The organism is Sediminibacterium sp. GW821-FHT12F12, from assembly GCF_058806635.1.
In genome coordinates, this window is the sequence record NZ_JBXAPW010000010.1 from 57,672 (window position 1) to 165,338 (window position 107,667).

Below are 107,667 nucleotides of genomic sequence, written 5' to 3' on the forward strand. Positions count from 1 at the left end.
TTGCAGACCTATATCAATATGCAACCCGCTTATTTTGACGGTTCGCGGTTTACCAACCCTGTGAATATCCCGCAGGGACCGAATACGCTTTGGATGTCGCTCGATGTGAACTACCAGGCGTTCCCGAATAACAATACCGGGCAGCAATTGGCTTTGGATATTGAAGCGGTAGACCAGGGAAATAATACAACAACGAGAAGTTCAAAAATACTTTTCACTGTACCATTGTTGTATACGAATCCTGTGACCTTATCGAGTGCGCCGATCACTGCATCTGCTACCACTGTATGCGGGGATAATGTTAGCTTAAGTGGTTCACCGAATTATGCTTCGTATGGTTTCCGGTATGACTGGTACAAAGACGGGTCGCCTGTTTTGTTATCAGATAATACAGGAACCGTTTCCATCAACACCGCGGGAAATTATTACGCGATCGTGAGTGATGCGTGCCAGACGGCGACTTCGAATACAATTGCGATCAGTTCGGGTTCGGCTCCTGTTGCACCGACGCTATCTTCTTCTGCCGGAACCTCTTTGTGTAATGGTGCATCCACTACGATTACGGCAACCACCACAGGTGGAACAGTGTACTGGAACTCTGGGGCAACGGGCGCATCCATTACGGTGAGTGCAGCGGGTGATTATTATGCATGGGAAGTGAATGGCTGCGGGCAGAGTGCGAATAGTTCAACGGTGCATATTACCACGGGCGGTTCGCCTGCGGCACCGGTGATCAGTTCAAACAACGGGACACTGTTGTGCAATGGTGCGTCAACAACACTTACTGCATCGGGTGTGGATGGAACGGTGACCTGGAGTACGGGCGCGACAGGTAATTCAATTACGGTAAGCAGTGCGGGTTCGTATTATGCGAGCCAGGCAAACGGTTGCGGAACCAGCGGTAACAGTAATACGATCGTGGTTACCATCGGTGCTTCGCCTGCTGCGCCTTCGGTTTCATCATCTGACGGTAATTTATTGTGTAACGGTGCTGCGACTACTTTGACCGCATCGGGAATTGACGGAGCGGTTAACTGGAGCACGGGACAAACGGGGGCGAGTATTTCTGTTTCCAATGCGGGAACTTATTATGCGACCAATACCAATGCCTGTGGAACAAGCGGCAACAGTAACACTGTTGCGATCAGTACGGGCAGTACACCTGCTGCGCCTTCGATATCTTCTTCGAATGGTACGCAACTATGCAACGGTTCTTCAACGACGCTTGCAGCGTCAGGTGTTACGGGTGCAGTTACGTGGAGCACTGGTCAAACAGGCGGAAGCATTTCTGTTTCCAGTGCTGGAAATTATTACGCGTACCAATCGAACAGTTGCGGCACGAGCGGCAATAGCAATACGGTTGTGATCAGTACGGGCGGTACACCTGCTGCACCAACCGTATCGAGCAGTAATGGAACTTTTTTATGCAACGGATCTTCTACAGTTCTTTCTGCATCTGTTTCGGGTGGTGGAACCATCAAATGGAGCACGGGGCAAACTGGTAACACGATCACGGTTACTACACCCGGCAATTATTTCGCGTGGGAACAGAACAGTTGCGGGAATTCTGCGAACAGCAATACAGTTGTTATTACAACGGGTAGTGTTCCTGCAGCGCCTACTGTCACGCCTGGATACAACCAATTGTTGTGCAATGGTGCCACTGCTAATTTGGTGTCCACGGGATCGAGCGTGAGCTGGTCAAATGGCGCAAGTGGAAACAATTTAACTGTTTCTGTTGCGGGCACTTACTACGCAGTTGATCACAATGCGTGTGGTAATTCGTCGCCTTCCAATCAAATCGTTGTTACAACGGGTTCCTGTCCTTTGCCGACACCCGGCACATCGTATACGATCTGTCCCGGCACTTTGAAAACACTGGACGCGGGTGCTGGATTTGATTCGTATGCGTGGAGCAATGGAGCGACGACACGAACCATCAATGTAGGACCAGGCAATTACAGTGTGACCGTTACGAAGGAAGGATGCACCGCGTTGTCCGGTTCTGTTATGGTAAATTATTTTACGGTTGTTGCACCGGTGATCTCTGCATCGGGTTCAACTACATTTTGTTCGGGCGGAAGTGTGACACTTTCTTCCACACCAGCTGCGGCTTACTTGTGGAACACGGGAGCGAGCGGATCGGCGATCAACGTTTCGACTGCGGGCAGTTTTAATGTTACCGTTACGGATAACAATGGCTGCCAGTCGACTTCGAATACCATTACGACTTTTGTCAACGCTTTGCCCGGCGCTTCGATTTCTGGTTCTACATCTGTGTGTCAAAACAGTGTTTCGCCTTCGGTAACCTTCAGCGGCAGTGCGGGTACTGCGCCTTATACATTTTCTTATCGTGTAAATGGTGGAACTGTGCAGACGGTTACTACTACAAGCGGCAGCAGCGTTAGTGTGAGTGCGCCAACTACGGGTGCGGGTAGTTTTACCTATTCATTGGTTAGTGTTTCTGAATCGAGCAGCACGGGTTGTTCTGCTGCTGCCAGCGGATCTGCAACAGTCGTGGTGAATCCACTTCCTACGGCTTCTGTTGCAGGTACGACAACAGTTTGCCAAAATGCTTCTGCGCCTTCCGTTGTGTTTACGGGAGCAAACGGGGTTGCGCCTTATACTTTTGTGTACCGTGTTAATGGAGGAGCTGCGCAGAGTGTAGCTACATCGAGCGGAAATTCTGTAGCGGTTGCAGCGCCGACAGGTAGTGCGGGAACGTTTACTTATTCACTCCTAAGTGTGACAGATGCGAGCAGTACCTCGTGTGGAAATACTGCATCGGGTTCTGCGACAATCACGGTTAATCCATTGCCATCAGCAACCCTTTCAGGAACAACTGCGGTATGCCAGAATGCGTCTTCACCTTCTATAACATTTACAGGTTCGCTGGGCACAGCTCCATATACATTCACGTACTCCATCAATGGTGGTTCTGCAATGACCGTTACAACTTCCGGTGGAAACAGCGCGACCATTTCTGCTCCAACTACTACGGCAGGATTGTTTACTTATACATTGCTCGGAGTACAGGATGCAAGTAGTACGAGCTGTTCTGCAACTGTGGGTGGAAGCACAACTGTTCGTGTGAATGAACTGCCGGTCGCTTCTGTGAGTGGCAACACTTCGGTTTGTCAAAACAGTGCGTCGCCTTCGGTTGTCTTCTCTGCTACAGGCGGAACTGCGCCGTATACGTTTGTTTATAGAATAAATGGCGGGGCGAATATTTCAGTATCTACTACACTTGGTAACAGCATGGGTGTTCCTGTTGTTACTTCTACTCCCGGTAGTTTTACTTATACGCTGGTGAGCGTGACGGATGCGAGCAGTGCGGCTTGCAGCAACTCTGCGACAGGATCTGTAACCGTGAATGTGAATGCATTGCCTTTAGCTTCGATCAGCGGGACAACAGCTGTTTGTCAGAATACTTCTTCACCATCTGTTGTATTCACAGGATCACTCGGAACTGCGCCGTATACTTTCACTTACCGGATCAATGGTGGTGCAAACCAGACTGTAACGACCGTCACAGGAAACAGTGTAACTATTTCAGTACCCACTACGGCTTCAGGAAGTTTTGTTTATACGCTCATCAGTGTTCAGGATGCGAGTTCTACTACGTGTGCGGCAAGTGTTTCGGGTGATGCGACTGTTACCATTTATTCATTACCGGATGCAGCCCTGATCGCGGCTGATAATGCGCATCTCTGCAACGGTTCGAGTGGTGCCATTAAAATACTCAACTATACAAGCGGCTATTCTTACCAGTGGAACTTCAATGCAGCACCATTTCGTTTGAGTACCAAGGATACGATCATTAATAACCAGCCTGGAAAATTCACCGTTCAGGCGATCAATGCACAGGGATGTAAAGCGGCTGCACTTTCAAACGAAGTGCAGATCACGATCGGCACTGTGCCTGCACCGGTGATACTGGGATCACGCAAAGTATGTGAAGGCGGTAAAACAGAACTCATTGCTACCAATGCGGGGCAACCGTTTGAGGTCTGGCGGTGGACTGATCCACCAGAAAGTATTTCATCGAGAAAAACGTACGGGTGGGACAGCAATTTTTTCGCGGGCGCCGGGCAGTATCAGGTTATGGTGATGGCGCAAGGATGCTATGACAGCACAACAGTGACTGTTACAGCTGATGATACTGAGTACCCGGCGGGCAGGTTGATGATCACACCAGATTCTATTGTATACGGAGGACAGGTAAAAATGCTTGCAGAGGTATCGCACACAAATGAATTCAGATGGGATTTTGGTGATGGTACCAAAGCGGTGACCAGTGACAGTGCTTTAATGCAACATTATTACCTCGCTAAAGATTCGGTGCATGTTGGTTTAGACGCAGTGAGTAAGCGGAACTGTATCACCCATTTCGATGCATGGGTGAAAGTCTTACCGCAGGCGGCATTACCCAAACCACAAACATTTGTGCGGGGGAATTTAAAAGACTGGAACGTGTTCCCGATCCCTTTCCATGATCATTTGAAAGTATCGGTGATACTGGAAAGAAAACAGGAGATCGTTATACAGTTGTTTACCGGCGAAGGAAAGCTGGTTCGCAACTGGCGGAAAACGGCAGAAAAAGGTGAGAATCTTTTTACACTCGACGGGCTGGATGGATTAACACCGAACGTGGTCTATTTCATCACCTCGATTTACAACGGACAAAAACATTTTGATAAAGTTTTTAAATACTGAGCTATGAAAAAAATATTATTCGGTTTGCTGATTGGCGCTCTTGCCGCATGCAGCAATCAAAAGGATGTGATACTACAGACTGCCTCGCACGCAGTGATACAGTTCAGCAAGGATACAGTGCGTGTGCGTGAGAAGGACTGGACGAATGTGCGTGGCACTGGCAACGGCAATGTGACTTTGTATTTAACCGATCCGGGGCATCAACTGAACATGCGGACTGACAGCATGCCTTCACCTGTACATCTTTTGTACCGCGGCACAGAGATCAAGAGCGGAGAATCGATGCTGGTGATGGACAGTGTGCAACTCTATTGCGTAGCAGACCTTCCAGGACTTTATGAAATTGATTTGTACCTCACAGACAGGCTCGGGCGTGGTGAAACAAAAAAATTATTCGTTCGCTGCGTTCCAAACACTACTGCCAGCCCAAGTTTTTTCTGGCGCGATCTCGGGAGTGAACAAATGCAAAGCTGGAACTATGTGTTCGATGCTTCGAATACCAATAAACCTGATGGCACGATCAGCGAATATCATTACTCTATCAACGGCCAGGAAATCAGTACCAATCAACCCGTGATGTACTGGACCTTTCATGCGAAGGGAGATCATAAAATCGGGCTTTATGTCGTGGATGATCTTGGGAACAAATCAGTAACGCTTTACCAAACACTCACTATTTTATGAGAACGATATTATTTCTGATATGGATACTATGTGTGACTATCCTTCGCGCGCAGGTGGTTACAACATTTCCTTCTTTATCCATACATGCAAGCAGCAGGGGTATGGGAATGGGTGATGCAGGGATCGCATCGGCAGAAGGAACGCAGCAGCTTTTATACAATCCTGCGAAATGTGCTTTCGTGCAATATTTTCACCAGGTGTCTGTTGGTTATATGCCGTGGCTCACCGGGATCTCAAACGATACGCGCATGATGAGTGTGGGTTATATCGCGAGTGTAAACACGGCAGCCTTTGGTGTTTCATTGAACTATTTGAACCTCGGTGCCATGGACACGCGCGATGAAAACGGCGCAACGCTCAGCTCATATACGGCGCGTGAATATAATGTGGGCGGATCGTTCGCTTTGCAATTAAACGAACACCATGCACTCAGCACAACCTTGCGTTTCCTCGCGCAGAATGCGTATGAGCCCAACCCTGTGAACAGGTACTCTGTCAGTGGTGATGTAGGGTATTATGGTTTTACTTCTATCGGAGAATCGGCGAGCCGACTGGAATGGGGCGCTACTATCACCAACCTCGGATCTAAAAAAAATAACCTGCCTGCAACCGCGGCACTTGGTGTCGCTTACAAACAACAGATGGAATTCCACTCGGTGCAGGTATCTGTTGATGCTGCGCGATTGCTGAAAGACAATTTCAGCGGCACACGTTACACAGCTGGAATCGAATACGGGTATGTGGACCAGTTTTTCCTGCGGGGTGGCGCGTCGATTGAAAATGCAAGCGCAGGTAACCGGAAATATTTTTCATTCGGTGCAGGGTACAAAGGATTCGTGGATGATCAGGGCTGGCAGATCGACCTGCATTATTTGGTGCCATTCGGTGCGAGTGGTGGTCTATCACCCTATCAGGGATCGTGGGGACTTACGATCAGTTTTAACCTTGGCAATTTTCAATAAACATTTATGTTCTACGGAATCGGCTGGATACAATATATCAGGACCATTGCGCTGGTGGTGCTTGCTTATTACATAGTGATTGGCTGGATGTACAGAAGAGAATTGTTGCAATGGTGGCGTGGCAGAAAGAAACGTGAGTGAAGAACACCGGCACAACACACATGCCCTGCCGCTGCAGTGCAGGAGAACCGATTGCGAGGACGAAGTAGCGGCGGGCATGTTTTATAAAAAAAGTGAGAAACAAGAAAATGTGCGTTATGAAACTAAAGAAAAATCAAAGCAGACATAACAGGAAAACCCTCTATGGTACATTCCTGCTTACTATACTTCTATGCGAACTCGCCGTAACATCATTTGCCCAAGATGGTAATGCGGGTATACTTGATGCGAACCAGAAAGTGCGCAGCTATTTCGCATCGGGCACGCAACTGATGTACGCGGTCGGCGCGATCGTTGGGCTGATCGGTGCGGTAAAAGTATTCAACAAATGGAACGCGGGCGATCACGATACGGGCAAGGTGGCCGCTGCATGGTTTGGCAGTTGTGTGTTCCTGGTGGTAGTAACTACCGTGATCCGTGCATTCTTTGGAATTTAAAACAAACTAGTATGTGGGAGCATTGGCCGGCAAGGGAGTTACCGAAGATTGATATCGGCGGAACGCAGTTCTTTCTTGACTTGCGTTTATGGGAGATGCGCGACGTTGATGATTTTATGAACAAGTTTTCGATTGATGATTTATTCGAAACAGAAACCGGCTTCAAACTCTGTTTTGATCCGAAAACGAAAAATCTTTTCGATGGTTCAGCGGAGGAATACGAAAAGCGAAAAGAAGAACTGAAAGTCGTCGACCTGCCATCCCTGGGTGAAATGGATCCTGTCGGTTGGGATGCGTACGTTAAAACATGGAAGGATGAGAACCCGGTACTGGCAGCGATGATCGAGCGGATACCGGAGGTGATCAATGAGATGCCGCACCCAAAGCAAAAAGGGGTTACAGCGAAAGACCTGTTGCCGAAGAAACCAAACCGTGAACCGCTTTTGCCGAAGAAGCGGTTAAGACAAGGAAAAGGAAGAAGATTATGACAAACGTGTATACCATTAATAAAGGTGTGAACCGACCGGTTGTGTTCCGGGGGCTGAAGGCTCAGTATATCTGGTGGCTCGCGGGCGGGTTGCTCTGTTCGCTGCTGCTGTTCACCGTCATGTATATCCTGGGCGTACCAATGATCATGTGTTCGGTACTGGTGGGTGTTTCTATTACGTTGCATGTGATGTGCGTTTACAGGCTCAACCGATTGTATGGTGAACATGGATGGATGAAACACCGGGCGAAACGCGTCACCCCTAACAGAATTTATTGCGATCAACTATTTACTAAATGAAAAATTTGTCTGAACATATTCCATTATATGGTGTCGAACATGATATGATCTTGTCGAAGATGGGTGACTTAACAATTGCCTATCGTGTAACGCTTCCTGAAATTTTCACCTTATCAAACAATGATTATGTATCTCTTCATCAATGCTGGATCAAAGCCATCAAGATCCTCCCGGTCGGTACTTATCTCCATAAAACGGACCGGTTTACTCAAGTTCCGTACCGCGCTGATTTCGGTGCCGCAACGTCGTTTCTTTCACATAGCAGCGATCGGTATTTCCATGAACGTCCTTATCTCGAACATTCCTGCAGACTCATGCTGACCATCCCTGCGCAGACACGCAAACAGGTGAATTCATTATACTCTTCGTTGTTACGGAAACACCTGGTTCCTGCCCAAACGATTGACCCTGCATTCTTAAAAAGTTTTGAAGGTGTGTGTTCACAGTTTGTGCGAATACTGAGTGATACGGGAATGATTAGCTGTGAACGATTGGTAGAAAATGAACTGGTGGACCTCGTGAATGAATACTTAATTCTCGATAGTGATGGTGTTCGGCGCGATCTTGATTTTTCGGATGGTGTGCGTATTGGTGAAAAACACTGCAGCATGTTTTCATTCGCTTCGGCGGATGAATTGCCGGGTGTATGCGGGCCAAGGATCACACACGAGAAATATTCTACTGATACAGTCAAATTTTCCATTGGTTTTGTTTCACCGCTCGGACAGTTGCTGGGTGTGGATCATCTGTACCAGCAATTTATTCGTGTTGAGGACAATGAAGTTGTCATCAAAGAACTGGAAAAGAAAAAGCTACGGCTTCGTTCGCTGTCCGCATATTCGCGTGATAATGCTGTGGCGCATGATGCAACGGATGAATACTTACGTGAAGCAGTTGCAGAACAAAGATTGTGTGTGCGTGCGCATTTTCATGTGCTGGCGTGGACAAAGGATGCGGATAAGGTACAAGAAGTAAGAAATGCGTGCAGTGCCGCGATGGCGGCAATTGATGCATCGCCGAAACTGGAAACGGTGGGTGCGCCGCAGTTGTATTGGGCGGGGATACCGGGCAATGCGGCTGACCTTCCGGTCAACGAAAGTTTTTTGAGTTTCCTGGAACCGGCTGCGTGTTTTATTGCGACTGAAACGGGGTACCGATCTTCCGGCGGAAGTTTCGGCATCCGGCTCGGAGATAGGCAATATGGTCAGCCGCTGCTGGTGGATATATCGGATGAGCCAATGGCTAACGGTGTTACCACCAACCGGAACAAATTTATCCTCGGCCCTTCGGGAAGCGGTAAATCTTTTTTTACCAATCACCTGGTGCGTTCTTATTACGAACAGGGTACGCATATCGTGCTGGTCGATGTGGGGCATTCTTACAAAGGTCTGTGCGAACTATTGAACGGCTATTACTTCACGTATTCGGAAACAAAACCAATCTGTTTTAATCCTTTTTTCGGCGGCGTTCCTGACAGCGAGAAAAAAGAAAGCATCAAAACGCTGCTCGTGGCACTCTGGAAAAAAGACGACGAACGTTTTACACGTAGCGAATATGTCGCGCTCTCCAATGCATTGCAATTGTATTATGAACAACCCGTAGCGTTCAGGTGCTTTGATAGTTTCTATGAATTTCTGCAGGGTGATTTTGCCAGCGCGTTGCACGCGGACGCAGTGAAGGACAAGGATTTTGACCTCGCCAATTTTCTCTACGTGCTCCGTCCTTTTTACAGAGGCGGCGAATATGATTATTTGCTGAACTCCCGCGAAAATCTTGAATTGCTGGATGAACGGTTCATTGTTTTTGAACTGGACAATATCAAGGATCACCCGATCCTGTTGCCTGTTGTTACGATCATTATCATGGAAGTGTTTCTTTCTAAGCTACGCAGGCTGACCGGTGTGCGTAAAATGATCCTGATCGAAGAAGCGTGGAAAGCGATTATGCGCGATGGCATGGCGGAGTATATCAAATACCTCTACAAGACCGTGCGTAAATATTTCGGTGAAGCGGTGGTGGTGACGCAGGATGTAGAGGATCTTATTGCTTCGCCAATCGTCAAACAGGCGATCATCAACAACAGTGAATGCAAGATCCTGCTGGACCAGTCGCGGTATGAAAACAAGTTTCAGGTGGTGCAGGAACTATTGGGATTGACTGAAAAAGAAAAGACGCTTGTGCTATCGCTGAACAAGGCCAATGATTCCTCACGCAAATACAAGGAAGTGTTTATCTCGCTGGGTGGCCGCGTTTCGAAAGTCTACCGCGTGGAAGTTTCGCCGGACGAATACCTGACCTATACAACGGAAGAAAAAGAAAAACTGAAAGTCACACGTGCTGCTTCTGCGCAAGGAAGTATGGAAGCGGGTATTAAATCCTTAACAATATGAGGGAAAGATTATTGTGGTTCGCTGTTGCGCTGATCTGTATCGTTGTAGTAGTCTACGGGATCTGGTGGTGCTGCCACTCAAGGAAGCAGATCGTGGATGCTGTTGTTAACCTGTACATCAAAATATTTTGTGAAAGATGAAAAAGCTAATGGTGATGTTGGTTTTGTGTGGATGTGTATTTCGCGCTGGTGCGCAAAGCATCGATCCTGTTTCACTGTTAATCGCCAAAATAATAAAGGCTATCGACCTGCAGGTGCAGAAACTTCAAAACCAGACGATCTGGCTTCAACAGGCGCAGCAGGTGGCAGAGCATGAATTATCGAAACTGAAACTTTCGGAGATCGCGGACTGGCAAAGGAAACAACAGCAATTGTATGCTGGTTATTTCTCAGAACTGCAAACCGTTCGCAACGCGGTGAAAACACTTCCGCAGGTAAAACAGATCCTTTCCCTGCAAACCGAATTAATTGGAACCTATAACCGTATTGCAAAAGATGAAGTATCGCGCACCGCGGCCGATGGACTAATGGGTTTGTGCGGGGATATTCTTTCCTCGTTGCAGGAAGTGACAAATAGTAATGGACTTGAGATGAAAGATGCGGATCGTGTAAAGATGATCAGTTCCCTGCGTGATGCAATGCAGGATTGTTTAGATAATATGAAAGAACTGGACAAGCAAACTAACAGGCTTGCAGGCAGTAAACAACAATTGCAAACGGATATGAAAAGTTTACAACGATTAAAACAGTGAGTATGAAAACAGTGATGGTGATATTGATCGCTTTAATTAGTAGTGTGCGGATGTGTGCGCAGGTACAGGAACTACAGCAATTAAAACTCGATCTTGAAAAACTCGCGCAGTTCAAGCTGATACTGTCCCAAATGAAATCGGGTTACCAGGTATTGCAGAATGGTTACAATGGGATACGCGATATCGGTAAATCGAATTTTAACCTGCACCAGGATTATCTCGAAGGATTATTGCTGGTAAGTCCTTCGGTGAAAAACAATCCTGCTGTTAATCGCGTGTACAACACGCAGACACAAATCATTATTGACAGCAAATCACTTTTGTCAGATTTACGAAAAAGCCAGGTGTTCACCGTTTCTGAACTCAATGAAGTTACCCTCGCGTGTAAAAATATTACGGATGTTGTTGGTGTTGATGCAGAACTGTTATTGTCTGTGTTGACACCGGGAAAATTTCGGATGAGTGATGGTGAACGCACGGAGGTCATGGGAACAATGGAGCAATCGGTGCAGAAACAGGCGGCGAAATTAAAAGGTTTAAGTGATGAGTATTTAAAACTCATGATGCTTCGCAGGCAGAACAGGCGTGATATGGAATCATTGAAAGGATTGAGCAAACAATAAAGACCAAGTGATGAAGCGAATAGTGTGTGTGATGCTGGTGATAATGCCAATGGTTGTCAGTGCGCAATCCATTTCCAACGGGGAGGGTTTGCAGTTTGTGCTGGATCAACTGTACAATAACATGATGCCGATGTGCAGCCAGCTGATCGGCGTGGCGCGCGTGATCGGCGGGCTGGCGGCGCTTTGTTATATCGCGATGCGTGTATGGAAAAATATTGCAGCAGCGGAACCGGTTGATGTGTATGGACTGGCACGGCCTTTCGTAATCGGGCTTTGCATCGGCCTTTTTCCGCAGGTGATCGCGCTGTTCAACGGGATACTACAACCCATTGTCATGGCAACTGCGGCAATGGTGAAGAACAGTAACGCGGCGATGGAAAAATACTTAGGCCTGCATGACAGCAGTACGATGGGGATAGGAGCGCTCAATCCTGCCAACTGGATCCGCGAAGGCATCAAGCAAATACTTGAGTTTGTTTTCCAGGCGGCGGCGCTCATCATAGATGTCATCCGTACTTTTTACCTGATCGTGCTCGCGATCATTGGTCCCGTGGTTTTCGCGCTTTCGATTTTCGATGGGTTTCAGCATTTGTTGACGGTGTGGCTCGCGCGCTACATCAATGTATACCTGTGGTTGCCGGTGGCCAATATTTTCGGCGCGATCATCGCGAAGATCCAGGAGAGCATGATGACGGATACCATGCCCAATATCCCGGGTCAGCCGTTTTCGACTACCGACTGGGCGTATATCGCTTTTCTGTTGATCGGGATCATCGGTTATTTCACGGTGCCTTCGGTTGCGAATTATATCGTCAATGCAGGTGGTGGTAATGCGCTCCTTCATAAGGTTACTACGATGACAGTTGGCGCAGGTAAACAGGCAGCGAGCATGGCAACAACAGGAATGTCAGCAGATGCGTATGGCGGCGCTGCCAACAAGATGAGCAGCAATATGAGTGATGCAGCCGCAAGCGGCGGATATTTCAAGGACAAAGTAAGCGGCAAATAAAATGTTTAAACCTACTCAAAATATTGATACTGCTTTTCGCGCAATGCGTGGCTTTATGCTCATCGTTGTAATCGGCAGTTTGTGTGTCAGTGTGTACGCGATTTACAACAATGCAATGCTTGCGGCGCGTATGCAGGAAAGAGTATATGTACTCGCCAACGGCAAAGCAGCGGAGCTGCTGGCGGGAACACGTAAAGAAAATATCGGCGTAGAAGCAAGGGATCATGTGGCGATGTTCCATACCTGGTTCTTCTCACTTGACCCGGATGAAAAAGCGATCGCGGCATCTGTCAAACGTGCCTTGTATATGGCAGATGGATCGGCAAAAAAACAATACGATGACTTGCAAGAAACCGGATATATCGCGGGGATCATTTCTGGTAACGTAAGCCAGCAAGTGTTGATCGACAGCGTGAGCGTGAATACCGTGGCCGAACCGTATTTATTCCGCTGTTACGCGACACTGAAAATCATCCGTTCCACCAGCATAGTAACACGCAGCCTTATAACGCAAGGAGTCCTACGCAGTGTGGCGCGCAGTGACCATAACCCGCACGGCTTCCTGATCGAGCGTTGGGAAATCCTGGATAACAAGGATCTTAAAATTGAAACACGATGAACAAGCAACTGAAATTTTACCTGCTCCTTCCTGTACTGGCGATACCTTTTATCAGCGTGGCATTTGCGTGTATGGGTGGCGGAAAAATAAAGACTGATCATTCAGTGCAACGTGGTGGCATGAATACGCGGTTGCCGGATGCACAGATCGCAAAGGACAGTGCGAAAGATAAAATGAGTTTTTATGCGCAGGCCGTCAGTGACTCGGTGCGGCATGAACAGCAGTTGAAAAACGATCCATATACAAATCGTGCGGAGACAAAAACTGTTGAAGAGAAAATTGAGGCGATAAGGGAACGGATACAAATGCCGCAAAAGACCAGTTCACCACCTGTGCGTGATGAACGGCCTGTGTATACAGCGCCTGTTGTTACTTCAAAAGATCGAATCGCAGACCCGGACCTTGAAGCGATCAACCAGACCATTGAAAAACTGGCCGCGCTGCAGAATCCTGCGAAGGCACCGAAAGAAATTGCCAAACAAAATGGAGCGACTTTGGATGTCCAGGCAGCAACCAATAGCGAAGAAAATTATTTTGGAAAAGCACGTTCAAAAAGTGCCGGTAGTTTTTATGAAGAAACGACCACGGGTTCGACTACCGGTTCAATGACTGCGACAATACCGGTTGCACAGGTGCTGCAGGCAGGATCCGTGGTGAAAATGGTATTGAACAATCCTGTTACGATTGGCGGGCGGATGCTGCCTGCGGGAAGTATGGTCTATGGAACTGCTGCAATTGACAATGAACGGTTACTGATTCGTATTCCCTCTGTTCGATTGCGCGATGAAATTTTACCTGTTGAATTGAGTGTATATGATCTCGATGGCATGGAGGGTATCTATGTACCGGGATCTATTTCAAGGGATGTTTTGAAATCTACTGCTGAACAATCCATGCAATCGATGAATGTATTATCGCTTGACCCGAGTATTAAAACACAGGCTGCGATAGCGGGGATCGGGGCAGTTAAAAATATGTTGTCTAAAAAAGTCAAAGCCGTGCGTGTGAGCGTAGCCGCGGGCTACCAGGTTTTTCTGCGTGATAACCATTCAAAATAGAGAAGTGATGAGAATGATATTGTGTGTAATAGGTTTATTTTTTGTTGTTGCGGTGAAGGCGCAGGTTGCAGTGGTGGAAGTAACTACGAATAAAACCATCAGTTTAATATTTCCTTCTGCGATCCTATCGATCGACCGCGGCAGTGAACATATCCTCGTCCAGAAATCAACCGCGCAGGTCTTAAAAGTAAAAGCGGATTCTGTTTTTGCAGATACGACCAATCTGACCGTAATCACAACAGATGGGAAACTGTATTCTTTTCTTATCGTGTATCACGCGTCACCCGCAGTTCTGACGTTCGATCTCGGTGCGGGTAAAAATATATTAGGCGATACAGTCCTTACTGCGCTTGCACAAAAAGTGCGCGCGATGGATCACCGCTTATATGGTGTACGTTATTCGTCTGGTTTGGTATTGCTCCGTGTGCAGGGAATCTATACCAACGGGAACGTAATCGCAGTGAAACTGCGGATCGATAACCGGTCAACCCTTTCTTACGAGATCGGCGGCGTGAGTGCGCTTCTCTCGGGCGGAGTTTCTGCGAAGCGGCGGGCTGTTCAGGATCGCGAGGTACCACTATTACTTACCGATAAAGCGAACAACACGGTTCGCGAAAAACAAAGCCTGGTGATTGTGGTCATCATTCCCAAAGCAGGGCTTGTGCAGGGGCAAACCCTTCAGATCCATGTGCAGGAAAAAGGCAGCGACCGGCAACTGCACCTCGACCTTACGAACAAATACATTCTTAACGCAATCCTGCTTAACTAAAGTTTTATGCATATAACTACTTCGCATTTACCCAAAATGTGCAAATCACTCGAAGATGCTTTGCGCAATGAAAAGGAATGGCTGGCTTTTGACAGCGAGATCCAATTGCTTTCTGTGTATGACCTGCATTATTTTGATTCGCCTTCTGCCGCTGCGGATTTTCAACTCTTCAATCACCACAATGAAAAAGAAGTGGTGCTGCTTCCTGTGGATGCTTTGTTAGGGTATGTCCAGGATACGGCGCGCGAACAATTGAAAGAGGGAAAACCATTTAACCATATCGAGATCGATGATGAGCGTGTGTTGGGATATTATTCAGAAATGAAGTTCAATAAAACGGTTGCGGAACTGGAGGAAATGCTTGACCAGCACAAATGGCAAAATGCAGTTTACCAACCTGTGCAGGTTCCGGCTGAAGGAACGGTGTTGGGCGACATACTTCATGCGATCCATCAATCCTTCGCGGTTGAAAGTCTTTCGCGTTTTGCTTTGACCGGCGAGCGCGCGGCGGAGCGCGTAGCGGAAATGGTTGGACGGCACTGGACAGGAACGCCGATGGAAAAATTTATCCCTGATGTTCTGTCCGGAAAAATTCTACAGCAATCTATTAATCACGAACATAAAACAACGAGTATGACACAGAAAAACCTGGAATACCTGCAGAAACAACTGAAGGATGCGGGATTCAACGAATCGATTTTCCCCGAGCTGGAAAAGAACATGGTGGAAGGCAAGGAAAATTTCGAACTGAAGGACAAAGTAAATTTTGGAAAGGATGAGCTTTCTGTTACACCGCATTTCGCGCGTTCCAAACAGGAAGGAAGCGATATGTATTTTTTCAACAAGTATGATGCTTCCTTGAAAAACCAAAGCGTCAATACGACGCAGACTTTTTTCATCAACAACAAGGGGCAGAGCATTGACCTGAATGAAGCGAAGAACCTACTGAACGGGCGCAGCGTTTACAAGGAACTGACGCCGAAGGATGGCGATAAATACCGTGCCTGGCTCAAGCTGGATTTTAGTGAACGGGATGAGCATCAAAATGCTGCTATGCGTTCTTACAACCGTGGCTATGGTTTCGACCTGAAAGAAGCCGTGGGGAGGATCCAGTTAAAGGAAATGGGTGATCCTGCGCAGATGGAGCAACTGTACAAAACGCTGCAACAGGGTGAACTGGTGAATGCCACGCTGATCAAGGGTGGAAAGGAAATCCCGATCGAACTGACCACAGATCCGAAACACCATACCTTAAAGATGTGGGACAAGGACGGGGTTTCGCTGTTTATGCCGGGACCCAAAAAGGAAACGAAGTATGGTCAAGCGCCGGTGGACCAGAAAAGGATCGAGGAGGGAACGGAACTGAAGGCCGGTGATGCGTTGGTTAATTCGGCGAACAGTGTGCAGAACGGCGAAACGCCCACTGCGAAGACGGAGAGCGTGGCCAACCAGATTGATAAAAAGAAAGACCTGCTTCCAAAAAACACACGGCAGAATAGTCTACTTCCTAAGAATCGTGTTCGCCAGGGTAAGGGGCAAGGAATCGCTTAAAACTAAACTATGAACCAGAAAAATATCGATCAGCTCGCAACCCGCCTGGAGGCATTGGGTTGCGGGCCTGCGATCCGGCAACGTCTTCAAGCATTTGCGTGCTTCGGGCCTGCGGCTTTCGAGATTTTGCATACAACTCCATTAACGGATGGAGCTTGTGAGTTTTTGATCCATTGCGCTAAGGGCGACCAGGGCTTGTACGATGCATTGTATTATACTGCTGTACTTAAAAGACAGCCTTCTGTTCCTGCGGGTATGGAGGGACTGGATCAGTCTCTTGGCGCTGTTAACTGGGAGCGCCTGTTGGCGGCGCGGGAACATGTGGTAGAGGGTTCGGACGGTGATGCTGTGAAAGCAGCGGAGCTGATCAGCCAGTTAAATGAGGTTGACGCGGGCGGCGTGTTGCGGTTCAGGTACTGGGCGGGGACGGCATTGGAAAACGCTGTCCCAAACCTGGCGGTGCTGAAATCGCAGCATGAATTGTCGCAGCGGTTTTACTTAGTGCCTGACCTGCCGCCCATCCGGTTCGACGAGGCGCAGCGTTTCCTGGCCAGCCGGTGGATGGAAAAAAGGATCAACGCGGACAGGAAGTTGCTGGTAAAAAATGAGCGGGCGGAAAGTGCCAATACCGGGGCGAAAGGTGGCAAACTACTCACCAAAAGGACAAAGGCCAACCGCAAACCAGGCCTGTTCAACAGATGAGCATCGAGGCGTTTTTTGAAACCATCAGCGAGGACCCGCGCATTACGACTGCGCATGTCAGTATATACCTTGCTATGCTGAGTGAGTTTCAAAATGACCAGGGTGAAATGTATCTCGTGAACAGGACAAGGATCATGCAGCTTGCAAAGGTGAATGCACGATCTACCTATGATAAAGTGATGAATGATCTTGCCGATTTTGGGTACATCAAATACTTCCCGGCATTCGGGAGGAACAGTAAAATTAAATTCAATAAACTGTAAGGAGGGTTTATGAGTATAGATATTGTGACGAAGGATGACCTTCTTGTTTTCAGAAATAATTTACTCGCCGATCTGAAAGCAGTGATCAGCGAGGTGGTGCAGAAAATACCGGAATCGCCGGAAGGATATAAAACGAAACACGTGCGTGCGATACTGGGTTGTTCGGTGAACAAACTGGTGGCGCTGCGAATTTCGCGAAAGATCCGTGTGAAAAAAGTGGGTGGTACACTTTATTACAACAAGGATGATGTAAAGAAGCTGGTGCAGGAAGGGTATTGAAATTATTCGTACTGCGGTAAAAAGATAAAAGCCCTCGATTGAGGGCTTTCTATTTTAAAAGACTTGCAGGGTGAGTGGTAGGGTTCTTTGACATTGCTGGATAAATTACAGTTAAATTATTTTTCATAATGGCCTCCTTTTTTTTGGTTTGTATCTGTGTTTCCACAGAGTTGTTTTTGAATAATTGGTGTACTATTTCTTTTGCTTCCAATACATGCCAAACAATTACAATCAAAATCAGCAATAACTTAAAGAACTTAATGGTTACTCTCTTTCCCTGGGCCAAGCTTGAGGCTTCAAAGTTGAGGACGCAGGTTGTCATTCCCGCACCAGTTTGCAAATATAAGCTACTATGAAAAAGTAACGAAAAGTGATTGCCTGATACAATGGGTTTTGTACCTTTACAATAGCTCTTTCAAAAACACATTTTCTACCTGTGAGACATGGCTTGAGTCATTTGCCAAAAGTCTTGTAAAGTGTTGAAAATTAATATATTGTAAGTCGTTTCGAATCCTGTCTTCCCGACGTAAAAAGTCCTTCAGCAATGAAGGACTTTTTCATTTTACAGACCCAGGCCATCCGTGAACGCAGTCCGGGATAGTATACAAAAGGGTCTTGGCTTTTTGCGGTATATTTATTTCATTGTTTCCAACCATTTTAGCATGCAGACAATTCCTTCTCCAGAGATCAGAACCGTAGCGGTAACCCGTTATGTGGCGCCTTTGCGTGAGGGTGGTTCTTTGCCTGCCATTGCCGAAGCTGATGATTCTTTTTTGTATGTGCTGAAATTCAGCGGTGCCGGACAAGGGGTGAAAGCCCTGATTGCAGAACTGATCGGAGGCGAAATTGCGAGGGCGCTGGGCCTGAAAGTACCCGAAATCGTTTTTGCTGAACTGGACACGGCTTTCGGACGTACGGAGCCTGATGAAGAGATCCAGGATCTGCTGAAAGCAAGTGTGGGAAAAAACCTGGGCCTGCATTATCTCTCCGGTGCCATCAGTTTTGATCCCAATGTGACGGTGGTTGATCCGTTAACTGCCTCCAAAATTGTATGGTTGGATGCGTTGCTGATGAATGTAGACAGAACTGCCCGCAATACCAATATGCTGATCTGGAAAAAAGAATTGTGGCTGATAGATCATGGCGCGGCACTGTATTTTCACCATACCTGGCAGGAATGGGCATCGTATGCGGCCAAACCTTTTGTGCAGGTAAAAGACCATGTACTATTAGCGAGGGCTTCTGTTTTGGAAGAAGTACAGGCGAAGGCAGTGCAGATACTTACGCCGGATCTGGTGAAAGCCATTGTAGCACTGGTGCCTGATGAATGGTTATTACCGGGAGATGAAAATATAACTGCCGAAGAGCGCAGAACCGTTTATGCTGAATTTCTGAATCAAAGAATAGCCTTATCACAGATTTTTGTAAAAGAAGCCACACATGCCAGAGAATCACTTATTTGAGTATGCCATCATACGGATCGTACCCAGAGTGGAGCGCGAAGAGTTCTTCAATGTGGGGGTGGTACTCTTTTGTAAAAAATTGGATTTCCTGGAAGTGAAATATGTGTTGCCAGAAGAAAAAATCAGACTCTTCTGTGAAATGTTGCAGATGGAAGAGCTGAAAGAATATCTCTCCAGCTTTGAAAAGATCTGCAGGGGAACTGCTGATGGCGGACCCATTGCTTTGCTGGATAAAGCGTCACGTTTCAGGTGGCTTACGGCAACCAGGAGTACGGTATTACAAACATCCAAAGTACATCCGGGTTTGTGCGATGACCCGGCACAAGCATTGCAGCGACTGTTTGATCAATTGGTTTTATAAATTGCGGCATAGTCCGGCTCAATCGATTAGAGATGCATAATATTTGTTGTATAGGACATATTACCCATGATAAAGTAGTTACATCCGGTTCAGTTGTACACATGCCTGGTGGTACTTCGTTTTATTTTTCCAATGCCATCCGGCAAATGGATACGCGCTACCAGTTGGTTACAGCGGTAGCTGCCCAGGAACTTCCTTATGTGACTGCTTTACGGAATGCGGGAATTGAGGTAACCGTATTTCCCAGCCAACAAACTGTTTTTTTTGAAAATATTTATTCGCAGGATCAGGACAACCGCACACAGCGTGTGTTACATAAATCAGATCCTTTTACAGTAGCGCAATTGCAAGAGGTAAAGGCTGAGATCTTTCACCTGGGACCTTTGCTGGCAGATGATATTCCTGTATCGCTGATCCGTGATCTGGCTTCGCGTGGAAAAGTATCGCTGGATGTACAGGGTTACCTGCGTGAAGTAAGAGAAGAGAATGTGTACCCGGTGGATTGGCTCGATAAAAGAGAGGCTTTGCCTTTTATCAGTATTCTCAAGGCCAACGAAACCGAAATGGAGAAGCTGACAGGAACAAGTGATATACAGGACGGCATACAGAAATTAACAGCCTGGGGTGTTGCAGAAGTGATTATAACTTTGGGAAGCAAAGGTTCTGTAATTTATTGCGATGGAGATACCTCTATTATTCCCGCCTATATACCGGAGCAGGTAATTGACGCTACAGGTTGCGGCGATACCTATATGGCTGGTTATCTTTACCGGAGAACAAAAGGCGATTCGATCAATGATGCAGGCAATTTTGCCGCAGCCATGGCCACCCGTAAAATTGAAGGGTCTGGTCCGTTTGAGGGTACAGAAAAGGATGTACAGTATGTGTTACAGCAGCGTGCTACGAAACTATTCACGTTCTGCTAAGTAAGTATTGTTATGTGAAAGGTTTATGCCATTCTTTTGCTCGTATACTTATAATGCAGTGATCCACTTCCTGAAATCAATGGCACTTTCCTGGCTTACAATGATTTCTTCTGATAACGGAACTGTTAGTTCTACCAGTATTTTGATCTTATCATAGGACCGATAAGATTTCACAAAATCAATGTTGATGATGAATTTCCGGTTGGCACGGTAAAATTTCTTTGGGTCCAGTTCTTCTTCCAGTTCTTTCAGATTTTTATCTACGAGGAATTTTTTGCCATCTCTTGTTACAAGGAAACTGATCTTTTGTTCCGTATAAAAATAGGCCACTTCATCAAGCAGGATACTTTGAAACTCGATTCCTTTTTTTACTACGATCCTTGATTTACGACTCGTATCTTTTTCGGAAAGAAATCGCAGCAGGTTTTCGTGGTTGTTAAGGAAATGGTTTTTTAATGTGCGGTATTTGGCAATGGCTTTGGCCAGTTCCTGTTCATTGATAGGTTTTAACAGGTATTCGATACTGGTCTGCTCAAAAGCTTTGACCATGAAATTGTCAAAAGCAGTGATAAATATGATTGGTGAGGAAATCTTTACCCGGTCAAATATGCTGAATGAGATCCCGTCTTTCAGATGAATATCCAAAAAGATCAGATCCGGTGCAGGATTGGCCAGAAACCATGCCACAGATTCTTCTACGGTTTCCAGTGTGGCAATTATAGTAACCGGTTCTCTGGTTAACTGGATATGGTGAATAAGATTATCCAATGCTGTTTTTTCGTCTTCAATAATTACTGCTTTGATCATAACCTGTCAGGATTTAAGAATGGGTAATGTAACGGTGAACCATTCGGGGGTTTGCTGTATGCTGATATTTTTATGTACTATCAATGAATACCGTTCATTCAGATTGGATAATCCGATTTTGGATGATTGGATGTCAAATTTTTTAAGGTGACGTGGATTTATTACCGTGATAGCATCTTCTGTAATGGTAATCTCTATGTCAAGATTTTTCTTGTCGGAAAAATGATTATGCTTGATGGCATTTTCTATCAGGGTCTGTAAAGAAAGTGGGGGAATGAGATAATCTTCCACACTGATATTATCCATCCGGATAACCATACTTAAACCGGTCTGGTAACGGATTTTCAACAGGTAAAAATAGTTACTGGCAAATTCAATCTCTTCTTTCAGTTGTATCAGGTCTTTCTCTTTATTCAAAAGGATATACCGGTACACTTTTGCGAGGGTATCGTTGAACAACCTGGCTTTTTCAGGATTCTGGCTGATGAGGTAGGAAAGTGTATTCAGGGAATTGAAAATAAAGTGTGGGTCTATCTGGCTTTTCAGTGCATCCAGTTGAGCCTGTACTTTCAATTTCTCACTTCTTTCTACTCTTACCAGGTCGGATTCCCGTTCCTTGTACAGGTAAACGATCTCATAAATGCTGCTGATCTGCAGGCTGATAACGGTGATGATGATCTGGCAGGCCAGAAGATCTCCTGCGCTAAAGATGTTATTGACAAAAAAACGGTTCCAGACTGTCAGGAGTATAAATGAAAAACCCCAGCTAACCACCAGCGGAATAGCAAACCTGAGGGGAATCCGGATGTATAATTCCTTGATGGCGTATAAATAATGCCTGAGGGTCCGGTGTGCAAAAGCACTGCCCTGCCATATGCAAAAAGAGATTCCAGTAAAATACAGATAATGAAGCGATAAGCTATTCATACTGCCACCCGTAATGAATAAAAAGCCGGACAGGTGAAAGATCAATATGCCCGTGAGGGGAATGCCTATCCATTTGAACAAGGTATCGTTAACAGGTTGCAGGAGCGTGTTCATTAACAGTAGTTGGTCTATATATAAGACAGTATGAAAGCCGGAAGTTCGAATTCATTCGTAGCTTTTTTTTACCGTTCACATAATTTCACAAGCTTTTCGTATTTGCCCACTTTGCATCAACGGAATTCTTGGAAAACAGATCCTGTTTGCTGTGTTGCTTTTCTTAAGAAATTGATAATACAGAAAAAAATCAGTTCTTGATTTGGCTGTTTCGGTTCAAAAAATTCATGCTTCGGTTATTTATTACCCTCTTCTCCTCCGGCTCAATTTACTTTTCTTGTCTGATTGATTCTGTGCATCCATAAAAAGAAACAGGACACAGCTTTTTTAAACATTTTCAAATTATCTATTACAATGAGAAGACTTACAATGCTACTCGTGTGCATGGTACTGGCCATCAGTCAGTTATTTGCACAAAACCGTACCGTAAAAGGGAAGGTTACCGATGACAAAGGCATACCTATTGCCAATGCATCTATCGTGGTAAAAGGTACTACTACCGGTACCAATACAGATGCAGAAGGTAATTTTACCCTGACCGTGGCAGCAGCTGCCCGATCAATTGTTGTTTCTTCGCTGAATTTTGCACAGCAGGAATTGTCTATTACCGGGAAAACAAGTATTACCGTTTCGCTGAAACCGGCAACTGCGAGTCTGGATGATGTAGTAGTGATCGCTTACGGTACACAAAGTCGTGTAAGAACAACCGGTTCTACCACCCGCCTGAATGGTGCAGAGTTTGCGAACCAGCCTTTAAGTTCCGTAGATGCGATGCTGCAGGGTAAATCTGCAGGTCTGCAGTCTGTGGCAGCTTCCGGTCAGCCGGGTTCTTTAACACAGATCCGGATCCGTGGTATCGGCTCTATTTCTGCCAGTTCTTCTCCGTTATTTATTATTGATGGGATACCGGTTGCCACAGGAGATGGATCGCAGGTACTTACCAGTAGTAACCTGCTCGCGGGTCTGAATCCCAATGATATTGAAGACCTGACCGTGTTGAAAGATGCGGCTGCAACTTCTATCTATGGTTCAAGGGCTGCGAATGGTGTGGTACTGATCACTACTAAAAACGGTAAAGCCGGAAAAGCAAAGTATAATGTTACCACTGAAGTGGGTAGTAATGATGTGGCATATTTCCCAGACATGGCCCAGCCACTTAATAAAGCAGATGCCAGAGCTTTAACCATTGAAGGGTTGAGAAACGTGGGTGCTACCCAAACAGATATCGACCAGATACTGGCTCAGTATGGATACAATTCAACTGCTAACTATAACTGGCTTGATCTGGTTCGCAGAAAAGGTATCCAGCAGCAGGCGAATGTGTCTGTATCGGGTGGCAGTAACGGAACTACTTTTTATGCATCAGGGGGATATTTCCGCCAGCAATCGCCGGTAATCGGCTCTGAGTTCAAAAGATATTCCGGAACACTGAAAGGTACTTTCAAAGCTTCGGAAAAACTGAGCTTTAACGCTGGTGCCAATGTAAGTACATTTAACCAGATCGGCGAATCGGAAGGTAGCAGTTTCCGTAACCCCATCATTGCTTCGCTGGCATTGCGTCCTTCTCAGGAAGCTTATAAAGCAGATGGTACACCTGAATACTCCAGAACCATTTTTGAGCAGTTGTATAACCCGCTGGCCATAAATATGTACGATAAAAAGAATAACAACACCAGCAAAGTATTGGCCAATATCGGTTTGCTTTATAAGATCATCCCATCCCTGAATTTCAAAGCCAATTATGGTCTTGATTATTCAAGCATTGAAGAAACACAATATAACAACCCATTCTTCGGTGATTCCAGACCCCCTACTAATGGTTATTTCTCTGCGGCTTACCGCCGGATTTTTAACTATGTATTTTCTACAACTGTTGACTATAACAAAAGGTTCTTTGATAACAAACTCGATATGAACCTGCTGGTGGGTCATGAGAACCAGAAAACAGTAAACACAAATATATTCACAAGTGGTACGGGAGTTCCTTTAACTACTTCTATCACTTATCCGAATGTATCTGTACCCACTTCTACCCAGCCGATTGCACAGACAGATAACAGTATCGAATCTTACCTGTCAAGGGCTTTGTTAACCTATGATAACAGGTTTAACCTGAGCTTAAGCTTCCGCCGTGATGGTTCTTCCCGTTTTGCAGAAGGACGTCGTTGGGGTAGTTTCTGGTCTGTGGGCGGATCATGGAATATTGACCGTGAGAAATTCTTCGAATCAGTAACCGCCTTCTCTTACCTGAAACTGAGAGGTTCTTACGGAACATCCGGTAACAATACATTTGGAGATTATGCGGCACGGCCTACTTATACATTCGGTAACACAACAGGTGCTGCCAATGGTATTGGATCATCAGGTACTTATAATGGACAGCCAGCCAGTGCGCCTGCTAACGTAGGTAATCCAACCCTGACATGGGAAAAGAATAAATCTTTTGAAGTTGGCATAGAAGCAGGGATCCTTAAAAACCGGATCACTTTTGATGCGGGTTATTACTACCGTAAAACCTATGACCTGCTGCTGAATGAGCCGCTTTCTTCTACTGCCGGTTTCCAGTCTTTTGGTAACAACGTAGGCTCTATGGAGAACAGAGGTTTTGAGGTTACCATGAACTTTGTACCGGTACAAACCAAAGATTTCCGTTGGGATATCGGTTTCAATGCAGCCTGGAATAAAAACAAGATTCTTTCCCTGTCTGCATCCGGTGCAGATATTCTGGCTGCTGCCAGTCAGATCAGGAGAGTGGGTAGAGACTTCCAGTCTATTTATGTAAGATCATGGGCAGGAGCAGACCCAGCCACGGGTAACCCGCTTTGGTATGTAGATGAAACCAAGGGTGCTACTACCAGCAACGTGAACAATGCTTTAAGAGGTATTGTAGGTTCTGCGTCTCCTAAAGGTTTTGGCGGAGCCAATACCTCCCTGAAGTATAAAAACTTCTCAGTAGCGGCTAATTTCTACTTCCAGTATGGCAACCTGCTGAATGATAACTGGGGCTTTATTTATACCAGCGATGGAGCACTGCCTAACCTGAATAAAAATCAGAAACAATTGAGAAGATGGCAGAAACCAGGCGATATCACGGATATTCCGCGTTATGATTTTAATAACGCTACCGCCTCTAATGCCAACTCTACCCGTTATTTCTACAAAGGAGATTTCATCAGATTACGTAGTCTGACAGTATCTTATGAACTGCCGGCCGTATTGCTGAAAAAATGGGATATCACCGGTTTAAGTTTTTATGTAAGGGGTAATAATATCTGGACCAAAACATACGATCCGAATATTGCCATGGATCCTGAACAGCCTATCAATGGTTTAGCCAATAACCAGTTCTTTATTCCTAAATCTTACACAGTAGGTGTTAACCTTACTTTCTAAACTAAAAATGACAATGAAGATGAAAAAAATCATTTATATCCTCACTTTTACTGCAGGTAGTTACCTGGTAACCGGCTGTAAGAAAAGTTACCTGGAGCTGAAACCTTACGACCAGGTAGCACTCGATATCGCCATTACTACAGAGGGTGATATGCAGGCCGCTACTAATGGTATTTATTCAGCATTACGTAATAATACACTGTATGGAAGAGATATACAGTTGCGGGCAGATCTGCTGGCTGATAACATATATATATCAGCTACTAACTCTAACCGTTTTCTGGAATATTTTCAGCTGAATTACAATGCACTTTCTGCAAGTGTATCCGGTAACTGGAACAGTTCTTATGCAACAATCCTCCGGGCCAATAATGTGATCAATAGTGCACTCACAGGAAATGCCAATATTAACCAATACCGTGGTGAGGCCCTCACCATGCGGGCACTGGTTTATTTTGACCTGGTAAAACAATATGCGAAACCTTATGCCGCTGCCACGGCAGCTACAGACCTGGGTGTACCATTGGTGCTGACCTATGATCCAACTGTAAAACCCAAAAGGAATACAGTAAAGGAAGTATATGACCAGATTGAAAAAGACCTTCAGGCGGCAATACCGCTCTTAACAGACAGGGCGCCTTATTCTGCAGGGTATGCCAGTAAGAACACTGCCAAAGCTTTGCTGGCCAGATTGTACCAGTTTAAAGGTGATTGGGCAAAAGCGCTTACGAATGCGCAGGACGTGATCAATAACGGAGGTTATTCTTTAACCACATTGGCTAACTATACTGCTTACTGGTCTAATGCTAACCTGCGTACTGACAAACAGGAAACCATTTTTGAGTTAGGTTTTGATCCCAACGGAAATGCCGGTCTTGAATCACTGCCTTATTTCTTTTCACAGGTAGGTTATGGAGACGGTCTGGCTACAGACGAATTGTTTCAGACATATAGTGCAACGGATCTAAGAAGAACACTGATGGTAGATGCGGTTCGTGGTGGAAAGAATGTAAAAGTGATCAACAAGTATCCTAACAACAATAACTACACCATCAAAGTGGTTCGTTTGTCAGAAGTATACCTGATTGCTGCAGAAGCTTCTTATCAGACAGGTAATATTCCACAGGCATTAACCTATGTAAATCAGGTAGCAACCCGCAGGGATGCCGCTTTTGCGGGATATGTTTCTGCAGGTGCACAGGTGCTGGAAGATATCCTTACAGAAAGAAGGAAGGAACTGGCTTTTGAAGGACATCGTTTCTGGGATCTTGTCCGTTATAACAGGGACGTGGTTCGTGTAAATGTGAATGGGAATTACCCCGGTAATGTACCATTGACCATTGCCAAGGATAATTTCAGAAGAATACTGCCTATTCCGCAGACTGAGCTGGATGCCAATCCAAATATCAAGTCGCAGCAGAATACAGGGTATTAAAGATTAATCCCCCATTGTAGTACAAAACAAGAAATGCCACTATCGTAAGATGGTGGCATTTTCTTTTAATCAAGGGTAGGGCAGTTGATCAATAGGAACTACGTTAATTAACAGCTTTACTCAGGTCAATCTCCAGTTGAATGGTGAACATGTTTTCTTCTATGATAATATTCATTTTATAACTGCCGGGATATACAAGATCAAGGCGTTTGCGCATCTGCTGTAAAGTAGATGTTTCATAGTTCAATAGGTTTGAAGTTTCTACGGGTTTGCTGTTCTTTACCTGCAGGATAATACGGCTGCCTTCTATCCTGATAAACAAACTGGTCCAGTGTTTATCGGTAATATTATCACTTACCTGCCTGAAATTACTTTCTACAAAAGGGAAGAGGATATAAGGAACTATCCTTAGTTCTCCGGGATTACCTGTTTGCTCAAACTGCAGCGACAAACGATCGGTACTGGTTAAGCGTTCCAGCTGTACAAAATTCTGGATACTGTCTATTTCATGCGAAAGCAGCACTGTTGGCTGGTTACACTCATCTATCAGGTAAGTAAGGATCTGTTGCAATTTACCCAGCATTTCCGGTACCTTATTGGTGCCGGAGAAGGAGTAAGAATGAATTTTTTTTAATAATAAGGGCAGAAAGCTGGGCTGGATCTGACTGTCGATAAATTTGAGCTCCCGGCTGATCTTTTCTGATTTAACAAGATAGAGTTCCTGTTTTTTGATATTCCAATACTTAAAGAACTTGATCGATACGGCTGTGCCCGTGATCATTAATACGCCATTTAATCCGCGCAGCAGATCTGTAAGGGCAATGTATTTGAATTCGGGAAGACCGTAAAATTTCCTGAGGGGATTTACCAGCCAGGTATAAAAATAACTGGAGAGTGATGCATCCAGCAACAGGAACAGACCCAGGAACAAAAAGAACCCGAGGTATTTTTCCTGCAATAGCATTTTGGGAACCAGCAGGTAGAGGACGGCATAACAGAAAATTATATCCACCGAAAGGATGATCAGCATTTCCAGGATGGTGTATTGCAAATGGGCGGCATACCCAATGGCACTCGTTCCGCCACGCTGACTGTAGATCAGGGTAAAATAAAAAATCCAGACCATCCAGAATACAAAATGTCTGAATAGCCGGAATCTCGGGTTGTTTGAATACACAAATGAGTGTGTGGTCATAACGGGGGATTATCTCATGTGCAATAAATGTTCCAATCGGAAATTAATTATTTATTATAGACTTTGTTTGAATTTTATTACAAACAACCAATTTTTTTGTGGATGTAACCGGACGGCTTGGTTGAAGCGGGTTCAGGCAGGCTGTTGGACAGAAATCAGCTACGCTCCCCTCCCTTAGAGAAAAAGAAAAAGCGGGCAAGAATACCCGCTCGGTATGTTGTTGTTTCCCTAAACTAAAAACTGAATAACAACATGAGAAAATTGTACTGTAAAAGTTCTCTTTTTCTTCCATATGTAAAAAACTATGATCCCGAACCCTGAATTTGTCTGTATGAAATCCCTGTTTTGCCTACTGAACAAAACAAGGAAGCGTTCATAACCACTCAGAATGGCTTGTTATAGCATTTTTAATCAACGGGTAATGACTCTTCAGGCTCTCCAAACACAAAATGATTAAACCAAAGCCAGTTATGCCAGATGGCCGCCAGTCTTTCTTTTGGTTTGGTAATGCCATGCCCAAAACCTTTATAGACAATCAGCTTTGAAGGGATATGCCTGTCCTGAAGCCCCCTGTATAGCTCATACGCATTGGGTATAGGAACTCTTTTATCAAATTCACCATGTTGTATCAAAGTAGGCGTGCCGGCTTTGTTGATAGTGGTCATGGGAGAAGTTTTTTGATAGATGCCCATATCCTCCCATGGGGTGGCTTTCAGGTACTGGCGGGTAAAGGGGGTGATATCTGTGCTGACATAATAAGTGATCCAGTTAGAAATTCCCGCACCCACCGAAATGGCTTTGAACATGGTTGTATTGGTAGTAAGAAAGGCAGAAATATAACCGCCCTGGCTCCATCCCATACAACCCATTCTGGCTGTATCAATGAATCCCTTTTTTTGTAAGGATTCAATACCACTTACCACATCCCACATATCGCCCACGCCGAGGTTCCGAACATTCAGGGATCTGAATTTTTCGCCATAACCCGCACTGCCGCGGTAATTAACCCGTAATACCAATGCACCCTTTTCTACCCATTGCATCACAGGATACACACCGCCAGGTGTTGGCTCGGGCCGGTCTATGCCTGTAGGGCCACCGTGGATCATTACCAACAATGGATATTTTTTAGAGGGATCAAAATTGCGCGGCTTCAGTAATACGCCTTCAATGCTGGCACCATCTTTACTCTTCCATTCAACAATCTCATTGACAGGTGTGTTCCAGTTACTGATCTGCGCGTTGATATTAGTAACCTTTTTCCAGTTGCCTGCCCATGTGCCGTAATAAATTTCATTGAGATCAGAAAAATTTCTGCCGGTAATGGCGATCAGATCGCTTTTGCGGGCAAAACTGATAGTGCCGGTATTGTCTAATGGTACAGACAGCTGCTTGCTGATACCGGTCTGCGGATCCATCCGGTAAACAGCGGTCTTCATTTTTTGTGAAGCGCCGAAGTAAATCCCTTTTTCGTTCCAGCTATAAATGCTTTTGTTTTCATCAATATCTGCGCCTATTTCCCGGCTCTTTTTGGTAGACAGGTCATAGATGAACAAACGACTGTTTCTAAAAAAATTACTGATAGAATCATCTACCGAACTCCGGTAAATAAAGGCACTGCCATCCGGTGCCCATTCCGTTAACCCATCGCTGCCGGGGTTGCTGACCAATGTTTCGATTTTTTTTGTTGTGATATCAACCAATGCGATATCGCTGTATAAAGAAGAGTTGATCAGCGGATTGGGTTGTTTATTAAAGAGGATAGCAGTGCCTGTTGGACTCCATGAAAAACCGGCAACTGTAAAATTTCCATTGGTCAGTTTTTTAGCCACGGGTATTTTATAACAGTCCGGTTTCCGGTTCATAGAATCTTTACCTGTATAACAGGGGTATAAACCTGCGAGCAGAACAGAATCATAGTTGAAGGGCAATAACCAGAGATGGCTCAATTTGTATTCTTCTCCTTCCACCGCAAATGCGCCATACCTTTCTTTCACCATTTTTTCTTTCCGGCTATCCGGATCTGCTTTTGTATAAACCAGCTGCCGGCCATTCGGGCTCCACTCATAACCACCTATACCATCTTCATCTTTGGTAATCTGTAACGCTTCGCCTCCATCTACCGGTATCAGGTAAAGCTGCATTTTTTCTCCCCTGTCGGATAAAAAACTGATGAATTGATTATCCGGCGTAAATGCCGGTGAACTACTGCTGCCTTTACTGGTGCGGGTTAACTGGATAGGCGTTCCCCCTTCTTTGGATAACCAGATCTCACTGTCATATCCATTGCTGGCCCAGTCGGTAGACGTCAGGGTATACACAACGTATTTTCCATTGGGTGAAATCACAGGAGAACCCACCTGTTTCAGGCTTAACCATTTTTCAAAAGCGATGGATGCATTTTTTTGGGCAGTACTGAGAAAAGAAATCAATCCCAGGCAGAAAACCAGGCAGTATTTCATATTATTAATTTTGGTTACCCAATATACACAATCAGCCCTGTATCTTATAGTGTTTTCATCTGCCTGGCTGTATTTGGAATATATTGGATAAATTGGCTCCTCAAATCATAACAGCATATGAAAAAATTGACCGGTTTTCTTACCCTCTGTTCTTTGTTAGGTATCTCATCCCTTTCTGCCCAGGAAAAACCTGAATGGAAAACGATCTTCACCCGCATTAACCAGGAAGTATTAACACATTCAAAAGCGTATAGTAGCCTGCAAACAGCTACCACTACTATCGGCCATCGGTTAACCGGCTCGGCCAACGGTAAAAAAGCAGAAGAGTTTGCTTATAACCTGTTGAAATCTTATGGTTTTACGAACCTGCGTTACCAGCCTTTTGAAGTAGAGAGCTGGAGCCGCGGAACCATTCGTGTGCAAATGGGCACCGATCCTGCTAACCTGCAGGATGTAAAATCGGTATCGCTGGCGCACTCACCTGTAAAATCAGATGTAAGTCTGGAAGTAGTGGATATGGGTAATGGACTGGAAGAAGATTATGCCGCCGCTCCCGATAAAGTAAAAGGCAAGATCGCACTGGTATACCTTGGTGTATTGCCGGGTTCAAAAGCCGGTACCAAATCTTTGCACCGCTCTGAAAAAACAGCGATTGCTACTAAACACGGTGCTCAGGGAATTATCATTATCAATACCGCTACCGGTGGAATTCTCCTCACCGGTACGGCTTCTGTAACCGGAAAACTGATTCCGATACCGGCCGTTTGTATTGGTAAAGAAGATGGTATGGCCTGGAAGGAAAAACTGAAAGCTGGGAAATTATACAGCCATATCAGCCTGACCAATTTCTCCGGTATGATCAAGGCCCGTAATGTGATTGCTACGATCAAAGGGAAATCATTATCCAAAGAAAAAGTGGTTGTTGGCGGACACCTGGATAGCTGGGATCTGGCCACCGGTGCCATAGACAATGGTATCGGATCTTTTTCTGTACTCGATATGGCCAGAACCTTTATGGCACTGAAACTACAACCTGAAAGAACGCTTGAGTTTGTGATGTTCATGGGCGAGGAGCAGGGACTGCTGGGGTCGAGAGCTTATGTAGAAGCGGCTACCAAAGATAAAAGCATAAACCAGGTGCGTTATATGCTGAACTATGATATGACCAATGATCCCAAAGGATATTCCAGTACAGCCGAAGAAAGTAAAGAACTTTTCCAGTCGATCGGGGCTATTGCGCATTCATTGGATACCACTTTCAAAAACACCTTCCGCAGCGGGGCTGGATTACATAGCGATCACCAGCCCTTTATGTTGCACGGTGTGCCAACCGGTGGTGCTGCAGGCGGCACGCTGCCGAATAATTCCGGCCCCTGTTACCATGCTGATTGTGACGGGTTTAACCTCGTAGACGAAATGGGAATGAAAAACACGGTACGTTTTAATGCCATGTTGTTATATGGAATAGCCGATTCAAAAGAGATCAAAGCGAAACATTTTTCAGATGAAGAAACAAGGATTTTCCTGATCAAAAATAACCTGAAAGAACCTTTACAGATCGCAGGCGACTGGAGATGGAAGGATTAATTTAAGAAAATCTATTTAATCTAAAAGAGCCGCAGAATTTCTGCGGCTCTTTTCATATCTGTTTGTTATGTTGTTTTTTTCGCTTCTCCCATTGTTGCTGAACGGCTATGGATAGGAGCAAAGTAAAAAGTGCGGTCATCATGCCACCACCCACATCCAATGGAAAATGCTGGGCGAGGTAAATGCGTGAATACCCCACCAGCAAAGCATATACAAAACCAACCGGCACAAACCATCTGTGAGGGATCAGTAAACAACCCAGCAGAAAAAGCGTAAAAGCCGTTCCTGTGTGACCGGAAGGGAAGCTATAGGCAGCATGTAACTCAACACCGGGTACGGTGTGTATAGCTGATGTGTTAGTGATAGCTGTCGTGGGCCTGGGTTCTGCGGGCAGTATAAAATTCTTACATCCCTGGGTGATTACCGTTGAAAATAAGATGGCAGCCAGTAGCATTGGAAATTGTTTTCTACGGTATAACCAGAATAATACGGCCACCGGTACCCAGATGGCGCCATCACCGAGATAGGTCCAGTAATGAAAAAAAACATCTGCGTTGGTGCCCAGATCTGTATTCAGCATCAGAAAGAAAAGGTCTTTGCCTACTACCCATGAGTTAACCAGCAAAAAAAGCGAAGCGATCAGGGTAAGTAGAAAACCTGCCAGAAAATTCCGGTTAGGGAAGGGGGAGGAACTGTACATGCAGAGAATGGTTTTGACAAATTTACTGATTGAAGCCGGTAAAATACAGCAAAAAGCCCCATCTGGATAGACGGGGCCATACTAAAAACCATACAAGTACAAAAAATCATCAGGCGATACCCGCCAGCTCAAGACTTCTTTTTTTCAGGTTAATGATGTCAAGGTTATCAATGATCGGTTCATTGGTAAGGATCAGTGAACTGCCATTTTCTCTCCACCAGTTGCTTTCTTTCAGTTGTTTCACATGTAATACGCCGATCAGGTATTTTCGCTCCGCTTCGGCATGCCATTCTTCTATCCATTCAAATTTTTCGCGGGGAATATATTTCCAGTCATCAAAACTGATATACACTTTCAGGTAATAATCGTGTGTTAGTTCATTGGGTGTATGATGATACAATTTCTTGTATTCATACCGGTAATCATAGCGCAAAGCACTGATATCGCTCAATACAGCCGATGCCGTAGGGAAACTTCCTGCACCTTTTCCATAAAAAAACTGTTTATCAGAAAACCCACTTTCTATCACTACACCATTGTATTCGTTTTTAACGAAGGATAAAGGTTCGTTCAGTTTCACAAACTGTGGCAGTACAAAAGCCGCTACTTTCCCATTTTTTAATTTCTGTGCCTGGGCTATCAGTTTGATGTCGAGATTCTTTTCTTTAGCCACTACGGCATCCTGTAGCTGGATATTCTGAATACCACTGAAGAGAATATTATCCGGATGTGCTACGATGCCATAGGCATGGTTCAGCAGGATGGTCCATTTGTTTACAGCGTCATATCCTTCCACATCCAGCTTGGGATTACTTTCTGCAAAACCCAACTGTTGGGCCAGCAGTAAAGCCTCCTGGAAATCCAGCCTGTCTTCAAACATTTTGGTCAGGATAAAATTGGTGGAGCCATTTACAATGGCTTTGATCGAATGCAGCAGGTCATTGTCGTAATATTCTTCCAGGTTCCTGATCACGGGGATGGATGCACAGGCGGCGGCTTCGCAGAGAAAGGGGAGGCCGGTTTCCTGCTGTAAGGCCAGAATTTCCGGCAGGTGTTCCGCGATCATTTTTTTGCTGGCGCTTACCACTGCCTTACCGTTGCGCAGGGCAATCGAAACAATCTCAAACGCCGCATTGGCATCATCAATCACTTCTACTACTACATTAATACTTTCATCCTGTAAAACCTCATCCCTATCGGTTGTGAACAAAGATGCCGGTGCATTCCGCTGTTTCCCGGGATTTTTAATACATACTTTTTTGATAGTGGCCTGTAAGGAAGGTGTTTGTTGTAATACTTTGTATAAACCTTCGCCTACTACGCCAAATCCGAATAATCCGATCGTTAACTGTTTGTGTGTTTCCATAATGGTGTTGCTGTTTCTACTTTAAATTAGCTATATGTCTTATGCCTGTTGTAAAACCTGTTTTGTTTGCTGAATAGCGGTAAATGCCTGTTCCAGATCCGCCAACAGATCTTCTACCTCTTCCAGTCCGATAGATAATCGCACCAGGCTATCCTGTACACCTGCCGATCTTCTTTTTGCTGCGGGAATGGATTTATGCGTCATGTTTGCCGGATGTGAGATCAGGCTTTTGATACCTCCCAGACTTTCTGCCAGTTTAAACAGTTTGGTTTTGGTAACCAGCTGTACAGCCGCTTCTTCTGTATCATTCTTCAGCGCAAAAGAGATAATACCACCAAAACCCTTAGCCTGTTTTTTAGCAATGCCGTGGTTCGGATGTGTTGTCAAACCGGGGTAAAATACCTTGTCTACGAGGGGATGCTGTGTCAGGTATTCTGCAATGGTTTGCGCGTTGTCACAATGCTGTTTTACACGCAGGTGCAGGGTTTCTATTCCACGGATCACCAGCCAGCTGTCGAATGGCCCCAGAATATTACCACAGGCATTTTGCAGATACTTGATCTTTGCGCCGAGCTCTGCATCTTTGGTTACCACCAGACCTGCAATCAGATCGCTATGTCCGCCCAGGTATTTGGTGGCACTGTGTATCACAATATCGGCACCCAGGGCCAGCGGTTGTTGTAATACCGGCGAAGCAAAGGTGTTGTCAACACAGAGTAAGCAGTTTTGCGCTTTGGCCAGTTTGGCGATGGCTTCAATATCTGAAATCTTGAGTGTTGGATTGGTAGGCGTTTCGAGCCAGATCAGTTTGGTTTGTGGGGTAATGGCATCCAGCAGATTGGTTACATCAGAAGTGTCTACATATTTCACTTTGATGCCGAATTTCTCATACACATTGGTGAACAGTCGAAAAGCACCGCCATAAATATCATCCACCGCCAAAATCTCGTCGCCGGTCTGTAAAAGTTTTATAATGGCATCAATCGCTGCCAGTCCACTGGCGAAAGCGAGCCCTACGGTTCCTTTTTCCAGTTGGGCAATCAATTGCTCCAGTGTAGCGCGGGTAGGATTGCCACTGCGTGCATAATCATATCCTTTGTTTACACCCGGTGCCTCCTGCACAAAAGTGGAAGTCTGGTAAATGGGAACCGAAATGGCTCCTGTTAAAGGGTCTACCGGAATGCTGTGGATCAGTTCTGTGGCTGTGCTCATTGTTAATCAGTTTGCCCCCGGCGCTTCAAAGAAATAACCGGAGAAGTGTAGAATGTTGTAAAAATTCTATTCGAAACTTAACAAGAGAAGCGAGCAGGAACTTACCAGATAAACTTTCCTCACAGATTACCGTGGGTAAACTGCATAAAAAAAGCTCATCCGGTAAGTCAGATGAGCTTGAATATGGTATACCACCTGGGTGGATCAATTACAAACTATTACTCTGACTTATCTTTTCCCGCCTTACGACGGGATCGGAGTTGGCACCTTCATACAACTGAGTGAGATGTATGGGTTGCCAAGGCTTCATCGGGCCAAATTCCCTCTGCCTTTCTTGATAAGTATTCTAAAGAACTGCTGCAAAGATAAGGGCATGGATTTCAGATTTCCAAAATAAAAGTCTACTCGTTTTGTAGAAATATGCCTTCTTTTCAATACCAGCAAGGGTTTCGGGACGAAAATTATTTTTTTCGGGGGCTGAAAGTTTTATATACGCCCAACCGTAAACCGGTTACAGCGGCGTTCAGGTCCACCGCTACTTTCCGGCCAAAATAGGCGAATCCGATACCAACGGTAGCCTTGACATTTGTGTAACTATCTGAGGATTTTGATGTGCCAGACAGGTTTTTGTTTGTATAAAAGCGCTGCATATTGGCAAATTCTATGGCTGCGAGGCCGTAGCCCTTCCATTTTTTATTTTTGGTGATATCAAGGTACAGACGTGTAAAAGGGGCGATGCCAAAGTCATAATAGTTGTATATGTTGGTACCTGCGCCCGGATACGGAGGCGTATTCTGCTCATGCCAGAAACCCAATGTGGCTTGTCCGCCAATTACCCAGTTGCGATCTACGACCCAGCCAATGGTAGGCACGAGGTTTAATCCATAGGTACTGCTGTTGCTACCCACAGAAAGTTCGGGCAGGGTAGTATAGATATCACCGATGATCAGGTTCGTCTGGAGGCCAACAATACGGCTACCTTTTTCCAGTTGTGCCTGGGAATGAATGCATAAGAATACAGCAATGAGTAGAAATAGATTTTTCATAAGCAGGATTTATATAAAATTAAACAAATATGATGCCAGAACTGTCTTATTTGCTGCATCGCCCATATAATTTAAACAAGCAGGCTTTTTGAATGTTAGTACATTTGACCCTTATCATCTCCGTTCATGGCTAAGCAAGTAAGCAGGAAAAAGCAAACAGAAGAAATCATATCTACCGACGAAAGAATTGAAGTGTTTGGTGCCCGGGAGCATAACCTCAAGAACATTGATATCTCCATTCCCAAGAACAAACTGGTGGTATTTACCGGTGTTAGCGGCAGTGGAAAATCTTCGCTGGCATTTGATACCATTTATAACGAGGGGCAACGCCGCTACATGGAAAGCTTCAGTGCCTATGCCCGTCAGTTCATGGGCGATATGGAGCGGCCTGATGTAGATAAGATCACCGGGTTGTCGCCGGTCATTTCCATCGAACAGAAAACTACCAATAAAAATCCCCGCTCTACTGTAGGTACCGTTACAGAAGTATATGATTTTCTGCGTTTGCTGTATGCACGTATCGGCGAAGCCTATAGCTATCATACGGGTAAGAAAATGATCAAGTTCAGTGAGGAGGAAATTGTAGAGAATATTTTTGCCAAATTCAGAAATAAAAAAATCAGCCTGCTCGCACCCCTGATCCGGGGCCGTAAAGGACATTACCGCGAACTCTTTGAAGATATCCGTAAAAAAGGTTTTTTAAAAGTGAGGGTGGATGGGGAAGTGATGGATCTTACTCCCAAACTGCAGGTTGACCGTTACAAGATCCACGATATTGAAGTGGTGATTGATCGGCTGCAGGTTACGGATGATATGAAAGTACGGTTGAGCCAGAGCATTCAGCAAACCCTGAAAATGGGAAAGGACCTGATGTTCCTGTTGCTGAATGATACCAATAAAACCGTGCAGTACTCCAAACAGCTGATGTGTGAGGATACAGGTATCAGCTACGAAGAACCTTCACCCAATGCGTTTTCATTTAACTCACCCTACGGTGCCTGCCCTACCTGTAAAGGATTGGGCAATGTATACAGCATCAGTATGGAAGCCATCATACCCGATCCCAAATTGAGTATCAAGGAAGGTGGTATTGTTCCTTTGGGCGAACAGCGCGATGCATATATGTATCGCAATGTAGAAGTGCTGGCTAAAAAGAATAAGATCAGTCTGGATAAACCGATCAAGGATCTCTCGGCTGCTTCTTTAAATATCCTGCTCTATGGCAATGCGGAAGGCAGTTCACTGGAGATTGGTGATATGGAAGAAGATGTGGCAGGCCAGCCTTACGAAGGCGAATTTGAAGGAATCGTACCCATGCTGAAACGCTGGTTCTCTGGCACCAACAGTAGTGAAACCCTGCGCGAGTGGGTAGAAAAATTCATGGAGTTGAAAACCTGTAACAGTTGTAATGGAGCAAGGTTAAAACAGGAAAGTCTCTGGTTTAAAGTAGATGAAAAAAATATTGCTGAACTCAGTAATCTCAATCTTGATAAACTGCATGCCTGGTTTGAAACGATCGAAAAACGGTTATCCAAAAAGCAGAATGCTATTGCCAAAGATATCCTGAAAGAGATCCGCGAAAGGGTGCAGTTTTTGCTGGATGTGGGGCTCACTTATCTTTCACTCAACCGCCCTTCCCGCAGTTTAAGCGGGGGCGAATCGCAGCGGATTAGGTTGGCTACACAGATCGGTTCGCAGTTGCAGGGCATTACGTATATCCTGGATGAACCTTCCATCGGTCTGCATCAACGGGATAATCACCAGTTGATCCTGGCTTTACAAAATCTCCGCGATATCGGTAACAGCGTACTGGTGGTAGAACATGATAAGGATATTATGATGGCCGCCGATCACCTGGTGGATATCGGCCCCAAAGCGGGCATGTATGGCGGACATATCGTAGCCGCCGGCACTCCACAACAGGTATTACAAAGTGGATCCGAAACAGCACTCTATTTAAGCGGAAAGAAAAAAATTGAAATACCTGCGCAACGTCGCCTGGGTAATGGTAAACAGCTGGAGTTAAAGGGAGCCCAAGGAAACAACCTGAAAAAAGTAGATGTGGTTTTTCCATTAGGCAAACTGATTGTAGTGAGCGGCGTAAGCGGCAGTGGTAAATCCACCCTTATCAATGAAACCCTATATCCCATTCTCTCCAAACACTGTTATAACAGCCGGGTAACACCGATGCCATTCACCAGTATCAAAGGACTTGAACACATCGATAAAGTGATTGAGATCGATCAATCGCCCATTGGTCGAACGCCCCGGAGTAATCCGGCTACCTATTGCGGGTTCTTTACCGAGATCCGTACCCTGTTTGCGGCCATACCCGAAGCCAAGATCCGCGGATACAATGCCGGCCGTTTTTCCTTCAATGTAAAAGGGGGCCGCTGCGATGTATGTGAAGGAGGTGGTATGCGGGTAATTGAAATGAATTTTTTACCCGATGTATATGTGCACTGCGAAAAATGCAACGGTAAACGATATAACCGCGAAACACTGGAGATCCGTTACAAAGGGAAATCCATCAGTGATGTATTGAATATGTCGGTGGATGAAGCCTGTGAATTCTTCCAGCCCATCAACTACCTGTACCGCAAGATCAAAGTGTTACAGGATGTAGGGCTGGGTTATATTACTTTAGGACAATCAGCCGTTACCCTAAGCGGAGGCGAAGCCCAACGGGTTAAACTGGCCACAGAACTCAGTAAAAAAGATACCGGTAAAACTTTTTATATCCTCGATGAACCCACCACTGGTCTGCATTTTCAGGATATCCAACACCTGTTGGATGTGCTCAATAAACTGGTAGACAGAGGTAATACAGTACTGGTAATTGAACACAATCTCGATGTAGTAAAAGTGGCCGACCATATCATCGACCTCGGCCCCGAAGGCGGCGATGGTGGAGGAACCATCTTATTTGAAGGTGTTCCGGAGAAAATGATCCAGATAACCAAAAGCCATACGGCGAGGTTTTTGAAGACGGAGCTTACATAATGATAGGATGATAGGATGATAGAATGATGGAATGGTTGATAGTATTTTTTCATTCACTCATTCACTCATTCTATCATTCTATCATTGGCGCTTCATCTCTATATGCTCAATATTATCCTCCAGATAGATATCGCCAGCCTGTACAAACCCGAAAGATTCATAAAATTTTTTCAGGTATAATTGCGCGCCAATGCGGATGGGGCCTTCGCCAAATAATTTGTGACACCCTTCTATTGCCTGCTGCATCAGTAGCCTGCCGGCCCCTTTTCGGCGATATTCGGGCGAGCTGATGACGCGGCCGATCGACATTTCAGGGTAAGATACACCCGGCGGTAAGAGGCGGGCATAGGCTATCAGTTTGCCGCTGTCTTTGATCATCAGGTGATGGCTTCGCTGGTCTTTGTTATCTGCATCCTGGTATACACATAATTGCTCCAGTACAAACACTTCGTTTCGTAAACGCATGATCTCGTATAATTCATGTGGCGTCAGATCGCCAAAAGCTTTACAGGTAACGTTGTAGAAGTAACTGGCCATGGGAGTTTTTGGGGCTTTGTTAGCGGGTTCGGTTGTCAATTGCGGTACAAAAATAGCGGTAGAACCACAATAATTTCACACCTTTACCACTTTAAAGGAAATGAGTTCAATTTACAACCTGTAATATGTCAAAAAAAGTTGCCATCATTGGTGCGGGGCCGGCAGGATTAACAGCCGCGTATTTACTGGGGAAGGAAAACCAGGAGGTCATGGTTTTTGAGAAAGACCCACAATATGTGGGAGGCATCTCCCGCACAGAATCCTATAAAGGGTACCATTTTGATATTGGTGGTCACCGTTTCTTTTCCAAGTCGAAAGAAGTGGAAGATTTCTGGACCGAGATCCTTGGCGATGAAATGCTGGAACGTCCACGCAGTTCCCGGATTTACTATAATAAAAAATTCTTTTCATATCCTTTGGTGGCTTTTGAAGCCCTGAATAAACTGGGAGTCATTGAAAGTGGTTTGTGTGTAGCCAGTTACCTGAAAGCCAAAGCTTTTCCGGTAAAGAATCCGACCAATTTTGAAGATTGGGTGGTGAACCAGTTCGGTCAACGTTTATTTAATATCTTCTTCAAAACCTATACAGAGAAAGTATGGGGTATTCCCTGCAAAGAGATTTCAGCCGACTGGGCCGCACAGCGGATCAAAGGTTTATCACTCAGCAGCGCCATCTGGAATGCATTGTTCAAACCTAAAGCAGGAGGGGGAAGCAAGGATAAAGTAATCAAAACACTGATCGATTCTTTCCGTTATCCAAAATACGGTCCCGGTATGATGTGGGAAACCTGCGCGGCTAAAAGCAAAGCCATGGGTGTGCAGATAGAAATGAATTGTGGGGTAAAAGAAGTAACAACGACAGACGGAAAATGGACCGTTCATACAACGAATGGACAAAGCCTGGGAGGATTTGATTATGTATTGTCAACAGCACCCATGCGCGAACTGGTAGCAGCTGTATCGCCGCAGTTTCCGGAAAAAGCTTTTTCATCTGCCAAACAATTAGGCTACCGCGATTTTTTAACAGTGGTATTGATCTGTAAGGATGAAGATGCGTTTACGGATAACTGGATCTATATTCACGACCCCAGTGTGAAAGTGGGACGCATACAGAATTTCAAATCCTGGAGTCCGTTTATGGTACCGGATGCAAATATGGCCTGTTATGGACTGGAATATTTCTGTTTTGAAGGGGATGGCTTGTGGAACAGCAGTGATGAAACACTGATCAATCTCGCCAAAAAAGAAATCGAACAGATCGGTTTAACCAAAGATAGTGCCGTGGTGGATGGTTATGTGGTTCGCCAGCCAAAAGCGTATCCGGTATACGATCACAGCTACAAGGAAAATGTGAGCGAGATCCGTGAAGCGCTGAAAGCTTATCCCGGTTTATACCTGATTGGCCGCAATGGCATGCACAAATACAATAACCAGGATCATAGCATGATGACAGCAATGCTGGCTGCTAAAAATATCGTTGCCGGAAAAGAACTGTTCGATCTTTGGGATGTGAATGAAGATGCGGAATACCATGAAGGTGGTGATAGAGGTACAGAAGAGACACAGAAGGTATTAGGCAGATTGGTGCCGGAGAAGATTAATTAGCAATTAGAAATTAACAATTAAAAATTGATTAGCCACAGACAGCAGATCTCATACCTGCTATCTGTGGCTCTTTTTTTATCTGCCTGCTATGCCGGGTACTACCATTAAACTTTCGTTGCCTGATTCGTTAGCAGCTTGTACGGCAAAGAAATAATTGTCTTTGGAATAGGGCAATGAGTATTGCAGATCGGTGGTGAAGATTTTTTTCTGCCAGAAGGCACTGGTGGTTTCCCTTAGCAGAATATAATAGCCTTTCGTATTCCCGCTTTTCGGTGCTTTCCAGGTGAGTGATGATGTGTTGGTGAGTCTTCTTGTTTCGATCTTTACCTCTTCGGGCATGGCGGGTGCTTTGGCCAGGTTAGCGAGGTTGGCAAGGTTCATGGCTGAGTTCTTGCGCAGGTATTCAAAATCGATATGCTCTGGCAGATCGCCATAGTTGATACCATTTTCGGTGCGCACGTTCTGGTGTTGTCGGGTATAGTTTTCATTCATTTCCGTAAAACGAACAGCCGCATACCCATTTTCTACAAAGGGGGTATGATCGCCACCGCGTAAGAAACGGTCATTTCGATAAATCATAACCACTTCCAGGTTGTCTACATAACGTTCGCCGGTTTCTTTTACATAACGTGCCAGTTGACGGGCTTTGCCATCGTTTTCCAGTCCCAGTTGACGGATCTGTTTGGCACTTTTCTCCGTTTCAAAAGCAGGTAAACCCTCGCTGAATACGCGGATGCGGGTATTGTTGATGATATTGGTTTCATTACTGTTATTACTGCCCATGATATCATTGTTCAGCACAGCTTCAATATTCCAACCCTCTTTTCTGGCTTTGGATGCCATGAAATTAGCGCCCAGCAAACCCTGTTCCTCACCACTTACTGTAACAAAAATAATAGTAGCCGGAAAACTGCGTTTACTCATGATTCTGGCGCATTCCAGTACAGCAGCGCAGCCACTGGCATCGTCATTGGCGCCGGGTGCATCGCCAGTACGGTCCATTACGCTGGTCCGCATATTATCGAGGTGGCCGCTGATGACAAAAATGCGGGTATCATTCGGGTCGGTTCCTTTGAGTTTGGCTATCACATTACCGAGCAGTAAAGTGGTGTCCACTCTTCTTTTATCGGGTTGTAAAGTGATGGTATCGATCATAGCGGTTAACCTGCCATTGGATTGTCTGGCAAAATCGTTGAATTTAGCCAGTACCCAGTTTCTGGCAGCGCCAATGCCTCTTGCAGGATCAGTTTGCGTGCTTAAGGTATTACGGGTACCAAACCCTACCAGTTGATAGATATAGGATTTCAGTGAATCGGGAGATACTTCCCTGACCATTTTCTCAATCTCAGGATCGCGTTGGATCAGGGTTTGCGAAAAAACAGGTTGCAGGGCTACTGCCAGCAGACTGGCGATCAGTAATTTTTTTCTCATGGGGTTTCTGTTGAATTCTAAAGTTAATGAGCAGAACTGATTGAGGAACAGTATTTTGATAATGGGGCCAAATTGCGGTATCGCGGTGTGAATACCCGATCAAGGCAAGCAGTTGGCAAAACAGGAAAATGGGTTATCTTTCTGACTGTAAAGCATCCCTTTCATGAAAAAAATCAATCTTCTTTTTCTGTGTGTTACTTTTCTCGGCCTTCTTTCTGCCTATGCCCAGAAAGAAGTGCCTGATACGGTGTATACAGGGATCTATATCACCAGTATACACGATATCGATTTTAAACAGAATGAATATACCACCAACCTCTGGTTATGGATGCGCTATAAAAGGAAAGAGTTCGATTTTGTACAGAACCTTGAAATTCCGCAGGCGAAAAGTTTTACCAAATTGTATACAACCGTGGATACCAGTAATAATGGTGTGTATGTGCTGATGAAATTACAATGTGTGATGAAAGATTCCTGGAAGATCGGCAACTTCCCTTTCGACAAACAGAAACTGCGGCTTTCGATTGAGAATTCACAGTACGATTCCAAATCACTCGTATTTGCAGCCGATACGGCCGGAAAAAGTTATGACCCGAGATTTACACTGCGGGGATGGGAGATAGATAGTTTCATTGTTACGCCGGGTATCAAGGCATACGAGACTAATTTTGGTGATAAAAGTATTGTGAAACCACATATGGAGTATGGCAGTTACCGTGTGCGGATCTCGATCAAACGCGATGCGTCTGAATTGTTCTGGAAAATGTTTCTGGGTATGTATGTGGCTTTCCTGATCTCGTATATCTGCTTTTATATCCATGCCGATAATATTGATTCCCGTTTCGGACTCAGCGTAGGCTCTTTGTTTGCAGCCATTGGTAATAAATATATCATTGACTCATCACTGCCGGAATCGACAGCTTTTACCCTGGTAGACAGCCTGCATGGCCTTACACTATTTTTTATCTTCCTCATCGTGGCTTCTTCTGTCTATTCGCTGGAACTCGTGAAAAGGAATAACCTCAAAAAAGCCAACCGCTTTGATATGGTGATTGCGCAGGTCTTACTGGTAGCATATGTATTGGCTAATTTTTATTTTATTTCAAAAGCGCAGGCCGGGTAAAAGTGATACAAAAGGTATAAATACTTGTTACAAATACAGGGTTATAATTTTTTCTTTCCGCAATATGCGCTGTAATTTTTCATCGTTATGGCGGATACCTATACACAGTTATATGTGCATATTGTTTTTGCGGTTAAGTACCGGCAGGCTGCTCTTTCTAAAGAATGGGATGAGCGACTACGGCAGTATATAACCGGGATTGTGCAGAACAACCGGCATAAGTTGATTGCTATCAATAATATGCCGGATCACCTGCATCTGTTTGTTGGATTAAACCCTGCACAATCGATTTCTGCACTGATGCAACAGGTGAAGGGCGATTCTTCTGAATGGATCAATAAGGAAAAACTGGCAATCCATCAATTTCGATGGCAGGAAGGCTACGGTGCGTTTAGTTATGCACGTTCGCAGATGGATACGGTTGTTAGATATATTCAGAATCAGCAGATTCATCATAAGCGTAAGAAGTTTTTGGCGGAGTACCGTGAAATGTTGGAGGGATTTTATGTTGAGTATGATCAGACCCGGTTATTCACGGAAATGGAATGATTCCGAAATTGTTAAGGGTAGCCCTTCCAGGGCATCTGTAAAAACACAGTGGGTTGTGAGTTACAAACTGATTGCCCCTCCGGGGCAACTTATATGATGAGGATATTGGTTTTATCGTAAAATCTATAGCATTTTAATATGAATCCCGGAGGGATTCCCCGTTTGTAGACCCGAAGGAAGGAGATATGCCATTGCCCCCGGAGGGGCAACACATTAGCGGGTATGGTTAGAGTTGAGTATAATCAGACCTGGTTATTCACGGAAATGGAATGATTCCGAAATTGTTAAGGGTAGTCCTTCCAGGGCATTTGTAAAAACACAGTGGGTTGTGAGTTACAAACTGATTGCCCCTCCGGGGTAACTTATATGATGAGGATATTGGTTTATCGTAAAATCTATAACATTTTAATATGAATCCCGGAGGGATTCCCCGTTTGCAGACCCGAAGGAAGGAGATATGCCATTGCCCTGGAGGGGCAACACAACAACGATATGTGATCAATACCCATATTTCCCCTTCCAGCGTTCCCGTAAAAATTTACGTAATTCATTTTCGCGGACATTGTTTCCGGGATCATAGAAAGTGGTGCCGGCAATTTTTTCGGGCAGGTATTCCTGTTCAATAAAATTACCTTCTCCCAGATGCGAGTATTGATAACCCTTACCGTATTGCATATCCTTCATCAGTTTGGTAGGTGCATTGCGTATATGCAGAGGTACGGGCAGATCTCCGTTTTTCTGTACTGCACTCAGGGCGGCACCAATGGCCGCTACTGCCGCATTACTTTTAACGGAAGACGCCAGGTAAGTAGCGCACTGTGATAAAATGATCTGGCTTTCCGGATATCCGATCTTGGACACGGCATCAAAAGTAGTATTAGCCAGCAACAAAGCGTTGGGATTGGCATTGCCGATATCTTCACTTGCAAAAATGAGCATGCGGCGGGCAATAAATTTTACATCCTCCCCACCTTCTATCATTCTTGCGAGCCAATATACCGCTCCATTCGGATCGCTGCCCCGCATACTTTTGATAAAGGCTGATATGATATCGTAATGCTGCTCTCCCTGTTTATCGTAAAGGGCTATTTTCTTTTGAGCCACCTGCATCACTAACGCGTCTGTAATCACCATCCCGGTTGAGTTGTTGGTTTTATCCGATAACTGTGTCTGTACCACCAGGTCAAACAGGTTCAGTAATTTTCTGCCATCACCACCACTGATAGTGAGTAAGGCTTCGGTTTCTTTGAGCTGTATATGCAGTTGGCTGATCTCTTCGTCTTTTTCAATGGCCTGTTGCACCAGTTTTACCAGGTCTTTCTCCTGCAGTGCTTTTAATACATAGACCTGGCACCTGCTCAGCAACGCACTGTTTACTTCAAAAGAAGGATTTTCGGTAGTGGCACCGATCAGGGTAATAATACCCTTTTCTACTGCACCCAGTAAAGCATCCTGCTGGCCTTTGTTAAAGCGGTGGATCTCATCAATGAATAAAATGGTCCCCTGCTGTTGTTTGGCCTGCTCGATCACTTCCCGTACTTCTTTCACGCCACTGCTGATGGCACTTAACTGGAAATAGGGAACCTGTAAGCTATGTGCGATAATATTAGCGATAGTGGTTTTACCCACACCCGGTGGCCCCCAGAGGATCATGGAAGGAATTCGTCCCTGCTCAATGGTTTTGCGCAGAATACTGTTCTTACCGGTCAGGTGCTCCTGTCCAACCAGGTCGTCCAACGTAACCGGACGCATTCTTTCTGCCAATGGGGTAGCGCTGTTCACACCGGAAAAGTAACAAAAAATCAGGGGCTGTACAGCAGCTTTTATTGACTGCAGAGTAAAACTTATTCAGAAGGGCGGGCTTCAAACAAGTAACCATAGGTTTTCATGATCCTGAAATTGATCAGGATATGGCTGATGAGGATGCAACTCACAAAAAACATAAAATAAGCCACTCCTTTCATGATGGTAAGGAAGAGTTCGGTGGTTAATATGGCCGGGATATTGGGCTGCGTTTCGCGGAACTGGTTCACAAACTGGCGCAGGCTGATATCGCCCATAAAGAGAATGCTGACGGCATTCAACAGGAAAAGCATACCCATGAACATTGACACAAAAGCATTTACCCGGATCCAGTCGCGGAGCGATGCGGAGCAGGGGCGTTCTACATCAATATGTTTGGTCAGAAATTTCAGACTGGCAAAAGTGTAGATCACAAAAGCGGCCAGCACAAATACCATCAGCAGCAGGGCAGGATTGGCCAGTGCACTGAACAGGAACAGGAAATCCATAAAACCGAACATGGCCGCAATAGGCAGCAGGATAAAAGTAAGAATACGGAATATGGTCAGTTGTTTCATGGGGCAGGCAATTATTGTTGCTGTTGCCCGGCAAAGTTATCAATTATAAGCTCATGAATGGCAGGGGTTACTTGCTTTTCTAACTGAACATTGGTTAATTCTTCAAAGGTTTCGCCATCTTCGTATCCAACCGATACATATACGGATAATGATTGTCTGGCGGGTCCTTTAAAAGTTCCCTTAACCGGTGTGCAATCTGTAAAATCCCTGCCAACCGCCAGTTTTACATGGTGATTGGTGGCCCAGACATTATTGGTAGGATCAATACCAGCCCAGCCATAGCCCGGAATATAGGCTTCTACCCAGGCATGGGTGGCCCCTTCCCCCCGCATACCGTTTTTATTCGGACAGATATAACCACTTACATAACGTGACGGTATACCCATCATCCGCAACAGTTCCAGCATTACATGTGCAAAATCCTGACAAACACCGGCTTTCTTTTCAAGAATTTCATCAACGGTTGACTCAATGGTGGTAATGCCTTTGATATAGGTGAATTCGGTAAAAATAAAACGGCAGGTGTCTTCTACCACCAGGCGGATATTGTTTCCGGGTTGGTTCAGTTGCTGCACATACTGTTCCATCTGGTCTATTGAATCCATTCTGGACACCCGTTCCAGTTCCAACAGGTGAAGATCGTTGTAAGCCACAGCTTCCACATCTTTCGCAAATGTGTCTGATGGAAGCGGGATCTGCTCTGGAGACAAGGTTCTGATCAGTAATTTACTTTCGATGGTAAGTTCACGGTGAGGACGTAACAAATTGAATGTACCGATTTTATTACCCCAGTAATCGGTATAAGTGAATATTTCCGGATGATCAGTGATCACTAATTCGTGCTGCAGTATTTCCTGTTCTGCAGATTGATATGGGAAGATCATGATATTATTCATACTCTCCTTTACCGGTCGGTCGTACTCGTATTTGGTGATATGGTATATCTTAAAAATCGGCATCTGAACTTTGTTTACGCATAAGAAAAATATGTTTGTCCTAACAGTCTGCTGAATTCGTTCAGCTCATGCCTGATTTCTTTTAAAAAGGATTCCATACCGGTTTCTGCTACGATAGCCAGATCTGAAAACTTTACATAACTATGCAAACGACCGAACATACGGCACAAAGGGGGGCTACCTTCTACCGGATTCATTTCGCTTACATCGCAAAGATATTTGTTTGCTCTGTCTAACGCATAATACAAAGACCTGGGGAAATTTTTATCGAATAATACCTGTTGTGCCACATTACAGTTATGGTTCTGGTTACTGTAATTTTTCAGGTGCAGTTCATATCCTGATAAGGCCAGCAACAGACTTCTCCAGAAAAGGATATCCTGTTCATCCGTAAAATCATAATTTACTTTTCTGAAAAAAATATTGGTGAACTCTACCGTTAATAAACAGCGCTCGGTAAACTTCCCGAGGTTCATATAGTTCCATCCCTGTCCGCGGGGCATAGTACTGTCAGTAATACCGCAAAACTGATCACTGCTGGTGATCATGGCATCTATGGCCACAATGGCATCCGGTCCGGCCAGTTTTTCAGCCAGGGCAGGGTGGGTAACCATATGGTACAGGTGGTTAACCTGCTCCCATACTTCTTTGGTGATCTGGTCCTGTACCCCTCTGGCATTTTCTCTGGCCCGGGTAACAATTACCCTCAGTGAATTCAGGTTATGGGTATCTGTGATCATGTACTGTAATACGGCAGCATCATTTGTTTTTAAGGCTTCGATCTCCTCCTTCGATAAAGCAGTGAAGATCTGCAGGGCGGGCCCCCAGGAAATACCACTGGCCTGTACTTTATCAAACGATAGAATATAGCTGGTTTTCAGTAAACGCAGCATGCCATCCGCTCTCTCCATGTAACGGTGCAGCCAGAATAATGAGTCGGCGATTCTACTGAGCATAAGTGGTGTGTTGTGAATGGTGAATTGGCAATGGTGAGCGGTCAGTAGTGAGTAGTCAGTTGAGATAGGGTTCTTAACTTCCCACTCACTACTCACTACTCACGTCTCCCGCAGATCAATCACCCAGGTATCCTTGCTTCCTCCTCCTTGTGAGGAATTGACTACGAGCGAGCCTTCGCGTAAAGCTACGCGGGTTAAGCCGCCGGGTACAATGTCAATGCCATTGGGGCCACACAAAGCATAAGGCCGAAGATCCACATGCCTTGGCTGTAACTTTCCATCCAGCAAACAGGGAACCGTAGATAATTTAATGATCGGTTGCGCAATAAAATTCCTTGGATTGGCGAGGATACATTCTTTTGATTTTTGCAATTCCTCTTTAGTAGCACTGTTGCCCATGACCATGCCATAACCACCAGACTGGTTGGTTTCTTTAATGACCATTTTTTCCATATTCTCAAATACATACTGTCGTTCGGCTTCATTCTTCATCTGGTAAGTAGGCACGTTTTGCAGAATGGGTTCTTCGTTGAGGTAGTATTTGATCATGGCGGGTACATAGGCATATACCGCTTTGTCATCGGCCACCCCGTTTCCCAGTGCATTTACAATAGCAACATTTCCTTTGCGGTAGGCACTCATCAATCCGGGAACGCCCAGCGCACTATCCGGTCTAAACACCAGCGGATCAAGAAACTCATCATCTACCCTGCGATAGATCACATCTACCTGTCGCAATCCGGCCGTGGTTTTCATGTACACTTTCTGGTGATCCACTACCAGATCCCGCCCTTCTACCAGCTGGATGCCCATTTGCCTCGCAAGAAAAGTATGTTCAAAATAAGCTGAGTTAAATACACCCGGTGTTAAGAGTACCACTACCGGATTTTCTGTTTGCCGTTGTGATAATGCCACCAGGTTATCATGCAGGATGAGAGGATAATTATTGATCATCCGCACATTGCTGTTTGCCAACAGATCGGGAAAAATTCGTTTGGTAACTTCCCTGTTCTCCAGCATATAAGATACGCCGGATGGCGTACGCAGGTTATCTTCCAGAATGTAAAAAGTGCCATCATCTCCCCGTATCAGATCGATACCGGCAATATGCACATAGATATCATTGGGTACTTTGATGCCGAATACTTCTCTGGTAAAATGCGGACAGGAGGCAACCAGCGCAGCAGGGATCACTTCATCGTGAATGATCTGCTGCTCATGGTAAATATCTTTCAGAAAAAGGTTCAGAGCGGTGAGTCTTTGTTTGATGCCGGCCTCAATATGCGCCCATTCTGCTGAGGTAATAATGCGGGGAATGATATCAAAGGGAAAAATTCTTTCTATCCCCTCATTATCGCTATACACGGTAAATGTGATACCCTGGCTCATAAAAAGTTCGCTGGCCAGTTTGTCTTTCTGCTGCAGGTCGGGCAGGTTCAGTTTCCGGATAGCTTCATAGATACTGTGGTAAGGCTGTCTGATGCCATCTGCATCTTTCATTTCGTCCCATATCAGGGGCATAGCAGGGTAGTGCTGGAAGAGGGTTTCTCCGGTCATATGCAGTTAATTTGTATGGTCAGGTACAAATAAAATAGTTGCCACTCCGGTGGGGAAGTAAGCAACTGCTACAAGTTAAGGGAAAAATAAAAGGGAAACAACCAATGGGCAGTAAAAATGGCGGAACTGCAGATGTACTGATCCAATCTGCCGCTCCGCCACTAAAAATTATCCTTTCAGGTTCAGTTTGATCTGTAATTCATCAAACTGTTTATCATCGATGCTGCTGGGGGCATCCAGCATAACATCACGTCCGCTGTTGTTTTTAGGGAAGGCGATAAAATCGCGGATGCTTTCACTGCCACCCAGAATGGAACACAAACGGTCAAAACCGAATGCGATACCACCGTGCGGCGGCGCACCATATTCAAAAGCACCCAGCAGAAAGCCGAATTTGTGCAACGCTTCTTCCTCGCTCATGCCAAGTGCCGCAAACATCTTCTCCTGCAGTTCGCGCTGGTAGATCCGGATGGAACCACCACCGATCTCATTTCCGTTCAATACCATATCGTATGCATTGGCTTTGATATTGGAATAGGGATGCTCCAGGTATTTATCAGCGTTCTCGATCAATGGGTTATTATTGATCATCACTTCTATCTGATCCGGTTTGGGAGAAGTGAACGGATGGTGACGCGCTACCCAACGGTTCTCTTCTTCTGCATATTCAAACAAAGGGAAATCCATCACCCATAATAACTTGAACTCATCTTCTTTTCTGAAACCAAGGCGTTTGCCCATTTCCAGACGCAGTTCACTGGTGGCTTTACGGGTCCTTTCTTCACGACCGGCAAGGATCAATACCATGTCTCCCGACTTGGCACCCGCAGCTTCGGCAATGGCTTTTAATTTATCTTCTGTGTAAAATTTATCTACGCTGCTTTTATAAGTGCCATCTGCATTACACTTGATGTACACCAGTCCCTGCATACCAATCTGCGGACGTTTTACCCACTCCGTCAGTTCATCGGTCTGTTTGCGGGTATATTCGCTGCAACCCGGTGCGGCAATGGCCAATACAGTTTCTGCATTGTCGAATACACCAAAACCTGCACCATTGATCAGTTCGCCGGTGGCCTGTATTTTACCGCCTTTTAAAAAGGCTGATTTCAGGTTGGCGATCTGCATCCCAAAACGGATATCCGGTTTGTCGTTACCATACTGCCACATAGCATCTTCCCATGTCATACGGGTCACCTGCTCGGTATAGTCAATATTCTTTACGTCTTTAAAAATGCGTTTGATCAGGCTTTCAAACATATTCAGGATATCTTCCTGCTCTACAAATGCCATTTCACAGTCTATCTGCGTAAACTCCGGCTGCCTGTCGGCACGCAGGTCTTCATCACGGAAACATTTAACGATCTGGTAGTAGCGGTCGTAACCACTCACCATCAGCAATTGTTTGAAGGTTTGTGGCGATTGAGGTAACGCATAAAACTGACCCGGGTTCATCCTGGAAGGCACCACAAAATCCCTCGCACCTTCCGGTGTTGATTTGATCAGGAAGGGCGTTTCAATATCCATGAAATGGTTTTCATGCAGGTAGTTTCTGGCAGAACGGTTTACCGCGTAACGCAGTTCCAGGTTTTTCTTTACCGCATTTCTGCGCAGATCCAGGAAACGGTATTTCATGCGCAGGTCATCACCGCCATCGGTATCGTCCTGGATAGTAAAAGGAGGGATGGCAGATTTATTTAAAATCTTGAATGACAGCACCACTAATTCAATCTCACCAGTGGCGAGATTGGCGTTTTTATTGCTGCGCTCCGATACTTTTCCGGTTACCTGTATTACAAACTCTCTGCCTAAGGGTTGGGCATCCAGTTGCACATTCAGCTCTTCGCCAAATAATAACTGGGTAATACCGTAACGGTCGCGCAGGTCCACAAAAGTGATGGCGCCGAATTTTCTGACTGTCTGCACCCATCCTGCCAGGGTTACTTCTTTAGTTACATCACTGATCCTTAACTCTCCACATGTGTGTGAACGATACATAAAATAACTTGTTTTTCGATTGCTTATTCGGGGGGCGGGAATCGTGAGTCGTGAGTCGTCAGTGGTGAGTAAAATTCAACTCACGTCTCACGATTCACGTCTCACGCCTTCCGCCCCTCGTTCGGACGGCAAATATAACCGAATTGGGCCATCCGGGGATTTTGAGGCCAAAAAGCGGGAAATGTGGATTTTGATAGCATCTTTGTGCCATGCAACCAGTGCCCATATCAAAAAAGGCCCACCGATTGGCTGTGGCTGCTTTCTTTTTTATTGCCGGGATCAATTTTGCCAGCTGGGCCAGCCGGATTCCGGATGTAAAAGCCAAATTACAGCTGAGCGATGCTGCCCTGGGCGGGGTGCTTTTTGCACTTCCAGTGGGGTCGATGATCAGTTTGCCTTTTGCGGGCTGGCTGGTGGCTAAATTCGGGAGTAAAAAGATAGTTACCATTGCGGCCATTGCTTATCCGCTTAGCCTGATCCTGATCGGCTGGGCTGGTACCGTTTGGCAATTGGTGCCCATGGTGTTTGCATTTGGTCTGCTGGGCAATCTTTGCAATATCTCCATCAATACGCAGGCGGTGGGTGTAGAATCTTTATATGGCCGCTCCATCATGGCTTCCTTTCATGGCATCTGGAGTATGGCGGGTTTTACCGGTGCGGCTATCGGCACTTTTGTAGTGTCCAATAATATTACGCCTTTGATCCATTTCAGTTTTGTGGCAGCGGGCTGTGTGGTCAGTGTGATACTGATCCGCCAGTATGCGCTGGCCAAAGATGCCGGCCATCCCGATCAGCCGCTTTTTGTAAAACCCGATGAACACCTGCTTAAACTCGGACTGATCGCTTTCAGCTGTATGGTTTGTGAAGGCACCATGTTTGATTGGAGCGGGGTATATTTTCAAAAAGTGGTAGCCGTTCCCAAAGAAATGACCACACTGGGTTATGCGGCATTTATGAGTACCATGGCTGGCGGCAGATTCTTAGGCGATTGGATCGTAACCCGTGTTGGTAAAAAACTGGTACTCGAAGGCAGTGGTATTACTATCGCTGTGGGTTTATTGATCGCTGTTTTGTTTCCTTCTGTTCTTCCTGCTACTATTGGCTTTTTATTGGTAGGCATCGGGGTTTCTTCTGTAGTGCCGTTGGTATATAGCTCTGCCGGTAAATCCAAAACCATGTCGCCGGGCGTGGCGCTTACGGCTGTATCAACCATTGGTTTTCTGGGCTTCTTACTCGGCCCGCCTGTTGTAGGTTTTATGGCCCAGGCATTCAGCCTGCGTTGGTCTTTCACCCTGATTGCTTTGCTCGGTATGGGCACCACTGTTCTCGCTTCTATGGTTAAGTGGGAAGAGTAAGGATTTGTTAAAAAACTGCCAAAAGCTGCTTCATCTGTCTTACAACTGTTTTCTGGTAAAAGAATTGGATAGGTAATACTGTGTTACTAAAACCAATGGTATGAAAACAAGTCTACGTTATCTCTTTTTCATCGCGGTCTTATTGTTTGCACAGAGTTGTACCAAATCGCTGAATGGTACCGGAGAGCCACCCATTGCGGGTTCCTGGGTATTGAGCGAATCGTCTAAGAACAGCGGAAACGGCTGGTACTATTTCGATACCGGACTGGAGCAGGGTGTTTTCCGTTTTTACAATAGCGGAGCTGCTGAGTATGATGATGGTTACAATTTCATGCGTGGCAACTGGCGTATCCGAACCATCAGTTCCGGCTACTATGATCAGTATGGCAACTGGAACAACGATCTGCATGATTCGTTCGAGATCCATGTGTACGATCGTGTTACACAAGGTTCCGCCGATCTCAATTTTGATGATGTGGTGTTTACCGGCAACCGGATCATTGCTACCAATTACAATGGGTATACCGTTGCGCGGTATACGTTCCGAAGGTATTAATTGTTGTTATCAGGAAACGATCATATGGGGCACAAACCGGCTCTTGTTATCAGTAACTAAAGTATCAGCTTCGCGGATACCGATACCGGCGGGTTCCTGGCCAATCACCCAGCTCCCGATCACAGGATAATGATCTGCAAAATTGGGCAGTGTAAATAATTCCTGGTAGATATAACCGTCGGCTCCGTATTCTCCTTCAGTTTGCTGAATGGTCAGCTGTTTCATCACCAGATCTATATTCGCTCCTTCGCGGGAGAGGATGGGTTTTCTGGCATAGTTCTCCAACCTGCCTTCTTCAAAATACGCAGGCAAAAGATAAGGGCAATCCGGATATAACTGCCACAGAATGGGTAACAGGGCCTTGTTGGATAAGATCATTTTCCAGGCGGGCTCTATCCAAAGCGCGCGGTTGCTGTCTTCCGGAATATGTTTGCCAAAATCTTCGGCCAGTAACCATTCCCAGGGATATAGTTTGAAGATATTGGTAACGGTCAATCCCTCCAGGTCAACAAATTGTTTTTGCTGCTGGTCCCAACCCAGGTCGTCAATGAATACCAGTTTGGTTTCGATACCGGCCTGTATGGCGCAGTCGCGGATATATTCGGTATTGGTCAGGTCTTCCAGCGTTTCTTTCAAACAGGTAAAATGCAGGATGCCCGGATTGAGGTAATTCTTTAAATATTTCCAGTATTGTATCAGCCGCTCATGTATGCTGTTGAACTGGTCTTTCAGCGCATCTTTATCCTGCAGCCAGAACCATTGTACAATGCCCGCTTCGTATAAACTGGTGGGTGTATCTGCGTTGAACTCCAGCATTTTGATCTCGCCGTTTTTATAACAGAGATCAAAACGGCCATAGATAGAAGGATGATCTTCCGTCCAGCTTTTTTCAATCAACGGCACGATCCATTCAGGGATACTGAACTGTTGATAAAGTTTATTATCTATCACGTGCTGCACGGCCCCCAGACAAAGTTCCCAGAGCGTAGCCGTTGCTTTTTCAATCGCCAATACTTCTGCCAGTGGCAGTTCATAATACACGGATTCATCCCAATACGGCACATTCGCGGTATGAAAACCAAAACCCAGTTTTTCAACTTCGGCCTGCCAGTGGTTTCGGGGTGTGGTAGTGATTCTTTTCATTTTTTTCCCGTTGGGGAGTTGCATTAGATAGTTAATAAAGTAAAGATGATGATCGCAGTTATGTAATGAACACCTTAGCTACTCACACTGAAACCGCTTCTGCCAAACCCACCTCTGGTTACGGCACCCTTAAAACGGTTACTCCCGATATTGGAAAAAGCGGGAATACCTCCCGAATAATAGCCCGCTCTTCTGTATTCGCCATTGCGGTAGTTGCCATAGGGTCTGAATGCATAATACCATAACAGGGCCGTACCCACACCACTGTGATGGTGTACACGTGTATACGGTGCGGTTGTATCGCTGCGCAGGTGTACTTTGTTGTTCTCGTCCCAGTCGTCTTTGGGCTTGTCGCAACTGGCCAATGCGGCCGTGATCAGAACCAGGTTAATGTATGTCGATTTTTTCATGTTGGCTGCTTTACTTCACGGTGATGAAGATCTCGTAATCCTTTTTCACGCGTACCGATTTGGTATCACCCGCTTCATTTTCGGCCACGGTATTGGTCATGCCCAGGCTGGGTAATGTATCGCGGTATACCAGGGTTTTTACTTCCTGGTTTTTTGCCCAGATGCGGTGAGTGGTGATCAATACATCATGTAAACTGTCCAGGTGCTCTACCTGTATGGCAGTTTCTACCGCCCCGTTTTTGTTAACGGTTTCGGTAATGTCTTCGTTTTTTTCCTTGCAGGAAAACAGGAATAATAAAGCGGCGCTGCCCAGAATCGCTAAAACGATCGGTTTCATTTGGTTATGCATAAGTAGTCAGTTGTAATTTGGTGTATACGGTTCCATTGCCCCGTTATATGGCGGGACGGCTACTCTGGAAAGATAGGCGTAAATCCCAGTCTGTCTGCTGCCCGTTCGTAATACGAAGCACTGCTAACAGCACCAACTGGTACTTACTTTCTTTGTCCGGAAAGGTGAATGGAACGGAAGGCTTAGAGGCCCGGTGGTTTGATGTGCTGACGAAATCTAAAAAGCAGGAATTCGAGCAAGTGGTTCATATGTCATGGGAGCGAGGCTCCATTTACTTTGAAGACATAAAGATATAGCGGAGGGCAGGATATGCGGATATAGAACCGGGTTAAACGGGACTTGCGCTTTCACAAGTGGTAAAGTATTCTTGATGAACGGTAAAATGACGGTTTTTCCGGCATTTTTGCTACATGGTTTCAAGTTCGTTTCGGTGGCGGGGTTTCCAGTAGAGATAATAAAAGCCCAGAATCAGGATGCCGATGGTGAAGGGAATCAGGGCCAGATGTTTGAAAGTAAGGTCGCCGATCAGTTCATAATGGTCAAAACCCAGGAATTCGCTCACCATCCAGTATGAGTTGGCGGTGATCCAGATTGTAATGGCGAGGTTATGACAGAGTTCAGACATGTACTGCCGGGTACGCCAGGCGATGATGATGGAAATGACCAGCGTAGGAATGATCATCACAATTCCCAATGGGCGCCATACCATACACCAGGCCACATCTTTGAACAGCCAGAATACAATGTGCAGGTTTTCCATTTTGCGGTAAGCCAGCGGAATCACATAACTGTTGTCTGCAGTATTGGTAGCGGGTGTTGAAGTGGTATCCATTCAATTAGCGTTGGTAGTGAGTTGATGGATACAATATTAATTTTTTGTGATGAATCAACGACTTAAAATCTTCGTAAAACGCCGTACATCTGCCTGTGGCATGATCGGTGTTCCATGCACGAGGTAATTGGCAAATTCAGCGGCAAAATAGGGCGACAAAGAACAACCCTTGGTGCCCATGCCATTAAACAGTCCCACCGATGCTGTTACCGGATGTAATCCCACAAAAGGTCTTCTCTCCATATTGGCCGGTCTTTCAGTTGCCAGGTGATCCATAGTTTCGAAAGGAAGTTTCACCCAGTGCCGTAAATGCGCTTCTGCTTTGTTCCTGAAATCGGGCGAGGGGTTGGTATCTGTAAAATCCCATTCATAGGTAGAACCTACCCAGAACAGATCTTCCTGCCAGGGCACTAACGTAAAACTTTGTTTGAAAATATTCGTCCTTGGTAAATCCGGGATCCGGACGATCAAAGCCTGTCCTTTGTTGCGGGCATACGGGAGGCTTTTAAAATAAGGATTGTCAAACCCAGCTACGCCATCGCAGAAAATAATTTTTTGAGCCTGTATATCCTGGTAGCGAACTACTTCCTGGGTGATCTGGCACTCCCCCAGCACAAAAGCATCTTCCCGCAATAATTGCTGCGCCTGCAAACTGGCACGCCATTTATCCAATAGTGTATGCAAATCAATCAGCCAGCAGGGATCAATCTCTCCAATGGTAAAGTCGTAAGTAAAATATTGTTTCCACTGGTCGGGGTTTTGTGGGTGGCGCAAATATTCCTGTTCAAAAGGTTGTCTTTCAGCAAAAGCCAGTACCATCTGTGGCGTAGGATGAAAGTCGAGGATATTGCATTGCCGGATCAGTTCCACACCCAGTTCTTCGCCCCATGCCCGGTAAGCACCCACTGCATAGGGCATCAGTGTTTCGATCTCCCAGGTACGCACCATTCTCCGGCCGGTAATGGGATTGATGACACCGCTGGCTACTTTGGTGGAGGAGAAGGGTTTGCTTTCATCGATCACCAGAACCGATTTGCCGGCTTTGATGAGCTCATGACTGAGAAATGTGCCACAGATTCCCTGGCCTACTATGATATAATCCACTTGCATCTCTACAAAGATGCTGCAAAAATTATTTTCTCTGGATACAAAACCGCGCCTTTGCGCCTTTGCGTGAAAATTAGCTCACAAAGGCGCAAAGGCGCGGGGAAAGAAGTTTAATGTGCAACCCTGATTTTGATTCCCTCTGAATGGCTGGTAAACTCCGGCGCATACATACACTGGATACTCGCAATGCCTGCTGAAAACAAACCACTATGTGTGATGAACATCGGATATTCAAACACATAAGTTCCTTTTGACAGGTGGTCTATGAAAAAGTTAGTACTTACATCTTTTGTACTCTCGTAATAACCTAATCCATCCTGCCATTTGTAACCACTCAATACATTTACCGGCTCCATGGCGGCGGCGCGCATGTCTTTCAGGTGCAGGTAATCCATATCCCGGTTACTGCGGAGTTCTAAGCGTACCACTACTTTGTCGCCGATCTTTAGTTCCTCCCCTTCGGTTACAGCCTGCAGCATTTTTCCGGCATCAGTATTTTTTTCGATGAAGATTTTTTTAGTGATGGATAAAGGAGTAACAGCGCTTGTGATCTTATCCAGATCTTCGAAATACTGCCAGTAAACATTGCCCCAGGAAGGAGATGTATTTTTTTGAGATCCGGTAAAGGGAGAGGTACCGGATTGCGTAGTTACGGTAATATTGCCCATATCGTTTGTAACACGGCTACCTTCGATCCGCTTTTTAAAATAGCCGGTTCCGGCAGCTGTTTTTTCATTGGTACTGCTGATCTGTGTTTTGCCCAGCTGGATGGTTACCGTTCTTTCCCTGTTCAGCCAATTATCTCCATTCAGCAACAAAGCATAACAGGCATCGGCAGTAGCGATGGTTGTTTTCCAGTGATTGGTCTGTTTGTTCAGCAATAACCAGGTGCGCATGGCATTCAGCTGTTTGTTAACAGCCGGGTCTTTTGTCTGCTGGTTGATCTCGCTGATGAATGCGATCAGCATGCTCTGGTGTTCTATGGGCGACTGGTACCAATATCTTCCATAAGCTGTTTTCCAGTACATACCCAGTTGCGGGTCAATTATGGCATTTTCGAGCAAAGCCGGTAAAATCGCTTGTGTGGCGGTTTTTTCAGCACTGTTACGGTAGAATACCAGTCCCAGTTGTGCCTTGTAATAACTGCTCTGCTGCACCCATGTTTTTTGGGCCTGTGTAAAAAAGTAGTCATAGGCTTTGGGCGATTGCTGCGCGATATCGCGGAAAAAGCTACGCATGTACAGATACTCAACCTGTTTGGAAGAAGGCAGGTATTTGGTCAGGTCAGCTTTGTTTTTGAGCAATGCCTGGTAATCCTCCTGGTTCTTTTCATCTGTGTAACGAATGGCATTTACCAACAGGTTACGGATTTTGCCGGCAGCTTCGGGCGATAAGGCTCCCAAACGTTTTAGTTTGCCAATGCCGGTAAGGATATAGTTAGTAATGTACCTGTCTTCATATCCTCCCTTGAACCAACTGAATGCGCCGTTGGGTAATTGCAGTTGGGTTAGTTTTTCAATCAGTGCATCTGTTTGTGTGCCCAGTTTTACCAAATCAAACAAAAGGGCCAGATTCTTTTTCTGTTGTTCTTCGCTTTCTGCTGCTAATACCCAGGGCGTTTCCTGCAGTAAGATCTGTTTCAGCGCTTCATTTTTCTGCAGGTTGCTTTGTAAGGAACTGCTGTCTTGCTGCCATTGCGTAAATACTTTTTTCAACAGGGGATCTTTGTTCACGATCCATGCGGCCAGCAGGTTGGCGTATAAACGGTTAAAACTCTGTTCGGCACATTCGTAAGGGTATTCCATCAAGTAAGGCAATGCCTGTACCGCATACCAGATCGGGTTACTGCTGTATTCAACGGTAAGGGCTTCCTGTGTAAGGCTCTCGCTGGTATTCCGTAACAGTTTATCAAAACGGAAGTTGCGGGTGGTATCGCCAGATACAAACAGGGGCAGACTCTCGGTTACCAGCATCCGGTTGGTAACTACGGGCAAAGTATTTTCTTCTCCATCACTTAAGGTACCGGTGCTCGCTTTGATGCGCCAGGTTAGCGGACGATTGAAATTAAAGGGGATCTGTACCGGAAATTTCACAAGGAAACTTTTACCTGCTTCTACGGTAAAATACTGGGTAGGAAACACATTCTGGAACCAGCCATCTACAGAAGTCAGGGTGGCGGCATCCAGCAGTTCCAGACTTACCTGTCCGGTCAGTTCTTTATCGCTGAGGTTAACGATTTTACTGCTCAGTTCCATGTTATCTCCTTCGCGTAGAAACCGGGGTGTATTGGGTTGCACCATTAATTGTTTCTGCGTAACTACATATTCGCTATTGTAACCAAAAGCCAGGTCACGGGTATGTGCCAGGCTCATCCATTTCCATTGGGTCAGGGCTTCGGGCATGGTAAAGCTGAAACTGTATTTGCCGGATGAATCGGCATAAAGTTGGGGCAGAAAGAAAGCAGTTTCGTTAAAATTCTTACGGGGTACTACCTGGTTCAGATCCGGCAATGGGGGTGTACTTTTGGCTGTTATATCAACAGCTTCATCAAGCGCAGGCGGAGCAAAGAATTTGTTGAGAGAGGTTTCTGTCAGCATGCTCTTATTCTGATCCATCGAACTATTACCCCGGATACGGACTGCTCCGGCAGATAGCGTCTTTTTCATAGGCAAGCCATAACCTGCTACCTCTGATTCACTCAATTGCTCAAGTGATCTGCGGAGCGAAAGGGAGAAATGAAATACGGAATCGTTGATCCACCTGCTCAGGTTCTGGTTCCATAAAGTATACCCATTCGCTGCCAACTGGTCAAATTCAATCGCAGCAACGGGCTGATAGGAAACGGGGACATTCTTTTCAAATGAAGCGGTTTCATGGAAATTAGCCGACCCGTTAAATTCGTTCCGGTAAGTATAGTTCTGCCAGAGATTTGGGATTGACCAGTTATGCGGATGAAACTGATCAAGCGAAGCATCATACATACCCGTCAGTAATTCAGCGGCATTTTTTTCCTTGTTTTCTCCCTGCACTGTCATAGTCCATTTTTCTTTGCTTCCCGGCTCTGTTTTGTTGCGCCAGGTGGCATACGTGATCTGTAGTTCTTTGTTACGCCAGGGTACTGCTATATCGTACGTGTTCTGGTATACCCGGTTGTTCCAAACAAATACTTCCGCTATACCCACCCCACCTCTGTCTTTTTCTGTAGCGGTGTAACGGATATTTTCAAGTCCTTTCTTTTTGTCTATAAATTGAAAAGCTCCTTTTTGATTATCCGGTTTCAGCATTTGTCTGATCACAAATACATGGGCATTGCTGCCACTGGCAAATTCCGCTGTTTCTCCCGGTTGAATGGATTGTTTGTAAGTAAAGTGGAAGTTGGTGGTATGCTTGCCAAATAACTGCATAGCAGTATTAAACACCTGCACATAGGTAACCGCAGTTACTTTTTCTCCGTAGGTATCTGTGCTTACCGCTTCGATCTTATAAAAACCGGCTGCCAGTGTTCCGGGTGTGATGGTATATTGGTCGGTTGTTTTGGTGTCAAGCGTGATATCTGATACGGATGTTGCTACCGGCCAATTTTGATAGTCTGATTCTTCCTCATATTCATCTGAGGGAAAATACTGGAGAAAGGCATCCTTACTCAGTATAAACTGATCAGGTCTTTGCCAGTACCTTTTTCTTACCATACGGCCCGGTTCCTGCAGGGCATAGATATGTAGTTGTACACTGGCAGTTTGTTTCTCATCACTGAGATTGGTAGTGCTGATACTGATTTTATTCAGACTGTCTGCTTCCATAACAGCAGGTGCGTTCAGCGAAAGTTGCAGAGAAACGGTGCCTATCCGTATAATGGTTTCGCTGCTTCTTGTTTCTCCATTGATGTCCGTTATATCTGCACTAACCCTATAGTCGAAATACGGATTGCCGGATCGGTCAATAATATCATCTGCCATCGCAATAAAGTCAATACTGAATTTACCTGTGGCATCGGTAATGGTTTCTCCGGAACTGATCTGCCGGTCATTACCGCCAGGGTAGGATCTTCTTCCGAATCTCCAGGGTTCATACCTATGAATGGTTCTGGTAACATTGTATACAACTTTGCTGCCAGCGATACTGTTGCCGGCATAAGCCATGGCATTACCGGTTACCGTAACTGTATCCTGTAAACGATAAGCCGCTTTTACATTGTCGAATGAGACCTGGAAAGCTGGCCGTTTGTATTCTTCTACAGAGAAATAGTTTCCTTCTGCCGGGATCTGTTTCAGCGAAAGACTGAAACTGCCGGTAAGCACATTTACAGGAAGCTGGAAATGTCCACTAAGAGAGGAAAAATCGGTAAGTGTCAGTTTTACAGAATCAATGATTTTCCGGTTGGCATCCTGCAGATACACCCAATAGGGTTCTCTGGAGGTAAAACGTTTGCTGCGTTTGGTATGATAATCTCTGCTGACAGCAATGCCTTTGAAGAAAACCGTCTGGCCCGGACGGTAGATGCTGCGATCCGTAAAAAAGAACATCCGTTGGTTTCTCTTTTCATACGTAACACTGTCAGGGTTATTACGTAAAGTATTATTTTGAAAAATATAATCCTGGTCTTGCGAAACTAACCGGTCATCTTTCAGTTTTAATACAAAGCTGGCACGTTCATTATTGGTTTCTGCTGTATAAGAGAAACGGCCGTTTTGGTCTGTGGTCTTTTCTGTTACCGGATAATTCACCCATTCACGACCCGAATACCATGATTTATAAATTTTGACAGTAACAGCGGGCATGGGCTGACCGCTTGCACGGTTCAGTACAAAAAAATCATTGCCGTTGCGTACATAACTGAGTTGGGATACCTGAAAATATTGCAGACTTAGGGTATGCAGGCTATCGTTGAATTGTTGATTATCTGAACAGAGTAAGGCATATCTTCCAAGGGGTAGTTCATCCAGTTTTATCTCTACTGCATGCAACTGGTGATCTTCAGTGGCAGGAAGGGAGACTATCATATTCCGGAATGCTTTCTGACGGGTTATTTTTTTCCAGGCTTCATCACTGGCGAAATCATTTTCAGGAAAATCAGTATTCTCTATCCGGATAATTCTGGCATAAAGGGTATCTATATTCCGGTAATTGACGAGTGCACGGAATGCAATACCTGGAAGATTTACAGACTCGGTTCTGGTACTTAACTCTCTGCGATGAATCTCCCGTATCAGGTTTTGCAGATTGCCCATACCGGGATGGTTTTCTTTGCCGCTAAATAGGGAAAGCGCTTTCTCTGCGAGTTCTTTTGCTTTCCGATAGCCCCATCTTCCGGTACTGTCCTGAAAGGGTTGATAGGTAGCCGCTTTATCTGCTTCTTTTCTGGCCAGTAAATACCAAACCTGCGCTGTTGCTATATTGGCGGGATAACTATCCGTCATTTCTTTCAGTGCATTTGTGTACAACACATTTTTTTCTGCCAGTTCGGTTTGTTGATAGGCCCATTCTATTCTTTCGGTATTCAGTTCCAGTAAAGCATTGGGGTCTGGATCTTTCCGGTGAAACTGCAATAACTGCTGAAATAACTGCAGGCTGTTCCAACTGGGCGAGCTGCTGTCTTTGGTAAGAAAACGATGGGCAATAAATTTATCCATCGTGGAGAGCGCGGGTCTTCCCGGAAGGATAAATGTGGTAGCTGGTCTCAGTAGGGCTGACCGGATCATTAACTGATCGGCTGATCTGAAATAATCCAGCGCTTCATGTGCCAGCAGATCATATAAAGTAGGCCGGAGATAACGGGCATTTCCTCTTTTTAGAATGGCATCGTAACGGTCTACCGGTGTTTGCTGCAGTAAGGCTGTGTTTTCCAATGATTGGGCCAAATGCTTTCGGATGGTTTGGGCAAAATCTGCAACACCCCAGGTGGTGATATCCGGTTGACTGGTGCCGGTTGTTTTTTTACGGTCATTGATCCTCCAGAAGTTGTTATCGAGGTATTGACGATACAGTTTCGCCAGCAAAGAGTGAAGGATGGCTTTCGCTGTTTCATCCCGGGTATCTGCCAGTTCTTTCCGGATCCTGTTCAGTAAAGAATCGGATGCGCCTTCAGTGATCCTGTTTTGTAAAGTATATTCATAAATCAGGCATTTTACCACCTGCGCATGTAATTGCTTTTGTTTTGCCTTTTTATATAATATAGTCACTTTATCCAGTGCCGACCTGGTAAGATCATTATGAACAATCAGGGTATCAATGCCGAGCCATTCTTTCTGGAAAAGGGAATCTGCCGGCTGTGCATACAGGTTGGCAGAGAATAAGATCGTAAAAACAAAAACCAGTTTTCTTAAAAACATGTAGCAATATTTCGGTGAAACAATTCCTTTACAGGATAGGATGCAAACTTGCTGATTAATTCATATAAGTGATAACCGATTAACAAAAGATTGTAAGTCGGGGATAGGGTAAAGGTAGGATAGCTGGGGTGGGAGCAGGGCAAAAAAATCCCGGTCAATATTGACCGGGATCGGGATATAAATAGGTATGTAACTATTTCTTCAGGGCAGTAGCCATGGTAATGCCGATATCGGCAGGACTGGCCACCACTTCAATACCACATTCAGCCATGATCTTCATCTTGGCAGCAGCCGTATCGTCTGCACCACCAATAATGGCACCTGCGTGACCCATACGACGGCCGGGAGGGGCTGTCTGGCCGGCAATAAAGCCTACCACGGGTTTGGTTTTGTTGTCTTTGATCCAGCGGGCAGCTTCGGCTTCCATGCTACCACCGATCTCGCCGATCATGATGATACCATCAGTTTCAGGATCGTTCATCAGTAATTCTACCGCTTCTTTGGTAGGGGTTCCGATAATGGGGTCGCCACCGATTCCGATAGCGGTACTGATACCGAGGCCGGCTTTCACTACCTGGTCAGCTGCTTCATACGTCAGGGTTCCGCTTTTTGAAACGATACCGATGCGGCCTGTTTTAAAGATAAAGCCGGGCATGATACCCACTTTGGCTTCACCGGCAGTGATAACGCCCGGACAGTTAGGCCCGATCAGACGGGTATTTTTACCCTGCAGGTAGTTTTTCACTTTCACCATATCCTGTACCGGAATACCTTCTGTGATACATACCACCAGTGCAATACCGGCATCAGTAGCTTCCATGATCGCATCAGCGGCAAATGCCGGTGGTACAAAAATGATACTTACATCAGCGCCTGTTTGTTTAACGGCATCCGCTACGGTATTAAATACGGGTTTATCGAGATGTGTGGTACCACCTTTGTTGGGGGTAACGCCACCTACTACATTGGTTCCGTACTCAATCATCTGGGTTGCATGGAATGTACCTTCTGTACCGGTAAAACCCTGAACAATGATCTTGGAGTTTTTATTCACTAATACTGCCATGGGGAATGATTTCTGTGGTTTTGAAATTCGCGGCAAAAATAGGTTAAAACGGGCTAGACTTTCCCATTTGAAGGCTAAACTTTGGAGTTTTTTTGGAAGAAACAGCTGGGGGGCATGCATTTTCTGCCCGTCTCCACCGGTTCCGGCCCGAACAGGTAGTTAGCTGCTGAATGGGGTACCGCGAAAAACAAACGGGTGATCGGCCATAACCGATCACCCGTTGGAAGATTGTCCCGAAAACAGCTATCAGAGTTTGTAAAATGCCTTGCTGTCCCGGCCATTCTTCGTGGTTATTTTCAGGAAGTATGGACCGTGGTACAGAGACTCGCAACCGATCTCGATCATATTATTTCCCTGCTGCAGCAGTTTTTTGATCCGGAATTTGGCGGTTCCATAGATATCATATACCGTAATTTCCGCTTCGGCATTACTGTTACGGCTATAGATGGTAGCCATCATCCGGGTAACCACGGGATTGGGGTTGAGCTGGATGATTTTGATATAATCCACATTGGCCTGCGGTGTGTTTACCGTATCGCGTACCACTACTTCCCTGCATAATTTTGCTTCACAGCCATTCAGCGTTTTTATGTATAAACAGGTGGTATACAATCCTGGTTGCAAAAATTCTTTCACCGGACTAATCTCATTGCCCGACAGGACCGTATTATCTCCAAACTTCCAGGTGCGTTGAATGATACTGTCGCCGGGTAAGGTTTTACTCAGACTGCTGTTGTACGCTATTTTCTTCAGGCTGATGCGCTCGGCGGTAAACTGCGCTTCTGCTTTGCAATCCGGATTGCCTATCGTGATCGTTTCGCTGTATTTGCTTTCGCAACCTGATTGGGTTTTGATATACAGTTTCACGAGATACTTTCCGGGTTTGGAATAACTATGCGAAGGATCGATGTGGTTGCCTTCCATCGGTACCGTACTATCGCCAAAGAACCATACGCGGCTGATAACAGAATCTTTTTCTGTGCTTCCCCTCGATCCGTTGCTGTTGAATTTTACCACACCATTCAGTTGGCTGTAGGTAAACAGCGCTTTACAACCGCTTGGTGGCGCAGGAGGTAAGATCAACACATTGGCGCCGAATTTATTTTCGCAACCAGTCTGTGTTTTAATAACGAGGTACACTTTGTAAGTGCCAGGTTTGGTATAAGGGTAGGATGGGGTTATCACATTGCCTCCCAGCGATACCGAAGTAGTGCTGTCTGTATACGACCAGGTACGACTGATGATACTGTCACGCTCTGAAGTTCCTTTCGATTCTGAGCTGTTAAACACAACCAGAGAATCCTTGATGGTCCAGTTAAAATAAGCCTTACAGTTTACGGGTGCTGGAATGGTAACAGTTGCACCATACTTACTCTCGCAGCCAGCTTTTGTTTTAATCACCAGGTACACTTTGTAAGTACCCGGTTTGGTATAAGGATAGGAAGGTGCAACCACATTACCGCCCAGCGATACAGAAGTGCTGCTGTCTGCATAATACCAGGTACGGCTGATGATACTGTCGGCATCATTGATTCCCTTAGAGCCGGCACTGTTGAATACAATCAAAGAGTCTTTTCTTTCCCAGGTAAAATAAGCTTTACAGGTAGCAGCAGAATCTTTGATCTCGATCTCTGTGCAGAATGTATTTTCACAACCATTTTTTGTTTTGATATACAGGCAGGCTGTGTATTTACCTGCTTTGCCATAAGTAAAGGAAGGATCCAGGCGATTACCCGTGAGAGAGGCAGAAGTATCACTGAATTTCCAGGTACGGCTGATGATACTATCGCCGACTATTGCTGAAGAAAGAGAACTGTTGAACTTCACGGTTCTTCCCTGTATCAGGTAACTGAATTTGGCTTTGCATTCAGTTTGCGTTGGCATACTGTCTTTCACGGTTACAGTAACACAGATTGTTTTTTCACAGCCTTTCACCGTGCGGATACTCAGGCATACACTGAAGCTGCCATTTTCCCTGTATTCCTTCAGCGGATTTACCTGGTTACCATCCAGCGAACTGCCATCACCGAATTTCCAGATGCGTTGGAAAATACTATCGCCCAGCAACACAGTGCTCTGGCTGCTGTTGAACCTGAATTTCTTAGCCCCTGTTTTTTCGATCGTGATAACAGGAGAAACTTTGCAATCGTTCGACTCGGGTGTAAATACGACCGTTTGGCAATAACTGCTCTGACAACCACTTTTAGTAGTGATGGTAAGGCATACTTTATAAATGCCAGGTTTGGCATACACATGTGTTGGATCTATTCTGTTGCCGGTTAATGTGGCACTGCTATCGCCAAACTGCCAGGTACGGCTGAGGATACTATCTCCGGCAACAGTGGATGAACCTGCTGCATTAAATTTTACGCCGGTATCTAATGACTGGTAACTGAAAGCTGCTTTACAGCTTGCTGGTGTTGTGCCTGGTGTACAGATAATAAAATTAACTTCCACCAGGTTGCTGATACCCACTGCCGGATCTCTTGTCAGCATTGTACCATCGCAGTTTTCAACATAGAGCATCAGCTTGCGGATGTCTCCGGTACAGCTCAGTGTATCTATATAATAGCCATTGGGATTGGTAATCGTATAATGCACCATCGGGCAACCGCCATTGGTACTGTCTACACTGTAGATTTTTACTTTTTTATTGGCAACGGGTTGGTTCGCTGTATTCTTAATGGTTCCTTTTACAATGACTGTATTGGCCAGTAACTGGCCCTTTAAAAACAGCAGCGAAAGGAGCAAGACAAAACGTAGAATTGTTTTCATAAGAGGTAGGTTATCTGTGTTAGTAGATACCCCCTTGTGGAAGATTGCAGCCTAAATCTTCCTGTTTTTTTAACAGTTTCTTATCCGGAGGATGCGGTAAATGGGGCGGGAAAGCCACAGCTGGTGTGATAATCATTGATTTAGCATAGAAACTTTCTCTTAACAAGCTTTCTTGTTTTTGGCCGCCAATCCCTACTTTTGCGCCTGTCTGAGAAGACATTTCATTTAAAAACAAACTCAATGGCAACAACATCCGACATCAGCCGTGGCATGATTCTGAAATTAGACGGCAGTTTATATTCTGTAGTAGAATTTGGCGAAAACAAAACAGCCCGGGCCGCTGCAAAAGTGTGGGCCAAGTTAAAAGGGGTTGATAACAAGCGTTCTATCGAAAAAACATGGAACAGCGGGGAAAATATCTACCCGGTTCGTGTAGAAAAGAAAGCGTTCCAGTTCTTATATAAAGATGATACAGGGTATAATCTCATGAACAATGAAACTTTTGAGCAGATTGCCCTGGCCGACGAAATGATCGATTCTCCCCAGTTTCTGATGGAAGGAGCCGAAGTATTTGTATTCATCAATACGGAAACCGAACAGCCCATTGGCGCGGAACTGCCCGAAAAGATTGTGGTAAAGATCACTTACTGCGAACCCGGACTGCGTGGCGATACCGCTACCCGTGCCCTGAAAGCCGCCACTGTAGAAACCGGTGCTACCGTAATGGTACCCCTGTTTGTGGAAGATGGCGAACTGATCCGGGTAAATACCAAGGACGGTTCTTATGTAGAACGCGTAAAAGAAGAGAAATAATTGCCGTTTACGCAAAACGGGTCAACCCAAACTGACTATACAGGTAAAGGGCAGCCAAGGCTGTCCTTTTTTTGCCCTTGCGGGTAGGGAGGCCGGGTGAAAATGAAAATTTCCGGAAATAAACAAAATCCCCGTTTTTAGCAAAAAAGGGCTATTTTGCCCCACTATTTGACCAAATTTCACTGTTTTTACCCCTAAAACTTGCCATTTATGGACTTAAAGCAAATTCACGAACTGATCAAAATCATCAATAAAAGTAATATTGGTGAGATTAGCATTGAAGATAAAGATGGTAAGGTAACCATCAAACAAAAGGAAGAACAGGTAGTAACGGTAGCGGCTGCTCCACAGCATCAGGTATTTACAGCTGCCCCTCAGCCGGCTGCCCCGGCTGCAGCACCTGCCGCTCTGGCTGCTCCGGCTGCCGCTGCTCCCAAAGCGGATAACCTCATCACTATTAAAAGCCCGATGATCGGAACTTTCTACCGCCGCGCGGCTCCGGATAAACCCATCCTGGCCGAAGTAGGCAGCGAGGTCGCACCGGGTAAAGTGGTTTGTATCATCGAAGCCATGAAACTGTTCAATGAAATTGAATCAGAGATCAAAGGAACCATCGTAAAGGTACTGGTAGAAGATGCCAGCCCTGTTGAGTACGATCAACCCCTGTTCCTCGTAGAACCGGCATAGGTAATTTGAAAATATGGCCATTTGGGAATTTGAAAATGAGTACTGTTCTCATCTTCGGATTTCTCAAATCGTGTCAGCCATTTTCAAATTTTCAAATTTTCAAATTCTCAAATTTTCAGGATGTTCAAAAAGATATTAATAGCCAACAGGGGAGAGATTGCACTGCGTGTGATCAGAACCTGTCGTGAAATGGGTATCAAAACCGTGGCGGTGTATTCTACGGCTGATAAAGACAGTCTCCACGTAAAATTTGCTGATGAAGCTGTTTGTATCGGTAAACCTGCCAGTGCAGATTCTTACCTCAATATCCCGCATATCATGGCCGCGGCAGAGATCACCAATGCAGATGCGGTTCACCCTGGTTACGGTTTTCTGGCCGAGAATGCCAAGTTCTCCCAGATCTGTGCCGATCATGGCATCAAATTCATCGGGCCTACGCCGGAGATGATCAATAAGATGGGGGATAAGATCACAGCCAAAGACACCATGATTCGTGCCGGAGTGCCGGTGGTTCCTGGTGGCGAAGGTTTGTTGGAGAATGTTGATCAGGCCAAATCCCTTGCCAAAGTGGTGGGGTATCCCGTGATCCTCAAAGCAACTGCCGGTGGTGGTGGTAAAGGGATGCGTGTGGTATGGAATGAGGAAGAGATCGAAAAAGCCTACAGCACCGCCAAACAGGAAGCTGCCGCCTCGTTCAAGAACGATGGGATCTATATGGAGAAATTTGTGGAAGAACCCCGCCACATAGAGATCCAGGTAGCCGGTGATCAGTATGGCAATGTTTGTCACCTGAGCGAGCGTGACTGTTCTATCCAGCGCCGTCACCAGAAACTGGTAGAAGAATCACCATCTCCGTTTATGACACCCGAACTACGTCAGAAAATGGGAGAAGCGGCCATTAAAGCGGCCAAAGCCATCAACTATGAAAGTGTGGGAACCATCGAGTTCCTGGTAGATAAACACCGCAACTTCTATTTCATGGAAATGAATACCCGTATCCAGGTAGAACACTGTGTTACGGAAGAAGTGGTGAGTTTTGACCTGATCAAAGAACAGATTAAAATTGCCATGGGCGAGAAGATCTCCGGTCGCAATTACGAACCACAGATGCATGCCATCGAATGCCGGATCAATGCGGAAGATCCGTATAATGATTTCCGTCCTTCACCGGGTAAGATCACGGTGTTACATACACCCGGTGGACATGGGGTTCGGGTAGACAGCCATGTGTATGCAGGATATGTGATCCCTCCATATTACGACTCCATGATCGGTAAACTGATCACCGTGGCACAAACCCGCGAAGAAGCCATTGATACCATGTATCGTGCCCTGAGCGAATATGTGATCGAAGGGGTGAAGACAACCATCCCATTCCACCTGCAACTGATGCAGAATGAGGATTTCAGGAAGGGAAATTTTACCACCAAGTTTCTCGAATCATTCAAGATGAAATAACAAAAAGCCCCATTGAAAAATGGGGCTTTTCTATTTTGGAACGTTTTTTCATAGCGTGTTCTGGTCAAAGAACTGGGCCATCGTTTCAAACTGTTCTTCGCCGATGCCCACTACTTTCCATCTCCGCTGACGCTCTGCGTACATGGCCACCGTTTTGCGGATCCGGTTAAAATCTGTTTCAGGAATGGCTGCAATGCTAACGGCTTCTTTTTGTTTCCATACTTCTATTTCCAGCAGCATATCTGCCTGGCGGCCATTTACGCCCAGTTTGTCAATTACTTGTTTACGGTATTTTGTTTTATAGAGTTGTAAGGCTCTGGTTGCCATCAGGGTGTCGAAAAGATGATTCGGGTGTAATTCGGTAACCGGGCAGGCGCGGGTACTGATCTCAAAAATGCGTTTTACCTCGCTGAGCGATTTCACCTGATCAGCTGCCAGCCCCAATGCTTTGTACCGTTTACTCACTTCCTGCATCAGTTCGCCAGTTGTAGCATACACTTCGTTGGTATTGGCATCAATACTGGCTTGCTGTTGCCTGGCCCAATGGTCAATATCCCCGATCTTGTCTGCTATCTCAGCCGTTATCTTTAATTCCCTGATAAGTGCCGGCTTATCACAATAACTAAACAACTCTTTTATTTCTTCGGATGTACGTTTGATGGCGGGTGCCTGTGCCCGAACTGTTATAGTCAGCGAACTCAGCATTAAACAAGCCATTCCGGCGATTATCATTTTTCTCATACGATTCATTTGTGCCCCTAAAATAGGAACAAATCAAAACAGGGATTCGTTAAAATAACAAAGGCGCTTCGATAGAAACGCCTTTGTTATTTGGATGGGAGGATTATTTTCCTCCACCGCCCGGACGTCCACCGCCAGGGCGCTGAGTCATTGCTTCCAACACTTTTTTAGACAGTTCAACGCCAATCGCTTTGTCAAGTCTTTTCTGCATTGCGTCAGTAAATTCTTTCATTTTAGCTGCTCTCTGATCTTCAGGAGTTTCCCTGTTTGGTCTTAAAGATCTCAGATCATTACTAATGGCAATAACAGAATCAGCCTGAACATCATTCAGTCCCATTCCTTTATACCTTTCTTTCATCATGGCGATACGCTGTTCGGGAGTCATTTGCTGACCACCGCCCCCCTGGGCCATTACAGCTGTCATGGAGCAACCAAGCACAATGGCTACACATACAATTACTTTTTTCATACTGGTACTGTTTTAGGATTTAGTATAGGAAAACTATCTAAAAAATAATGCCGTTCCCAATGTTTTCGGTGGATGGTAGCCGCTGGTCGGCAGTAAAGCGGTCTTAATTATTCTTTAAGGTGCCAACAAAAAGCCCCGTTCTGCAGGAGAACAGGGCTGTATTGGGCTCAAGTCAAAAAGTATTAGCGTAAAAACAACATCTCGCGGTACTTAGGTAAGGTCCAGATATCGTCGTCAACCAGTTGCTCCAGTTTGTCTACATGGTAGCGGATCTCATCAAAGAAAGCAGCTTTTACCTGGCTTTCGTAAGCGATGGCTTTGGTGCGACTGTTGTCGATATTGTTAACGATCTTACGGGCTTCCACCATCTCATGCACTTTGGTATGGATCACCTGGATATGGTTGCTCACCGTTTTCAGGATCTCCAGCTGACTGGCATACGCAGTTTCCGGTAAACCGGCGGTTTTTAAACCGTTGATATTCTGCAACAGTTCATTCTGGTATTTGATGGCTGCGGGCAGGATATGGTTAGTAGCCAGATCTCCCATGATACGGGCTTCGATCTGCACTTTTTTGATGTATTTCTCCAGCTCAATCTCGTGTCTGGCTTCCAGTTCTGTGTGCGAGTAAACGCCGGTGCTCGCAAACAGGTGTTTGGCTTTGTCTGTCAGTAAAGCATCCAGTGCCACCGGGGTGGTTTTCAGGTTAGGTAAACCACGGCGCTCTGCTTCATGATGCCATTCGTCGCTGTAACCATCTCCTTCGAACAATACTTTTTTGCTGTCTACAATGTATTTCTGGATCACGTGCATGATCGCGATTTCTTTCTTGTCTCCTTTCTCGATCAAACCATCTACTTCCGATTTGAATTTGCGGAGGGTATCAGCCACGATGGTATTCAATACGGTCATAGAAATACCGCAGTTGGCAGAAGAACCTACCGCGCGGAACTCAAACTTGTTACCGGTAAAGGCGAAGGGAGAAGTACGGTTACGGTCGGTATTATCCAGCATCAGTTCCGGAATACTGCGGTGCAGATCCAGTTTCAGGATGGCCTCGTCCTGCTCGTCGAACTTGGTGTTCACACGGGCTTCCACATCGGCCAGTACTTTGGCGAGATATTGGCCCACGAATACAGAGATGATGGCAGGTGGCGCTTCATTGGCACCCAAACGGTGATCGTTGGGGGCAGAAGCAATGGCCGCACGCAGGATATCTGCATAATCATGTACCGCTTTGATGGTATTCACAAAGAAAGTGAGGAACATCAGGTTGGTCTTAGGCGTTTTGCCCGGAGCCAGCAGGTTTACACCGGTATCGGTGGCCATGCTCCAGTTATTGTGTTTGCCGCTACCATTAATGCCTGCAAAAGGTTTCTCGTGCAATAATACCACCAGTTTATGGCGTTTGGCCACACGGCTCATCACATCCATTAACAGGGTATTGTGGTCAACGGCAATATTCACTTCTTCAAAAATGGGGGCACACTCAAACTGTGCAGGGGCTACTTCATTGTGGCGGGTACGTAAAGGGATACCCAGTTTGTAGGCTTCCTGCTCGTAATCGCGCATGAAAGCATATACTCTTTCAGGGATAGAACCAAAGTAATGGTCTTCCAGCTGCTGCCCTTTGGCAGGAGAAGCACCAAAAACAGTACGTCCGCACTGAACCAGATCCGGACGGGCCATAGCCAGTGATTCATCAATCACAAAATATTCCTGCTCCCAACCCAGGGTAGCGGTTACTTTGGTAACGTTTTTGTCGAAATAGTTACAAACATCTACCGCGGCTTTGTTCAGCGATTCCAGTGCTTTCAGCAAAGGCGCTTTATAGTCGAGTGATTCGCCGGTATAAGAAACAAAGATGGTAGGGATGCACAGTGTTTTACCATGTCCGATCTCGATGATAAAAGCAGGGGAAGAAGGATCCCAGGCAGTATAACCGCGGGCTTCGAAAGTGACACGGATACCACCGCTGGGGAAAGAAGATGCATCAGGCTCCTGTTGGATCAGGGCTGCGCCATCAAATTCTTCAATCGCAGTGCCGTCGCTTTTCAGGGTAAAGAAAGAGTCGTGTTTTTCAGCAGTGGTACCGGTTAATGGTTGGAACCAGTGTGTATAGTGGGTAACCCCTTTGCTCTCAGCCCAGGCACGAAGACCGTTGGCGATCTGGTTAGCAACGGCGCGGTCGATTTTTTTACCACCACGGATACTGGTTACCAAACTTTTATAAGCTTCATCCGTCAGAAACTCACGCGCGGTTTTTAACGTGAACACGTTCTCATTAAAAATAGCCGTGATCTTTGTACTTGCTGGAGCCGGAGCATCTCCACTTTCTTTAGAGATGTTTTCGATAGCTGAAAAACGTAAAGACATAGGTTTAATTTTTTTTGACTGACCAAAAATACGCGTATTTCCTTCACAAAATCAATTTTAGCGTTCACGAACTTCTTAAAAACTGGTAAAATGTGGAAAAATAAAAACATAGAATAAATATTAATTTGTTTTTATTTTAATATGATCATTTTAGAATGATTCAAAATGCCCTGTAACTTTTCCGCTGCTTTATCGTTTCACCAGAACTTAAATCAATCACATGAAAAAACTAATGATGCTGCTGGCCGTTCTGGCAAGCTTGCCGGTAATGGCACAATGGGGTCTCTGGGAGAAAGTAGAAGGCAATGGCCGTGTACAAAAAGAAAACCGCCAGGTAGGAAATTTTACAGCCATTTCTTCTTCGGGTTCCTGGGATGTAATGGTGGCGTATGGTGAGAGCGGTTCTATTCAGGTAGAGGGAGATGAAAACCTGCTCGAATACATCGAAACCAAAGTAGATGATGGCAAACTGGTCATCCGCGCCCGCAAATCCTATAACCTGCGTTCTAAAAATAAGATCACTATATATGTATCCCTTACCCGTTTAACCGGGATATCATTGTCCGGTAGTGGTGATATTTTGGGCGATGGCAAATTCAGTAATGAAGGATCCACCGAATTCAAATTATCCGGCTCCGGTAAGATCCGGATGGGTATTCACAAGATCAAAACAGCCGAACTGGCTATCTCCGGCAGCGGCAATATCAGTCTCAGCGGTTCCGCTAACGCCGTGAATATCCGCATCAGCGGCAGTGGTAATGCTGATTGCAGCAGCCTGATCACAGAAAATGCCAGCGCCCATGTAAGTGGCAGTGGGAATATTAAAATCAATGCCAACAACCGGATCGATGCCAGTATCAGCGGCAGCGGAAATATCAGTTACCAGGGAGCGGCTACTGATATCACAAAAAGGGTATCGGGCAGCGGCAGACTGGTAAAGTCGCAGGGATAATCTACAGCCGGTCGTGCAGGAACCAGATTTTCCACACGACCGGCTGATACTGCAAAACTTCATCTTGCCTCTTACAGCTACTTTCTTACCTTCGCGGCATCATGGAAATTACCGCCCAAACAGCCGAACAACTTCGCTTAACAGCCGAAGAATTTGAACTCATCAAACAGAAATTAGGTCGCACCCCCAACTTTACCGAGTTGTGTGCCTTTAGTGGTATGTGGAGCGAACACTGTAGTTACAAGAACTCCATTAAATGGTTAAAAACCCTTCCCCGCGATGGTGGCCGTATGTTGGTAGCCGCCGGAGAAGAGAATGCCGGTTTAATGGATATGGGTAATGGCTTTGGTGTAGTATTTAAAATTGAAAGTCATAACCACCCCAGCGCCATCGAACCTTTTCAGGGTGCGGCTACCGGGGTGGGTGGTATACAGCGTGACATCTTTACCATGGGCGCCCGCCCCATCGCATCGCTGAACAGCCTGCGTTTTGGTAACCTGAAAGATAAAAAAACACAACGCCTGTTAAGTGGTGTGGTACACGGCATCGGTCATTACGGTAACTGTTTTGGTGTACCTACAGTGGGCGGAGAAGTCTATTTCGAAGACTGTTATCATACCAACCCATTGGTGAACGCGATGAGTGTAGGTATTATGCAGGCCAATAAAATGGTGAGTGCTACCGCCGCAGGAACCGGTAACCCGGTATTTTTTGTGGGTAGTGCCACAGGTAAAGATGGTATTGGCGGGGCTTCTTTTGCTTCGGCCAATATTACATCAGACAGTGTGGAAGAGTTACCGGCCGTTCAGGTGGGTGATCCTTTTCAGGAAAAGAAATTACTGGAAGCCTGTCTGGAAGTGATCGAAACCGGCGCTGTGATCGGTATGCAGGATATGGGTGCTGCCGGTATTATCTGCTCTACCGCCGAAATGAGTGCGAAAGGTGGTGTGGGTATGCGTATTGATCTGGATAAAGTACCTACCCGCCAAAAAAATATGAAAGCCTGGGAACTGCTGCTGAGCGAAAGCCAGGAGCGGATGCTGGTAGTAGTGGAAAGAGGTAAAGAAGCTGCTGTATTAAAGGTATTTGAGAAATGGGACCTGAGCTGCAGCGAGATCGGTCAGGTAACCGATGATGGGCTGCTGAAATTCTATATGCATGGCCAACTGGAAGCCGAAATTCCAGCGTACGAACTGGTTTTGGGTGGTGGCGCACCTCAGTACACCCGCGAATACAAAGAGCCCGCCTATTTTGCGAAGATCAAAGCATTTGACAGTAATACGATTGCTGATGTAACCGAATTGAAACCGGTGGCGGAGCAATTGGTACAGATTCCCAATATCGCTTCCAAGCGCTGGGTGTATACACAGTATGATAGTATGGTGGGAGCGGCCAATGCCTCTACCAATGCACCCAGCGATGCTTCCATTGTGCTGGCAAAAGGTACCGGTAAGGCCCTGGCTATTACCGTAGACTGTAACAGCAAATATGTATTTGCCGATCCTTATGTGGGAGGTATGATAGCTGTGGCAGAAGCGGCACGTAATATTGTTTGCAGTGGTGGCGAACCCATTGGTGTTACCAACTGTCTCAATTTCGGTAATCCTTATGATCCGGAAGTGTATTACCAGTTTGTAAAAGCGGTTACGGGTATGGGCGATGCCTGCCGGAAATTCAATACACCAGTTACAGGTGGTAATGTGAGTTTCTATAACCAGAATCCCGATGGTCCTGTATATCCTACTCCTACTATCGGTATGGTGGGTATCCTGGATGATTTCTCGAACCGTATGACGATGGATTTTAAAAAGGAAGGGGACCAGATCCTGCTCATCGGCAAACCACAAAATGATATTGGCTCTTCTGAATACCTGCATAAATTGAAGAAGACAGAATACTCTCCGGCTCCTTATTTTAACCTGGAGGAAGAACTGGCCGTGCAGCAGTTGGTGACAGACATCATCAAAGAAAAACTGATCAATAGCGCACATGATATCAGTGAGGGTGGATTAGCCATCACTTTGCTCGAAAGCGGCTTCAATCAAAATCTTGGATTCATAGTAGCTGCAAAAACAGAACTGCGTAAAGACGCTTACTGGTTTGGCGAAGCACAGGGCAGGGTAGTGGTATCCTGTTCAGCACAGCAGGTAGCCACCATTATGCAGAAAGCCAAAGCTGCCGGCGTAACCATTGCGCAACTGGGACCGGTTACTTCGGGTAATATTGAAGTGAACGGTGAGAACTGGGGTAGTATTGGTGTGTGGAAAGAAAAATATGATACAGCGATTGAGAAATTGTTGGCGATGGAAGGAGAAGGTTGAATATCGAACAGGGAATATTGAACAGAAGAACAGAAGAGCAAGGAACAGACGAACAAGGAACGGAGAACCCGGAACATAAAACAAAGAACAGAAGAACTGGTGATCCGGAAAGGGAAGATGATTTTTTGCTGATTAAACAGATTTAATTTTCATGACAGAAAAACAATCACATACTGCAAAAGCTGAGTCGGGATACATGATTGTTACCGGGGCGGCTGGTTTTATCGGTTCCTGTATGGTGCAGTTTCTGAATGGGCATGGAATGGATAACCTGATCCTGGTAGATGATTTCGGGATCGAAGAGAAAAGAAAGAACTGGGAATCTAAAAAGTATGCAGAGATCGTTGAGCGGTATAACCTGTTTGATTGGTTAGCTGCACATCAACCCAAAATAAACATGGTCATCCACCTGGGGGCCAGGACAGATACCACCGAATTTAACTATGCCATTCATGAAGAACTGAATGTGCAGTATTCAAAAGATATCTGGCAGTATTGTACCGCTAATTGTGTTCCACTGATTTATGCTTCTTCTGCCGCAACTTATGGTGCCGGCGAACTGGGGTATAATGATGACCATGCCGTGGTGGAAAAATTAAAGCCGCTCAATCCTTATGGCATCAGCAAAAATGAGTTTGATAAATGGGCATTACAGCAAAGGGAAGCCCCTCCTTACTGGGCGGGTCTGAAATTCTTTAATGTGTACGGTCCCAATGAATACCATAAAGAAAGAATGGCGAGCGTGATCTGGCATTCTTTTAACCAGATCAAAAAAGATGGGGTGGTAAAACTGTTCAGAAGCCACAAAGAAGGTTTTGCAGACGGCGAACAGCTGCGTGATTTTATTTATGTAAAAGATGTGGTAAGTGTGATCGGATGGATCATGCATTCTATGCACCATCAGCAATGGACCGTTGCCTGCAATGGTTTGTATAACCTGGGTACCGGTAAAGCCCGATCTTTCAATGATCTGGTAAAAGCCACTTTTGCCGGACTGGATTTATCCCCGAATATTGTTTTCATTGATATGCCCGAAGATATCCGTGATAAATACCAGTATTTCACAGAAGCTAATATGAAAAAACTACAGGATGCCGGATACAGCAAACCCTTTTACTCGCTGGAAGCCGGTGTGGATGATTATGTACGCGGTTACCTTCGTACGGGACAATATCTATAATTGCTTTCTGTTATCTATCAGTTTTGTAGACTGACTCTTCCCGTCTATCTGTTATTGCTTATCTTCACACAAAGCAATCGTCATGAGTAAGAAAATAGCCATTATCGGAGGTGGTAACCTGGGAGCTGCCATGGCTGAGGGACTGATCAACAGTGGGTTTATTTTACCTAACCATCTGATCGTTACCAGACGGAATATCGGCGCATTGAAATCGCTGGAGGAAAGGGGGGTAATGGTGAGCAACGATAATACCGAGGCAGTAAAATATGCCGACTGGATTGTGCTGGCCGTAAAACCCTTTCAGGTAAAAGAAGTACTCACGCAGATCCAGCCTTTTCTCGATGTAAAAAAGCATTCATTGATCAGTGTGGTAACCGGTGTCTGGATCAAAGACCTGCAGGAAATCGTGGGGAATGATTTTGCTTTATTCCGTGCCATGCCCAATACCGCGATTGCCATTCAGGAAAGTATGACCTGTATCTGTGCGCATGGTGCCAACCAGGATCAGCTTTCGTATGTAGCTGATTTTTTTGAGCAGTTGGGTAAATCTGTTTTTATAGAGGAGAAACTGATGGATGCGGCTACAGTGCTTGGTGCCTGCGGTACTGCCTATGCCATGCGCTATATCCGCGCCAATATCCAGGGCGGGATCGAGATCGGGTTCAGTGCCGCTACTGCTTCTTTGATAGCCGCACAAACCGTAAAAGGTGCAGCAGAATTATTACTGCAGCGCAATACACATCCCGAACAGGAGATTGATAAAGTTACCACTCCCAAAGGCTGTACCATTGCCGGTTTGAACGAGATGGAACACCAGGGCTTTAGTTCTTCCCTCATCAAAGGCATCGTAACCAGTTATAAAAAAATCGTCAACGATATGTAAGTGGTATCGTATATATATAAAAGACAAGCAGCGATGAAGCTGCTTGCCTTTTATATAAGTATACTTTCTGTTACTTCATATGTTCTTTCAGAAAAGCCACTGCTTTGGCATGGGCATCTTCTGTGGCAGATTTATTAAAGCTGGGATTGCTGGGGTTGGCAAAACCATGGTTGGCTTCATATTTGTAAGCGGTGAGTTTTTTACCCACGGTCTGCATATCGCTTTCAAATTTGGTTACCACTTCTGGCGACGGACTACGGTCCTGGTTGCCAAAAAAACCGATCACATCACAGTTCAGTGTTTTTAATTTTTCCAGGTTGTTTTCGGGTCTGCCATAATACATCACACAACCCGCCGCCTGTTTGCCGGCCAGTAATGTGGTTTGTAAACTCCACATACCACCAAAACACCAGCCAATGGTGTAGATTCTGGCATCTTTACCAGCGTGGACCAATGCACCCTTTACAATATTTTCCAGGCGTTCGGTTTTGGCAGCCTGCATCAGTTTCATGGCACTATCCGGGGTGGCGGCCACTTTGCCATCGTACATATCAATGGCCAGTACGTTTACATTGTCCAGTTCTTTGCTTAATATCTCACTTTCGCGCTTGATATAATCGTTCAGTCCCCACCATTCCTGGATCACAAAGATCCATTTGTTGCTTTTGGTTTTGCTTTTGATCTCATATCCCATGGCGGTAGAGCCATCTGCCGCTGTAAACGATACTGTATTACCGGTTGGGTTCTGGAGTGTATAATAGTTAGGGGCTTCATGCATACTGGCAAAAGCGAGGGTATTGGCCTCCTGGCGGAATTGCTCCCGTACATCGCCATTGTAGCAGCTTACGTAACAGCCCGGGGTAAGCATTTCGGGTTCAGGACTTTTGTATCGGTGACTCAGAAAAGTGGCAGACACAAAAGCTGCCAGGGTCAGGACGAGGATTTTTCTCATATAGACGTTTTTTTGAATAAAGATGTACACCTGGAATTAACACTTTACTATAAAAATTTGTTGGCTGGCACCCAGCTATTTTTTTGAACAAATTATTTGCTGTAGGTTTGTATGACCTCCGAAATTTTTCTCGCACAGTTTATTTTTCCAGGGTCAATATTCTTTGATTTCAGGTCGCAAAAGCAATAACTGCTTTTTGGCGGCAATCTATTTTGTATGGCACCAGGTCAGTGATGGATGCTATACAAAACGGGGTGGTGTGGCTATACTTTTTGAAAAAGACATTATTGTAATAAACACGTATTAATTAATTACCATATTATGGCCAAGTTTATATTTGTTACCGGGGGTGTAACCAGTAGTTTAGGAAAGGGAATCATTGCTGCTTCGCTGGCAAAATTGTTGCAGGCAAGGGGTTTACGGGTAACCATCCAGAAATTCGATCCGTATATCAACGTAGATCCCGGTACACTGAATCCCTATGAGCATGGTGAATGTTATGTAACAGAAGATGGTGCAGAAACCGATCTTGATCTGGGGCACTATGAGCGTTTCCTCAATATTTTTACCACACAGGCCAATAATGTAACCACCGGCCGCATTTACCAGACGGTGATCAACAAAGAAAGAGCCGGCGATTTTCTGGGTAAAACCGTACAGGTAGTTCCCCATATTACCGATGAGATCAAAAGAAGGATGTTATTGCTGGGGGAGGATAATAAATATGATATCATCCTGACAGAGATTGGCGGAACGGTGGGGGATATTGAAAGTCTTCCTTTTATTGAGGCGGTTCGTCAATTACAGTGGGAACTGCCCGAAGAAGATGTGATGGTGGTACACCTGACCCTGATCCCTTACCTGAAAGCGGCCAAGGAACTCAAGACCAAACCTACCCAGCACAGTGTTAAAATGCTCAGCGAAACAGGGGTGCATCCGGATATCATTGTATGCCGTACCGAAGAGCCGCTGAATAATGATATCAAAAGAAAGATCGCACTGTTCTGTAATGTAAAACAAGAAGCGGTGATTGAAGCGATGGATGCTTCTACCATTTACGAAGTGCCTTTGCATATGCTTCGCGAAAAACTGGATCTGATCTGCCTGAAGAAACTGCAGATTACCGGTTATGGTGAACCGCAGCTCGATAAATGGAAAGGCTTTCTTGATAAACTGAAATATCCGAAAAGCAAAGTAACCGTTGGCCTGATCGGAAAATATATTGAACTGCAGGATGCGTACAAATCCATTCTCGAAAGTTTTGTACATGCCGGTGCCATGAACGAAGTGAAAGTGCAGGTGGTGAATGTGCACAGTGAATTTATCACGGCAGAAAATGTATCGGAAAAATTAGACGGATTGGATGGACTCTTGGTGGCACCTGGATTTGGCCATCGGGGTATTGAAGGGAAAATTGTTGCAGTACAATATGCCCGTGAAAAAGGATTGCCTTTCTTCGGGATCTGTCTGGGTATGCAGATGGCAGTGATTGAATATGCCAGAAATGTGTTGGGATTGAAAGATGCCCACTCAACAGAAATGGATACAACTACTACGCATGCGGTGATTAATATGATGGAAGAGCAGAAGAAGATCCGGATGATGGGTGGTACCATGCGTCTGGGTTCTTATCCCTGCGAGATCAAAGCCGGTAGCCTGGCAGAAAAAATATATGGTGAAACCATGATCACAGAACGCCACCGTCACCGCTATGAATTCAATGATGAATACCTGGCCCAGTTTGAAAATAATGGAATGATGGCCAGTGGCCGAAATCCTGAATCCGGACTGGTAGAAATTGTAGAGATCCCTACCCATCCCTTCTTTATTGGTGTACAGTTTCACCCCGAACTGAAAAGTACGGTGGAGAGGCCGGCTCCTTTATTTGTAAGTTTTATTGATGCTGCCAAAACGTATAACGAGAAAAAGAGTTCTTTCAAAACCACTTCTTTACAGGATGCATTAATCTGAGTATAAAAGAATAATTACAAAAGCCCCGGTAATGATCTATTGCCGGGGCTTTTATATTGATTGATCCTGCTATTCAACCGATGCAGGAATGTACATACAACTATAAACTGAATTAAGTATTTTCAGGGTTCTAAAACAATAACTATGAGAAAGAGTTGGTTCATTTCTGCCTGCTTGCTGCTGTCTGTACTGTTCGTATCCGAACTGCGTTCGCAGGGTATCCGCTGGACACGCGAAGGCAATGCTTTTTTTTCGATAGAAAGGGGAGAGATCATCAAAAACGATCTGCCCTCTCTCGCCAAAACAGTGTTGGTATCCAAATCGCAACTGAAGCCAAAAAATGATACAGGATCACTGGCCATCCGTGATTTCAGCTTTTCTGCAGATGACCAGAAAGTATTGATCTTTACTAATACCAAAAGGGTTTGGCGCGAAGAAAGCCGTGGCGATTACTGGGTGCTGAACATCGCTGACAAAAGTCTGAAACAATTGGGAAAAGGAAAGCCGGCTTCTTCGCTGATGTTTGCCAAGTTTTCGCCAGATGGGAAAAAAGTGGCGTATGTAAGTGAATTCAATATTTACCTCGAAGAGCTAACTACCGGTAAAATTACTCCGCTCACTACCGGTGGTAACCGAAGTATCATCAACGGCACTTTCGACTGGGCCTATGAAGAAGAATTTGGCTGCAGAGATGGTTTCCGCTGGAGCCCCGACAGCAAAAAAATTGCTTACTGGCAGATCAATGCTTCCAAAGTAAAGAATTACCTGATGGTGAATACCACCGATTCTATTTATCCCTTCCCTGTTCCGCTGGAATATCCCGTTGCCGGGGAAGCTCCATCGCCCTACAAAATCGGGGTAGTGGATATTGTTACTGCCAAAACCAACTGGATGCAGATCCCTACGGATCCTGTACTGCAGTCCTATGTTCCTCGCATGGAATGGGCCGCCAACAGCACACAACTCATCATGCAGCACCTGAACCGTAAACAGAATACAAGTAATATCCTCCTGAGCGATGTAGCAACCGGTAAATCCACTTCTATCTACCAGGAAACCGATGTGGCATGGATCGATGCGGTTGCTTCACTCTCGGATAAATTCTGGCTGAATGGGGGCAAAGAATTTTTATGGACAAGTGAGAAAGACGGCTGGCGCCATTTATACAGGATCAGCAGAGACGGGAAAACCGAAACCCTGCTTACCAAAGGGAATTACGATATCATGGGTGTAACGGCCGTAGATGAAGCAGGTGGATATGTATACTTTAATGCAACCCCTGATAATGCCACCCAGCGTTACCTGTACCGCAGCAAACTGGATGGCAGTTCACCCGCAGAGCGTGTTTCGCCGATGAACCAGAATGGGACACACTCGTATAACATGTCGCCAGGCGCTAAATTTGCGCAACACTCTTTCTCAAACTATTACACACCACCTTCCCGCGAATGGATCAGCTTGCCAGATCACAAAACATTCAATGGAGATAATGTAAATACAGCAGTAACAAAAGCAGACAAGTCAAAATCAACTGTTGAATTCTTTAAGGTTAAAACAGTGGATGGTGTTGAAATGGATGGCTGGATGACCAAACCGGAAAATTTTGATCCTAATAAAAAATATCCTGTTGTATTTTACGTGTACACCGAGCCTGCCGGACAAAACGCCAAAGACCAGTGGGGAGCCGGTATAAACCGGATGTATACCGGTAATATGGCCAAAGACGGATATATCTACATCACCATGGATAACCGCGGCACACCGGCACCGAAGGGGAGAGAGTGGCGTAAATCCATCTACCGTAAAATAGGCCAGATCAATCTCCGCGACCAGGCCATGGCCACCAAAGAAATTATGAAATGGTCATTTGTTGATACATCCAGGATCGCTGTCTGGGGTTGGAGTGGGGGCGGTTCTGCCACCCTGGGTTTGCTGTTCAATTATCCCGAGATCTATAAAACCGGCATTGCCATTGCCGCAGTGGCCAACCAGCTTACCTACGATAATATTTACCAGGAAAGGTATATGGGCTTGCCCCAGGAAAACCGCGAAGATTTTGTGAACGGATCTCCCATCACCCATGCTAAAAACCTGCGGGGTAATCTCCTGTACATTCATGGCACCGGCGATGATAATGTGCATTACAATAATGCAGAACAACTGATCAATGAACTTGTCGCTAACGGCAAACAGTTTCAGTTGATGAGTTATCCCAACCGCACGCACGGCATCTTCGAAGGAAAAGGCACATCGGCTCATCTGAATCAGTTGTACACGAATTACCTGAGAACCTATTGTCCGCCGGGAGGGAGGTAGGGAATATCGAATATCGAACAGATGAACAGATGAACGGATGATTTATTTTTCGTTCGTCTGTTCATTGTTCGTCCGTTCGATATTCATCTGTTCATCAATTCTCCTGCTTCGTCAGCATCCCCCTCTTCAGCTCTTCCCAGAGGCTATCAAAGCTTTTGTTTTCTCCTTCTTTCCATTCTTTCAGTTGCGCTGCCATTTTCTGTTGTCGTTCCTGTTCCGATTGATTGAAAAATGCTTTGATAAATTGACTGTCCTGTTCAAATGCGGTCTGGTTGTATAATTCTTTCAGGGCCAGTTCGCGGGTATGGTTATTTTCGGTGAGTTGCTTTTCCAGTTCTTCACGTAAACGCAGTTTGGTATCATAGCTGCCTTCAGGTAATAATGTTTTGGAGATGACGGGCATCAGTTCGATCAGTAATAAGATGGCCACCAGTAAATAGTACCGGAAGGCCACAGATGTATTGTTCTGTACGAGGTGATTCAGTGCTTCGATCCTGGTGATAAAACCATCATTCAGCAGCAAGGCAAAAGAAGCCTGTTCCTTTTCTATCGATGTATTGATCAGCGCCAGTAAATTATCGTTATTCCTGAGCTGGGGACGTAACTCTTGCTCCAGTACCCGGTAGTCGGCATCCAGTTTTTCATATTCCCTTTGTTTGGCCTGGGCAATATCTTTCAGGCCGATTTTTTTACTGCCACCTGTGCCATCTGTTTCCCGGATAAAAGCCTCGCGTGCGGCACTTACTTCTGCATAGCGGCTGTTCAGTGCCTGTTGCAGGGAATTGTTTTTTTGCTGTATTAATGTCCTTTCCGCAAAGTATACCGAATCCTGCCTGCCGCGTTTGTCTTTTTTGCGTTGCTCATTATCCAACGAGATCTGTACATGAATTTCCTTATCGAAGAGATACAGCAAAGCTGGTTGTGCCATAAACAAACCGATCACCACGGCCAGCACACTTCTGAAAGCCAATGGTAAAAACCTTTGCTTATTGGATCGGCTGATGCCCTTGATCAAAGCCCGGTCAATGGTAAGTATCATGGCACCCATGAATAAGCCCAGCAAAACAGCCACTGCCCAGTTGCCCACTACGGTACTGAAAAAATAGGTCCAGGCAAGGGTGGCAAAGGCCCAGGTGCCCAGAACGGTCATTCCCACAATGGCATACCGGTTCCGGTCAACCACACAATCGGTCAATATTTCGGGTTCGGCAGTAGAGAGCCACCAGAGAAAACGGGTAAAACGGGTAGGTGTATACCCCTCCCTTTGGGATATGGGCACGGAATTTTCGGGCATAAAAAGGCTTTATAAATGAATGGCTGGCAGAAGTCGGGTATATCCCTGTAGTTGAAGTGCCCTAAAGAAACGATGAAAAAGCCGCATTTTCAACCCATTAGGGCGTTTTAGGTCTATTTTAACGGGTTGTGAACTTGGTATACCCAATCTTCGTTCCAAATACTACCTTTGCCGCTCAATAAAATATAGTATGAAGACGGACAAGAATACGGTCATTGGTTTTGTTTTGCTTGGCCTTTTGTTTTTTGCTTATTTCTGGTTCAGCAATAAACAGCAGAATGAAATGCTGGCCATCAAACAAAAACAGGAAGATTCCATCAGGCGGGTGGCTGCTGCCAATATCAAAGCATCTGATACCCTTACTGCCAAGATCGACTCTCTGCACAGGGATTCTGTTTCACGCGTATCTGCTGCCGGCGATTTTACCACAGCTGCCATCGGTACCGAACAACTGGTTACCCTGGAAAACAAAGTGATGAAAGTTACTTTCTCCAACAAGGGTGGACAGGTTCGCAAAGTGGAACTGAAAAATTACAAATCTTCTGTAGATGGAAAACAAGTAGTGTTGTCTGAGCAAAGCCAGATCGGTTATGCCATCAATACTTCTGCGAACCAGTCTGCGCAAACCAGTAACCTCTTCTTTGCAGCTTCACAGCCTGTAACCAATACAGATAAAAGTCAGTCTGTAAGCTTCACCCTTACCGGTGCCAATGGCGAAACTGTAACACACCAGTATATCCTGAAAGAAGATAATTATATGCTCGACTGGAACGTGTCGATGAACGGAGCGGATAAATTACTGAGCCAGGGTTTATTGAATGTGAACTGGCGTGCAGAAACATTCCAGTTAGAAAGAACTACCGATTACGAAAGACAGATGTCGAATATCTGTTTCTCAGAAGGCAATGAGTTCGATTATATCTCGGCCAAGAACGAATGGAAATTTGAGAAGCCCATACAGTGGGTAAGTGTGGTACAGCAGTTCTTTAACAGCACACTGGTGGCTAAAAATAATTTCAATACCGGTCAGATCCAGTGGAGCCGTAAAACAGATTCCAGCAGAGGGCTTGCAACGGCTGATGTATCGCTGCAGGCCAAACTGCCCGTCAGCGCTTCGCTGAGTGTTCCTTTTCAGCTGTATTATGGTCCGAGTGAGTATGGGATCCTGAAAAACCAGGCGCCTGAAATGGACAAGATCGTGAACCTGGGACGTGATATGTATTCTTTTGTACGCCCGATCAACAAATACATCATCATGAATGTATTTGATTTCTTTGCAGGTTTTGTAAAGAATTATGGCTGGGTGGTATTGTTGCTCACTTTGTTCATCCGCATTGTAACTGCACCACTTACTTACAGCAGTTACCTCAGCGGTGCTAAAATGAAAGTGCTGCGTCCGGAACTGGATGAGTTAAAAAAGAAATTCGGCAGCGACCAGCAGGGCTTTGCCATGGAGCAGATGAAATTATTCCGCGAGGCAGGGGTTAACCCGCTGGGGGGATGTATTCCTGCCCTGTTACAGATCCCTATCTTCTTTGCCCTGTATAGTTTCTTTAACTCGAATATCAGTCTGCGCGGACAGGAATTTCTCTGGAGCCATGACCTGTCTTCGTACGATTCGATTGCACACCTGCCCTTCGTGATCCCAGCATTTGGCGATCATATCAGTTTGTTCACTATCACGGCGGTGGCCACCAGTTTCCTGATTTCGATTTACAATATGAGCATGACACCCACACAGGATAATCCGGCACTGAAATACATGCCGTATATCTTCCCGTTCATGCTATTATTTATCTTCAACAAACTGCCTTCGGCGCTTACCTGGTACTATACGGTATCAAACCTGGTAACGCTGGGATTGCAGTTTGTGATCCAGAACTATATCATTGATCATGATAAGATACTGGCTAAGATTGAGATAAAAAGGAAAACGCCCAAAACCAAGAGCAAATGGCAGGAGCGTTATGAGCAGATGATGGAGAGCCAGAAGAAAATCCAGGATCTGAAGGATAAGACACAGAAAAAGAAATAAACATACCTGTAACCGGACCGGGGACCGTTGCAATGGATTTGATCCGTTTCAGTGGTCCCCGATCTTATTTAACAATACCCGGCCTTTATTTTGAGTATCTTCGGAGAGAACTATTCATCTGAAAATAAGTATACATGAAGCTTTTTACCCTCGTTTTACTGGCAGTATCTGTAAGCTTTACGCAGGTGTATGCGCAAAGGGTTATAGCTGATTGCAGTGTCAGCTATGCCATCAGTGCCGAAGAAGGCAGTGCGGATAAAGATGTAACAGAATCGCTGAAAGCCAGTACCAAGAATGTTTATATCAAGGGAAATGACAGTCGTACGGATCTGGTGAGTCCTACTTTTACCCAGTCACTGATCTATAACAAATCAACCGGTTCTGCCGTGATCCTGCGCGAGTTTGGCAATAATAAGTTCATGACGAAACTGGATAATGCGAGATGGAAGGAAGAGAACAAAAAATATGATGGCATGTCGGTAATCCTATCGGCTGAAACCAAAACTATTCTGGGTTATGAATGCAAAAAAGCACTGATGCAATTGAAAGACGGCACTGTATTTACGCTTTATTATGCTACAGCCATTATTCCTTCTGTAAAAGAGTTTGAGTACCAGTTTAAAGACATACCGGGTTTTGTACTCGAATTTGAATCGCAGGAAGCAGAAGGAAAAAAGATCAGGTATACTGCCTCAAAAATTAACCTTAGCCCTGTACCGGCTTCACGTTTTGACATCCCTGTAAGTGGATACCGTTTGCTGAATTAATTCTGCGGAGGAGCAGGCGTTTTGAATTTGGGCGCCTTTACTTTGAACTTATAAGGATACACATAAGTGGTGTTTCCGTTATCAAAACGCAGCATGGAACTTACTTCAGAACCGGAACCGTTCTCTTTGGTAAGAGAGGTAGAAGGTCCTTTGTATTGCAGGCTTGATTTAAGCGAAGAGAAGGAAAGACTTTTGTGTGATAAAGAACTCAGGTGTTTGAAAGAGTATTTACTGCTTCTGGTCTTTTCATCAGTGATACCAGTGAATGAGAATGCCGCATAAGCTACCTGTATACCCATCAGCAGAAGGGCAACAAAGGCGACTTTTTTACTATTTTGGCGAATACTCATTTTTACAAAAATACTCTTTTCTTAAATATCAGACAATTCTGATTTTATTAACAAACGTTAACAAGTCCAAAAAGTTACTAAAAACCCCAAAAAAGCTGGTTTTTTATCATAAATTGTATAAACCTAATAGCCATGCGAGAAAATCCGTATCGCGAAGACCGCGAAGAGCTAAAAGAACTACTCAGGCAGTACCAGAATCTCAAGAATGGCCGAACCCATGCTTTCCTCGAAGAGGATGCTTTTGAGCGTATTATCGACTATTACGACGAAAAAGACAACCTTCCGGAGGCACTCGAAGCCGCCGAGACCGGTTTATCGCAGTTTCCCTATTCTTCCCAGTTAATGATCAAAAAAGCCGACCTGTTACTGGCTACCCGTAAATACCGGGAAGCGCTGGATATACTGGAAGTGGCGGAACTATATGATAGCAGCGATCTGAACTTATATATTTTAAAAACAGATGCGTACCTGGCGCTGGATCAACAGTCCAAAGCGGTAGAATTGCTGGAAGCTGCCTTACATCTGTTTGAGGGGGAGGAAAAAATAGACCTGCTGTTCGAACTGGCTGATGTATATGATGATTATGAAGAGTTTGACAAGGTATTTGACTGTCTGAAACTGATACTGGAGGCAGAGCCGAACAATGAGGAAGCTTTGTATAAGATCTGTTTCTGGACCGATTTTACCGGCCGGAACGAGGAAAGTATCCGTTTGCACCAGCAGATCATTGAGGAATTCCCGTTCAGTGAACTGGCCTGGTTTAACCTGGCAGCCGCTTTCCAGGGATTAAAGCTCTATGAAAAATCGATCGATGCCTATCAATATGCGGTAGCCATTGATGAAAAATTTGATTATGCTTACCGGAATATGGGAGATGCTTACCTGCGCCTCCGCAAATACAAGGAAGCCATTGAAGTGCTGGAAAAAGTGCTGGAACTGACCCGTCCGGAAGACGTGATTTATGAAGCCATCGGCCATTGTTATCACCGGATGGAGAATTATGCACAGGCAAGGTTTCATTATAAAAAAGCGGTGCATCTGAATCCGGATGATAGCAAACTGCATTATAAAATTGCGGTTACCTATATGCTGGAAGAGCAATGGCAGCCGGCCATCAGGCAATTAGAGAATGCCATGCGCATTCACCGCACAGTACCGGAGTATAACCTGGCCATGGGCGAATGTAAAATGCACCTTCAGCAATTCAAAGATGCGATCCAGTATTTTGGAACCGTGGTGCGGCATAAGCCCAAAAATGTAGCTGGCTGGGAAGCCCTGATCCGTTGCCTTATCAAAGCCGAACTGTATGAAGAAGGAATTGAACAATGTATCGCTGCCATGAAAGCCACAGATGGTAAAGCGGTATTCCTGTTTTATTACAGCACAATACTTTTTGCACAGGGTAAATCCAAAGATGCTTTGCAGAAGCTGGAAATGGCCATGGAGAAAGCACCGCGTCAACTGAAGAAATTTATCGATCTCAATCCTGCCATCCTGCAGAATAACCAGGTAGTGGATATTGTGGCCCGCTACAAAAAAGGGAAAAAGATTTGATAAATTTCTGGTAGTCATCAGATTGTTGAATCCTACACTCGCCCGTTTCACGTATTTTTGCGCCGGAAAAAAGTTTGTAACCCATGAATTTTACCCTTACCCAGATCCCCGAACGCACCGCACAGCCCAGAACATCAGGATTAACCATGGTGATGGACAAAGGACTCAGCATTAATGAAGTGCATGATTTTATCAGCGTAACAAGACCGCATATTGATATTGTAAAGCTGGGTTTCGGAACTTCGTTTGTAACACCGAATCTGCGTGAGAAGATTGAAGTATATCATTCCCATAATATTCCTATTTATTTCGGTGGAACTTTATTCGAAGCCTTTCTGATCCGTAACCAGTTTGATGATTATATCGCTGTGTGTAAGGATTATGGCATTTCTTATGTGGAAGTAAGTGATGGTTCCATCAGTATTCCGCATGCCGAGAAATGCGGGTATATTGAGAAGCTAACCAAACATGCTACCGTGCTGAGCGAAGTGGGCAGTAAGGATGCGGCACATATCATTCCTCCCTATAAATGGATCGAACTGATGCGGGCCGAACTGGAAGCCGGTTCTTCTTATGTGATTGCTGAAGCCCGCGAAGCGGGAAACGTAGGCATCTATCGTGGAAGTGGTGAAGTAAGGGAAGGACTGGTACAGGAAATTCTTACACAGATCCCTGCCGAAAAAATCATCTGGGAAGCGCCACAAAAAGCACAGCAGTTGTATTTTCTGGAACTGATCGGCTGTAATGTGAATCTCGGTAACATTGCCCCTAATGAAGTTATTCCATTGGAAGCGATGCGGATTGGTTTGAGAGGAGACACGTTTGATCTGTATCTCAATAAAAAATAAGCTATGCGCCGTTTTGGTCTGTTGGGATACCCGCTGTCGCATTCTTTCTCACAGAAATATTTTACTGAAAAATTTGCCCAACTGGGTCTCACTGATTGTGTGTACGAGAATTTCTCGTTGCCCAGCATCGATGAAATGGCGCTCGTATTGCAGGAAAAAAAAGACCTCTGCGGTTTTAATATCACCATACCCTATAAAAAAAAGGTACTCTCTTTTCTGGATGAAGTTTCGCCCGTAGTAGCAGCCGTTGGTGCCTGTAACTGTGTTCAGATCAAAGCAGGGAAACTAACCGGATACAATACCGATGTGGTAGGATTTGAAGAATCGCTGAAACCTTTTCTGCAACCGCATCATGCAAAGGCGTTGGTACTGGGAACGGGCGGAGCCTCCGCTGCAGTGGAATATGTGTTACACAAACTCGGTATCACTGTTCAGTATGTTTCGCGGATGGCTTCGGGTAATGCGGTTGCATATGAACAGGTGGATGAACAGATACTGGCTACCCATCATTTACTGATTAATACCACTCCATTGGGTATGTATCCGAACGTAACAGAATGCCCGGACCTGCCTTACCGCTTTCTTACCCCTCGACATCATTTATACGATCTGATTTATAATCCTGCTGAGACTCAATTTCTGGCTAACGGGAAAGCACAGGGGGCCACCACGCAAAACGGACAGGAAATGCTGATCCTACAGGCAGAAGAGAGCTGGCGGATCTGGAACAGCTGATCAGCTGCCAGCTAATTTTGTAATTACTTCCTGTGGTACCGCGGTTTTTTTCTTCAACGAATAATCATAACACATCATACCGGTTTTGGCTTTACCTGCCAACAATAACTCGTTATCCTGTAGTACTTCCATTTTGTAAAGAAGATCAAACCCCAGTTTGTCAAAACCGGTTGCAGCAACGGAGATCTTTACTTCATCGCCATAGTTGAGTTCTTTTTTGAATTCGATAGCCACATCGGCCATGATCAATCCTACACCGCCGATGGATAGTTCGCGGTAACCATGCGACAGCAGAAACTGTTGCCGGGCTTCCTGTATCAGTGAGAGAAAACTGTCGTTACCCACATGTCCGCCGTAATTCAGGTCCGTTACCCGTATGCGAAGGGTAACGGCAAACAGAAAGGTTTCGGGCAGGTCGATCTTGATCCGGTTCATATTACAGGCTGTGTAAAAATTGAATGAGTTGGGTAACGGCTTTCTGGCGGTGACTGTATTGGTTCTTTTCTTCCATCGTCATTTCTGCAAAAGATTTGTCTGCACCATCGGGAATAAAAACAGGATCATAACCAAAACCTTTGTTTCCCTGCTGGTCTTCGGTTATTTTTCCTTTGCAGATGCCTTCAAACTGGTATTCTTTGTTATCATGGATCAGTGAGATGACCGTTCTGAACTGCGCCTGCCGGTTGGTGTTTCCTTTGAGTTTGGCCAGTAGTTTATCAATGTTCTGCTGAAAATCCCGGCCATCTCCTGCATAACGGGCACTTTTTACGCCAGGTTCTCCGTTCAGGGCTTCCACTTCCAGTCCCGTGTCTTCACTAAAACAGTTCTGTTTTGTAAGCTGGTGAATGGTCTGCGATTTTTCGGTAGCATTGGCTTCCAGTGTATCATGCGGTTCGGGAATATCGATATCAATGCCAGCTTGCTGCAAGGTAATGATGTCAAATGTGGGTCCGGTTAAACTGCGGAGTTCCGCTACTTTATGCTGGTTATTGGTGGCGAAGATCAGTTTGGTCATAACAGGGTCTTTTCTCTGCGGATCGTATTGGATGTAATTTATATGTTGAACATCTTTTTTAAACAAAGCCAAAGTTTACTTTTTTCGAGTTTGGCTTCCTGGCTGGTACCCAGCATTTGATCCAGTGGGGGGGCAAGGAGGATTTGGCAATTGTCGTATTTCTGCACCTGGTAATGGGGGATAGTGAAGGGTAAAGCCACTTGAGCGGCCGTTACGCCAAACAGGAGCAGAAATGCCGGTTGCAGCTTTTCTTTCAGCAGTGGGTAACTTACCGGGTCGTTCTGGTAATTTACGATGGCTACATCTCCCAGGTTCAGCTTACAGGCCCCCAGAATAGAAGAAAGGAACTGGAGGGATTCGTCCTGCAGGTACACGGCCTGTTTTTCGCTGACCAACAGCGTAATTTTTCGTAAATTGCTTCCCAGAAACCACTGACGTTCGCTTGCCGGAGCCTCCGGTTTGGCTAGTTTTCTCTCTGTTTTCAACGCATCCTGGGTAATAACAAGGCTGTTTTTATACAGATCGGCAAGCAGGAAATCGGGTAACCGGGTATTTTCTTCATTCATACCGTTGGAAATATTAACAGTCGTTAGTTTTTAAATTTTTTGTTTATTTGCGTCAAATATAAAACTATGGTAGCAGCAGCAGACATAAAGATCACGAAAGTTGAAACGAGTAAATTAACCGGAACCCAGCTGGAGAACCTTCCTTTTGGCCGCTATTTCACCGACCATATGCTGGAAGCGGATTATGAGAATGGTGAGTGGAAGAACGTGGAGATCAAACCTTACCAACCCCTGTTGATGGAACCTTCGCTGGCTGCCCTGCATTATGGGCAGGCCATTTTTGAAGGCATCAAAGCCTATAAAGACGCAGCGGGTAATGCGGCAATTTTCCGTCCGTTCGATAACTTCAAACGGTTTAATATTTCTGCCGAAAGAATGCAGATGCCTACCGTACCCGAAGAAATTTTTATGGAAGGAATGCGTCAGCTGATTGCGCTGGATAAAAACTGGATCCCTTCTCTGCCCGAGCATTCCCTGTATATCCGTCCCTTTATGTTTTCTTCAGATCCGGTGATCGGCGTAAAACCTTCTGAGACCTATAAGTTCATGATCATCCTCAGCCCAACCGGCCCTTATTACGCAGCTCCCATGAAGATATATGTAGAAGAAACCTATACCCGTGCAGCACCCGGTGGCGTTGGTTTTGCCAAAAATGCGGGTAACTACGGCGCCAGTATGCATGCTACCGCACTGGCCAAACAACAGGGGTATGACCAGGTGTTGTGGACCGATGCTTTTGAACACAAATACCTGCAGGAAGTAGGAACCATGAATGTTTTCTTTATCATCGGTAATAAAGCCATAACCCCTTCTCTGGAAGATGGGACGATACTGGCGGGCGTTACGCGCGACAGTGCTATTACTGTTTTAAAAGAAATGGGACTGGAAGTGGTGGAAGCGAAGATCAGTGTTGATGAATTGATGGAGGCGCACAGATCCGGCCAGTTACGCGAAGTATTTGGTACCGGAACTGCTGCCACTATTTCGTTGATTAAAGAACTGAAGTATAAGGACTACGTAATGCACTTTAACACAGACACCTGGGAAGTTGCCCCTGAACTGAAAAAGCGCCTGAATGCCATCCGTAACGGTGAAGTGCCGGATACACATGGCTGGCTGGTTAAAATATAAGTTATCAGTTTCATAGCCACAGATGTACGGTTTTGCCTCGCATCTGTGGCTATTTTTTGCTCAGTCCTTGATGAATTTGCGGCTGCGTACTTCTTTGCCACAACGAAGTTCCAGCAGGTACAGTCCTCTGAACAGCTCTCCCACCGGTATCAATACCTTTGCTTCCTTTACCATACCCAGCGAAACCACTTTTAATGGCTTGCCTGATAAACTGAGAATTCTGACAGAGGTATTGCCTTTTTCTTCTGCTACAAACGAAACCTGTAATTGGTTACTGGCCGGTACCGGGCTCATGTTAAGTCTAATTTTTTCATGCCCAATACTGTCTGTCTTTTTTTTGCGGCTGCTGATCTCAAAACGTTGATTGCCCTGTGTGGCAGTATCCGTGGTAACGGAGAAAGCATAACTACTGTCTTTGGTAAGCGGCATCCATTGGTTCAGCCATTTGTCGTGCAACATCAGTGTATTGCCGGGCAGCAAACTGGCGGCACTTACCCTGATGCGGAATGTTTGGGGTTGTTTGCTTTCGATACCAAGTGTGATGGTGGATATATTGTTGTAAGGCCTTGCATCGATCGAAAGCATTTTTCCGTTTTGTAAAAGACTGTAAAAGTTGACTTCGCTGTTGAGCAGTTTTGCTGCATCATTTTTGTCGATACCCCAACGGGCGCTATCCAGCTGTACCAGCAGCAGCCGGTCCCAGAAAATAGTATCTGTTTCGAGTCTCAGCTCCACATAATACCATTCATCTGTTCGGATAGAGGGAATGGTATCCGGCGCAGGATCCGCCGATTTACTGTTCTCACTAAATAATAATTGCTGTGCCGCATCCGCATGAGTGGTAATGAGGAAAGCGCCAAATTTGGGTACTATGTTTTTTACGATGAACGGATAACTGGTATACCCACCTTGTTTTCCCTGCAGCGGATTCCACAACCAGTAATGCCGGCTGATTCCTGCTGTTCTGCTGACCCGTGAAAGATCGATATTGGACAGGTAAGGATTACCAATGCTATGATAGGTTTCTGTGCTGCTAACCGGCAATGTTTTTTCCCTGTCGCCAATTTTGATTTCACCTTTGTATTGTAATCTTACCGGCAAAGGGAGATAAGTTCCGTTGCTGCCATCGCCGGCGGGTGTACCATCCAGTCCCTGTCCGGGTTTACCCCTTACGAGCAGCCGGATGCCTTCCATCGGGTTCCAGGCGTTTTCATTTTTGCCATTGGTGTCTGTGAAGGGTAACCATCCGGTTTCCACACCCGTGGAATCGTTAGCATTGTGGTGATCAAAATAAAAAGCGGATGGGGTATTGGTTTGGGTAGGCGTAAATCCGCGGAAGCTGCCTGCTTCTCCGGTAATATCTATGCTGTCCTTGATCATGTTAAGGCCAATCGGATGCGAAAAAGGGTGGGCCAGCAACCGAAAACTCCGCCTTCCCCCTCTGATCAGTTCTGTAGCCATCATATTTCCCTCAATACCGGTTACGGCAGCAGAAGGGCCAATACTGGCATTCTCCTTCAACCATACCTGGTTACGTGTATAAAGTTTGCCGGCATTTAGTTTTAACGTGCCGGTAATAAAAATGGTATCTGTAACGAGTAATCCATTCGGATTATTCACGACTATATTTTTAATGGTGGACTGTCTGAAAGTTTTTCCGGAAACCTGCTGCATTGATTGGCCGCTGAATACCAGTGTACCTTTCTCTGCCTGTAGTTGCCCGGCATCCGCTTCCAGGTTTCCATATACTTGTATAATGCCATTGATCCGGAGAGAAGTATTGTTTGCTATTACCAGTTGATGACAACTGGCTGTATCATTGATTTGTGGCTGGTGTAAAGTGGCAGGATATACGAATACATCTGTTGTAGGAGTGGGGATGAGAGAACCGCACCAGTTACCGGTCTCGTTCCAGTTACTGTTATCCGTGCCCAGCCATAATCCATTTTTCAGGGAGATGATTTTTGCGGTAAGGCTGCTATCCACACAACCGCCAGACTGCACCATTCTGCGAAACCAGTTGGTGGTTATCAGGTTGGCAGGTTGATAATGAACTGTTTGAAAATTACCTGCTGCCTGGCTGAACTTGGTAGAGTCTGATGAAGAGGCTGTTTGCCAGTAAAAAAGATACTGACCGTTTCCTCCGGTGGGAGAGGAACCCTGTAATAGTGGTACTGTTTTATCCGCACAAACCACTTCAGGTGCACTGATCTGGTTGTTATGGATGGCAGGGGTTATCTGGATGTATATTTTCTTCTGCGTGGTGTTTACTCCATCACTGATAGTGACGGTTAGTGTATCTATACCTGTAGCAGCTGTAATGGGTTTGTAACTGATTCCTGAAAAAAGTATTTTTTTACCGGTGCTGGTAGTCGTGAATTTTGCAAGAGAAATCAAATCGGTTTTACTACCCGCCTGTATCCCGCCATACACTGTTTCACCGCTTTCTTCGTCGTTGACAGTTAACCATTCTGCCAAAGAAACAGAAGGGCTGTTTTCGCAGATCAGCAATGAATCTGTTGTATTGGAAAATTCCGGCGATACAGCATCTATCCTGATTCCTGCAGCCAGTCCGGCTGCATAAGTAAGCGTTGCCTGGTTGCCGATACTATCCTGTAGGCTATTATCTGCAGCTGATAATGACGTGCCCATACTGACCCCGTTTTTATCAAGATCTCCCGTTTGAATCCGGTAGCTGAATAATAATTGAAATAAGTTTTGATTTCGTTGGTGAGCCAGTTTTTTTTGTTGGCTTCCGATTCTCAGTGCGAGGAATACCGTATCTCTTTCTGCAACAAAAACAGGTTTTGAAAATGTGACGATGAATGAGAGCGAATCCTCTCTCCCATACATTTTATTGGCCGGCAATCCGATTGTTTTGATGAAAGGGGCGATGGCATCGATCTGTATTTTTCCTTTGTTGATGATGGGCGCAAAACTTACTGGTGCAGGATATCCTTTTTCATCTGCGATCATATTACCGTTGAGGCTGATGGCGCCAGCCATAGAGATGCCGTCTGTATCTTCTTCTCCCGCCTGCACCTGGTAAAGAAAAAAAAGTGCTGTTGTTCCTGTGCCCATGCAGTAATAAGCTCTCCGATTTGTTTTCCCGATAATAATGTTGAGATAGGGAAGTGTTTCAGTGCCGGTTACGAAAGCATTTTCTGAATAATTTACAACGAAAAGTAACGAGTCTCCTGATGCGTATACACGTTCTGCCGGCAATTTTAATTCTGTTAAAATAATTGTGGGTGGATTGATCCGGATCATACGCATAGTAGCTATATTATGCAGCACGGTATCTATGGGGTTGCCAATTGAATCGCGGATGGCTTGTCCGTTGTTGATCAGGGGTGAAAGGGGTTTGATGCCATCTGTATCCCGATCATCTGCCTGGATGGTATAGCGGAAAATGAGCAACTGGCTGCCGGATCCCTGCAGGTATTCAGCGGGCCTGATTTTATTTCCAATGGCGATTGGCAGCACAGGTTTATTTGCCGTAGAAAGAACCCGGCAATTTTTACTGAACTGAATGGTGAGATCAAGATGCTGGCCTGTTGTATAAGTGATAGTTGGTTCTACGGTAACTGCAGTAACCGTAGGTAAAACTGCATCCACCAGCAGGCTGTTAGGAGGTAAATTGTTGCTGAAGCCATTAAGTGTTATGTTGCCGGCCGTATCTGTGAGTAAGGCGGAACCTGTTGTAAGTAGACTGGCTGTTTTAATACCATCTGCATCTTTTTCTCCGCTCTGTATGATATATAAGAAAGTGAGACTATCCGTGCCTGAACCATCTGCGTATAAAGCCATCTGTGATCTTGTTCCGATGGTAATAGTAAGAGAAGGAACACCGCCACTAACCCAGACCTTCTCTGAAAACCGTGCCAGAAACACCAGTGTATCACCTGCTTTGTATAGTCCCTTACCGGGATATTTCATGAAAGTAATGGAGGGCCTTGTTCTGTCTATCCGGTAAGTATTCTGCCGGATAATTGACTGGTAAACACCGGCATTACCTGCAGGGTCTGTTACCGAAATGCTAACAGGTACACTATCTGCCGCTTCCATATCTTTTGTATGTGCTGTTACAACACAGTTTGCAGTGTAGAGGCTATCGTTAATACGTGTATAACCCATGAGAGAGAGGTCGCCCAGGTTACCGGCGTTAAAAGCAAGTAGCGTTGTATCTTTCTCAACACGGATCGATACCGGTATCGTATCTCCGATTTTTCTGCTGATGGCCGGAATGGAAACCTCTTTTATGGTAGGAGGCGTTTTATCTATTTCATAAAAATCCGTTGCAGCAAAAGGGGTATTGAAAAAAGGTGTGGATACAGCACTGTCGTTGGCAAAAGCAATTGATAAGTGTCCATCGCCGTTTCCTGTGGCAACAGTAACTGTAAAAATGGTACTGCTTCCAAGTACCGAAGTAATGGCTGCTCCGGTAATACCATTGGCCATAACAGCAAAATTGGCGGCACTGATACCCGTTACAGGAGTAGCTACCTGCAACCGGAAAGAAACGGAACCTGCGTTCGTTGTTAGCGTTCCGGTACGGCCAAGCGCAAGTACGGTATTTTTTGTCTGGAAGATTTCCTGATTTCCATAAGCTACTCCTCCGCTGTTGATGGCATAGGCACGAACATAAATAATAGCCCCCTGTGGTAATCCGGTTATGGTACCCATAAAAAATCCCATACCCGTTCCCTGAAGAATACGGTTATCTGACAGGGTCGGCATACTCCCCAATTTCCATACGATACCTCTTTCTGTAACCGGTGCTCCCCCTTGTGCAGTTACGGTACCACCCAATTCAGCGGTTTCTGTGCTTATGCCTCCGGGAAGGGTAGTGATGACTGTTGGCAAACTGATGGAGGTAGTAAACGACTGAATGGTGCTGCTGTCGGATCCATTGATATTGGTAGCGATAAAACGATAATAATAGGATTTCCCGGAAAACAATCCGGTTAGTTTGATAGTACTGGCGCTGTTACCTGAACCGGCTGCCAGGGTATCCGGGTTGGGGTAGATAGTAAATGCCGTAGACAGAGCGTGCAAAGTATCATATTGGATGTGCAGGGTGGTAGGGGCGTCATTGTCATTGATTATGGCGGAGAGAATCGCGGTGGTGGCGGTTATAGAATCTGCTGAAACATGGCTGATCTGGGGTTTACTGCTTTGGAGACTGGCTGAAAACGCGAAATCGTCCATGGCCACGATATCATCGCTGCCGGTTTCGTCTGCATCGTCCCATCTGAGTAGCAATTGTTCACCATCGCGCCAGCTGATCCCTGAAACGGTAAAAGAAACGGTTTGCTGGTTAGCCGGGAGATTCCCGTTCAGGCTGCTGCCCGATGAACTGGTGTTTACAGAACCAAAGTTGAGGTGGTTCTCTTCCCGGAGGCTATCCTCATTTAATGTACTGATATTTCCTGTTTTGTAATGGAAGGTCCAGGTGTTTGGATTGGTAGAGCCTCCTTTCCGCCATTGTTCGGCGGTGAAGCCGATGGTAAAGCTGTTCAACAGGTCACCGGTCTGGTTAGTGAGGATCAGTCCGAATGCATAAAGGCCGGTACCGGACGAAAGAGTGCCCAATGCCCTCTCTGTAGTGTTGCTGTTTCCCAGGCTATACACTCCGTTACCGGTAGAAGAGCCCGTTCCGGCGGCAAAGCTGGCATTGGTGTGGGATCCGGCCATCATCCATAATTGCCAGCCAGCGAGGTTGCTGGCATTGATGGGGGCAGCCGATAAAGCCAGTGGTCCCCTCCCCGTAAGGGAAAAACTGCCTGTTGCAGGTAAGCCGTCAAAATGCTGGCTATAGGAAGCACCTGCGGTAGTATAGATAACCGGGGTAAAACCTGTTTGGGCATAACCGGCTGGCAGGCTGATACCCAACAGAAGGACCCAGGTATAGAATAGGCCTCTCATCTGGTTCATTTTAAGATGAAGAAATATCCAGTGGGAGGGGTTACGGCCTGAAAATACACAACCCCCTGACGGTTCACAAAGCTGTCAGCGAAAATGGGTGCAAAAACGGGTTGGCAAACAGGTAATTGTACTTTTGTTTCCGGGCAGAGGCAGGCAGTTCTGTAGGAGATCGGGGACAGGTTCTTATCCACAAAAGACGGCCCGTCAGGTCTTTTTTTGTGTATTCCAGCCTTGTTTTAGCAGATAAGATGGAAAACTTTGGAAAACATTTTGGTTTTTCCGATCCAGCCATTACCTTTGCCGTCCGAAATTTTAAACGGTTTAGAATGCCTACAATACAGCAATTAGTAAGAAAGGGTCGCGAAATTATCAGGGCTAAGAGTAAATCCAGGGCTTTGGATTCCTGTCCACAACGTCGTGGTGTTTGTACACGTGTGTACACTACTACGCCTAAAAAGCCAAACTCGGCGCTTCGTAAAGTAGCGAAAGTGCGTTTGACCAACAAGATCGAGGTGATTGCCTACATCCCTGGTGAAGGTCACAACCTGCAGGAGCACTCCATTGTACTGATCCGTGGGGGTCGTGTAAAGGATCTGCCGGGTGTACGTTACCATATTGTACGGGGTAGTCTGGATACTGCCGGTGTGAAAGACCGTAAGAAAAGCCGTTCTAAATACGGTACCAAGAAAGAAAAAGCAAAAAAATAATTTCTCCATAAAAGGCTGAGTAAAGTTTTAATACTTGAAGAAATTCAGCCGAAAGTAAAAATTAGAACATGCGTAAAGCACAAGCCAAAAAATTACCTCTCGCTCCGGACGGACGTTTTAACGATAAACTGGTTACCCGTTTTATCAATAACCTGATGTGGCAGGGTAAAAAAAGTACTGCTATCAACATTTTCTACGATGCAGTAGATAAAGTAACCAAAACCACCGGCGAAGATGGTTATGAAACCTGGAAAAAGGCAATTGCCAATGTTACTCCCTCTGTAGAAGTACGTAGCCGCCGTATCGGTGGAGCTACCTTCCAGATTCCTGCTGAAGTTCGTGCAGACCGTAAAATTTCCCTGAGCATGAAATGGCTGATCCGCTATAGCCGCGAAAGGAATGGTCGTACTATGGCCGACAAACTGGCCAATGAAATCATGGCCGCCGCCAAGGGTGAAGGTGCTGCTTTCAAAAAGAAAGAAGATACCCACCGTATGGCAGAAGCTAATAAAGCCTTCTCTCACTTCAAGGTATAAATTACATATTTAGATATTATTTGCCTAAGGCCCTGATTATCAGGGCCTTTTTTATTTGTAGACTTTTTTTGAAAAAAAACTATGAAAAATACTACAAGTGTCGTTTTATCAATGTACATTTGTAGTGTAATCACTACTAAGGGTGCAGAACCCAGTGACACAATCCAATCCAATATCCTTGTAAAAGCTGGCTTTTACAATCCAATATATACGCATTCTTTGATTCTAATGGAAATTCAACGCAACATCCGTAAGGATCTATCGGGACTCTCCTGATGCCTTATTCCGGATCGTGTTATTCGCATTATCAAAGAATTGTTCTCCTCTGTTAACCTGCTTTCACCGACATGTTTTAGGAATTGCCTGAAAGGCAAAAAATATCGTAAGTGATAAGTATAGTTATCAAAACAGCTTTTACCCAGAACAACATGAAAATCAAACTGACATTTTTAACCCTTCTTACTGGCATCATCCTGATAACAGGATGTACCAAAAGTTCTGAGGTTATTGAGACCAGAGAGGAAAAGGTGGTTCGTTTGCTGACTGGTACAGGTAATAAATACTGGCACTTAAAAGAAGTGTATGTAAACAGCGTAAAACAGACGCTGACCGATGCACAACTCAAGTTTACAAAGACTTATACAATAGATCCTACCAATACAGATCCCCTTAGATATCGTGGTTTTTTTGTGAATTCTGACGGATTTAATGGTACCTGGAAGTTGATCGGCAGCGGTGACGCTTTGTATGAAACCATTACCAATAACCCAGCGGGCCCCATTGTTATTCCTTATTTAAGTTTTAACGAACTCACAGCCGACAGGATGGATGTTGAGTATACCCTGAACATGAAAACGCAGCGTGAAGTGTATTATGCATATTAAAAAAGGAACATATCTTTTTATTATGCTGATGCTTGCCTGCGTTACAGGTATGGCCCAGGCAACGTACAGTATATCGCCTTTTGCGATGTCTGCCGGTAGCGTTACTGCTACAGGTGGTAGCCCATTTGTAGGTGATGGAAAAGGTAAGTGCCTGAATGTTGCTTCAGGTCTGTCTACCCTGTCGCAGGCTACCAATGCAAAAGGTGTGTTTGGTGCTGCCTGTGTGGAAAATCCTCCGGTAGCTACTGTGCTGGTTTCTTTAACGTCTTTGAAAGTATATCCCAACCCAACCCATACCACCAGTATTTTGAAATGTGAGGGCCAGTTTGATGCAAATCTGTCTTGCCAGGTACGTATTCTGAGCATGGAAGGTAAGCCGATGATGAGCCAAATGGTGCCGATGAAGGAATTGCAGGCTGGATATACACTGAATGTTGCCTCGTATGCCGCTGGTACTTATGTAGTTAGCGTTGATTTTATGAGTCAGCATTACAACCTGAAGTTGATAAAATTATAATAAGATCTGAGGAAACACATCGTCGTAAACAGGTATCTTTGTAGTAATGTAACTACGCGTTTTTACGGATGAGTCTCAGGTTTGTAACAGGAATTTAGTGTCAACTTTATATGGCCAAATGGTTTTGATATCCTATGAAAAACTATTTATTAGCCATATGTCCTATGAAAAACCATTTTTTGGAATTCTTATCCTATGAAAAACTATTTTACAGTATTCCCTGTATATGGGTAATATATTGTGAATCAAAAGCGTTTTACATAGCAATTAGTTCATATAAATCTATCTTATGAAGCATTTATTAGTCAGGACTTTGGTGGTGGCCTGTCTGGTTTTCATAGCCGGAGAGATTATCGCGCAGCCACCGCCTGCCATGAACTATCAGCTGGTAGCCAAGGATCCTTTGGGAAACGTGGCCAAAAACCGCAAAATCTATACAAAAATTATCATTTACCAGACGGCGGCTGTGGGAGGTGTGAAAGTATGGGAGGAATCGCATGTAACCAATTCTAATGATGATGGGGTGTTTACCGTTGTGATTGGAAGGGGTACCAAATCTGCCACCACTACTTTACTGGATATCGGGCAGATTGACTGGGCCAATGGGCCTTTCTTCTTAAATACGAAAGTAGCTGTGGAGCCATCTGTTCCTGCAGCCTGGTGGGTAGCGGCAGATAATTACCTTGACATGGGAACAACACAGATGCTGAGCGTGCCGTATGCTTTGTTTGCTGGTAATGCAACTGTGACAAATGTTAATACCAGTATTCAGCCTGGTCCACCAAATACCTTTCTGATCACAGATAGCCTGGGTAATGTAAACTGGCAAACGCCGCAGGCGGCCAACCAGACGGTGACTACCATCACCAACTTTAACCTGAGTTTGAATGTAGTAGGTGGAACCAATGTAAGTATACCACCTAATACCACTGCCATTGTTACGGTAGCGGTACCGGGTGTACGAAAAGGTGATCCAATTATTGTAACCCCTCAGGATGATTACCTGAACTGGGCGGTATACAGTGCCTGGGTAGCTGGAGATGATGTGGTGCGGATACGTTTTGCCAATTATACAGATATACCTGTGGCAGTATTGGGTAGTCAGTATAAGATTGTAGTAATAAAGTAATTTGAATATATCAATAATGATTGTATGAAAACAAACATTGAGGAACATATTCAGCATATAGACTAACGGAGAAAAAATTGATCGTGAGTAATTTGAGAAGAAATTTTATAAAGCATGTCATAGCTATCTGTGTCTTGCTCTTCTCATTGGTAACAGTAGCCAATGCGCAGCGTTTCGGGGATAACCTCGGAACACACCGTGCTACGGATACTCTCCGGATGACTAACAACTTTATTGTTAATGCAAAAGGAGTTGTTATAGGTAGTACTACTGTTCTGAATAACAGTGTAGCTTTACAAATAGATGCATCTAACAGAGCTTTACTGATCCCCCGTGTATTTGATACGGCGCTGATTCTGCAACCGGTGAATGGTATGCTTGTTTACCAGACGGGTGATGATAAGTTTTATGTGCGTCAGGGAGGTGCCTGGGTAACATTTGGAACTTTTAGCGGAGGGGTAACTACCCTGAATGGTGAGATAGGAGATATCACGATCAATGGTGATAATAATGGAATTTCGGTTACCAAGAATGGTAATATCTTAACCATTGTGGCAGATAACACAGCTGCTATCTGGAATGCCAGTAAATTAGTAGGAAGGGCTATCTCCGGAACCTTACCCACTACGGGACAGGTATTGCAATGGAATGCGGTTACCAATATGTGGGAACCTAAATCCATTTCGCAGATCAGTTTATCGGGTACAGGTTTAGTAACAGATTCTGTAGTAACCACTTTGAATGGAACGCTCCGGAAAGTGGCTGCCAGTAATTTCATTTTTGTTACAGATACCGCCAACATGTTAAGGAATCTGTTACGGGTTAGTGATACAGCTTATATGCTTTCTAACCGGTTGAAGATTTCTGATACTGCTGCCATGCTTTCCAACAGGTTGAAAGTGTCAGATACCGCTGCTATGTTAAGTGGCTATGTGCGTTCTGGTAATGTGCCCGCAACAGGTGTAACCACTGTATCAGTGGTACCTGCCAATGGAATTTCTGCCACTGTAACCAATCCTACAACTACTCCTTCGATTTCCCTGAGCCTGGGTAATATCACACCTTCTTCTGTATCAGCAACCGGCGCTATTACCGGTACAACGCTGGGAGGAACACTTACTACAGCTGCACAACCCAATATTACATCTGTAGGGCAACTATCTGATCTATCTGTAACGGGAACAATTGTCGGGGGAACTTTTAGTGGTACGCTTTCTCCCGGTACTATTGCAGGTATTACCGGATTATCAACCTTTACCAATATCACAGTTACGGGTTTTGCGAATATGTCTACCATAAGTGGTACACTGACAACAGCCGCACAACCTAATATCACCAGCATCGGCACGCTAAGCAGCTTGAGCGTAAGTGGTACAGCTACCACCGGAAATATCAGTAGTACAACAGGTACTATCGGCAACCTTACTGTTCCCGGTACGATAACCGGCGGCACGTTTAGTGGTACCTTGTCACAAGGAACTTTAAACGGCATTACCGCACTTGGTAATCTGAGTGCAATCACAGCGAGTGGTAATGTAAGTGCGGGCTCTATCAGTACAACAACAGCAACGATCACGAACCTGTCTGGCTTAAATGGTCTGACAGTTACTGGTAATATCAGTGCGAACACATTAAGTGGAACATTAACTACTGCGAGTCAACCTAATATTACCACTGTAGGAACTTTAACGGGTCTTACTGTAAGTGGTACCACTGTTACTAATGTACTGAGTGCTACAACAGCGAACATCACTAATCTGTCTGGTTTACAGAACCTGACAGTTACCGGTAATATAGTAGGCGG

At 45.3% G+C, this 107,667-nt stretch carries 86 protein-coding genes and 1 riboswitch (1 of these 87 cut by a window edge); of the genes, 51 read left to right on the forward strand and 35 right to left on the reverse strand.

The window, feature by feature from the left end:
* From AC1RNB_RS13940 to AC1RNB_RS14040, 21 genes are all read left to right on the forward strand, one after another.
* Window positions 1-4,716 carry the 3' portion of a beta strand repeat-containing protein gene (locus AC1RNB_RS13940; protein WP_493083725.1) on the forward strand. The gene continues 258 nt to the left of window position 1, outside the view, so only the last 4,716 of its 4,974 coding nucleotides appear in the window; its start codon lies off the left edge, out of view; it ends in the stop codon at window positions 4,714-4,716.
* Between the two features lie 3 nt (window positions 4,717-4,719).
* A complete protein-coding gene (locus AC1RNB_RS13945) occupies window positions 4,720-5,400 on the forward strand; it encodes a hypothetical protein (protein ID WP_305267546.1) in 681 nt (226 codons plus the stop codon).
* A complete protein-coding gene (locus AC1RNB_RS13950; RefSeq protein ID WP_305267548.1) occupies window positions 5,397-6,362 on the forward strand; it encodes a PorV/PorQ family protein in 966 nt (321 codons plus the stop codon). The genes AC1RNB_RS13945 and AC1RNB_RS13950 overlap by 4 nt, the downstream gene beginning before the upstream one ends.
* 6 nt (window positions 6,363-6,368) lie before the next feature.
* Entirely contained in the window at window positions 6,369-6,503 is a 135-nt protein-coding gene (locus AC1RNB_RS13955) for a hypothetical protein (RefSeq protein ID WP_493083728.1), read from the forward strand.
* A 116-nt stretch (window positions 6,504-6,619) separates the two neighbouring features.
* Entirely contained in the window at window positions 6,620-6,958 is a 339-nt protein-coding gene (locus tag AC1RNB_RS13960; RefSeq protein WP_305267550.1) for a DUF4134 domain-containing protein, read from the forward strand.
* An 11-nt stretch (window positions 6,959-6,969) separates the two neighbouring features.
* Window positions 6,970-7,446: a hypothetical protein gene (locus AC1RNB_RS13965; protein WP_305267553.1), complete on the forward strand. Its 477-nt coding sequence runs from the start codon at window positions 6,970-6,972 to the stop codon at window positions 7,444-7,446.
* Window positions 7,443-7,745 carry a DUF4133 domain-containing protein gene (locus AC1RNB_RS13970; RefSeq protein WP_370869411.1) on the forward strand — a complete coding sequence of 101 codons (303 nt, stop codon included), beginning with the start codon at window positions 7,443-7,445 and terminating at the stop codon, window positions 7,743-7,745. Before AC1RNB_RS13965 ends, AC1RNB_RS13970 begins: the two co-directional genes overlap by 4 nt.
* Window positions 7,742-10,135 carry a TraG family conjugative transposon ATPase gene (locus AC1RNB_RS13975; RefSeq protein WP_493083731.1) on the forward strand — a complete coding sequence of 798 codons (2,394 nt, stop codon included), beginning with the start codon at window positions 7,742-7,744 and terminating at the stop codon, window positions 10,133-10,135. Before AC1RNB_RS13970 ends, AC1RNB_RS13975 begins: the two co-directional genes overlap by 4 nt.
* A gap of 136 nt (window positions 10,136-10,271) precedes the next feature.
* Entirely contained in the window at window positions 10,272-10,886 is a 615-nt protein-coding gene (locus tag AC1RNB_RS13980) for a hypothetical protein (protein ID WP_305267557.1), read from the forward strand.
* Between the two features lie 2 nt (window positions 10,887-10,888).
* Entirely contained in the window at window positions 10,889-11,509 is a 621-nt protein-coding gene (locus AC1RNB_RS13985) for a hypothetical protein (RefSeq protein ID WP_305267559.1), read from the forward strand.
* A 10-nt stretch (window positions 11,510-11,519) separates the two neighbouring features.
* Window positions 11,520-12,518, forward strand: a complete 999-nt coding sequence (locus AC1RNB_RS13990; protein WP_305267562.1) for a TraJ family protein — start codon at window positions 11,520-11,522, stop codon at window positions 12,516-12,518.
* A gap of 1 nt (window position 12,519) precedes the next feature.
* The gene (traK, locus tag AC1RNB_RS13995; protein WP_305267564.1) at window positions 12,520-13,137 is read left to right on the forward strand and encodes a conjugative transposon protein TraK; all 618 of its coding nucleotides are present in this window, start codon (window positions 12,520-12,522) and stop codon (window positions 13,135-13,137) included.
* Window positions 13,134-14,195, forward strand: a complete 1,062-nt coding sequence (gene traM, locus AC1RNB_RS14000) for a conjugative transposon protein TraM (protein ID WP_305267566.1) — start codon at window positions 13,134-13,136, stop codon at window positions 14,193-14,195. Before traK ends, traM begins: the two co-directional genes overlap by 4 nt.
* 7 nt (window positions 14,196-14,202) lie before the next feature.
* Window positions 14,203-14,964 (forward strand): DUF8473 domain-containing protein, encoded by a 762-nt coding sequence (locus AC1RNB_RS14005; RefSeq protein ID WP_305267568.1) that lies wholly within the window; start codon window positions 14,203-14,205, stop codon window positions 14,962-14,964.
* Window positions 14,965-14,970: 6 nt separating this feature from the next.
* Window positions 14,971-16,515 carry a hypothetical protein gene (locus tag AC1RNB_RS14010; RefSeq protein WP_493083735.1) on the forward strand — a complete coding sequence of 515 codons (1,545 nt, stop codon included), beginning with the start codon at window positions 14,971-14,973 and terminating at the stop codon, window positions 16,513-16,515.
* A 9-nt stretch (window positions 16,516-16,524) separates the two neighbouring features.
* Window positions 16,525-17,217 (forward strand): hypothetical protein, encoded by a 693-nt coding sequence (locus AC1RNB_RS14015; RefSeq protein ID WP_305267572.1) that lies wholly within the window; start codon window positions 16,525-16,527, stop codon window positions 17,215-17,217.
* The gene (locus AC1RNB_RS14020) at window positions 17,214-17,480 is read left to right on the forward strand and encodes a hypothetical protein (RefSeq protein ID WP_493083737.1); all 267 of its coding nucleotides are present in this window, start codon (window positions 17,214-17,216) and stop codon (window positions 17,478-17,480) included. The genes AC1RNB_RS14015 and AC1RNB_RS14020 overlap by 4 nt, the downstream gene beginning before the upstream one ends.
* 9 nt (window positions 17,481-17,489) lie before the next feature.
* The gene (locus AC1RNB_RS14025) at window positions 17,490-17,759 is read left to right on the forward strand and encodes a helix-turn-helix domain-containing protein (protein WP_305267574.1); all 270 of its coding nucleotides are present in this window, start codon (window positions 17,490-17,492) and stop codon (window positions 17,757-17,759) included.
* A gap of 662 nt (window positions 17,760-18,421) precedes the next feature.
* Window positions 18,422-19,222, forward strand: a complete 801-nt coding sequence (locus AC1RNB_RS14030; RefSeq protein WP_493083739.1) for a HipA family kinase — start codon at window positions 18,422-18,424, stop codon at window positions 19,220-19,222.
* Complete coding sequence (locus AC1RNB_RS14035; RefSeq protein WP_493083741.1) at window positions 19,200-19,583, forward strand: DUF3037 domain-containing protein; 384 nt, start codon at window positions 19,200-19,202, stop codon at window positions 19,581-19,583. The genes AC1RNB_RS14030 and AC1RNB_RS14035 overlap by 23 nt, the downstream gene beginning before the upstream one ends.
* Before the next feature lie 32 nt (window positions 19,584-19,615).
* Window positions 19,616-20,509 carry a PfkB family carbohydrate kinase gene (locus AC1RNB_RS14040; protein ID WP_493083743.1) on the forward strand — a complete coding sequence of 298 codons (894 nt, stop codon included), beginning with the start codon at window positions 19,616-19,618 and terminating at the stop codon, window positions 20,507-20,509.
* Between the two features lie 48 nt (window positions 20,510-20,557).
* On the opposite strand, the gene AC1RNB_RS14045 is transcribed toward AC1RNB_RS14040, so the two are convergent.
* Window positions 20,558-21,316, reverse strand: coding sequence for a LytR/AlgR family response regulator transcription factor (locus tag AC1RNB_RS14045; RefSeq protein WP_493083745.1), 759 nt, complete (start codon window positions 21,314-21,316; stop codon window positions 20,558-20,560).
* A gap of 6 nt (window positions 21,317-21,322) precedes the next feature.
* Window positions 21,323-22,357: a sensor histidine kinase gene (locus AC1RNB_RS14050; RefSeq protein ID WP_493083746.1), complete on the reverse strand. Its 1,035-nt coding sequence runs from the start codon at window positions 22,355-22,357 to the stop codon at window positions 21,323-21,325.
* A gap of 354 nt (window positions 22,358-22,711) precedes the next feature.
* Between AC1RNB_RS14050 and AC1RNB_RS14055 the strand changes: the two genes are divergently transcribed.
* Together AC1RNB_RS14055 and AC1RNB_RS14060 are read left to right on the forward strand one after the other, a co-directional pair.
* The gene (locus tag AC1RNB_RS14055) at window positions 22,712-25,750 is read left to right on the forward strand and encodes a SusC/RagA family TonB-linked outer membrane protein (protein ID WP_493083748.1); all 3,039 of its coding nucleotides are present in this window, start codon (window positions 22,712-22,714) and stop codon (window positions 25,748-25,750) included.
* Between the two features lie 19 nt (window positions 25,751-25,769).
* Window positions 25,770-27,185 carry a RagB/SusD family nutrient uptake outer membrane protein gene (locus AC1RNB_RS14060; RefSeq protein ID WP_493083750.1) on the forward strand — a complete coding sequence of 472 codons (1,416 nt, stop codon included), beginning with the start codon at window positions 25,770-25,772 and terminating at the stop codon, window positions 27,183-27,185.
* 103 nt (window positions 27,186-27,288) lie between these two features.
* Here AC1RNB_RS14060 and AC1RNB_RS14065 read toward each other — a convergent pair whose 3' ends face one another.
* Entirely contained in the window at window positions 27,289-28,380 is a 1,092-nt protein-coding gene (locus AC1RNB_RS14065; protein WP_493083752.1) for a histidine kinase, read from the reverse strand.
* A 407-nt stretch (window positions 28,381-28,787) separates the two neighbouring features.
* Window positions 28,788-30,842: a S9 family peptidase gene (locus tag AC1RNB_RS14070; protein ID WP_493083754.1), complete on the reverse strand. Its 2,055-nt coding sequence runs from the start codon at window positions 30,840-30,842 to the stop codon at window positions 28,788-28,790.
* 117 nt (window positions 30,843-30,959) lie between these two features.
* Here AC1RNB_RS14070 and AC1RNB_RS14075 point away from each other — a divergent pair, with 117 nt between their 5' ends.
* Complete coding sequence (locus AC1RNB_RS14075; RefSeq protein WP_493083756.1) at window positions 30,960-32,429, forward strand: M28 family peptidase; 1,470 nt, start codon at window positions 30,960-30,962, stop codon at window positions 32,427-32,429.
* Window positions 32,430-32,481: 52 nt separating this feature from the next.
* Here the strand turns inward: AC1RNB_RS14075 and AC1RNB_RS14080 are convergent, their stop codons facing one another.
* The 4 genes from AC1RNB_RS14080 to AC1RNB_RS14095 form a co-directional block, all read right to left on the reverse strand.
* Window positions 32,482-33,129, reverse strand: a complete 648-nt coding sequence (locus AC1RNB_RS14080) for a phosphatase PAP2 family protein (protein WP_493083758.1) — start codon at window positions 33,127-33,129, stop codon at window positions 32,482-32,484.
* A 109-nt stretch (window positions 33,130-33,238) separates the two neighbouring features.
* The gene (locus AC1RNB_RS14085; RefSeq protein ID WP_493083760.1) at window positions 33,239-34,495 is read right to left on the reverse strand and encodes a homoserine dehydrogenase; all 1,257 of its coding nucleotides are present in this window, start codon (window positions 34,493-34,495) and stop codon (window positions 33,239-33,241) included.
* A 39-nt stretch (window positions 34,496-34,534) separates the two neighbouring features.
* Window positions 34,535-35,707, reverse strand: coding sequence for a cystathionine gamma-synthase (locus AC1RNB_RS14090; protein WP_493083762.1), 1,173 nt, complete (start codon window positions 35,705-35,707; stop codon window positions 34,535-34,537).
* A gap of 225 nt (window positions 35,708-35,932) precedes the next feature.
* A riboswitch (SAM riboswitch) is annotated at window positions 35,933-36,051 on the reverse strand.
* Between the two features lie 117 nt (window positions 36,052-36,168).
* The gene (locus AC1RNB_RS14095; RefSeq protein WP_493083764.1) at window positions 36,169-36,753 is read right to left on the reverse strand and encodes a hypothetical protein; all 585 of its coding nucleotides are present in this window, start codon (window positions 36,751-36,753) and stop codon (window positions 36,169-36,171) included.
* A gap of 126 nt (window positions 36,754-36,879) precedes the next feature.
* On the opposite strand from AC1RNB_RS14095, the gene uvrA reads away from it, so the two are divergent.
* A complete protein-coding gene (gene uvrA, locus AC1RNB_RS14100; RefSeq protein ID WP_493083766.1) occupies window positions 36,880-39,756 on the forward strand; it encodes an excinuclease ABC subunit UvrA in 2,877 nt (958 codons plus the stop codon).
* A gap of 81 nt (window positions 39,757-39,837) precedes the next feature.
* On the opposite strand, the gene AC1RNB_RS14105 is transcribed toward uvrA, so the two are convergent.
* On the reverse strand, window positions 39,838-40,293 hold the full coding sequence (locus AC1RNB_RS14105; RefSeq protein ID WP_493083767.1) for a GNAT family N-acetyltransferase: 456 nt from the start codon (window positions 40,291-40,293) through the stop codon (window positions 39,838-39,840).
* A gap of 125 nt (window positions 40,294-40,418) precedes the next feature.
* On the opposite strand from AC1RNB_RS14105, the gene AC1RNB_RS14110 reads away from it, so the two are divergent.
* Entirely contained in the window at window positions 40,419-41,897 is a 1,479-nt protein-coding gene (locus AC1RNB_RS14110) for an NAD(P)/FAD-dependent oxidoreductase (RefSeq protein WP_493083768.1), read from the forward strand.
* A 75-nt stretch (window positions 41,898-41,972) separates the two neighbouring features.
* On the opposite strand, the gene AC1RNB_RS14115 is transcribed toward AC1RNB_RS14110, so the two are convergent.
* On the reverse strand, window positions 41,973-43,328 hold the full coding sequence (locus tag AC1RNB_RS14115; RefSeq protein ID WP_493083770.1) for a M20/M25/M40 family metallo-hydrolase: 1,356 nt from the start codon (window positions 43,326-43,328) through the stop codon (window positions 41,973-41,975).
* A 163-nt stretch (window positions 43,329-43,491) separates the two neighbouring features.
* Between AC1RNB_RS14115 and AC1RNB_RS14120 the strand changes: the two genes are divergently transcribed.
* Both AC1RNB_RS14120 and tnpA read left to right on the forward strand, forming a co-directional pair.
* Complete coding sequence (locus AC1RNB_RS14120) at window positions 43,492-44,451, forward strand: ligand-gated ion channel (protein WP_493083772.1); 960 nt, start codon at window positions 43,492-43,494, stop codon at window positions 44,449-44,451.
* Window positions 44,452-44,538: 87 nt separating this feature from the next.
* Entirely contained in the window at window positions 44,539-45,000 is a 462-nt protein-coding gene (tnpA, locus tag AC1RNB_RS14125) for an IS200/IS605 family transposase (protein ID WP_493083774.1), read from the forward strand.
* 498 nt (window positions 45,001-45,498) lie between these two features.
* Here the strand turns inward: tnpA and AC1RNB_RS14130 are convergent, their stop codons facing one another.
* From AC1RNB_RS14130 to aspS, 6 genes are all read right to left on the reverse strand, one after another.
* Window positions 45,499-46,782 carry a replication-associated recombination protein A gene (locus tag AC1RNB_RS14130; protein ID WP_493083776.1) on the reverse strand — a complete coding sequence of 428 codons (1,284 nt, stop codon included), beginning with the start codon at window positions 46,780-46,782 and terminating at the stop codon, window positions 45,499-45,501.
* Window positions 46,783-46,844: 62 nt separating this feature from the next.
* A complete protein-coding gene (locus AC1RNB_RS14135; protein ID WP_493083778.1) occupies window positions 46,845-47,360 on the reverse strand; it encodes a hypothetical protein in 516 nt (171 codons plus the stop codon).
* Between the two features lie 11 nt (window positions 47,361-47,371).
* Window positions 47,372-48,319, reverse strand: coding sequence for a transglutaminase family protein (locus tag AC1RNB_RS14140; protein ID WP_493083779.1), 948 nt, complete (start codon window positions 48,317-48,319; stop codon window positions 47,372-47,374).
* An 11-nt stretch (window positions 48,320-48,330) separates the two neighbouring features.
* Complete coding sequence (locus AC1RNB_RS14145) at window positions 48,331-49,272, reverse strand: alpha-E domain-containing protein (RefSeq protein ID WP_493083781.1); 942 nt, start codon at window positions 49,270-49,272, stop codon at window positions 48,331-48,333.
* A 99-nt stretch (window positions 49,273-49,371) separates the two neighbouring features.
* The gene (locus AC1RNB_RS14150; protein ID WP_493083783.1) at window positions 49,372-50,829 is read right to left on the reverse strand and encodes a circularly permuted type 2 ATP-grasp protein; all 1,458 of its coding nucleotides are present in this window, start codon (window positions 50,827-50,829) and stop codon (window positions 49,372-49,374) included.
* 168 nt (window positions 50,830-50,997) lie between these two features.
* Window positions 50,998-52,827: an aspartate--tRNA ligase gene (gene aspS / locus AC1RNB_RS14155; RefSeq protein ID WP_493083785.1), complete on the reverse strand. Its 1,830-nt coding sequence runs from the start codon at window positions 52,825-52,827 to the stop codon at window positions 50,998-51,000.
* A gap of 251 nt (window positions 52,828-53,078) precedes the next feature.
* On the opposite strand from aspS, the gene AC1RNB_RS14160 reads away from it, so the two are divergent.
* Together AC1RNB_RS14160 and AC1RNB_RS14165 are read left to right on the forward strand one after the other, a co-directional pair.
* Window positions 53,079-54,182, forward strand: a complete 1,104-nt coding sequence (locus AC1RNB_RS14160) for an MFS transporter (RefSeq protein WP_493083787.1) — start codon at window positions 53,079-53,081, stop codon at window positions 54,180-54,182.
* A 100-nt stretch (window positions 54,183-54,282) separates the two neighbouring features.
* Window positions 54,283-54,738 carry a hypothetical protein gene (locus AC1RNB_RS14165; RefSeq protein ID WP_493083789.1) on the forward strand — a complete coding sequence of 152 codons (456 nt, stop codon included), beginning with the start codon at window positions 54,283-54,285 and terminating at the stop codon, window positions 54,736-54,738.
* A 9-nt stretch (window positions 54,739-54,747) separates the two neighbouring features.
* Here the strand turns inward: AC1RNB_RS14165 and AC1RNB_RS14170 are convergent, their stop codons facing one another.
* The 9 genes from AC1RNB_RS14170 to AC1RNB_RS14210 form a co-directional block, all read right to left on the reverse strand.
* Window positions 54,748-55,881 carry a glutathionylspermidine synthase family protein gene (locus AC1RNB_RS14170; RefSeq protein WP_493083791.1) on the reverse strand — a complete coding sequence of 378 codons (1,134 nt, stop codon included), beginning with the start codon at window positions 55,879-55,881 and terminating at the stop codon, window positions 54,748-54,750.
* Between the two features lie 74 nt (window positions 55,882-55,955).
* Complete coding sequence (locus tag AC1RNB_RS14175) at window positions 55,956-56,291, reverse strand: hypothetical protein (protein WP_493083793.1); 336 nt, start codon at window positions 56,289-56,291, stop codon at window positions 55,956-55,958.
* A 10-nt stretch (window positions 56,292-56,301) separates the two neighbouring features.
* Window positions 56,302-56,640, reverse strand: a complete 339-nt coding sequence (locus tag AC1RNB_RS14180; protein ID WP_493083795.1) for a hypothetical protein — start codon at window positions 56,638-56,640, stop codon at window positions 56,302-56,304.
* A gap of 406 nt (window positions 56,641-57,046) precedes the next feature.
* Entirely contained in the window at window positions 57,047-57,472 is a 426-nt protein-coding gene (locus AC1RNB_RS14185; RefSeq protein WP_493083796.1) for a hypothetical protein, read from the reverse strand.
* A gap of 54 nt (window positions 57,473-57,526) precedes the next feature.
* Entirely contained in the window at window positions 57,527-58,582 is a 1,056-nt protein-coding gene (locus AC1RNB_RS14190) for an NAD(P)/FAD-dependent oxidoreductase (RefSeq protein ID WP_493083798.1), read from the reverse strand.
* Between the two features lie 107 nt (window positions 58,583-58,689).
* Window positions 58,690-64,908: an alpha-2-macroglobulin family protein gene (locus AC1RNB_RS14195; protein WP_493083800.1), complete on the reverse strand. Its 6,219-nt coding sequence runs from the start codon at window positions 64,906-64,908 to the stop codon at window positions 58,690-58,692.
* A gap of 193 nt (window positions 64,909-65,101) precedes the next feature.
* Window positions 65,102-65,974: a succinate--CoA ligase subunit alpha gene (sucD, locus tag AC1RNB_RS14200; RefSeq protein WP_493083802.1), complete on the reverse strand. Its 873-nt coding sequence runs from the start codon at window positions 65,972-65,974 to the stop codon at window positions 65,102-65,104.
* Between the two features lie 246 nt (window positions 65,975-66,220).
* Window positions 66,221-68,749, reverse strand: coding sequence for a PKD domain-containing protein (locus AC1RNB_RS14205; protein ID WP_493083804.1), 2,529 nt, complete (start codon window positions 68,747-68,749; stop codon window positions 66,221-66,223).
* 19 nt (window positions 68,750-68,768) lie between these two features.
* Window positions 68,769-68,969, reverse strand: coding sequence for a hypothetical protein (locus AC1RNB_RS14210; protein WP_493083806.1), 201 nt, complete (start codon window positions 68,967-68,969; stop codon window positions 68,769-68,771).
* 20 nt (window positions 68,970-68,989) lie between these two features.
* Here AC1RNB_RS14210 and efp point away from each other — a divergent pair, with 20 nt between their 5' ends.
* From efp to accC, 3 genes are all read left to right on the forward strand, one after another.
* Entirely contained in the window at window positions 68,990-69,562 is a 573-nt protein-coding gene (gene efp / locus AC1RNB_RS14215) for an elongation factor P (protein ID WP_493083808.1), read from the forward strand.
* A gap of 210 nt (window positions 69,563-69,772) precedes the next feature.
* The gene (gene accB / locus AC1RNB_RS14220) at window positions 69,773-70,249 is read left to right on the forward strand and encodes an acetyl-CoA carboxylase biotin carboxyl carrier protein (protein WP_493083810.1); all 477 of its coding nucleotides are present in this window, start codon (window positions 69,773-69,775) and stop codon (window positions 70,247-70,249) included.
* A 120-nt stretch (window positions 70,250-70,369) separates the two neighbouring features.
* Entirely contained in the window at window positions 70,370-71,707 is a 1,338-nt protein-coding gene (gene accC / locus AC1RNB_RS14225; protein ID WP_493083812.1) for an acetyl-CoA carboxylase biotin carboxylase subunit, read from the forward strand.
* Between the two features lie 48 nt (window positions 71,708-71,755).
* Here accC and AC1RNB_RS14230 read toward each other — a convergent pair whose 3' ends face one another.
* The 3 genes from AC1RNB_RS14230 to AC1RNB_RS14240 all read right to left on the reverse strand — a co-directional run bounded on the left by AC1RNB_RS14230 (window position 71,756) and on the right by AC1RNB_RS14240 (window position 75,292).
* Window positions 71,756-72,448, reverse strand: coding sequence for a hypothetical protein (locus AC1RNB_RS14230; protein ID WP_493083814.1), 693 nt, complete (start codon window positions 72,446-72,448; stop codon window positions 71,756-71,758).
* A gap of 103 nt (window positions 72,449-72,551) precedes the next feature.
* Window positions 72,552-72,917, reverse strand: coding sequence for a hypothetical protein (locus AC1RNB_RS14235; protein ID WP_493083816.1), 366 nt, complete (start codon window positions 72,915-72,917; stop codon window positions 72,552-72,554).
* Between the two features lie 182 nt (window positions 72,918-73,099).
* Window positions 73,100-75,292 carry a glutamine synthetase III family protein gene (locus tag AC1RNB_RS14240; RefSeq protein WP_493083818.1) on the reverse strand — a complete coding sequence of 731 codons (2,193 nt, stop codon included), beginning with the start codon at window positions 75,290-75,292 and terminating at the stop codon, window positions 73,100-73,102.
* 220 nt (window positions 75,293-75,512) lie between these two features.
* Between AC1RNB_RS14240 and AC1RNB_RS14245 the strand changes: the two genes are divergently transcribed.
* The 4 genes from AC1RNB_RS14245 (at window position 75,513) to proC (ending at window position 80,628) form a co-directional block, all read left to right on the forward strand.
* Entirely contained in the window at window positions 75,513-76,244 is a 732-nt protein-coding gene (locus tag AC1RNB_RS14245; protein ID WP_493083820.1) for a head GIN domain-containing protein, read from the forward strand.
* 101 nt (window positions 76,245-76,345) lie between these two features.
* Complete coding sequence (gene purL / locus AC1RNB_RS14250) at window positions 76,346-78,565, forward strand: phosphoribosylformylglycinamidine synthase subunit PurL (protein WP_493083822.1); 2,220 nt, start codon at window positions 76,346-76,348, stop codon at window positions 78,563-78,565.
* A gap of 151 nt (window positions 78,566-78,716) precedes the next feature.
* Window positions 78,717-79,745 carry an ADP-glyceromanno-heptose 6-epimerase gene (gene rfaD / locus AC1RNB_RS14255; protein ID WP_493083824.1) on the forward strand — a complete coding sequence of 343 codons (1,029 nt, stop codon included), beginning with the start codon at window positions 78,717-78,719 and terminating at the stop codon, window positions 79,743-79,745.
* An 82-nt stretch (window positions 79,746-79,827) separates the two neighbouring features.
* A complete protein-coding gene (gene proC, locus AC1RNB_RS14260; RefSeq protein WP_493083826.1) occupies window positions 79,828-80,628 on the forward strand; it encodes a pyrroline-5-carboxylate reductase in 801 nt (266 codons plus the stop codon).
* A 70-nt stretch (window positions 80,629-80,698) separates the two neighbouring features.
* On the opposite strand, the gene AC1RNB_RS14265 is transcribed toward proC, so the two are convergent.
* Entirely contained in the window at window positions 80,699-81,580 is an 882-nt protein-coding gene (locus tag AC1RNB_RS14265; protein ID WP_493083828.1) for a dienelactone hydrolase family protein, read from the reverse strand.
* Between the two features lie 321 nt (window positions 81,581-81,901).
* Between AC1RNB_RS14265 and pyrG the strand changes: the two genes are divergently transcribed.
* Window positions 81,902-83,551 (forward strand): CTP synthase, encoded by a 1,650-nt coding sequence (pyrG, locus tag AC1RNB_RS14270; RefSeq protein ID WP_493083830.1) that lies wholly within the window; start codon window positions 81,902-81,904, stop codon window positions 83,549-83,551.
* Window positions 83,552-83,695: 144 nt separating this feature from the next.
* The gene (locus AC1RNB_RS14275) at window positions 83,696-85,867 is read left to right on the forward strand and encodes a S9 family peptidase (protein ID WP_493083832.1); all 2,172 of its coding nucleotides are present in this window, start codon (window positions 83,696-83,698) and stop codon (window positions 85,865-85,867) included.
* A 94-nt stretch (window positions 85,868-85,961) separates the two neighbouring features.
* Here the strand turns inward: AC1RNB_RS14275 and AC1RNB_RS14280 are convergent, their stop codons facing one another.
* Window positions 85,962-87,161 (reverse strand): DUF4407 domain-containing protein, encoded by a 1,200-nt coding sequence (locus AC1RNB_RS14280; RefSeq protein WP_493083834.1) that lies wholly within the window; start codon window positions 87,159-87,161, stop codon window positions 85,962-85,964.
* Between the two features lie 190 nt (window positions 87,162-87,351).
* On the opposite strand from AC1RNB_RS14280, the gene yidC reads away from it, so the two are divergent.
* Together yidC and AC1RNB_RS14290 are read left to right on the forward strand one after the other, a co-directional pair.
* Entirely contained in the window at window positions 87,352-89,196 is a 1,845-nt protein-coding gene (yidC, locus tag AC1RNB_RS14285) for a membrane protein insertase YidC (protein ID WP_493083836.1), read from the forward strand.
* Window positions 89,197-89,330: 134 nt separating this feature from the next.
* Window positions 89,331-89,963 carry a hypothetical protein gene (locus AC1RNB_RS14290; RefSeq protein WP_493083838.1) on the forward strand — a complete coding sequence of 211 codons (633 nt, stop codon included), beginning with the start codon at window positions 89,331-89,333 and terminating at the stop codon, window positions 89,961-89,963.
* On the opposite strand, the gene AC1RNB_RS14295 is transcribed toward AC1RNB_RS14290, so the two are convergent.
* Complete coding sequence (locus AC1RNB_RS14295) at window positions 89,960-90,313, reverse strand: hypothetical protein (protein WP_493083840.1); 354 nt, start codon at window positions 90,311-90,313, stop codon at window positions 89,960-89,962. The genes AC1RNB_RS14290 and AC1RNB_RS14295 overlap by 4 nt on opposite strands.
* 132 nt (window positions 90,314-90,445) lie before the next feature.
* Here AC1RNB_RS14295 and AC1RNB_RS14300 point away from each other — a divergent pair, with 132 nt between their 5' ends.
* The 3 genes from AC1RNB_RS14300 (at window position 90,446) to AC1RNB_RS14310 (ending at window position 93,450) form a co-directional block, all read left to right on the forward strand.
* Complete coding sequence (locus AC1RNB_RS14300; protein ID WP_493083841.1) at window positions 90,446-91,867, forward strand: tetratricopeptide repeat protein; 1,422 nt, start codon at window positions 90,446-90,448, stop codon at window positions 91,865-91,867.
* Window positions 91,868-91,950: 83 nt separating this feature from the next.
* Window positions 91,951-92,715 carry a phosphosulfolactate synthase gene (locus AC1RNB_RS14305; protein WP_493083843.1) on the forward strand — a complete coding sequence of 255 codons (765 nt, stop codon included), beginning with the start codon at window positions 91,951-91,953 and terminating at the stop codon, window positions 92,713-92,715.
* A gap of 3 nt (window positions 92,716-92,718) precedes the next feature.
* The gene (locus tag AC1RNB_RS14310) at window positions 92,719-93,450 is read left to right on the forward strand and encodes a shikimate dehydrogenase family protein (protein WP_493083845.1); all 732 of its coding nucleotides are present in this window, start codon (window positions 92,719-92,721) and stop codon (window positions 93,448-93,450) included.
* On the opposite strand, the gene AC1RNB_RS14315 is transcribed toward AC1RNB_RS14310, so the two are convergent.
* From AC1RNB_RS14315 to AC1RNB_RS14325, 3 genes are read right to left on the reverse strand one after another with little or no spacing between them, the layout of a single operon-like run.
* Window positions 93,451-93,885: an acyl-CoA thioesterase gene (locus AC1RNB_RS14315; RefSeq protein ID WP_493083847.1), complete on the reverse strand. Its 435-nt coding sequence runs from the start codon at window positions 93,883-93,885 to the stop codon at window positions 93,451-93,453. It lies immediately after the preceding gene.
* A 1-nt stretch (window position 93,886) separates the two neighbouring features.
* Entirely contained in the window at window positions 93,887-94,465 is a 579-nt protein-coding gene (rdgB, locus tag AC1RNB_RS14320) for an RdgB/HAM1 family non-canonical purine NTP pyrophosphatase (protein ID WP_493083849.1), read from the reverse strand.
* 38 nt (window positions 94,466-94,503) lie between these two features.
* On the reverse strand, window positions 94,504-95,031 hold the full coding sequence (locus AC1RNB_RS14325; RefSeq protein WP_493083851.1) for a hypothetical protein: 528 nt from the start codon (window positions 95,029-95,031) through the stop codon (window positions 94,504-94,506).
* 66 nt (window positions 95,032-95,097) lie between these two features.
* Between AC1RNB_RS14325 and AC1RNB_RS14330 the strand changes: the two genes are divergently transcribed.
* The gene (locus AC1RNB_RS14330) at window positions 95,098-96,162 is read left to right on the forward strand and encodes a branched-chain amino acid aminotransferase (RefSeq protein ID WP_493083853.1); all 1,065 of its coding nucleotides are present in this window, start codon (window positions 95,098-95,100) and stop codon (window positions 96,160-96,162) included.
* Window positions 96,163-96,222: 60 nt separating this feature from the next.
* Here AC1RNB_RS14330 and AC1RNB_RS14335 read toward each other — a convergent pair whose 3' ends face one another.
* Window positions 96,223-102,090 carry a DUF8696 domain-containing protein gene (locus AC1RNB_RS14335; protein ID WP_493083855.1) on the reverse strand — a complete coding sequence of 1,956 codons (5,868 nt, stop codon included), beginning with the start codon at window positions 102,088-102,090 and terminating at the stop codon, window positions 96,223-96,225.
* A 326-nt stretch (window positions 102,091-102,416) separates the two neighbouring features.
* On the opposite strand from AC1RNB_RS14335, the gene rpsL reads away from it, so the two are divergent.
* From rpsL to AC1RNB_RS14365, 6 genes are all read left to right on the forward strand, one after another.
* Complete coding sequence (gene rpsL, locus AC1RNB_RS14340) at window positions 102,417-102,797, forward strand: 30S ribosomal protein S12 (protein WP_493083856.1); 381 nt, start codon at window positions 102,417-102,419, stop codon at window positions 102,795-102,797.
* A gap of 68 nt (window positions 102,798-102,865) precedes the next feature.
* Window positions 102,866-103,333 carry a 30S ribosomal protein S7 gene (rpsG, locus tag AC1RNB_RS14345; RefSeq protein WP_493083858.1) on the forward strand — a complete coding sequence of 156 codons (468 nt, stop codon included), beginning with the start codon at window positions 102,866-102,868 and terminating at the stop codon, window positions 103,331-103,333.
* Between the two features lie 428 nt (window positions 103,334-103,761).
* Window positions 103,762-104,217 (forward strand): hypothetical protein, encoded by a 456-nt coding sequence (locus AC1RNB_RS14350; RefSeq protein ID WP_493083860.1) that lies wholly within the window; start codon window positions 103,762-103,764, stop codon window positions 104,215-104,217.
* Window positions 104,218-104,239: 22 nt separating this feature from the next.
* A complete protein-coding gene (locus tag AC1RNB_RS14355; RefSeq protein ID WP_493083862.1) occupies window positions 104,240-104,734 on the forward strand; it encodes a T9SS type A sorting domain-containing protein in 495 nt (164 codons plus the stop codon).
* A 289-nt stretch (window positions 104,735-105,023) separates the two neighbouring features.
* Window positions 105,024-105,863, forward strand: a complete 840-nt coding sequence (locus AC1RNB_RS14360; protein ID WP_493083863.1) for a hypothetical protein — start codon at window positions 105,024-105,026, stop codon at window positions 105,861-105,863.
* Window positions 105,864-105,946: 83 nt separating this feature from the next.
* The coding region (locus tag AC1RNB_RS14365) for a beta strand repeat-containing protein (RefSeq protein WP_493083865.1) at window positions 105,947-107,667 on the forward strand (1,721 nt) is incomplete at its 3' end.

What these genes read in the sequence shown, in the direction of transcription:
- AC1RNB_RS14185 (WP_493083796.1), bottom strand. Translation starts at nt 57,472, where the DNA reads ATGGATACCACTTCAACACCCGCTACCAATACTGCAGACAACAGTTAT.
- AC1RNB_RS14075 (WP_493083756.1), top strand. Translation starts at nt 30,960, where the DNA reads ATGAAAAAATTGACCGGTTTTCTTACCCTCTGTTCTTTGTTAGGTATC.
- AC1RNB_RS14110 (WP_493083768.1), top strand. Translation starts at nt 40,419, where the DNA reads ATGTCAAAAAAAGTTGCCATCATTGGTGCGGGGCCGGCAGGATTAACA.
- AC1RNB_RS14180 (WP_493083795.1), bottom strand. Translation starts at nt 56,640, where the DNA reads ATGCATAACCAAATGAAACCGATCGTTTTAGCGATTCTGGGCAGCGCC.
- rdgB (WP_493083849.1), bottom strand. Translation starts at nt 94,465, where the DNA reads ATGACCAAACTGATCTTCGCCACCAATAACCAGCATAAAGTAGCGGAA.
- AC1RNB_RS14245 (WP_493083820.1), top strand. Translation starts at nt 75,513, where the DNA reads ATGAAAAAACTAATGATGCTGCTGGCCGTTCTGGCAAGCTTGCCGGTA.
- AC1RNB_RS14070 (WP_493083754.1), bottom strand. Translation starts at nt 30,842, where the DNA reads ATGAAATACTGCCTGGTTTTCTGCCTGGGATTGATTTCTTTTCTCAGT.
- AC1RNB_RS14095 (WP_493083764.1), bottom strand. Translation starts at nt 36,753, where the DNA reads ATGAAAAATCTATTTCTACTCATTGCTGTATTCTTATGCATTCATTCC.
- AC1RNB_RS14355 (WP_493083862.1), top strand. Translation starts at nt 104,240, where the DNA reads ATGCTGATGCTTGCCTGCGTTACAGGTATGGCCCAGGCAACGTACAGT.
- accB (WP_493083810.1), top strand. Translation starts at nt 69,773, where the DNA reads ATGGACTTAAAGCAAATTCACGAACTGATCAAAATCATCAATAAAAGT.
- AC1RNB_RS14175 (WP_493083793.1), bottom strand. Translation starts at nt 56,291, where the DNA reads ATGAAAAAATCGACATACATTAACCTGGTTCTGATCACGGCCGCATTG.
- AC1RNB_RS13975 (WP_493083731.1), top strand. Translation starts at nt 7,742, where the DNA reads ATGAAAAATTTGTCTGAACATATTCCATTATATGGTGTCGAACATGAT.
- AC1RNB_RS14030 (WP_493083739.1), top strand. Translation starts at nt 18,422, where the DNA reads ATGCAGACAATTCCTTCTCCAGAGATCAGAACCGTAGCGGTAACCCGT.
- yidC (WP_493083836.1), top strand. Translation starts at nt 87,352, where the DNA reads ATGAAGACGGACAAGAATACGGTCATTGGTTTTGTTTTGCTTGGCCTT.
- AC1RNB_RS14305 (WP_493083843.1), top strand. Translation starts at nt 91,951, where the DNA reads ATGAATTTTACCCTTACCCAGATCCCCGAACGCACCGCACAGCCCAGA.
- AC1RNB_RS13970 (WP_370869411.1), top strand. Translation starts at nt 7,443, where the DNA reads ATGACAAACGTGTATACCATTAATAAAGGTGTGAACCGACCGGTTGTG.
- AC1RNB_RS14190 (WP_493083798.1), bottom strand. Translation starts at nt 58,582, where the DNA reads ATGCAAGTGGATTATATCATAGTAGGCCAGGGAATCTGTGGCACATTT.
- AC1RNB_RS13945 (WP_305267546.1), top strand. Translation starts at nt 4,720, where the DNA reads ATGAAAAAAATATTATTCGGTTTGCTGATTGGCGCTCTTGCCGCATGC.
- AC1RNB_RS13965 (WP_305267553.1), top strand. Translation starts at nt 6,970, where the DNA reads ATGTGGGAGCATTGGCCGGCAAGGGAGTTACCGAAGATTGATATCGGC.
- AC1RNB_RS14140 (WP_493083779.1), bottom strand. Translation starts at nt 48,319, where the DNA reads ATGCCGATTTTTAAGATATACCATATCACCAAATACGAGTACGACCGA.
- AC1RNB_RS14080 (WP_493083758.1), bottom strand. Translation starts at nt 33,129, where the DNA reads ATGTACAGTTCCTCCCCCTTCCCTAACCGGAATTTTCTGGCAGGTTTT.
- AC1RNB_RS14115 (WP_493083770.1), bottom strand. Translation starts at nt 43,328, where the DNA reads ATGAGAAAAAAATTACTGATCGCCAGTCTGCTGGCAGTAGCCCTGCAA.
- AC1RNB_RS14035 (WP_493083741.1), top strand. Translation starts at nt 19,200, where the DNA reads ATGCCAGAGAATCACTTATTTGAGTATGCCATCATACGGATCGTACCC.
- AC1RNB_RS14210 (WP_493083806.1), bottom strand. Translation starts at nt 68,969, where the DNA reads ATGTCTTCTCAGACAGGCGCAAAAGTAGGGATTGGCGGCCAAAAACAA.
- AC1RNB_RS14040 (WP_493083743.1), top strand. Translation starts at nt 19,616, where the DNA reads ATGCATAATATTTGTTGTATAGGACATATTACCCATGATAAAGTAGTT.
- AC1RNB_RS13960 (WP_305267550.1), top strand. Translation starts at nt 6,620, where the DNA reads ATGAAACTAAAGAAAAATCAAAGCAGACATAACAGGAAAACCCTCTAT.
- uvrA (WP_493083766.1), top strand. Translation starts at nt 36,880, where the DNA reads ATGGCTAAGCAAGTAAGCAGGAAAAAGCAAACAGAAGAAATCATATCT.
- traM (WP_305267566.1), top strand. Translation starts at nt 13,134, where the DNA reads ATGAACAAGCAACTGAAATTTTACCTGCTCCTTCCTGTACTGGCGATA.
- AC1RNB_RS14350 (WP_493083860.1), top strand. Translation starts at nt 103,762, where the DNA reads ATGAAAATCAAACTGACATTTTTAACCCTTCTTACTGGCATCATCCTG.
- traK (WP_305267564.1), top strand. Translation starts at nt 12,520, where the DNA reads ATGTTTAAACCTACTCAAAATATTGATACTGCTTTTCGCGCAATGCGT.
- AC1RNB_RS14085 (WP_493083760.1), bottom strand. Translation starts at nt 34,495, where the DNA reads ATGGAAACACACAAACAGTTAACGATCGGATTATTCGGATTTGGCGTA.
- AC1RNB_RS14090 (WP_493083762.1), bottom strand. Translation starts at nt 35,707, where the DNA reads ATGAGCACAGCCACAGAACTGATCCACAGCATTCCGGTAGACCCTTTA.
- AC1RNB_RS14265 (WP_493083828.1), bottom strand. Translation starts at nt 81,580, where the DNA reads ATGAGAAAAATCCTCGTCCTGACCCTGGCAGCTTTTGTGTCTGCCACT.
- AC1RNB_RS14330 (WP_493083853.1), top strand. Translation starts at nt 95,098, where the DNA reads ATGGTAGCAGCAGCAGACATAAAGATCACGAAAGTTGAAACGAGTAAA.
- AC1RNB_RS14240 (WP_493083818.1), bottom strand. Translation starts at nt 75,292, where the DNA reads ATGTCTTTACGTTTTTCAGCTATCGAAAACATCTCTAAAGAAAGTGGA.
- AC1RNB_RS14335 (WP_493083855.1), bottom strand. Translation starts at nt 102,090, where the DNA reads ATGAGAGGCCTATTCTATACCTGGGTCCTTCTGTTGGGTATCAGCCTG.
- AC1RNB_RS14290 (WP_493083838.1), top strand. Translation starts at nt 89,331, where the DNA reads ATGAAGCTTTTTACCCTCGTTTTACTGGCAGTATCTGTAAGCTTTACG.
- sucD (WP_493083802.1), bottom strand. Translation starts at nt 65,974, where the DNA reads ATGGCAGTATTAGTGAATAAAAACTCCAAGATCATTGTTCAGGGTTTT.
- proC (WP_493083826.1), top strand. Translation starts at nt 79,828, where the DNA reads ATGAGTAAGAAAATAGCCATTATCGGAGGTGGTAACCTGGGAGCTGCC.
- AC1RNB_RS14015 (WP_305267572.1), top strand. Translation starts at nt 16,525, where the DNA reads ATGAACCAGAAAAATATCGATCAGCTCGCAACCCGCCTGGAGGCATTG.
- rfaD (WP_493083824.1), top strand. Translation starts at nt 78,717, where the DNA reads ATGACAGAAAAACAATCACATACTGCAAAAGCTGAGTCGGGATACATG.
- AC1RNB_RS14020 (WP_493083737.1), top strand. Translation starts at nt 17,214, where the DNA reads ATGAGCATCGAGGCGTTTTTTGAAACCATCAGCGAGGACCCGCGCATT.
- efp (WP_493083808.1), top strand. Translation starts at nt 68,990, where the DNA reads ATGGCAACAACATCCGACATCAGCCGTGGCATGATTCTGAAATTAGAC.
- rpsL (WP_493083856.1), top strand. Translation starts at nt 102,417, where the DNA reads ATGCCTACAATACAGCAATTAGTAAGAAAGGGTCGCGAAATTATCAGG.
- rpsG (WP_493083858.1), top strand. Translation starts at nt 102,866, where the DNA reads ATGCGTAAAGCACAAGCCAAAAAATTACCTCTCGCTCCGGACGGACGT.
- AC1RNB_RS13950 (WP_305267548.1), top strand. Translation starts at nt 5,397, where the DNA reads ATGAGAACGATATTATTTCTGATATGGATACTATGTGTGACTATCCTT.
- AC1RNB_RS14025 (WP_305267574.1), top strand. Translation starts at nt 17,490, where the DNA reads ATGAGTATAGATATTGTGACGAAGGATGACCTTCTTGTTTTCAGAAAT.
- purL (WP_493083822.1), top strand. Translation starts at nt 76,346, where the DNA reads ATGGAAATTACCGCCCAAACAGCCGAACAACTTCGCTTAACAGCCGAA.
- pyrG (WP_493083830.1), top strand. Translation starts at nt 81,902, where the DNA reads ATGGCCAAGTTTATATTTGTTACCGGGGGTGTAACCAGTAGTTTAGGA.
- AC1RNB_RS14325 (WP_493083851.1), bottom strand. Translation starts at nt 95,031, where the DNA reads ATGAATGAAGAAAATACCCGGTTACCCGATTTCCTGCTTGCCGATCTG.
- AC1RNB_RS14360 (WP_493083863.1), top strand. Translation starts at nt 105,024, where the DNA reads ATGAAGCATTTATTAGTCAGGACTTTGGTGGTGGCCTGTCTGGTTTTC.
- AC1RNB_RS14050 (WP_493083746.1), bottom strand. Translation starts at nt 22,357, where the DNA reads ATGAACACGCTCCTGCAACCTGTTAACGATACCTTGTTCAAATGGATA.
- AC1RNB_RS14055 (WP_493083748.1), top strand. Translation starts at nt 22,712, where the DNA reads ATGAGAAGACTTACAATGCTACTCGTGTGCATGGTACTGGCCATCAGT.
- AC1RNB_RS14205 (WP_493083804.1), bottom strand. Translation starts at nt 68,749, where the DNA reads ATGAAAACAATTCTACGTTTTGTCTTGCTCCTTTCGCTGCTGTTTTTA.
- AC1RNB_RS14005 (WP_305267568.1), top strand. Translation starts at nt 14,203, where the DNA reads ATGAGAATGATATTGTGTGTAATAGGTTTATTTTTTGTTGTTGCGGTG.
- AC1RNB_RS14010 (WP_493083735.1), top strand. Translation starts at nt 14,971, where the DNA reads ATGCATATAACTACTTCGCATTTACCCAAAATGTGCAAATCACTCGAA.
- AC1RNB_RS14135 (WP_493083778.1), bottom strand. Translation starts at nt 47,360, where the DNA reads ATGAAACAACTGACCATATTCCGTATTCTTACTTTTATCCTGCTGCCT.
- AC1RNB_RS14060 (WP_493083750.1), top strand. Translation starts at nt 25,770, where the DNA reads ATGAAAAAAATCATTTATATCCTCACTTTTACTGCAGGTAGTTACCTG.
- AC1RNB_RS14230 (WP_493083814.1), bottom strand. Translation starts at nt 72,448, where the DNA reads ATGAGAAAAATGATAATCGCCGGAATGGCTTGTTTAATGCTGAGTTCG.
- AC1RNB_RS14065 (WP_493083752.1), bottom strand. Translation starts at nt 28,380, where the DNA reads ATGACCACACACTCATTTGTGTATTCAAACAACCCGAGATTCCGGCTA.
- AC1RNB_RS14280 (WP_493083834.1), bottom strand. Translation starts at nt 87,161, where the DNA reads ATGCCCGAAAATTCCGTGCCCATATCCCAAAGGGAGGGGTATACACCT.
- AC1RNB_RS14045 (WP_493083745.1), bottom strand. Translation starts at nt 21,316, where the DNA reads ATGATCAAAGCAGTAATTATTGAAGACGAAAAAACAGCATTGGATAAT.
- AC1RNB_RS13955 (WP_493083728.1), top strand. Translation starts at nt 6,369, where the DNA reads ATGTTCTACGGAATCGGCTGGATACAATATATCAGGACCATTGCGCTG.
- AC1RNB_RS14105 (WP_493083767.1), bottom strand. Translation starts at nt 40,293, where the DNA reads ATGGCCAGTTACTTCTACAACGTTACCTGTAAAGCTTTTGGCGATCTG.
- tnpA (WP_493083774.1), top strand. Translation starts at nt 44,539, where the DNA reads ATGGCGGATACCTATACACAGTTATATGTGCATATTGTTTTTGCGGTT.
- AC1RNB_RS14300 (WP_493083841.1), top strand. Translation starts at nt 90,446, where the DNA reads ATGCGAGAAAATCCGTATCGCGAAGACCGCGAAGAGCTAAAAGAACTA.
- AC1RNB_RS14275 (WP_493083832.1), top strand. Translation starts at nt 83,696, where the DNA reads ATGAGAAAGAGTTGGTTCATTTCTGCCTGCTTGCTGCTGTCTGTACTG.
- AC1RNB_RS14120 (WP_493083772.1), top strand. Translation starts at nt 43,492, where the DNA reads ATGAAAAAAATCAATCTTCTTTTTCTGTGTGTTACTTTTCTCGGCCTT.
- aspS (WP_493083785.1), bottom strand. Translation starts at nt 52,827, where the DNA reads ATGTATCGTTCACACACATGTGGAGAGTTAAGGATCAGTGATGTAACT.
- AC1RNB_RS13985 (WP_305267559.1), top strand. Translation starts at nt 10,889, where the DNA reads ATGAAAACAGTGATGGTGATATTGATCGCTTTAATTAGTAGTGTGCGG.
- AC1RNB_RS14145 (WP_493083781.1), bottom strand. Translation starts at nt 49,272, where the DNA reads ATGCTCAGTAGAATCGCCGACTCATTATTCTGGCTGCACCGTTACATG.
- AC1RNB_RS14235 (WP_493083816.1), bottom strand. Translation starts at nt 72,917, where the DNA reads ATGAAAAAAGTAATTGTATGTGTAGCCATTGTGCTTGGTTGCTCCATG.
- AC1RNB_RS14165 (WP_493083789.1), top strand. Translation starts at nt 54,283, where the DNA reads ATGAAAACAAGTCTACGTTATCTCTTTTTCATCGCGGTCTTATTGTTT.
- AC1RNB_RS14150 (WP_493083783.1), bottom strand. Translation starts at nt 50,829, where the DNA reads ATGACCGGAGAAACCCTCTTCCAGCACTACCCTGCTATGCCCCTGATA.
- AC1RNB_RS13990 (WP_305267562.1), top strand. Translation starts at nt 11,520, where the DNA reads ATGAAGCGAATAGTGTGTGTGATGCTGGTGATAATGCCAATGGTTGTC.
- AC1RNB_RS14315 (WP_493083847.1), bottom strand. Translation starts at nt 93,885, where the DNA reads ATGAACCGGATCAAGATCGACCTGCCCGAAACCTTTCTGTTTGCCGTT.
- AC1RNB_RS14195 (WP_493083800.1), bottom strand. Translation starts at nt 64,908, where the DNA reads ATGTTTTTAAGAAAACTGGTTTTTGTTTTTACGATCTTATTCTCTGCC.
- AC1RNB_RS14295 (WP_493083840.1), bottom strand. Translation starts at nt 90,313, where the DNA reads ATGAGTATTCGCCAAAATAGTAAAAAAGTCGCCTTTGTTGCCCTTCTG.
- accC (WP_493083812.1), top strand. Translation starts at nt 70,370, where the DNA reads ATGTTCAAAAAGATATTAATAGCCAACAGGGGAGAGATTGCACTGCGT.
- AC1RNB_RS14310 (WP_493083845.1), top strand. Translation starts at nt 92,719, where the DNA reads ATGCGCCGTTTTGGTCTGTTGGGATACCCGCTGTCGCATTCTTTCTCA.
- AC1RNB_RS14170 (WP_493083791.1), bottom strand. Translation starts at nt 55,881, where the DNA reads ATGAAAAGAATCACTACCACACCCCGAAACCACTGGCAGGCCGAAGTT.
- AC1RNB_RS13980 (WP_305267557.1), top strand. Translation starts at nt 10,272, where the DNA reads ATGAAAAAGCTAATGGTGATGTTGGTTTTGTGTGGATGTGTATTTCGC.